Origin of the sequence: Gottschalkia purinilytica, assembly GCF_001190785.1 — a bacterium.
GTDB classification, from domain to species: Bacteria; Bacillota; Clostridia; order Tissierellales; family Gottschalkiaceae; genus Gottschalkia_A; species Gottschalkia_A purinilytica.
Genome location: NZ_LGSS01000003.1, coordinates 173,014 through 288,356, shown reverse-complemented (window position 1 = coordinate 288,356; position 115,343 = coordinate 173,014). Strand labels below are relative to the sequence as shown.

Sequence of the window (115,343 nt, the reverse complement as noted above, 5' to 3'; positions counted from 1 at the left end):
GAATAATACATGAAGGTAAAATTATTGAAGAAGAAAAAATAGAAGATTTAAAAAATAAAATAGGAAAGTTACAAGTAGTTTTTAAAGATACTCTACCAGAAGAAGTTAAAAATCATGATGATATATTAAAGATCGAGAAAAGAGGAAGGGTTTATCATATTGTAGTCAAGGATATGAAAGAAATGTATACATTTATAGAAAATTATAATCCTGTTATATTAGAAACTATAAATATGGACTTAGAGGAAATATTTTTATATAAGATGGGAGGAGAAGGATATGAATTTGAAACTAATTCCATTTAATAAAAATTTATTTTGGAAAGATTGGAAAATAACTAAGTGGATAACAATCTTAGCAAGTATCCTAATTTTTTTTGATATGCCTCTTCGTATATATAGTGAGATAAATAGATATAATGTATTTATTAAAAGAATAAAAGATATATCAGAAACAATGATACTTAACAAGTCTTTAGAAGTAGGAATAGAGGATGTTTTTAATCATATTTATGGAATTACACCATACATAATACTTATATATCCAATAATTATAATATTAATTTTGTTTGGTGAAGAAAGAAGAAACAAAACCATGGAACTAATGACATATATGCCTTATTCTAAATACGAGATATTTTTTAATAAAGTATTAGTAGGAGTAACTAATATCGTAATTCCATATATAATTAATGGAATTATAATCTTAGTTATATTAGCAACTCATCCTGTACTTAAAGAAATTAAAAACTTGTATCTAAATATAATGTGGATTATGAACTCAATAATAGTATCTATAGCTATAATGAGCTTTAGTCTCATATTTGCTACACTCACAGCTAATAGTATAGGTCAAATAGCTTTAACAAGTATATTTATATATTTTCCTGCAGGTATAACAGTTTTATTAAGGATAAATATGGAGCCAATGATGATATTAAGACAAGGTAACATGCTTTATGATAGATTTTACAAGATTAGTTTAATAATGCATAAATTTTCTCCTGTAGATTATATACGTTTTATCAATACTACTATAGAATTAATCATACTAATAATAGTCTCTATAATGTTAATACTAATATCTAAGAAATTATTCGATAAAAATAAAAATGAAAGAAATGGAGAACTACTCCAATTTAAAAATCTGGAACTATTTTTTAAAGCGGGAGTAACTATTTGTGTTATGCTAACAATAAGTCCTTTAATATTTCAAAGAGTAGGAAAGGGATCTATCATAGGATTTATATTGATTTATGCTATAGGGGCATTGATAGGATTATTTATTTCTAAGAAATGCATAAAGTTAAGTAAATCAAGTGTTACCACATAGCATTTAAACTTTATTAATATGTATTTAAAAATATATAATTAAAGACACATAGATTAACTATTAGAACTTAACTATGTGTCTTTTTAACCAAGTAAAGATACTATATAAAGTTAGTTATATAGTTGTTTTTAAGCATAATATATGCTACTACGATTCCTAACATTAATATCCAAGAAACGCTCCTTACAGCTCTACTACTTGAAACCCAGTGTACACCTAAAAGAATTAACGCTAATGGCCATAGGTCAACAACATTTTTTAACTGCTTAAATACATCAATAATAGATATACTAATTAGACCAAGATTATTTAATAACCAAAATCCACCAAGAAAAATTAAAATTGAACCTAAAATAACACTATCTCTTTTCATTATTTTTACCTCCTCTAATAAGTATGAATATTCCTGCGATTATTAATAGTGCGGCGTATATATATTCAGGATCAAATATGAAGAACTTTCTAATTAAAAATAATAGACCAATTATTATAAAAAATATACCTAACATTCTTTTATTTTTTTCATTAAAAGTAAAGCTACTAGAATTATGAGGAGTATATTGCTTATAAGAACCAGTATTATTGTTATAATGATATTGACCTTGACTATTATAAGCATTACTTCCATTTGGATCTTGAGGCATCAAAATAGCACATAATATATAACCAAATACTGCAAAACCATGTAAAGATAATCCTAAAATAATCCAGATAACTCTTACTATATCTGAGCTTATATCAAAGTGTTTTCCCAGACCTCCACATACTCCGCTTATCATCTTATCAGAATTAGAACGGTAAATGTTAATAGACATTTAAAGGCTCCTTTCTAAAGAAATAGAATCTTCTTAATTAAATATATTAACTTAGACATTAAAAATATACTTTGAGATTTATTATACCACTTTTATTTAATATAAAGTAGTATATAAAAATTGAAATAATATAAAACATTGATTAATTACTAATTTTTAGGAAAAACTAAAGATATTATGATCATAGGAGGTGCATTATGGATAAGAAATATGTAGTAAGAACAGATGTAAAGCTATCAAATGCGATGACAAGAGAAGAAGCTATCAAGGCAGTAAAGGAATATGAAAGTCAAGGAGTATCAGCTTATATAGTATCTGAAACAGAGGCAGAAAGAATAAAAGATAGCGAATTTAATAAGCCAAGTTGGAAATAAAGATATTAGCTCATGAGTTATCATGAGCTAATATTATATAAAAAGTACTAAATATTATTTAAAATAATATATTTTTATAGTATATTAATAGAATATAAAAAAGATGCATTTATGGTATTATTAATATATAATAAATTATTGTTATAGTCTTGAAATATAATTAATATTATTGTATGGTGGTGGTTAAATGTTTAATATTGTCTCTTTAACTTTTAGATATATATTTATAGTTTTAATATACTTATTTATGTTAGGAATTATAAGACTAATTTACTTAGATATTAAAAGTATGAGAACATTCAACGGGGAGAACAGTACTTATTTGAAATTAATAAATAGAAAAGAAACAGTTCCATTTAAAATAAAAGATGAGTATACGTTAGAAAATGAAGTTAAAATTGGTAGGAGTAATCAAAATGATATAGTTATTAGAGATCCTTACTTGTCCAAGAATCATGCTCGTATAATAACAGATGAAGGACAGTTTTTTGTAGAAGATCTAAAAAGTATAAATGGAACATATATAAATAATAACAGAATATATGACGTAACCAAGCTTAAAAATGGAGACAGAATAAAAGTAGGACAAATAGAGTTTTTATTTGTAGATCAAGACTAGAGGTGTTTATTATGTTAAGAAAACTAATGTGTAGAACCCCTCAAGGATTATTGGCTATTGTTAATATTTTGGGGTTGTTACTATTATTATTTTATAATAAAGAACTTGATAAAAAAATTATAATATCGGTTTCTTTATTTATGCTAACTGTATATATATCTAATTTAATACTATATAAGATTTCAAATGGAGACCATTATATATTTCTTGTAGTATCTATGCTTACAAGCATAGGCGTAATAATGATATATAGGATAAGTCCTGCAAGAGGACTTAGACAAATAGTTTACTATGGTATAGGAATAGTTGGATTTTATGTAACTTATTTTATTTTGAAAAATATAAAGAATTGGTCCAAATATACAGAAATATACCTAATAGCATCTTTAGGACTATATATTTTTACGTTAATCTTTGGTACAAGGATAGGTGGTGCTACCAACTGGATCAGAATTGGAGGATTTGGGCTTCAGCCTTCAGAGATTATAAAAGTTTTGTTTATTTTCTTTTTAGCATCATATTACGTAAATAGAGAAAAATATGTAAAAAAATTTGGAAGTAAAACTAGCTATATATTTATGGCATTAAGCTATACTTATGTTGGATTTTTGTTTTTACAAAAAGAGCTGGGAACAGCATTACTGTTTTTTTTAGTGTTTAATGCAATATTCTTTGTTTATGAACCAGATAGAAAACTTATTTTGTTTAATGTAATAGGAGCAGCAGTTATGGCAATTGCTGGGTATTTCTTATTCAGTCATGTTAGGTTAAGAGTGGATATTTGGTTAGATCCTTGGAAGGACTTAACTAGTAGAGGATATCAGATTGTACAATCTTTGTTTGCTATAGCTTCTGGAGGTTTTTTTGGAACAGGTGTAGGATTAGGACATCCAGAATTTGTTCCAGAAGTTCATACAGACTTTATATTTGCAGCTATATGTGAGGAAATGGGTATATTTGCTGGTATAGCGATAATGATGCTGTTTATGGTTATAGTTTATAGAGGAATAAAGATAACTATACAACAACAAGATAAATTCTTTAGAATAATAGCATTAGGAATAACAGCAACATTAGGATTTCAAGCTTTCATAATACTAGGTGGTGTTATAAAGATGATACCTTTAACAGGTATTACCTTACCTTTTATAAGTTATGGTGGAAGTTCCTTAATATCAAGTTTCATAGCTTTAGGGGTATTGCAAGTTGCGTCTGAAGAGCTTGATATAGAACAGGAGGAAGAACATGAATACAGAGTCCAAGAGGATAATTAGTATACTTGTTGTACTATGTACATTATTCATTAGTTTAATAGTGTATTTAAGTTACTTTGAGATATTTGTAGCTTCTGGTATAAAAGATCATTATTATAACAGGAGAAGATGGATAGGAGAAGACAAAATATTAAGGGGTAAGATTACAGATAGAGATGGAAAAATCTTAGCATATAGTGAAAAAGAAGGAGAAACTAAGCAATCTAGAAATTATAACTATGGTTCACTATATGGTCATATTATAGGATATAGTTATAAAGAATATGGAAGATCAGGTTTAGAATCAAAATATAATAAAGAATTACTTAATTTAAAAGATTCAAATCCTATTGAAGAATTAAAAAATATATTAGCAAGTAACAAAGAAAAGTATGGAAATGATTTAGTTCTAACAATAAAACATGAACTTCAAAAAGAAGCATATGATTCATTACATGGTAAAAAAGGATCAATAGTACTTATGAATCCTAAGACTGGTGAAGTGTATGCTATGGCAAGTAACCCAACATTTAATCCTTCAACTATGAAGCAAAATTGGGAAAGTATAGTTGAAAGTCAAGACAGTCCATTGTTAAATAGAGCTACTATGGGATTATATGCTCCAGGTTCTATATTTAAAGTAATAACAGCTACTGGTGCTTTAGAAAATACAGACATAAAGAATAAATATAATTGTGAGGGATCTATCAATCTAGGTGGTTTTGTATTGAATGACTATCAGAAGAAGGGTCATGGAAAATTAACTATAGAACAAGCTTTAACAAAATCATGTAATACTTCTTTTGCCCAAATAGGGTTACAGTTAGGGCAAGATAGATTAAAAGAAGTAGCAGAAAAATATATGTTGAACAAGGAGATCCCTTTTGATCTACAAGTATCAAAATCCACATTTTCTACTAAGTCAATGGATAAAGCTGAGTTAGGATTAACTTCTATAGGTCAGGGAAAAACCTTAGTAACTCCTTTAAATATGGCTATGGTAGCATCAGCAATAGCTAATGAGGGGCAGATGGTTAAACCTATCTTAGTAAAAGAAGTACAATCAAAGGATGGAGAAGTAATAAAAGAAAACTTTACTGAGGTGCTATCAGAAGTTACTAGTAATACAGTAGCAGAGGAAATAAAAGATATGATGGTTAACGTCGTAAAAGAAGGAACAGGAAAGTCAGCTAAAATAAGAAATGTAGAAGTTGCAGGTAAGACTGGTACTGCTGAAAATCAAACAGGTAAATCTCATGCATGGTTTATTGGATTTGCTCCAGCAGATGATCCAGAAGTCGCTGTAGCGGTCATACTTGAAAATGAAGGAAGTACAGGTGGTAAAAGTGCTGCACCTATAGCTAGAAATATGATAATATCTGCTTTAAATAACTTAAGATAATATAAATTTTAATTTTTACTAGAGTTAAGCTCTGAAAAATAATTATGAGTGATTAAAAAAATTTCTTATATTAAGTAATATAGAAATAACCCTCTAAGTTATATAACTTAGAGGGTTATTTTCATGTAAATTATTTTATGTAAAAAGTTATTGTAGCAAATTATTTATTTATTAATATATTAATAATATGTGAAATTAAAGGGGGGATAATATTGCCATTTTCAGATAGAGAGCTATTTGCAAGAATTATAAAGTGTGAAGCAGGTGGAGAAGGAGATACAGGGATGAAGGCAGTAGCTACTGTTATTATGAATAGAGCACAGGTAGGATACGGAGAGTATAGAAGAGTAAATCAAGGAGATTTAAGAAGAGTTATAACTCAAGAAGGACAATTTGATTGTATGAGAGGTACTATAAGAGGTGCACCTAATCCTCAGAACGTATGGGCAACCCCACCAGAAGCCGTACACTATCAAATTGCTGACTGGGCATTAGCTGGAAATAAGCTTTGGAATATAGGACAGTGTTTGTGGTATATGAATCCATTCGTACCTACGTGTCCTCCAACTTTTCCTTACAATGGTAGCGGAACTCTTAATTCAAGGATAAGAAAACATTGTTTCTATGATCCTACAGCTTTATATGCAGAGACATAATTATTAAAATTTTAAGGAGGTTATAAATAATGAGTTATGAAGATAACATAGTAAAACCAATTTTACCTAAAAGACATATGGAGATACCATATGAATACTTATATGATGAATATATGGACTATTACGATGATTACAATGATTACGATGATTATGATGATTATGATGATTACGATGATTATAATGATTATGATGATTTTATAATTCCTTCATATATAGAAGTTCCTGCAGGAATGCAACCACCAGATAGGAGACCACCTTCAGCTCGACCACCTTCAACTCGACCGATATCGCCAATAGACAGAGAGCCATCTAGACCCGCTCCTATTACTCCTATTACTCCTATTGAGCAGCCTGAGTTAGATAGTGATAGAATGCCTGTTATGAGAGATAGAGGATATATACAAGGGTACTTAAGAACTGTAATAGGAAGATATGTAAAAGCAGAGTTTATATTAGGAACAAATATGTTAATGGATAGAGAAGGAACATTGATAGATGTAGGAATAGACCATATAGTTTTAAGAGAGCCTGAAACAGATGATTTAATTTTAGCAGATTTGTATTCTATAAAATTTGTAAGAATTTATTACTAAAAATAGTAAAGAGAGTTAATGACAAATTTAAATATACCATAATAGATATCGGATATTAAGTATAATATTATACTTATATCCGATATTTCATTATATATTAGAATTATTAAAGGCATGTATTATAAGTAGTATAGTTAGTATATTATAATTTATCTATTAATAATAACTAAAATGAAAAAGGGAATAGATATTCACGCTCATCTTTTAAGACATATCTATTATTTACTATCGTGCAACTAAGAATATAAAGGATGTTCAAGAGCGTTTAGGGCACTCTCATGTACAAACTATCATGAATATGTATCTATATCCTTCTGATGAAGATATAAGAGCAGATTGGGAAAAAGCTCAATCATTATTTAAACTAACTAAAGGATATATAAATTGTAAGTAATCAAATAAGTTTATTAGAATATAAAAATGTAAATGAATATGAAGGTAAAATAACGGAGACATTATCTAAATATATAGAAAGAAGAATAAATTAAGATAAATCAATAAACCATAGAGAGATAAAAACAGATTACTTTTTAGAAAATAATAAATGGTATATGGACTTCTTTAATAGTATAGAGTAATTTAAAGAGTAAGTAAAAATAAACTATGCAGAGATCTATAATTATTATAAAATGTATAGTAGTTTATAGTTAAATTATGATATGAAGGGAAATCAAATATGGGAAATATTACAGTAACTGAAAGAAAGCCATCAGTTGAAGAATATATTCAGTTAAGAAATTCTGTTGGTTGGAAAATATTACAGTATGACAAAATTGAAAAAGGATTGAATAATTCAATTTACTGTGTTTGTGTAGAAGATCGGGGTAATATAATAGGATTTGGTAGAATTGTTGGAGATGGTGGAACAGTTTTTTACATACAAGACATAATGGTTACACCATCATATCAAAAGCAGAAAATTGGTACATTAATTATGAGAAAAATAATGGATTATATTAGTGATAATTGTATAGATGGTGCTATTGTAGGTCTGATTGCACTGAGCAAACTTGATAAGTTCTATAAAAAATTTGGGTTTGTATCTAACCAAAATAATTGTTTTTATAGATACAATGATTAGTTTTTATAACTAATAGTTGACAACATTCGTATATTACGATAAAAGCTAGTAATTTAGTATATAATAAATTACTAGCTTTTATCGTAATTATAATATGTTGAATAATTTTTAAATCTAGACTTTTTTAAATTAGGTTTTGATAATAATTAAATAGCTAAAGTTAAAGTTTAACTTTAACTAGTAAATGGCTTTAAATACAGAATTTAATGATATAAAGTATAACCTTAATAAGAGAACTTTAAATATAAGATAGGTTGTTTGATAATTATAAATTCAAAAACTATAGGTGAATATAACTATTGATTACTTAAAAATTTTCAAACTGGATAATATAGATATAAATTATCATATTTAATTTAAATAATAGCCTTTAATTATTTTATTTCTTTTGTGCAAGAAAAAATTAAATATTATATAAAGTTACTTTTATGCAGACATGTTTTTTTATTAAAAGACTATTAAATGAAAATATAAGTTAACTCTTAAAGTTAAAGTTTAACATTAATTCAATAATAGGTTAATATAGCGATCTTATAAATTAATGTAAAAGATTAATATCTGTTAAAATTATTTTCATGGAAATAAAAGATCAATTTTTAATTAAAAGAACATTTCATTTGGTAAAATAAAAATAATATATTTTTAAAATAATATTATTTTGTAGCATATATTTAAACAAAGTTATGGTAAATATTATATATAAGACTATAAGAAGAATATAATTATCTTAGTTAATTTGAAAGGAGAATATTAAATGTCAGATACTAATAATGAAATAAAAGAAAGGAAAGATATTGATGAAACATACAAGTGGGATTTATCATCAATGTATTCAAATGATGAAGAATGGGAGCAAGATTTTGATAAATTAAAACAATTATCTAAAGATATAATAAAATATAAAGGGGAAATTGTTAAAGATTCTAAGACGTTATTAAATGTATTAAAGCTTAAGGATGAAATTTCTAGAACAATAGATAATGTTTATACATTTTCTAAAATGAAGTTAGATGAAAATACTACTAATAATAAGTATCAGTCATTAACAGATAGAGCTAGTAGTCTAATCGTTGAAATTGAAGAAAATTTATCTTTTATAACTCCAGAGATATTGTCTATAGAAGAAGATAAGCTGAGAGAATATATAAACAGTGAAAAAGATTTAAAGATATATGAACATTATTTATCTGAGATTGTTAGAAAAAAAGAACATGTATTGTCATCACAGGAAGAATCTATAATAGCTCAAGTTGGAGATCTTGCTAGTTCTACAGAAAATATATTTTCTATGCTAAACAATGCTGATATAAAATTTCCAAAGATAAAAGATGAGAATGGAACTGAAATAGAAATAACTCATGGAAACTTTATACCATTCATGGAAAATAAGGATAGAAGCGTAAGAAAAAATGCATTCAAGGGATTATATGATACATATAATAAGTTTAGAAACACTTTTGCTACGTCATTAAGTGGAGAAGTTAAAAAGAATATATTTTATTCTAAAGTTAGAAAGTATAAATCATCATTGGAAGCCTCTTTAGATCAAAATAATATCTCTACAAAAGTTTATGATAACTTAATAAGTACTGTACATGATAATTTAGATCTAATGCATAGATATATTAAGCTAAGAAAAAAAATGTTAAAGTTAGATGAACTTCATATGTATGATCTATATACTCCAATGGTTAAAGACATTGATATGAAAATAAATTATGAGGAAGCTAAAAAAATAGTTTTAGAAGGACTTAATCCTCTTGGAGAAGAGTATTTGAATGTAGTAAAGGAAGGATACAATTCAAGATGGATAGACGTATACGAAAATAGAGGGAAAAGAAGTGGAGCATACTCTTGGGGAACTTATGATTCAGATCCATATATACTACTTAATTATCATGATACTTTAGATAATGTATTTACACTTGCTCATGAGATGGGACACTCAATGCATAGCTACTATTCTAAAAAAACTCAACCTTATATATATGGTGGATATAGTATATTCGTAGCAGAGGTAGCATCTACTGTTAATGAAGCGCTGCTTATGGAATATATGATAAAAAATGCTAAAAATAAAGAGGAGAAACTATATCTTTTAAATCATTATCTTGAACAATTTAGAGGTACCGTATTTAGACAAACTATGTTTGCTGAATTTGAAAAGATAATTCATGATAAGGTTGAAAGTGGTGCAGCTTTAACAGCAGATTCTGCTAGTGAAATATATAAGGAACTAAATGAAAAATATTATGGAAAAGATATAATAATAGATGAGGAAATAGCAATAGAATGGGCAAGAATACCTCATTTTTATTACAATTTCTATGTATATCAATATGCAACAGGATTTTCAGCAGCTATTGATTTATCTCAAAAAATTATAAATGAAGGTAAAAGTGCTGTAGATAGGTATATATCGTTTTTAAAAAGTGGGAGTTCAGATTATCCTACAAATGTTTTAAGAGAAGCAGGAGTTGATATGACTAAGCCAGAGGCTATTGATAATGCACTTAAATTATTTAAAAAGCTTCTAGAAGAAATGGAAAATCTAGTATAATAAATAAAAACACTTGATTATAATGTTAAAAATAATCAAGTGTTTTTTTATTTATTTTCTTTGTCCTATGATGTTTATAAGATCATCTATACAAATATCTTCTATATTAATATCACTTAAATCTATTTCTTTCTCTATAGCTATCTTTAATATGGAAGATTTTTTCATGTCATTAATTACTATTGCACCTATAACCTTTCCATTATTTATTAATACTTTTTGATAATTACCATTGTTTAACTTTTCTACCAATACATTTGTTGCCTTATTTTCATCAACTACACCCATTGAGAATATTGATAGATTAAATGCATTTAATAATGTAGCAGGTATAGGTGGTGTATATTTAATATCTTTTCCAATTATATTATACCCTGCTGTTTTCCCTTGTTCTATAGCTACATTCCATAGTCCATATGTATAACCATCAAATTCGGCTACATCACCAGCTGCATAAATATTCTCAACATTAGTTCTCATATTTTCATCTACTATAATGCCTTTATTTGTTTTTATATTAGTATTATTGACAATGTCTATATTAGACCTTATACCAGCAGAATAAATAACCATATCACAGTCAATGTTTTTATTTTCTTGTGTGGTAAATCCTGAAACTTTATCATCTCCTAATATCTCTTTTATTTGTGTATTAAATAATATTTCAATACCATGTGATTTTACTGAATTCGTCAATATTTGAGATGCATTTTCATCTAGTTGTCTAGGCATAAGTCTAGGAAAAATTTCACTCAATATGACTTTTTTATTAAATTGAGATAAAGTCCAAGCTGTTTCAAGTCCTAGAATTCCACCACCTATAATTAAGACAGAATTATTATTTTTAGTAAATTCGTTTATTTCTATAGAGTCTTCTAAAGTTCTTAATGTAAAAACACCTTTTTTATTAATACCTGAAATAGGAGGAGTAAAGTTATGTGCACCATTTGCTAACAATAATTTTGTATAAGAAATTATCATTCCATTAGAAAGCTTAACTTCATTTTTTACTGTATCTATTGAAATAACTTTTGTATTTTTGTAAATATTTATATTATTAGAGTCATACCACTCTTTTTTTTGAAGTAATAATTTGTCCTCTTCTAATTCACCAAGGAGTCTCTTTGATAATTTTATTCTACTATATGGATAGAACTTTTCTTCATTAATTAAATCAATATCTATATTCTTATTTATTTCTCTTATAGCTTTAATAGCTGATATAGATGCAATACCACTTCCTATGATAATAACTTTTTCTTTCATATGTACACTCCTTCAATAAGTTTATTGTTAAATATAGTTACTATTTCCTTATATAAAGATAATAGAATTAATTACCATAATTATATTTAATAATACACCAAACTAAGTAGATCTAAACAAAAAAAGCTATCCAAGTTCTGTATAGCTTTTTATTAATTATATATTTATAAGAATTTATCCCGTACATTAGACCAAAAAGTTTTTTCATTTATGGTTAATTTTCTCAAAACTTTATTTGAATATTGAAAATTAATTTCTATAATATTGTCATATTGAAACTGCTTTCCATCAACTATAATTAATATTGAACTTTCATCTCTATACTCAGGAGTTACTTTTATATATGAGTCACTAGGTATAATAAGGCTACTTTGTAGAGACCTATAAGCTTTAGAGTTAATAGGTGCTATAGGTGTTAATTGTAAAGTTTTTAATGAAGGATTAATTATACTACCTCCACAGGAAAAATTATAAGCAGTACTTCCTATAGGAGTAGAAACAATGATTCCATCTCCACTTACTTTTTCAAAATGTTCATTATCTATTGATATATTTAGATGGATTACTTGTGATTCAATTCCTTTTAAAGCAATTTCATTAATTCCTCTAAGTACTATACAGCTATTTCTTGTACATATTATTGCTTCTATAAGCTTAAACTCTTCTATTTTATATTTTTCTTCATATAGATTATTTACAAAACTATCAAGATTATCGGGAGATACTTCTTGAAAAAAACCTAAATGACCTGTATTAACTCCTATAAAAGGAGTATCAGGAAAGTTATACTTATGAACAGCTCTTAAAAAGGCACCATCTCCACCTATACATATATTTAACATGGCACTTTCATCAAAAGTTTCAGAAACAAAGAAACCCTTAGATTTAAGTTTGGACTCTAAAGTTTCATAAGTTTCCTTTGAACGGGAATCATTATTATGTATAATATTAATTATGCTTTTTTTATTACAATCTCCACACAAAATAGGTTCCTCCTATAAGCTTTTAATAGAAAATTACTTAATATTTAAAGTTATTGAATAATATAAATAAAAAATTTAACACTATTATAATACTTATTATACACTAATTAAATACATAATAAAACGGAGGCAAAAATATGAAAAACTTTGAAGAAAATGAAAGTATAGTATCATTTAAAGTAGAAGATGATGAGCTTACGGTTGAAAGAACTTTAAAAAAAAGATTTGATGTTTCAAGTAGGTTATTTAGAAAACTAGTTAAGACAAAATGTGTATTTTTAAATAATAGAAAGGTAAATAGAAATGAAACAGTAAAAAAAGGGGACATAATTACTATAATAATGGAAGATGAAAAAGATTCTAATATTCCTCAAAATGATATACCTATAGATATTATTTATGAAGATTATGATTTAGTAATTATCAATAAACAGCCTAATATGGTAGTTCATCCTACAAAAGGTCATCCATATGGAACAATAGCAAATGCACTTGCTTATTACTTCAAAGAAAAAAATATAAAAAAGAAAGTAAGATTCGTTAACAGGTTAGATAGAGATACATCTGGAGTATTAGTAATAGCTAAGAATTCATTTGCACATCAACAACTATCAAAACAGTTTCAAGATGATCTAGTTGAAAAAACTTATTTGACATTAGTAAAAGGTATAGTAAAAGAAGAAAATGGTACAATAGATATGCCAATAGAAAGAGACGAGGAAGATTCTATAAAAAGAGTGGTAAGAGAAGATGGTAAACGCTGTATTACACACTATAAGGTTATAGAAAGATATAAGAATTCCACCTTATTAGAAGTAAAGATAGAGACAGGAAGAACTCACCAAATAAGAGTACATTTAAGCTACATAGGTTATCCTATAATAGGAGATCCACTATATAATAATTCTAGCGAACTTATTAATAGACAAGCATTACATTCATATTCTCTTAAATTTAATTTACTTAGAACAAACAAAAGAATAGAAGTAAAAGCTGAGTTACCAAAAGATATACAAAAAGTTATAGAGTTAGGCAAGAAAGAGTGTATTGAGTAAATAAAAAATAACATTTTTTGCATTACTCTCAACAACGCTAATCAACTAATCTGAATATTAGAAACGCCGGAAACCTGTATAAATATTATGTTTTTTAGCAGTTCCTACGTTTTTTATAATGAGGTCTGTGGGGCGTTTCTTTCGTAGTAGGAATAGAGAAAGAAGAATAGCAGGCATAGAAAGTGTGTACCTACTTCCATATTTTCTACCCTCCGGCCTCATGTCCGGCGTTTGAAAAATTAATTGTTGGGAAGTGTCCTAAACCCTCGGAAAAGAAGCGAAAGAGACAGTTGAAATTTTATGTGACGGAATGGGAACGGGCATTGATAGAGGAAAAAATGAAGCTACTTGGCACTAAGAACATAGGCGTGTATCTTCAGAAAATGGCGATTGACGGTTACATCATTCAAGTGGATTACTCCCCTATCAAGGAACAGGCCGCAGAGATACAGAAAATCGACGTGAATGTGAACCAGATTGCAAAGCATATCAATGCTATTGGGAACATCGATGAGCAGGGCATAAAAGAGATAAAGGGGCGTTGACTGAAATATGGCGGTTACAAAAATTAAGTCTATCAAAGCACATTAAAAAAGCACTGGAGCGTAGCCATGAATGGCTAACGCGCCTGGTGCTTTTTTAGTTCTCATTTTCTTTTTGCCATTTTCCGATATTCTCCTGGCAAAAGTCCGGTGCTTTTTCGGAATAATTCTGCAAAACGGCTTGCACTTGTATATCCAACTGTTTCAGCTATCTGCCCAATGGGAAAATCAGTATCAGAAAGTAAATGTTCTGCTTGACCCATACGGCGTTGCTGAATATATTCTGTTACGGTACAACCGTGGAACTGTTTGAATGTTGTTTTTAACTTTGTGGTTCCCATGCAGGCGATTTTCGCCAACCTTTCTAAAGGAATAGTGTAAGCATAGTGATCGTTTAGATAGGCAGTAACCGTTTCGATTTTTTGAATGTCCTGTTTATAAAGTGAAGTATATGCTTCCGATTTCTTTTTCCGTTTTCTCTCAACAATTAAAGACACCGCTTCCGCAACTTTTCCTTCATAAAACAATTTTGCTGCAATACCGTTTCTGCGATAATTCTTCACTTGATTAAGAAGGATTATGAATTTGTCTGCCGCACTTGTTCACGTGTTTTACACTTTGATGAATGCGAAATGTCCGATGATATAGGTGTTTCTATAAGTAACGAAGAAAAATTGCGTGAGTTGTTTGTAATACAAAATGATACTACGCAAAGGAAAGGATGATTATGTTGAAAGAGAAAAAGAAAAATCCTGTCGCTCTTTTACTCCATTGGGCAGGAAAAGACAGGTATTGGTTGATTTTATCAGTTATTTTATCACCGATAAGCGGACTTTGCACAATGGTTCCTTATTTTGGAATTTATCGTCTAATGGACGCTGTTTTTTCTGGCACTTGTACGAAAGAAATTGTATATCAAAATGCGTTATTGGTTGCTGTTTCTGTCATAGTTCGTTTTGTGCTGTTTGGTTCTTCTGGTATTGCATCACATAAAGGCGCATACGGAGCATTATTCCGTGTTCGTTGCATGGTTGTAGATCATATGTCAAAAGTTCCTTTAGGGGCATTAAGTGAGCGCAGCACCGGGGATATAAAGACAGTCCTCAATGAAGATATTGAAAAACTGGAACTGTTTTTGGCTCACAATCTTCCGGATTTGGTCTGCTATCTATGCGGGCCTATCGTAATCTTTATTTATTTAATGACAGTAAATATTCCTATGGCATTGATTTCTTTAATCCCGCTTATTCTTGCTGCTGCAGTTATGGGTATTATGTTCCGCAACATAGATGAAATGATGGGCAGGGCGAACCGTTCTATTTCTAATCTTAATTCTGTGATGATTGAGTATATCAGCGGTATGAAGCTCATTAAGGCTTACAACATGGGAAGCAAATCTTTTCAGAAATATGCAGGAGCAATCAAAGAAGAAAATGACGTATGGAATGAAATGTCCCGTAAAATGGGGCCGCCGTATGCTGCGTTTATCGTGATTATTGAGTGCGGTATGCTCCTTATGGTTCCTTTGGGTGGTATGTTTTTTATGAAAGGCTCTTTGACAGCCAGTACCTTTCTAATGTTTGCTTATGTTGGCTCTCTGTATTTAACTGAAATTAGACCTCTACAAGAGTTAGGCGGTACATTTGCAGAAGTCCTCACTGGAATTACTAAAACAGCTGAAATCTTAGAAATTCCTACCAATGAGGGCGGCATAGATTTTCCGAAAAAGCATGATATTGAATTGAAAAATATCAAGTTTTCTTACGACGGAAAAACAAACATTTTAGAGAATTGCAATCTCCACATTAAAAACGGTGAAAAAATGGCCTTAGTTGGTCTTTCTGGTGCAGGCAAGAGTACTGTAATCGAACTGATTTCCCGTTTTTATGATGTGCAGGACGGTGAGATTTTAATTGATGGTAAAAATGTTAAGAAAATCAATTATGAAACACTTCTGAAAAATGTTGCTATTGTATTTCAGAAAACATTCTTGACCCGTGATAGTGTGTTAGAAAACATCAGAATGGGTAGTAATGCCAGTCTTGCAGAAGTGCGGGAAGCGGCAAAACAGGCACAGATTGACGATTTTATTATGTCCCTGCCTAATGGCTATGATACAAAGGTGGGTAGCTTCGGCGCAAGGTTCTCCGGTGGCGAAAAACAACGGATAGCGATTGCAAGAGCGATTTTGAAAAATGCCCCTATCTTAATTTTAGACGAGGCTACTTCCGCAGCCGATCCAGAAAATCAAGTTGAAATTGATAAGGCCATTCAAAATCTTTGTAAAGGAAAAACAGTTATTATTGTTGCGCATCGCCTTTCTGTTTTAAAGACTTGTGACAGAATAGCTGTGGTTGAAAGCCACACGATTTCTTGTGTTGGAACGCATGAGGAAGTACGAAAGAAAAATGTCTACTATAATCAGGCATGGACGGATTATGAAAAAGCTCGTAATATCGTTTATCAGTTGGAAGGAGGGGCTGTTCATGCAAACTAAAAATCCTTTAGAGAAAGATAAGCATTTTTACTGGGGCATTGTATTGACTGTATTAGAGGGACTGTTATCTGGCGGTAACTTTATGTTACTTTGGGTTGTCATGCAGGAATTATATTCTGGTTCAATAGATGTAGGACGCATTTTTTCTATAACTGGAATATTAGCGGGTATTTTTGTCTTGCGTCTTATTATTTACAGCACTGGTTATGTACAGGCACAAATTGGAGGCGCAGAAGTCAGTAAAAATGTTCGTTTGTTCCTTGGGGATAAAATCAAGAAAATCCCATTATGCCGTTTTACACAGGGACAAACAGGTGAATATATCAACACAGTTACAAGTGATGTAAACAACTATGAAAAAATTTTAACTCATAAGGTCGGAGATTTAGCAAAAAACATCTCCCTATCTGTTATGTTGATTATTTTTGTGGCGACAATCTGGCTTCCGGCAGGAATTATTCTTCTTGTTGCAGATTTGCTTTTGGTTCCTGCACTGTGGTTCTCATTCCGTGCAGTAAAGAAGTACGGAAACCAAAAAGCGGCTATCTGTGCAGAGAATGTCAGCAGCATTGTAGAGTATGTAAGTGGTATTCAAACATTTCGTGCTTATGGCATCGGAGGTACAAAAAATAAGACAGTAACAAAGGCAATGAAAGATTTTAGTGATATTAGCTTCCTATATGAAGCAAAAGTACTTCCGATAGGTGCGGTACTTGGTATTCTGATTTAGGCAAGCCTGCCGTTTATTATGTGGACTGCCTCTGTTCCTTGGTTTGCAGGCACTTTGGATACGGTTTCTTATCTGTTGATTTGTATGTTTCCGATTTTCCTTGCAAAGCTTGCGAATGGTATTTTTATTGACTTGACAAGCTATAAAAATTTGATGATTTCTAAAAAACAGATTTTACGTGTTATAGATGAAAAAGAAGAAACAGGCAATATGGAACCGTTTATTAACAAAACTCATGAGATTACTTTTAAAGATGTGGATTTTTCTTATGTGCAGGGGGGTGAGTCTGTGTTAAAGAAAATTGCTTTTACCGCGGGCAATCAGAAGTTAACAGCGATTGTTGGGGACTCGGGTTCCGGAAAATCCACAATATTGAATTTGGTTTCCAAATATTACGAAGCACAGGATGGTATGATCTCAATCGGAGGGAAACCCATTGAGAATATAGCAGCTGAACGGGTGTTAGAGCAAATTTCTATGGTAGATCAAGACGTATTCCTATTTAATGACACTATCCGTGATAATATTCGATATGCCCGCCCAGATGCAACAGATGAAGAAATAGAAGCTGCCTGCAAAGAAGCGAACTGCGACGGGTTTATCCGCAAAATGGAAAAGGGATATGATACACCGACAGGTGAAAATGGAAATCTTTTATCCGGTGGCGAACGTCAGCGTCTTTCCATTGCCCGTGCTATCTTGAAAAACAGTCCTATTTTGCTTTTAGATGAGGCAACCGCAAACCTTGATATTGAAAACGAACTGGCAGTAAAACAGGCTATTTCTAATCTGCTGAAGCAGAAAAAAACAGTGGTTATGATTGCACATACCTTATCTATTGTAAAAAATGCAGATGAAATCCTTGTGGTATCTAGCGGTAAAATTGTAGAGCACGGTGCGCATGATGACTTGATTAAAAAGGGTGGGAAATATGCTACCATGTGGAAAGCAGAAGAACAACTTTCCGTATAAGTAGGTGTTACTATTTGGGTTTAGAAAAATCTTTAGAGGATTATTTAGAAACTATTTTAATATTGAAAAACAAAAAAAGCATTGTCCGTTTTGTTGATATTGCCCGATACATGAATTTTTCAAAGCACTCTGTTAGCCATGCAGTTAAGGAATTACGGAAAAAAGATTATCTGACAATGGATTTAGACGGTAGCTTGCGTCTAACGGAAAAAGGTATAGATAAGATTATAGCAGCTTTGGCAGACAGGCAAAAAATAGAAGTCATGCAGCCAGTCGCTTCTCTTACCAGTCATGAATTATCTGGCTTCAACGCTGGGACAGGTATTCACAAAAGAGCAGATATTTGAAGAAGTCTGGCACATGGATATTAATAGTTGCTATACAGTTGTTATCAACGATATCTGCTGCCTGCGGGCAAAGATTGAGCCGGATAGGGAAAATCCCACTTACACAAAAACAGTTTATGGTGAGTATGAATTTAACGCATAAAAAAGCCGAGACACAGCAGCTACAATAGTTGCTGCGTCCCGGTATTTAATTATTCTCCGCAGTTTCAAAGGAAAGCTGCGCATATTCTGTTTCTGTCAAAGCGTTCAGATTCTTTATGATATGCTCTGTAAGCTCCTGTATATCCTATTTCATATAAGGGCAGGGGGGCGTTCATTCCCTCCACCGTTTTCCGACAGGTACAGCATTTGTCAAAGAAGCTCTTTGGTTTTCAAGGCCAAGTCCGGGTTTCTTAGGTGGTGGTTTGACATAACCGTATAGCCCTTGTTTTTTTCCACACGGAATACTGCCATAGTTCATCAGTTTCTTTCTGATTTTGGGTAAAAAAATAGACGCTCATTGCTGAATGTCTATAATCAAGCACTGTTTAATTTTCTTCCATTAAGTAGTCCTTTATGACCTCCCCAAAATCTGCGATAAAGGAAAACAGGAAATAGTTAAGTGCTTAGGGATGAGTGCCTATCAATTTCATTTCTTCCGTAACTGGCAATCCCATAAGTCTATAGAGGACTTGAATAGTTTGGAATAGACGCTTGTTTTCAGTAAGGGTATTTATATCAAGAAAAAGGTGTGTTAGCCTGTTAATGTTATCCATATCACAGCCCGTAGTTGCCCATACCATTTCTAAAAAAGGTGGGGTAACTGCTCCGAATATAAGGTTATCTTGTCCTTATTTATATTCCTGGATGGTAGTATAATATCTTTAGAGAGTAGTATGTTTTGCATGATATTCCTCTTTCTTTTTTTAAATTTTCCGTGGTGCCCAAATGGTGCCTGGTCAGCAAAAAAAGCGTTATAAAAGGATATGATAAGATATGCAAAAATGCTGTAAAGCCTTGATTTATAAGGGTATTTCATGAAAAACTATAGGGATGTATAAGGACTTATGAACCGTCAAATCAAAAAAATAGAAACATTAGATTATTGAAGATATTATTATTTTATAGGTTTTAAAAACATAATTTATTCTATATAGATGCACAATACTTATATAGCTTTAAACTAAAAGTAAATTATGAGGTGATTTTAATGCTTAATAGTATAAAAGAGACAAGAATAAGAGAGGATAATGGACTTCATAGAATAACTTTAGAAGTTCCAGAAAAAGATTTTTTTGAAGCATATGATGAAGTTGATGAACATTCAGCTTATGATTTATTAAAACAGTATCTATTATATAGAGAAGATGATGGTAGACCTAAGAATGTAGATATTAACTATAATAAAAATAGCCATATAGTTACTATAACAACAGAATTACACTATTTAGGCAATGATCATACTGACTATAATTAAAACAAAACAGATAAAGTTTTCAAAAACTTTATCTGTTCTGCTTTCTTATACATACATGTATATACTAGATTTATCTATTCTTTATCTAAACTATCTATATTTTCAAAGTCATCATCTATATTTGTATTTTCAGAGTCGTTATCTACATTTGTATTTTTAGAGTTATCATTTTCATTATTATTGTTATTATCATTATCATTATCATCAGAAGAACTAAGTGCACTTAATATTTCAACCATTTGCATCATATCTTTCATCTTGTCAGCTGTTTCTGCATTATCACCTAACATGGGCTTTATCATATCTATCATACCATCTAAGCTGTTTCCTTTACTCTTCGAGGAATCAAATAACGTAGTAACTGCACCTAGCATACCTTTATATTTATCAAAATTTGCAACGATATTAACAAGAGGTTTTATATTCTTTATTTTTTCTTCAGGAATATCATCTTTTAGTGTTAATAGTATACTATTAAATCTATCTTTTGATGAAAGGCTTTGGCTAGATACTATTGGATTAGAGGGGGTAGTTTCAGAAACAAAATTAATTAAGTCCACTACCTTATTCATTTTTTCGTATGTAAATATAAACGAATTGAGTTTTTCAACTATAGGTTCTGGAAAATATGGACCGATTTTCTTTAAAGTACCTATAGAGTCGTTTACATTTTCAATGCTTATAGATTTTGAAATTTTATTTATCATATCACTTATAGCTAATATATTATTTTTCTTGCTACCATTAAGAGTATTACTTCTAGTTCTTGTATTATTTTTATTAAAGTTTGAGGCAAATAATAAAACGGGTATAAATACTAAAAAATTATTATTGAAAGAGCCAGAGCTATGTGAGAAATCATCAGTTGGTAAGTTTATATTTGTGTCTTCCACATTTACACCTCCTTAAGTAGTTTATGGCAATTAGTCTCTATAGTATAATATGATTTAAAGTAATAAATTGTTACAAAAATAATAAAAATATTATTAAATAAAAAGGAGTTGATATAATGGGATTTTATGAAGAACTTAGTAAATATTATGATATAGTGTTTCCTACTTCAATGATGACAGTTAAATTTATATCAGATAGGGTAAAAAAACATTCAAAAATATTGGACATAGCTTGTGGGACAGGAAACTATTCTATAGAATTATCAAAACTAGGATATAAAGTAGATGGAGTAGATTTAGACGATGAAATGATAAATAACGCTTTAAATAAAGCTAATGAAAATAATTTAAAAATAAACTTTAAAGCAGGGGATATGAGAGATATTCATAATATATTAAAAGATGAGTCTTATGATATGGTATTTTGTATAGGAAATTCACTAGTTCATTTACAAAGTTTAAAAGAAATTGAAGAATTAATAAAAAACATATATCAAATAACTAGAGAGAATGGAAAAATAATAATACAAATAGTAAACTATGATAGAATATTAGACTTTAATATTGATTATTTACCGACTATTTCAGACAAGGACAAAGGGATAGAGTTTATAAGAAAATATGATTATGATGATAAAGATAAAAAGGTTTATTTTAATACAGAGTTAGTAGTAAAAAGAGATGAAAGAAAAGAATCTTATACTAACTCTATACCCCTATTTCCTTTAAGAGTATCAGAACTAGAGGATATTTTAAAAAATATAGGATTTAAAAGAATTGAGCTATATGGAAGTTTTAAGGAGGATAAATATACTAAAGATTCTTTTCATACTATAGTTGTAGCTGAAAAGTAAAATTTTGAAAGTAATATATTAACATGTTCCCTCATAAATATATAAAGAATAAAAGGAGGGGACATTTTATGAGTAATGAAAATAATAAAGACATAGATAAAGTATTAGAACAATTAAAACAAAAAGTTAATCCATCAGAAGAACAACTTGATCAGTTAAAGGAACTAGCAAATAAGTATTCGGATAAATCTGAAGATGAAATATTTTTTGAAATAATAAAACTTAATAAAAAATTATCAGAAGAAATGGGAAAAGATGAACTTGAAAATAAATTGAAAAAATTGGAAAGTATTCGCCCTATGTTAAGTCCAGATCAAAATAAAAAGCTAGATAAGCTAGTTGAGGCTATTAAGCAGTCCTTATAGGTACACATTAATGTGTACCTATTTTTTTATATAAACTCTTTAAATAGACAATTGTTATTAAAAATGTTATAATAATTTATCAGATTATGTAAACCTGAAAGGGTGATTTTATTGAAATTAAGTAAAAAGATGAAGGTACTTTTAGTTATAGCTACGATAGTTCTAGTATCAACAGTATCTTTAACAACTTTTTTTGTAAAACAAAATAAGTATCAAGAGATTTCATATACAGAATTTATGACAAATGTTAAAAAAGGAAATATAAAAAATGTAAATTTGAGCGATGACTCTAAAATAACAGGAGTAACAAAAGACGGAAAAAATTTCAAAACAGATAATCCTAGATCAGAAGATTTTAAAAAACAACTATTAGAGTCTAAAGTAAAGGTAGAAGAAACTAATGGAACTTCTTTTGTAACCAATACTTTCTTTTTAGTTATGACTTTGATTGGTTTTGTAGGGATTATTCATTTCTCTAGTAAAAACTCATCGAAACAAGCTCAGAAAGAAATGACTCAAATGTCAAGTATAGGTAATGACAATGATGTTTCAACAAAAATAACCTTTGATGATGTTGCAGGAAATGAGGAAGCTAAAGAAAATCTTAGAGAGTTGGTTGACTTTATACAAAATCCAGAAAAATATCAGAAGTATGGAGCTAGAATGCCTAGAGGTGTTCTATTATACGGTGCACCAGGTACTGGTAAGACATTATTGGCTAAAGCTCTAGCAGGTGAGGCAGGAGTTCCTTTTTTTGCAGTAACAGGATCTGACTTTATTCAAATATATGCAGGGGTTGGTGCAAGTAGAATAAGAAGCTTATTTAAAAAAGCTAGAGAAGCAGGTAAATGTGTAATATTTATAGATGAAATAGATGCAATGGGAAAAAAGAGAAAATCAGGACTTGCAAGTGGGGCTTCTGATGAAAGTGATAGAACGCTAAATGCTCTCTTAACGGAAATGTCTGGTTTTAAAGGCAATGAAGGTATTATTGTTATAGGAGCTACAAATAGAATAGATACATTGGATGATGCTTTACTAAGACCTGGTAGATTTGATAGACAGATAGAAGTAGGATTACCAGATGTAAATGCTAGATATAAGATCCTTAAGCTTCATAGTAAGAATAAGCCTATATCTCAGGATGTCGACTTGAAAAAGGTTGCATATCAGACTGTTTATTTTAGTGGAGCAAAGTTAGAGAGTCTTATGAATGAGTCAGCTATGATAGCAGCAAAGCATAATGATTTAAATATAACAATGAATCATATAGATAAAGCTTTTTATACAGTTGTAGTAGGAGAAGAAAAAAAAGATAGAAGTAGTATTTCTTTAGAGGAGAAATCTATTACAGCATATCATGAGGCGGGACATGCCTTAGTTGCAAAATTAACTTGTCCTAAGAATAGAGTTACAAAAGTTAGTATAATACCAAGTACTAAAGGTGCAGGAGGCTTTAGTATGAATATTCCTCCTGATAAAATGTATCAGACAAAAGATGATATTAAGAACCATATAATGATTTCTTTAGGAGGAAGAGCTGCTGAAGAAATTGTATTTGGAAAAGATAACATTACTACAGGAGCATCAAACGATTTAGAGAGATCTACAAATATGGCTCTTTCTATGATAAGTAAATTCGGAATGGATGATGAAGCAGGGCTTATAAACTACGAAATAGCTTTAGGTGGAAATTTAGGTGCTAATAACTATATTATAGATAGAACAAGATTTATATTAAAAGAAATGTATGATAAAACTTTAGATATTCTGAAAAATAATATGAATTTATTAGAAAAAATTACTCAAAATCTTTTGGAAAAAGAAACATTAGATGAAGATGAGATTAATAATATATTAGAAAATTAAATGATAAAGGCTAAATTAGTAAAACTGCAAAAATAAAAGGAAAATTTATTATACTCTAACTAAACATATATAAAGTAAGATAATTTTATAAAATAATAACTATCTTACTTTTTAAAAAAATGTATTTGTAGTATAATAAATTCACAACATAAAACATTCCTGAGATGTACGAGAGCTTTTGATAATTCAACCGACATATGTATTACGGGAGTTCAAGTTCTATAGTGTATGATAGGCCTACTTGTATAGGAAATCAGAAACTAAAGATAGAACACCCACCTGCGAGAGATGCGGGTATGAATTAGCAGGGCAACCGGCATCGCGGGAAAATCCTTAGGCACTAGCTTAAGGATTTTTTATTGTTTTTAAAAATTTAAGAGTAAAATATGTATTTAGCTAATGTTTTAATAGTTTAGTATATTATTATATTATAATTAGCTAGAATTGTTACTTTAAAGTGTAATTAATAAATAATTTAAAAGGAATGACTTTAAATGATAAAAAAGATAGATGTTAATAATGAAGATTTGCTTATAAAAGTATTAGATATTCAAAAGGAAGCTTATAAAAAAGAAGCAGAAATTATTAATTTTTATGATATACCTCCTTTAAAGGAAAATATAGATGACATAAAAAATAGCAATGAAACTTTATATGGATATTTTGAAGAAAATAAGCTTTTAGGAATTATATCATATTACATAGACGAAAAGACTTTAGATATATGTAAAATTGCAATTCACCCTAGTTATTTTAGAAGAGGAATAGCTAATAAGCTGCTAAAATTTATAGAAAATGTAGATAGCAAAGTAACAAAAATAGTAGTTACAACTGGTTCAAAAAATGAACCAGCAACTAGACTATATGAGACAAATGGATTTATAAGCATTGGAAAAAGAGAAGTACATGATGGAGTATATATAACTATATTTGAAAAAAGTATAAATAGTCAAACTTTATAAAAACTTTTTATAAACAAAATCAGGAAGTGCTTTTGTAACAAATAATAATAATAAGTATGAAGAACCAGATACACTCATGCAAATTAAAAGAACAAAGAAACTTTTTATACCAATATTAATTATAAATATATATGTTATGAAGGTTATAAGTAATGACAGCATAGTAGCAAATGTTGGCTTTAAAATATAATCAATAAATTTAAACTTTATTTTAACTGATTTTTCAAGTGTAATATAATTTAGTACAAATGTAATTAATGTTGATAATATAAAACTTATAAAAAATCCATTAATACCAAATGAAGGATTTGATATTAGATAATATGAAGTAATTAATTGAATAATAGTTCCAATTATATGATTGATTGTTGATATAAGCTGCTTACCGATTCCTTGAAGAATTCCTGAAAGAGTATGTTGTAAAGATAAAAATACAATACTATAGCTCATACTAACTATATAGCTTGATACTTTGACATCATTATAAAAAAGCTTAGAAATTGGCGTTGCAAAGAAAATAAAGTATCCAGTAATAGGGATAGAAACCAACAAAGTGATTTTTATACATAAATGAATGTTAGAATTCAAAGCTACTTCTTCTTTGGAATCCAAAAGCTTAGATAAAGTAGGTACTATATTTACGACTAGAGCAGAAGTAACTATAAATGGTAGAAAAATCAATGGCATTGCCATTCCCATTAGTCTTCCAAACATACCTATAGCTTCGCTATTTGTATATCCAGCTTTTATTAGAAGTTGAGGTATAAGTATAGCATTTATTAATTGCATTAATACATTTGTAAGTCTAGATATAGTTATAGGAAAAGATATTTTGACCAATTTAGAGAATATAGAACTATATTTAATGCTTGAATTTAGTCTTTTTTTATTCTTAAAAGAAGAAATTTTAAAGCTTAGTAATAACCATAAAAATCCAAAGAACTCTCCTACACTAACAGCTATTGTAGCTATTAATAATCCTACTTTAGGGCTAACCCCTTTAAGATATGTCATGATTCCGATAACAAACAATACTCTAGTTACTTGCTCGATTACCTGGGCAATACCTGGTGGATTCACTTGATTTATTCCATAAAAATACCCTCTTAATATTGAGCTTAAAGATATTATTATAATAGCTGGAATAAGTAAGATTACTGCTAATCTTACATCGTTATTTTTTAATAGATTAAAGCTTATATATCCGTTAAATAATAGCAAGATTAGGCTTAATAAAATACTTAATAAGAAAGAAAAACAAAATGCAACTTTAAAAACCTTTATACTACCATTGCTATTACTTATCGTTTGCTGACTTGCAACTAATTTAGATACTGCTATGGGAAGTCCAGAAGTTGTAAAAGTAATTGCTAGCATTAATACAGGACTAACTATATGATAAAGACCTATCCCTTCAGCACCTATATTTTTTGATAATATAATTTTATAAGCAAAGCCTATAAATCTAACGACAAAATTTACTAGAATTAAGATAGTTGTACTATAAATAAAACCTTTCTTAGTCAAAATACCACCTCTAATATAATCAAAATAATTAAGATATTTAATAATATAAATATTCCTTAGTTACTTGAATAATTACTTCAAAAAATTTAAAATGACATTATTTAAAATAAGCTTAGAATTAAATGTATAATATCTTAGATATATCAAGAAAATAGAAGTGAAGGGAATAAATTTAACGAGGTTATTAGGAGGAAAAAATGAACTTAATATGTCCACTTTGTAACGGACTAAAAGAAAAGAAAGTTAAATGTAAAAACTGTAGTGACTATATGAAAGATTATGGACCTATAGTAAACTTCTATGACGATTATAGTCCTTATCTTTCTAATGATATAACTCAGCTTGTTGATGGAGTATCCCATGACTGTTGTTTGCACTTATTCAATTGTGATAATTGCAATTATGATGAAAAAGTAAAAATAAATAGGGTGAGGAAATGATCCTACCCTATTTATATATTAATAAATTGTTTTTTTCTATTTTTAAAAATAGTCAAGTATTTGAAGTCTAATTCTTTAAGAAGTTTTATTACATCATTGTATGCAAAACCTATATCTTCTGGCTTATGAGAGTCTGAGCCAAACGTTATAATTTCTCCACCCAAACTTTTATAAAGTTTTAATATGTCTAAGTTTGGTAAGAATGATTCCATGCCATATCTTATACCTGAAGTGTTTATCTCTATACCCTTACCCTTAGAAATTATTTTTTTCAAAACCTCAGATATTATTTCTTTATAGTCTTCAAATTTTACAGATTCATTTAAATACTTGGAATATCTATCGATTAAATTTAAATGGCCTACTATATCAAAATTATCGAATTTATCTAAACATGTATACAGATCCTCATAGTATTCTTCATAGGATTTAATAGCTGATTTATTTTCAAAAAACTCACCTTCATGAAGATCTTGTCTCTTTACTGTGTGTACAGACATTAATATAAAATCAAATATATCTAATGGTAATAATTCATGTATCTTATCAACTAAATGAGGCTGCATACCTAATTCTACTCCTGATAATATTTCAATTTGATTTTTATAATTGTTCTTAATTTTTTTAAATTCTTTCATATAATCTTCTGTATTAAAAACAAAATTGATTTCAGAACTATAGTTTCCGCTTCCGTAGTCATAGTCTATATGGTCAGTAAAGGATAATGATTTTATATTTTTATCAATAGCTGCTAGAACCATTTCTTCCATGGTATATTTACAGTCTCCTGAAAACATACTATGAACATGATAGTCATACATTACAAACACCCCTATCTAAATTTAAGAAATACCATTTCATATAATTCTACTAAAGTATCATATATAAGTAAATATGATGCATGTTAATTTTAACAACAGTAACTATCAAAAAAACAATAATAAAAGTATTAAAAATATTTGATAATTATTTTAATTTTGGAAATGCTATATATATAGTTAGCTCAGTATAATTTGATATACATAATAATGTATGGATTATAAGTATGTGATCTTATAGAAGATATACGATATAAGGATAGATATTATTTATTTAAATATAGTAATAAATTTAAAAATAGTAGAAAATAATATAATAAATCTAAAAAATAATAAGGAGGATTTTTTATGGATTTAAATGAAAAAGATATTTTAAAGAAAAAAATATTAGATGCTCAAGAAATGGTAAGAGATTATGAAGTTTTTTCTAAAAAAATGAGAGACACTGAATTAGCAGAAACATTTAAAATATTTGCTGAAGAATCAGGAATGCAAGCAAGAAGATTACAAGAAATTTTAAAAAAACATAATAGCCAACAGTAAAGCTTTTAAATAGTCCCAAAGATTAAGGGGCTATTTTTATTTTTTGGAATATATTGAACTTATAAGGGGTGAAATGAATGAAAAAGCCATTAATAATTGCGCATAGAGGTGCATCAGCATATGCTCCAGAAAATACTATTTCTTCATTTAAGAAAGCAATAGAAATGAAATCAGATGGTATAGAATTAGATGTACAAATGACTAAAGATAATGAAATTGTAGTTTGTCATGATGAAATGTTAAATAGAACAACTAATGGAGTGGGATATATAAAAGATTTAACTTTAAAAGAAATAAAAGCATTAGATGCAGGAAGTTGGTATAATGAAAAATATAAAGGAGAAAAAATACCTACTCTAGAAGAAGTTTTTGAAATTGTAAAAGATAAAAATATATTAATAAATATAGAACTGAAAAATATATTTATTCATTATGATGGATTAGAAGAAAAGGTTGTAGATTTAATTCAAAAAAAAGAATTAACTGATAATGTAATAATATCTTCATTTAATTATCCTAGTTTAATAGAAATTAAAAAAATTAATAGAAAAATAAAAGTAGCGCCTTTATATATGTTTAAATTTGATGATTTATTAGTTCATGCAAAAAGAATAAATTCAAGTGGAATAAGTATGATTTCCATGTTAATAGATGATAAGTTTATTAATGATTGTAAAGATAATGGATTTAACACATATTTCTTTACTATAAATGATAGATGTGAAATGATGAGGGTACTTAAGAAAGGTGTTTCAGGAATATTAACAGATTATCCAGATGTAGGAGTGAACTTATTAAAAGAACTATAGAAAAATATTAATGACTAAAAACATTATATAAAAATTCTATAAATATTAAATATTAATATAGAATAAATATATTTAATGTACTATAATTTTATATGAGAACTTATTTAGACAAAGTTTCTGAAGTATGTTAAACTTTCATTGATATATGAATGAATATACATAAATAAGTTCTGTATTATTAAATGATATACAAACTTTTATTAAAATAAATAAAAAACTAAAGGAGGCGGAACCTGTGTCACAAATTTATGATGTTATAGTAATTGGAGGAGGTCCTGCAGGATACGTAGGAGCTATAAAAGCAGCTCAACTTGGTGGTAAAGTTGCTATAGTAGAAAAAGATAATTTTGGTGGTACTTGTTTAAATAGAGGATGTATCCCAACAAAGACTTATGTAAAAAACGCAGAAATTATAGAACATATTAATGATGCTAAAAGTAGAGGCATTGTGTTAGACAATACAAACTTTAGTCTAGATATGGATAAAATAGTAAGTTATAAAAATAGAGTAGTTAGAAGACTTACAACTGGTGTAGGTGGTCTTTTAAAAAGCTACGGTATTGACATATATAATGGTGTAGGTAGATTAACTAAAGATAAAAAAGTACAAATAGATGAAGGCGACATAATAGAGGGTAAAAAAATAGTTCTTGCTGGGGGATCAAAAGTAGCTAGAATAAATATCCCTGGAATAGATAGCCCAAAAGTACTTACAAGTGATGAAATATTAGATTTAAAAGAATTACCAGAAAGATTAGCTATAGTTGGTGGTGGAGTAATAGGTACAGAGATCGCTACTATATTTAATGCTTATGGTAGTAAAGTAACTGTTATTCAGTCAAATGACAGAATAGTTCCTACAATGGATGAAGATGTAAGTATTGAATTAGGAAAATTACTTTCTAAAAAAGGCGTAAAAATACTTACTTCAAGTAGATTAAAAGAAATAGAAGACCAAGGAGACAAAGTACTTTTACACTTAGAAGGAAAAGATCCAGTAGAAGCAGATTTAGTATTAATATCAATAGGTAGAGTTCCAGATTTAGATGGTGTTGGAGAACTCGAATTTGAAATGAACCGTGGAGCGATAGTAGTAAATGACAAGATGGAAACAAGCATAGAAGGAATATATGCTCCTGGAGATATAAATGGACAATTAATGCTTGCTCATGCAGCATCTAAAATGGCAGAGGTTTCAGTTATAAATGCTCTAGGTGGAAATGAGACATTTAAGGCAGAAAATGTACCAGCTTGTGTATATTCATTACCAGAAGTAGCAGCAGTAGGGTTAACAGAAGAACAAGCTAAAGAAAAATATAGTAATGTAGGTGTAGGTAAATTCCCATTTGGTGCTAATGGTAGAGCATTAGCTTCAGGTGAAGGAAATGGTTTTGTAAAAGTAGTAACAAACAGAGATAATGAGCAAATATTAGGAGTTCATATTATAGGAGTTTCAGCTGCTGAAATGATTAATGAAGCTGCTGCTTTAATGGAAGCAGGAGTTACAGCTGAAGGTGTTGCAGAAACTATACATGGCCACCCAACATTCTCAGAAGCATTTATGGAAGCATGTGCAGATTCTTTTGATAAATGTATACATTTACCTAAAAAATAAAACATATAATGAAATATGATTATTAGTCTATAAGCTTCTTTTTAAGAATCTTATAGACTTTTTTTATTATATAAACTACTTATTAAGCTAATACTAATATATCTTTGATTTTATCTTGTTAAAATAGTATACTAAGTAAGTGTATAATTTAATAAAAGTAATATTTTAGTAAAAACTTAAATAAATCTCATAAATATAATAACAAATATTTAAATATCGATTTAAAATACTACTACTCATGAGGAAAGGTGACTTTTATGAGAAAGGTAAAAATTATAAATAATCCTTCAGCAGGTAGAAATATTGTTCAAAAAAGATTAGATAGTATATGCAAGATTCTTATGGATAGTGGATATATTATAGGAAAATATTCTACCAAAGGGAAAAATGATGCTATGAATGAAACAATAAAATCTTGTAAAGAAGACTGGGATATTATTATAGCTTGTGGAGGCGATGGAACTATAAATGAAGTTGCTACAGGTATAGTAAAGGGAGGAAGAAAAATTCCAGTTGCTATATTGCCAGCTGGTACTGTTAATGATTTTGCAAATTATATGAAACTTCCCAAAAGTCCAAAAAAATTTTGTGAAATGATAATAAAAGAAAATACAATAGATGTTGATTTAGGAAGAATTAATGATAAATACTTTGTAAATGTTGCAGCAGGTGGGTTATTAACCAATGTAGCACATGAAGTACCTGTTGAAGCTAAGACTATATTAGGAAGAATAGCTTATTATATAGAAGGTATGAAACAAATGCCAAGACAGATGTTTAAGGGAATAAATATAAAAGTAGAAAGTGAAGAATATACTTCAGAAGAAGAAATACTTTTATTCTTATTAACTAATAGTTCATCAATAGGTGGATTTAAGAAGCTTGCTCCAAAGGCTCAAGTAGAAGATGGTCTTTTAGATTGTATAATAATTAGAAAATCTGAGATACAAGATGTCTTTTCAATATTTATCAATTTATTAAAAGGCGAACATATCAATCACCCAAATGTAAAATATTTTAAGACTAAAAAAGTAATCATAAACTCAGATCAAGAAGTACAGATAGATATTGACGGTGAATTTGGAGGAAAATTACCGGCTACCATAGAAGTTTTACCTGGTAGTTTCAGGATACTAGTTTAATGAAATAATTATGATTATGTATTAAGTTTTTAAACTATTTACAAAATTTGTAACTATTGAAACTTTAAATATCAAAATGGTATAATATTATTACTCTTAATATAGTGAATTAAAAACTTGTGTTTTTATAAGTTTTTATAATATATTTGTATATTATTTTGTTATAGATAAAAAATATAATTAATTATATTTTCATATAAATATGCTTGGGAGGGATAACACAATGGCTGCTACTATTAAAGATGTGGCTAAAATGGCAGGAGTATCAATTTCTACTGTATCTAGAGTAATAAATGATTCCAAGCCTGTAAGTCCGGAAATTAGAAAAGTAGTTTTAGAAGTCATCGAGGAACTTGGATATAAGCCTAATGAAATAGCAAGAACTTTAGTTACTAAGAAATCATTTTTAATTGGAGTAATAGTTACAGATTTAGGAGACTCATATATAGCTGAAATGGTTAGAGGAATTGAAGAAGTTGGAAAAATGTATGATTATGACATAATCTTATGTAGTACATTTGGAGATAAGTCTGCTGAAATAAAATATTTACAGCTTTTAAATACTAAGCAAGTGGAAGGTATTATACTTATATCAAATATATTAAATGAAGAAATGGATGATCATATTAAAAAATCGAGAATACCATTTGTATATTTAAACAGATATTATTATGATCAGGATTATCCTACAGTTACTATAGATAATTTTGAAGCTGCATATGAAATGACTAACTACTTAATTAGTCTAGGACATACTAATATTGTGTATGTTGCAAATAGTGAAAAAGAGCATTCATTAGAAATGATGAAGCTAGAAGGATATAGGAAAGCAATTTCAGAAAACGAATTATGTAAGGAAATTATATATTTTACAAAAGGAAGAAATATAGATGATGGATATAATGTAGCTAGAGATATAGTAAACCATGAGGAAGATGTAACAGCTATATTTTGTAGCTATGATGAATTAGCCATTGGAGTTTTAAGTTATTTACATGATAATAATATAAAGGTTCCGAGTGAAATGTCTGTTACTGGATTTGGAGATATAAAAATAGCTTCGATATTTAGACCTACTCTTACAACTATTAAAGAACCATTCTATGATATAGGAGCTGTAGCCATTAGAAGAATTATAAAAGAGCTTAAAGGGGAAAAAATGGATAAAAATGATATAATATTACCTTTTCAGATACAGAAGCGTAATAGTTGTTCAAAAATAGATGAATAACGAATGTATATAATATTTAAAGTATAAAAAATAGACTAGAATGAAAATGTATAATTTAGCGGCTATTTAAAATAGCTGCTTTTTGGTATATAATAAATAAGTATATTGTATTGAGATATAGCTTCTTTAGGAAGAAGGGATAAAAATAAATATGAAAAAAGCAGTAAATTATTTTAAAGGTATTTTATATAGTAGTATTATTATTTCTATAATAACTACATTAATTTGTTATATTTTAAATATAAAAAATTTTAATCTAGTTATTCTGAGTGACTATTTTTTTATAGAGGGAATAGTTATAATTATACTAGGAGCTGTTAGTAAAATACTATCTTGGTCTATTCATAAAAAACATTCACTTAATAGATTTAAGGGAGACGAAAATAGTTTGATAGAAGCAAAATATAAGTTAAATAATCTGTTTAAAATTTTAGGAGTAGTTGGAATATTACAAATATTAGTCTCTTTAATTTTGGCTATGATAGTTATAAGTTAGCATTTAAATATAATAAAGAATTATATAGTTAGGATTAGATAAGGGAGGAATATAAATGATATCAAAAGAAAATATAGATAGAATAAATTATTTATCTAAAAAGTCTAAAGAAGAAGGATTGAATGATGAAGAAAAACTAGAACAAAAAACTCTTAGAGAAGAATATATAAAAGCTTTTAAAGAAAATTTTAGAAGACAATTAGATAATATAGAATTTGTTGACTAAAACCGTATTTTTACGGTTTTTTATTTTTTTTATTTTAATTAATTGGAAGGAAAAAATAAAAATATATAGAAATAATTCAGTAGGAGGTGTAATAATTGGGAGAAAGACAATATGTTGTATTTAAACTAGGGAAAGAAGAATATGGTATAGATATTATGAATGTTAGAGAAATAGGTCCTTATCAAGAAAGTGTCAAAGTACCTAATTCTCCAAGCTTTGTAGAAGGAATAATTAACTACAGGGGAAATGTTATACCTATAGTTTGTTTAAAGAAAAGGTTCAGTATAGAGGACAGTGAAATTGATACTAATACTAGAATCATAATTATAAATTTAAATGATAAACAAGTAGGGTTTATTGTAGATGAAGCATCTCAGACAGTAAAATTAGATGATAATGATATAGACCCTACGCCAAACATAATAACAGGAGTAGATATGAAATACATAACGGGTGTAGGAAAACTGAATGATCGCTTAATAATATTAATAGATTTAGAAAAAATATTGACTGATAATGAGAAAGAAGAAATAGAACTAATGAATGTTTAATACACTCGATGGTAAATTATAACATTTATTTAATATTGATTTACAGACTAGAGAATATATGTCTAGTCTTTTTTTAAACAAATTATCAACTAGAAGTTTTTAAGGAGTTGCGAATAAAAGCAATGGAGATAAATAAGATAAGTGAAATTATAGAGAAAACGATTAACGTGATAGATCAAAGTAGAAATGAAATATTTAATATGGTAGAAGACGCTAAAAAAGAAAATGATAGGTTGCAAAAAGAACTAGAAAGTATACAACTAAAATTAGCACTGATAATAGATGCAGTTGATAATTTAGAAATAGAAGAAAAAAGAACAAGAACTAGATTAATGTTAGTAAGCAAAAACTTTAATGTACATTCTGAAGAAGATATACGATTAGTATATGAGGAAGCAAATAATTTAAGATTGAAACTAATATTAAAAAAGCAAGAGGAACAAAATCTTATAGATAAAAGAACAGAAGTTGAGCTAAGTCTTAGAAGAACACTTGAAAATATAAGAAAAGCAGAAAAAGCGGTAACAAAGGTTGGCGTAGCAATGCAATACCTAAGAGGGAATTTTGATGAATTATCAGAGACAATAGAAGATATGAGTAGTAGACAATACCTTGGAGTTAAGATTATACAAGCTCAAGAAGAAGAAAGACAAAGAGTTGCCAGAGAGATACATGATGGTCCAGCTCAGACTATGGCAAACGTTATGCTAAAGGCGGAACTATGTGAAAAACTACTATCATTAGATATAAATAAATCTAGAGAAGAATTACAAAAGTTAAAATTTATAGTAAAGAATAGTTTAAGAGATATTAGAAAAATAATATATGATCTACGACCGATGTCCTTAGATGATTTGGGGCTTATTCCCACAATTCAGAGGTTTATTGATAACTTTACAGAAGAAAACGATATTAAGGTAGAATTTATAGTGCTTGGTGATATGGAGAACATTAATTCTATAGTAGAATTAGCTTGTTTTAGAATCGTTCAAGAATGTCTTAACAATATTAGAAAACATTCTAAAGCCAAAAATGTATTTTTAAAAATAGATAAAGTAATGAACAGAATAAATATATTTATTAAAGATCATGGAGTTGGATTTGAAGTCGATAATATAAATAAGATAAAAGATGCAAAAAATGGTGGTTTTGGAATTTTAGGTATAAGAGAAAGGACAGAATTACTTGATGGCAGCTTTGATATTACGTCTAGTCTAGGAAACGGCACAGAGATAAATGTTACAATACCTCTGACAGGAAAGGATGATAGCAATGGAGCTTAATATAAAAAACAGCATTACTGTTTTGATAGTAGACGATCACTCTCTTATGAGAGAAGGACTTAAACAAATTATAGAGTTGGAAGAAGATATTGAGGTTATAGAACAGGCTTCAAATGGCGAAGAAGCAATTCAAAAAGCTATTAATAACAAACCGGATGTAATTCTTATGGATATAAATATGCCAGATATGAATGGTATAGAAGCTCTTAGAAGACTAAAAGACATAGGAGTGTCTTCTAAAGTTATAATGCTTACAATACATGACGATAAAGAATATTTATATGAGACAATAAAAATAGGTGCTAGCGGATATGTTCTAAAAGATGCAGATTCCGATAGCTTAATTAAGGCTATAAGAGACGTCTACATTGGAAAAACATATATTCAACCTAATGTTTCTGCATTACTTGTAAAGGAAATTAATTCTCAGGATGATAAAGCTATAGAAAGAGAGCAGATAGATTCTCTTACAAGGAGAGAATATGAAGTATTAACACTAATAGCAGAGGGATTAAATAATAAAGAGATAGCTGGTAGATTATTTATTAGTGAAAAAACTGTAAAGAATCATGTATCTAACATATTTAAAAAGATTAATGTAACAGATAGAGTTCAAGCAGCAATTTTTACTTATAAAAATAAGATGAAAAAGATACAATAGTAATATAAAGTTTTAAATAAATTAAAATTTTATATGTAAATAATTATAAAAGGCTAAATATATAGTTAATTGACAAAGTGTATAAGGGTATATATTATATATTTGAAAGTTTATTAAAATTGCGGAGGTATACAAATGAATAAAAAGTTAAGAGGAAAAGAATTAAAAGAGAAGCTTACTCATACTTGGCCTAATGTATGGGAAAATACAGATGATACACAAAAGGATATGATATTTGGATTAGGTGATGAGTATAAAAGTTTTCTTGATAAGAGTAAAACTGAAAGGGAAGCAGTTAGTGAAATAATAAAAATTGCTGAAGAAAATGGATATATTTCTTTAGAAACAATAATTAATAAGAATATTAAAGTTGTACCAGGAACTAAAATATATGCTAATAATAAAGGAAAATCAATAGCATTATTTGTTATAGGAAAAGAAAGCCTAGAAAAAGGTATGCATATAGTTGGATCTCATGTTGATGCTCCTAGAATAGATTTAAAACAATTTCCTTTGTATGAAGATTCCAACTTAGCATTTTTAAAAACACATTATTATGGCGGTATAAAAAAATATCAATGGGTTACTCTTCCTTTAGCACTTCATGGAGTAGTAATTAAATCAAATGGAGAAAAAGAGTACATAGTTATTGGTGAGGATGAAAAGGATCCCGTATTTTTTATAACTGATTTATTACCTCATCTTGCGAAAGATCAAATGTCTAAAAAACTTGATGAAGCAATTGTAGGAGAAGGCTTAAATATATTAATAGGAAGTATACCATATAATGATGATGAAATAAGTGAAAAAGTTAAATTAAATATTTTAAATGTATTATATGAAAAATATGGAATAGTGGAAGAAGATTTTACGACAGCAGAATTTGAAATAGTACCTGCTGGTAAGGCTAGAGATGTTGGAATAGACAGAAGCATGATAGGCGGGTATGGACAAGATGATAGGGTATGTGTATTTACTTCATTAAAAGCAATATTAGAAACAGAATGTCCTAATAAAACAGCAGTTGGCTTATTTATGGATAAAGAAGAAGTAGGAAGTTTAGGAAATACAGGTATGGAGTCTAAATTTTTTGAAAATGTAGTTTCTGAGCTTATAAACTTAACTGAGGAAAATTATAGTGAATTAATTGTAAAAAGATCGCTAGCAAATTCAAAAGTTTTATCAGCTGATACAGTAGGAGCATTTGATCCAAATTATCCAGACGTACTAGATAAGAGAAATTCCCCGTTTTTAGGAAAAGGAATATGTCTAGTAAAATATACTGGAGTAAAAGGAAAGTCATCTAGCAATGATGCTAATTCTGAGTATATAAGCTATATAAGAGATATATTTAATAAAAATAACGTAATATGGCAAATGGGAGAACTAGGTAAAGTTGACCAAGGAGGAGGAGGTACAATAGCTTATATTCTAGCCAATTATGGAATGGAAGTTGTTGATTGCGGAGTAGCTCTTCTAAGTGTACATGGACCATTTGAAATATCAAGTAAAGCAGATGTATATATGGCTTATGAAGGATATAAGGCTTTTTATAAAAGTTAGATAAAAAAATATAAAATTAAATAAAAAAAGCATAAAAAGTCTGGGGATTTGCCCAGTTTTTATGCTTTTTTTATTTAAATGGAGAATCTTCATTAGATGTGTATTCAATAACGAAATCTTTAAAAGTTTGACTTAACGGTGATAGCTGTCTTTTTTTATGATAAACAAAGTAGAACTTTCTTTTTAAATCGAATCCTTTAATTGAAAATGGTTTTAAAAGACCCATTTCAAGTTCACGTTTAATTGCTCTTTCAGATAAAAAACTTATTCCTATACCTAATTCTACAAATTTCTTTATTGCCTCAGTATCTTCTATATAAGAAACTACTTTAAGAGAATCAAAGTCAATATCATTTTCTTTAAGTTGATTTTCGAAAAGATGTCTAGTACCAGAACCTTTCTCTCTTAATATAAGCTTTTCATTTAAAATAAAGTCTATATCTAATTCTTCATATTCATTCCAAGGATATTTACTATTATTAGGGGCAACTACATATAAAGTGTCTTCTATTAGTTCGATATATTCGAGATGCGGAGATTGGAACTTAGCACCGATTATGCCAAAGTCAGTGTCACCTTCTATAATATTTTCAGCTACTTTTTTTGAATCACCATCTGTTATAGCAAAAGTAACATCAGGATACTTGCTTGTAAATTCTTTTAATAAAAATGGTAATACATAGTGACGAGGGATGGAACTAGTACTTATTTCTAAATGTCCTTGTATTTTTCCTTTATATACACCTAAATCAAATTGAGCCATATTCCTCATATTAACTATATTCAAAGCATATTTATATAAAAGATTTCCAGCTCCTGTTGGAGTCACAGTTTTACCTGACCTATTTAGTAGAAGCGTTCCCAATTCATTTTCTAAGTTTTGTATATGGCTAGTTACAGTAGGTTGAGTTAGATACAACTTTTGTGCCGCTCTTGAGAAGCTCTTTAACTTTACTACCTGAATAAAGGTTTCTAATTGTCTGAAATCCAAAATACCACCGCTTTCTACAAAAAATTTTTAAAAAATACCTTATATATACAATCTTGTCAAATGCTCTCCTCTAAGTATACAACAAAGGATGTAGACTAGCAATAGCAACTATTAAGATATGTGAGTAATTGACCATTATAATATTACGAAGATAAATTAATTAAGGTAAGTTATTATTCTATAAATAGAAAAATATAGAGCATTAAGCTCTATATTGTCAGTTAAATATAATTACGATATATACAAAGAATTGAGATTATGAATAACACTCCTAAAGGCCATAAAACTATATATAGAAAGTATTCAGGTAAAATAATGCCCAAAGCTACTAAAATACTATATAGCTTAAAAAAATTAGAATGTATTTCTAGCAAATTAAAAAGCGTTTTTTTGCTAATAAAAGAAATATTCATATTGATAATATAAACTAAAATGAATTTATTGTTTTTTAAGTTATATCCTATATGAAATAGGATAATAGAAATAGGTATAGATAGTAAAGAATAGACATTTACTTTTATGCTCAAAGCATTTAAAACAGAGTGTAGATGTATGAATAAGAATATTATAGAAAAGTAAAGATTTAGAATATTGATAGCGATACTAAAAAAAAGCTTATTATTCTTTAAGTTTTTTTCTATAAAAGAGGATAAAGAATAAAACACAGTCATAAAAGTTGGAAATAATAGCAGAAGTTCATACTTTGAATTATATATATCAGATTTGCCTAAATAGTTCCAAGTTATTGATATCTTTTCTGGAATAAATGGTAGTGAAATAATAGAAATCAAGAACATTGAAACTATAATAAACAAGGGTATTTTTTTTGAATTTATCATAAAACTCCCCCTTATATACGAATTATTGTTTATATATTATGTGATATAAATCTATATAAGGTTACTAATTTAAAGAAAAAGTTAAATAAAAATAAAAAATAGTTATTTTTTAAACTTTAAAATAAAATATTTAACTAATTTGAAAGTAAAATAACTAGTACTTTATTGATAAAATGATCTATTGATTTTAATATAAAAAAATTAAAGTTAATAACACCTATTGAAAAATTTTGTGACAAGGAAATAAATAATGACTATAATATATAGAACTGAGAGGTGAGAAAATATGTATAGTGATTTTATAACTATAGATTTTTTAGCAACTTTTTCAGGACTAGTAATGGCAGTAGGTATTATAGTACAGTTTACAAAGAGTATAATTAAAAATAGATTTAATGATGCAGCTGTAAGAGTTTATACATTCATAATAGCTTTAATTCTTACTTTTATTTTTGTTAAGCCTGGAAAAGGACTAGAAGGTATTATGTTAACGATACTAAACTCAATTTTGATAACTATAACAAGCATGGGTGCTTATGAAGCACTATCTGATCCAAAAGCAAAAAAGAATAAATTAGATTAATTTTTTATTTATTTTGGAAGCTTTTCTGTAATAGAGGCAAGTTGTTATCTCAAATAATTAAGCTTGAAAAGTTTAGTTTAATATCAAAGATATTAAACTAAAAAACTAGAATAAGTATGATTAAATGAAATTAGAGAGTATAGTAAAATCATGAGCTATTTTATAGAAGTTAAGTAGTGGCAATTTGTCTTAGCTAATAAGCGTAAGATAAATTGCCCAAAATTATCTAAGAAATAGGACTTCGATTAAAGTTACAAGCACAATTTCATGAAAATGACTGTCATCTATAGTTGTTCTAGCTTTAACAAAATGAATGTGTTTTCCATTTCCTACATCAATAGCTGGACCAGTTTCGGTTTCAATCTCATGATGATTTATAAAGAAATCAGTGTTAGTCAATAGAGCATGATTATGACTGCCACCTAGTAAATGTATAGCTTCATTTGTAACTCTTGCAGAACGATAATTGTAACGGCCTTTTCATCCTTCCCCTAATTTAGTGCTACCTAAGAATTCATGAACGTGAGATTGTCCTTCATCTTCATTATGCTTTGGAGAGCAATGACCACATCTATCTATGTTTACTTTATACTCTAAAGTTCCACATCCTTATTTATAGACTGTAAACCTATATATCATCAATTATTATTATATTTAATATAAGCTACACTATAATTAGACGTGTGATATAGTATGAAGAATACGTAATTTGAAAAGATATGACATAAGGATTTTTAGTAAGCAGCAAGATAATTAATAAAATGTGATATTTTGAAGTATTAGGAAGAAGCGCAAGAAGATTAGATAGAAATATATTGAAAAAAATAGAATTTAATGATAATATTTTATATAAATGACATAAAATACAATAAACAATCTTTAGGGGGTAAGGAAATTGAAAAAAATATTAGCAATTATACTTGTTTCAATACTATTTATTACTGGATGTTCTTCTGGAAGTATCAATAGTTCTAATGAAAATAATGAAGAATATCAAAATGAGAAAGTTAGTATATATGACTTTTGGATAAACGATATGGAAAATGAGTTAGAACTATCAGATGATTCAAGTAAATTTATAGAGGATAATAATAATTTATTTCCTACAAATAATAAGGAAGAGGTATCTAAACTTGTAGATAACTCTATAACTTATAAGCATATTAATAAAAATATAAAACAATACTATAAATCAATAATTAAATTTGAAGGATACGTTATAGATGTACAAGAAGAAGAAATAGAAGAAGGTAATAAAGCAACTATATTACATGTTGCAGATGATAATATGCAAAGTTATGAAATTTTATATTTAGGAGAACTAAAAGATATCTTCAAGGAAGATAAAATTAGTGTAATAGGATTACCTCTAGGAATAGGAGGATTTGAAAATACCGATGGAGGATATACTAATACTATAGTTATAGCTGGTAGTTACATAGAAAAGCTTCAATAAAAACTAGAATTTATACAAGTAACATTGACTTTTATTTTTTATTATAAAAGAATCAAATATAATTGAAGATGAACTAATTGATAGAAAAGAAGATAATAACGAAACTTGGACAAGAACATCATAAATACTATTAAGATTTAAGAAGATAAAAAAGAAAAAGGATTACTGAAAATGTAATCTTTTTTCTTTTTATTAAGTTTAAATTAAAAAAGAGGGTGTTTATATGCTATTACCTCCACTTAAGTATAAAAAATTATACTTGGACAGTAAATCTTGAGTCATATTCTATTACTGATGAAAGGAGTATAGTCATACATCATTATCCATATACACACTTAAATGAGATAGAAGACTTGGGAATTAGACTAAGAGAGGTTTTCTGTTACAGAAGAATTTATCGGACCAGGAGTATATAAGGAATTTTAAAAACTTGCTACAGTATATTATTATTTTGAACTAGAACCATTAATAACTCTTTATGACAAATACAAGAATCTATATTCACAAGATTAGAAGTAACTCAAGAGCCTACTCCTAATTATGTTAAATATAGTTTTTATTTTATGGAAGATAATGCAGAATACTTAGTGAGGATAATAGGTAAAAGTCAGAGAACAAGCAATAATAGAAGATGGGGATGTAATAAAATGTTTCTAAAGGTCAAGAAGCTGATAAAAATTTTATAGTAGAAAGAAAAAGAGAAAATTTTGAGATAGAGTTAACTATACATGGAAAACATCACGCAGAAGCAAATAAAACTGCTTATCTTGAATTTTAAGAGTGTTGTTTTTTCTTACCCTTAATATAAATGGACAGTTAATAATAGTTAAAATAAGGCTAACTTCTGTTTCTTTTTAATTTTAAGGACCTATATTTAATAATTTTATAAAATAATTTATATATACATATATTAATGTAGAAACACGATAATTTATTTTTAAAATTAATGCATTTAAAGTTAAGTATTGTTAAAGAAAATTAATTAACATTATCTAAGTGTTGACCATTTGTTGACCAAAAACATAAAAAAGACATTTTAGATTTTATATCTAAAATGTCCTATATAGCTAAATAACTTGGTGCCGAAGGTGGGATTTGAACCCACACGGTATTGCTACCAACGGATTTTGAGTCCGTCGTGTCTGCCGTTCCACCACTTCGGCTTATTAAATCCACTAAATTATATTATCATAAATTTTTAAAAAAATCAATATTAAATATTAAATATTAAATATATTTAGATTACATGTATTTTGGAAACTATACAAATAATGAATTTTTAATATAAAAAAACTATATCAATTGTAAAGAAATTTACTTAATATATTTTGGGATATTTTAGACCGTAAGTTTTGAGGCTTTTTTGTTTACTCGAAATACCTTTTAATATATACTAAAACATATACACAAAAGCCAATAATTATTTTTAATTAACTAAATGTATTGGCTTAGATGTATAAGTTTTAAGGAGTGATAAATGTGAATAATGAAAAGTTAATGATAATAGACGGAAATAGCTTATTACATAGAGCATTTTATGCATTACCACCATTAAAGACACAAGATGATATTTATACAAATGGAGTATATGGATTTTTAACTATGTTATATAGAGTACTAGACGAATATAATCCAGACTATATAAGTGTAGTGTTTGATAGAAAAAGTCCTACATTTAGACATATTGAATTTAAAGACTACAAAGCTGGAAGGGCTAAGACACCTAGTGAACTATCTATGCAGTTTCCATTGCTTAAAGAAATATTAGATAGTATGAATATAAATAGAATAGAACTTGATGGGTTTGAAGCTGACGATTTAGCTGGAACACTCTCTAAGATAGGCGAAGAAAATAACATGGAGGTTATATTAATATCTGGAGATAAAGATTATTTACAGTTAGCTAGTGATAGTACAAGAGTTCTTTTAACAAGAAAAGGCATAAGTGAATTAGAAATATATGATGAAAAAGCTGTAATAGATAGATATGAATTAACTCCTAAGCAGTTTATAGATCTAAAAGGACTTATGGGAGATAAATCAGATAATATTCCAGGGGTACCTGATGTAGGAGAAAAAACTGGTACTAAGCTTTTAAAAGAATATGGAACAATGGAAGGTATATATGACAATATCGATAATGTAAAAGGACCAAAATTAAGAGAAAAACTTATAACTTATAGAAATCAGGCTTTTATGAGTAGAAAACTATCAGAAATTATTAGAAATATTCCAATAGAAGTTAAGTTAGAGGAAATGAAACGAAGAGAACCAGATTCAGAAAAACTATATGAGCTTTATAAAAAATTAGAATTTAGAAGTTTAATAAATAAAATTAATACAGAGCATGTAAATATGGAATTATCTGAAGAATCTCTTGAAATTAACTATAATATAGTGAGTGATATAAGTGAATGTAAGGAAATAATAGATAAAATAAAGTCTTTACAAGAGATGTATATTAAGTTTATTTACGATGGTCATCCTCTTAAAGATGACATAATAGGCATAGCAATTAAATTAGATGACGAGAGTAACTACTATATAGATTTTATAGAGAGTGATATTAATATAAATATATTTTTAGAAACTTTTAAAGAAATTTTAGAAAACGTAAATATAAAAAAAATAGGTCATGATATTAAGCATGAAATACTAGTTCTATTAAGATATGGAATAAATTTAGAGGGGATCGAGTTTGATAGCATGATTGGTCAATACTTAATTGATCCATCCCAAAGTAGTTATGATATATCAATACTTTCTAAATCGTATATAAATCAAAATATCTCTAATGAAAAAGATATACTAGGTACCGGGAAAAACAAGAAAACATTTAAAGATATTTCATTAGATGAAAGAGCCAATTTTTTAGTAGCTCAATTGATAGTAACTTATAAAGTTAAAAGTAGTATTGAAAACATGATAAAAGATCAAAATATGGAAGAATTATTTTATGATGTAGAGCTTCCACTTGTAAGTGTACTGGCTGATATGGAGTATAGAGGTTTCACAGTTGACATAGAACAATTAGAGGATCTTGGAAAAAACTTCAACTCTAAGATAGAAAAATTGACTGATGACATACATGATTTAGCAGGAGAAGTATTTAATATAAACTCACCAAAGCAATTGGGAGAAATTCTGTTTAATAAGTTGAATTTACCAGTTATAAAAAAGACTAAAACAGGTTTTTCAACTAGTGCAGAAGTTTTAGAAAAACTATTGAATGAGCACCCAATTATTGAAAAAATATTAGAATATAGACAAATAGTTAAGTTAAAGTCAACTTATGTAGATGGACTTATAGCAGTAATGGACAGAACTACAAATAAAATACATTCAAGTTTTAATCAGACTATTACAACTACTGGAAGAATAAGTAGTACAGAGCCTAATTTGCAAAATATTCCTATAAAAACTGAAGAAGGAAGGCAAATAAGGAAAGTATTTATACCTAAAAGTTCAGATTATACTTTAGTCGATGCAGATTATTCTCAAATAGAGCTTAGAGTTTTGGCACATATATCTGATGATCCTAAACTAAAAGAAGCTTTTTTTACAGAGCAAGATATTCACGCTAAAACAGCATCAGAAGTATTTGGAACTCCGATAGAGGAAGTAACGAGTATTATGAGAAGTAGAGCAAAAGCTGTGAATTTTGGAATAGTATATGGAATAAGTGATTTTGGATTATCTAGAGATTTAAATATAAGTAGAAAAGAAGCTAAAGAATATATAGATAATTATTTTAGTAATTATACTAAAGTAAAAGAATACATGGATTTAATTATAAAAAATGGAAAGAAAAATGGATATGTAGAAACTATATTAAATAGAAGAAGATATTTACCAGAGCTTAATTCTAGAAACTTTAACATTAGAGCTTTTGGAGAAAGAATAGCGATGAATACACCAATACAAGGTAGTGCAGCTGATATAATAAAAGTAGCTATGGTAAGTGTTTATTTAGAACTTAAAAGAAGAAAATTAAAATCAAAGTTAATACTTCAAGTCCATGATGAGCTTATAGTGGAAACTGCTATAGATGAAATTGACGAAGTGAAGAAGTTGCTTAAAGAGCTTATGGAAGGGGCTATTAAGCTAAATGTGCCTTTAAAAGTAGACATGGAATCAGGAGATAGTTGGTATGATACAAAGTAAAATCATAGGAATAACTGGAGGAATTGCTACAGGTAAAAGTACAGTTTCTAACATGATAAAAGATAAGGGATTTGTAGTTATAGATGCAGATCAAATAGCTAGAGATATTGTTAAAATTGGGACACCAGCATATAAAGAAATAGTTTTAGTATTTAGAGAAAAAATATTAAACAGTCAAAAGGAAATAGACAGAAGCAGACTAGGACATATAATATTTAATGATGATAATGCCAGAAATACTTTAAATAAAATAACTCATCCCCATATAATAAACGAGATTAAAAGTCTTATAGAGCTATATTCTAAAACAAATGATGTTATATTTTTAGACATCCCTTTATTAATAGAAATACGAGATAGTATTCTAGAAAATGGAATAAAAATTGATGAAATATGGATAGTATATGCAGATGAAGACACTCAGCTAAAAAGATTGATGAAAAGAGATAAACTAGACTATAATAGTGCAGTAAAGAAAATGAAAGCACAAATGCATATTGATGAAAAGGTTAAATATGCTGATGTAATTATAAATAATAATGAAGGTATAGATTATCTGTATAATAATTTATTAAAGGCTTTAGACAGGATTTAATGTAGCTGGAGGTGTGCAATTGAAAATTATAACGGTTAGATTTAAAACTATTTTAGTACTACTTTTATTGGGAATATTGTTTTTAGGGATAATTAGTAATAAAAATAAAATATTAAAAATTATATATCCATTAAAGTATGAAGAATATATAATTAAGTATTCAAAGAAATATGACTTAGATCCATGGCTTGTGGCAGCTATGATTAAAGTAGAAAGTAAATTTGATAATGAAGCTAAGTCAAGAAAAGATGCTAGAGGTCTTATGCAGATAATACCCAAAACAGGACAATGGGCATCTGAACAAATAGAGTTAGAAAACTACAGTGATGAATTATTATATAATCCAGAAGTAAACATTAGAATTGGATGTTGGTACTTGAATAAATTAAGAAGTCAATTTGAATATAATATGAATTTAGTTATAGCTTCATATAATGCCGGAAGCGGAAATGTATCTAAATGGCTTAAGGATAATAGATATAGTGATGATGGGGTAAACTTAAAGAACATACCTTTTAAAGAAACAAGATTGTATGTTGAAAAAGTTCTTAAGCATTATGAAAACTATAAAAAAATCTATGGAGATAATTATTTCGATATAAAATAAATTGTGCTTAAAAAAACTAACTAAAGTTGGTATAATTATGCTTATACTAAATTTTAATAAATATCTGAAATTATGATGACAGTTAGAAAGGATGGGAGCGGTGAACTTTATAAAAAGCATTAAAGATGTACAAGAATATGATATAAAAAAAGAAGAAAGATTACTACATTCAGCACAACATGAAGATATTTTATCAGGAGTAACTACAGATATATACTTCATTACTACTATGAATATCTTAGAACATATGGGAATAGCAGATAAAGAAGTAGTAGTAGAGATATTTGCTAGAAAGTCAGGAGTATTTGTAGGTATAGAAGAAGTCAAGAATATATTAAAAGATAAAAATATCGAAATGTGGGCTTTGGAAGAAGGAAGTGAATTTGAACCAAAGGAAACTTTAGTTAGAATAAAAGGACCTTATAAAAACTTTGCTATATATGAATCTATAATATTAGGATGTCTTGCTAGTCCAAGTGGATGGGCAACAGCTTCTAAAGAAGTAAAAGAGGCATGTGGAGAAAAAGGATTTATATGCTTTGGAACAAGACACGTCCATCCTTCAGTAGCTCCAGTTATGGAAAGAGCAGCAAAAATAGGGGGAGCAGGTTCTGTAAGTAACATATTAACAGCTAAGCTAATCGGAGAAAATCCTACAGGAACTTTACCTCATGCAGCTTTTTTAGTTGCTGGAGATACTCTAGAAGTTGCTAAGGCATATGATGAGATAATGCCAAATGATTATAAAAGAATCGTTTTAGTTGATACTTTTAAAGATGAGGTTGAAGAAACGTTACGACTTGCTAAGGAAATGGGAGAAAGACTATATGGAATAAGATTAGATACTCCTAGTGAAAGAGGAGGGGTTACTCCAGAGCTAGTAAAAGAAATTAGAGCAAGATTGGATCTTGAAGGATATAATTGGGTTAAGATATTTGTTTCGGGTGGATTAAAGCCAGATAAAATAAAAATTTTATCTGAGGCAGGTGTAGATTCATTTGGAGTAGGAAGTTACATATCAGGAGCTCCTGCTATAGATATGACTATGGATATAAAAGAAATAGAAGGGAAACCGGTTGCAAAAAGAGGAAGAATACCGGGGATAATAAGTAATCAGAGATTAGTTAAGATGCTGTAGTATTTAAGGAGGAAGTGTGCATTGAAAATCAAAAGATTAGCTTGTATATTGCTTATTTTAGTAATAACAATAAGTATAGTTGCTTGTAGTGTAGGCAGTAAAGTAGCCACTGGTGAAAAGCAACAAGAAAAAATTAAGAAAGAAAAAGCTGTTGATGGTGGTGAAATAACTGTACCTATAACTAACGTAAAGACATTGAATCCTCTTTTAAGTACAGACAGTAGTTTATATTATTTTAATAAACTTATCTTTGAAGGTTTATTTGGCATAGATAAAAACTTAAATATAAAAAATATTTTGGCAGAGAAATATACAATAGAAAATAACGGACAGAGTATAAATATAAAACTAAGAGAAAATGTAAAATGGCATGATGGAACAGATTTTACTTCAGAAGATGTTAAATTTACTATAGATACTCTAAAGTATGGATCTACAAGTTCTAAATATTCAGAATTAATTCCAGATTTATATAGTACAAATGGAGTTGCTAATATTCAAAAGATATCTAGTATAGAGGTTCATGATATTTATAATATAACAATAAACTTTAGTGAGACGTTTAGTGATGTATTGGAGACTCTAACTTTTCCGATAGTGCCTAAGCATAGATTTACTGGTGGTGGAGATGTAAGTCAAGGATCTTATGATAGAGCATTATCGTTACAAGGATATAATCCTATAGGGACTGGACCGTATAAAAAAACTAAATATGAAAAGTTAAAGTCTGTTAAACTAGATATAAACGATGAATATTGGGGAGAAAAACCCCATATACAAAGAATTATAGGAAAGATTTTAAAAGATGAAAAATTATCTTTAGTATCTTTTGATTCAGGACAAGTAAACATAGCTTCTAGTCTAGGGATAGACTGGGAATCGTATGCACAAAATGAAAGTGTGAAAAAATATGAATTTCCCTCAAGAAATTACGAATTTTTAGCATTTAATTTTAAAGACGAGTTATTTCAAGATGAAAAAGGAAAAGCTTTAAGAAAGGCAATTGCCTATGGAATAGACAGGGATACTATAGTAGAAAAAGTATATTTAAAACATGCTACTAAAGCAGATGTTCCAATACACCCAGATTCATGGTTACTTTCTAAAAAAAATATAACTTATAAGTATAATGTTAAAAAAGCTAGAAAAATATTAGAGTCGGCAGGATGGACTGATAAAAATGAAGACGGAATATATGAAGACGAAAATGGTAAGAAACTTACTATAAAAATTACTACTAATTCTTCTAATCAATTGAGAATGAAAACAACTGATATAATAGCAAGTAATCTGAAAAGTATAGGAATAGAAGTAGAAAAAGACTATAAAGATATAGAACTTGAAAATGTAACAGAAGAGACAGAACTCACAGACTGGCAACAACTACAGAGTAAACTGACTTCAGGAAACTATCAAGTAGCTGTGCTAGGATGGGAACTGTCTTACATACCAGATATATCTTTTATGTTTCACTCGTCTGGAACAGATAATTTTATAAACTATAATAATGAAAAAATGGATGACTTATTAAATAATGTAAAATCATCTATTTCAAGAGAAGAAAAGAAAAAAGCTTATGCTAAGTTACAAAAGTATATTTTAGATGAATTACCTTATGTTAGTTTGTTTTTTACAAATGGATCTATACTAGGATACAAAAGAGTCGAAGGAGATATACAACCTAGTTTTGTAAATGTATATGATGAAATACAAAACTGGTATATACCTAAAAAATTTCAAAATAGTAATAAATAAATTTCTTGACTTTTAAAAATATTGGGGTTATAATTTATTTTGTAACCTTAAATGCGGGTGTGCTGGAATAGGCAGACAGGCACGTTTGAGGGGCGTGTGTCGATGACGTATGGGTTCAAGTCCCATCACCCGCACCATATATAAAATAAAAAAAGAAACAGATAAAAATTTTTATCTGTTTCTTTTTTATTAGGCTTTTCACAAAAGAAGGAAAGAAAAGAAAAATATAGAAGTAGTTAACTAAAGTTATAGCTAAGAGGGGGGATATCTTTGAGATTAACTATAAGGAAGAAGAAAAAGTATAAAAAGAAAGAAAAAAATATACTCCTTATAGCTTTTTTTATAATTATACCTATTATTTCTGTAATCGGTGGAGATATTATGGCAAAAAAAGTTATAGTACCAGTAATATCTAAATGGCTCCCCAAAAATAAAGATAATAATATTAAAAACAAAAATAATATTCAGACTAATACTAAGGTAGGAAACAATAAAAGTGATGAAGAGAGAAAACAGAATAGAGATAAATTAAAAAGTATATATATAGAAGGTTTTGAATTATATAATATAGGTATAGGAAGTTTTTCTGATATTGATAGTGCCAGAAAAGAATTAAAAAAACTTAATAATAAAAAATTATTAGGTTATATTTCAAAATTTGATTCTTATAAGGTTTATACAGAAATTAGCTTTGAGAAACAAAATGTTAAAGATAGTTTTTTAAAAATAAAAAAGGAATATAAAGATGCTACTTTAAATACTATTTATATAAAGAAGAAAGAATTGCAATACTATGATTATGAAGAAAAATATATAAATAAAATGCAAGAAGTAGTTAGAAGTATAAATCAAGTATATAAAGAAGAATTAGACTTATGGAGAAAGGCTATGGATGATTCTGAAATAAATAATTTAAAGAGTAAATTAGATAAGAATACAGAAATTATAGATTCTAAAATAAAAGAAGTTTCTAGTGATACACATAGTGAAGATCTCAAGAAAATTAGGAATGTACTTGAGATACATCTTAAGAATAGAAAAAATGTATTAGTATCCTTTGATATAAAAAGTAAGGAGAGTATTAAAAAAAGTTACTCCGGATTCATGCGAGCGTTTTTTGATTATATAAACTACTATAACCAGTAAAAGAACCCTTAAATAAGGGTTCTTTGTATATGCAAAAAAGTAAATAATGAGTTATTATAAATATAAGGTCAAAAAATGTAATATTAAATAATATATTGTATTGCATATTACTTCTTTATATATTAATATATTCTTGTGCAAGTTAATAATTATGCAATCATGATTATTAACCTCTATTTATATCATTTACTTCATTTTTAAGTATATCCCAGTCAATAAAATTCAAAACATAAATTTAATAAACTTAGAATGCATTAATTTAAAATATAAATATATTAATTTTGAAAGTAAGAGGTGAAATATATGAGTTTAAAAAGCTTTACTTTTAGAGGCGGAATACATCCTCCATACTCAAAGAGGTTTTCTGAAAAGTTTAAAACAGAAAAAGCTAAAGAACCTACAACAGTAACAATTCCTTTACATCAACATATAGGAGCACCTTGTGATCCTATAGTAAAAGTTGGTGATAAGGTAAAAGTAGGTCAAAAAATTGGAGAACCAACTGGTTTTGTATCAGCTCCTATACATTCAAGTATTTCGGGTACTGTAAAGAAAATATTATTAGCAGATTCTCCTTCAGGAGAGAAAGTAATGTCTGTAGTAATAGAATCTGACGGAGCAAATGAAGTACATGAAAGTGTAAAACCTAAAGGAGATTTAAGTTCTCTTTCAAAAGAAGAAATTATAGAAATAGTTAAAGAAGCAGGTATTACAGGACTAGGAGGGGCAAGTTTTCCTACACATGTAAAACTTTCTCCACCACTTGAAAAAAAAATAGATACAGTTATTTTAAATGGTGCAGAGTGTGAGCCATACTTGACTGCTGACCACAGACTTATGTTAGAACAGCCAGAAAACGTTATCTATGGTCTTAAGGCAATAATGAAAGCAGTTGGAGTAAGAAAAGGTTTTATAGGTATTGAAGATAATAAAAAAGATGCTATAAAAGTATTACAAAAAGCAGCAGAAAAAGAAGCAAATATAGAAGTAGTTGCATTAAAAACGAAGTATCCTCAAGGGGATGAAAAAAGACTTATAAATGCAGTAACAGGAAGAGAAGTTCCTGCTGGTGGATTACCAATGGATGTTGGTGTCATAGTTAACAATGTTGGTACGGCAGCAGCTATAGCAAATGCTATAAAAACAGGAATGCCTTTAATTGAAAGAATAGTTACTATAACTGGCGGAGCAGTAAATACTCCTAAAAACTTATTAGTTAAGATAGGAACTTCATTTAAAGAAGTTATAGAGCAGTGTGATGGATATAAAGAAGAACCAGGTAAGATAGTTATGGGTGGACCTATGATGGGAATGGCTCAATTTACAGATGAAGTTCCAGTTATTAAGGGAACATCCGGAATATTAGTTTTAACAAAACAAGAATCTGAATCTCCAGATCCTGAGGCATGTATAAGATGTGGAAAATGTATAGATGTTTGTCCAGTTAATATACAGCCATTATTTATTAGTCAACTATCACTTAAAGGAATGTTTGAAGAAACAGAAGCATATCATGTTTCTAATTGTATAGAATGTGGTTGTTGTTCATTCGTATGTCCTTCAAAACGCCCACTTCTACATTCAGTAAGAGTTGCTAAAAAAGAGCTTGCAAATAGAAAAAGAAAATCTAATCAGTAGGAGGGATATAAATGGAGAATAGATTAATAGCAACATCTTCTCCACACATTAAATCGAATGAAACAGTTTCGAGAATAATGTTAGATGTTTTAATTGCACTTTTACCAGCTACACTAGGAAGTATTTATTTCTTTAGGTTTGCAGCTGTAAAATTAATAGTACTTGCAGTTGTATCAGCTGTTGTAACAGAGGCTATTGTTCAAAAGGCTATGAAAAGATCAGTAACAATAAGAGATTTAAGTGCAGTAGTTACAGGACTTCTTCTAGCATTCAATATACCTGCATCAGCACCATGGTGGATACCTGTAATAGGATCTGTTTTTGCTATAGGAATAGTAAAGCAAGCTTTTGGAGGTCTTGGACATAACTTTATTAACCCGGCTTTAGCTGCTAGGGGTATGCTTTTAGCATCATGGCCAGTTATAATGACAACATGGACGACTCCAGGACCAGATGCAATTAGTACAGCTACACCTTTAGCTATATTAAAAGGTGGAGAAGTAGTAGGTAATCTTCCATCATTATGGAATGTATTCATTGGAAATATAGGAGGATCATTAGGAGAAACATCGGCACTTTTACTATTAATAGGTGCAGCATATTTATTTTATAGAGGAGTTATTAATTGGAGAATTCCTTTCTCTTATATAGGAACTACTGTAATCATATTATTACTATTTGGTGGTACTGGACTTACTAACACTATGTACCATGTTTTTGCAGGTGGACTTATACTAGGCGCTTTCTATATGGCAACAGACTATTCATCATCACCTGTTACACCTAAAGGACAAATTATATTTGGAATAGGAGCAGGAATATTAACTGCTGTTATAAGACTTAAAGGCGGATATCCAGAAGGGGTATCATATTCTATAATGTTAATGAATGTTGCGGCGCCACTTATTGATAAACTTACTAGTCCTAAGGTTTTCGGGGAGGTGAAGTAGTATGAAAGAAATTACAAAACTAGGAATTATATTGTTAATAATTACTTCAATTGCTGGAGGATTACTAGCGTTTGCAAATGATATAACTAAACCTAATATAGAAAAAGTACAAGAAAAAGCTAATAATGAAGCTAGAAAAGAGATTTTACCTAAAGCTAAAGAATTTAAGGCGTTAGAAAAAGATAAGCTAGAAAAAATAATGTCTTCAAACAAATCAGTACTTGAGGTTTTTGTAGGATACGATAGTTCAAATAAACCAGTGGGATATGCTATAAAAACGGCTACTTCTGGATATGCAGATTTAGTAGAAGTTATAACAGGTATATCTTCTGATGGAAAAATAGAAGGCATGAAAGTAGTAAGTAACAGCGAAACACCAGGATTAGGAGCAAATGCAGCTAACCCAGAATATCAAAATCAATATAAAGGAAAATCTGCAGAAAAAGAATTAGAAGTAGTGAAGAGTGGAGCTAGCGAAGAACAAATTCAAGCTTTAACTGGAGCTACTATAACTTCAAAGGCTGTTACTGATGGAGTAAATACGGCTATAAACGCATTTAAAGACATCTCAAAATAACATATCCATGGAGGTGAAAAAATGAATATATTTAAAAATTTAAAAAATGGAATTATAAATGACAACCCTACTTTTGTACAACTTATAGGTATGTGTCCTACCCTTGCTGTTACGACATCAGCTATCAATGGATTAGCAATGGGATTAGCTACAATGTGTGTTTTAATAGGATCGAACCTAGTTATATCACTATTAAAAAAGGTAATACCAGATAAAATACGTATACCTGCCTTCGTAGTTGTTATAGCTACATTTGTAACTATAATAGGTATGGTTATGAAAGCATATGTACCAGAGCTTGATAAAACTCTAGGTATTTTTATACCTTTAATAGTTGTTAACTGTTTAATATTAGGTAGAGCAGAAGCCTTTGCTTCTAAAAATTCAGCAGTATCATCTATATTTGATGGGATCGGAATGGGTCTAGGATTTACTATTGGACTTACAGTATTAGCAATTATAAGAGAAATATTAGGTGCTGGAAGTATATTTGGATTCTCATTATTTGGTAAAGCTTTTCAACCAGCAATAATAATGATATTACCTCCTGGAGCATTCTTTGCATTAGGATTATTAATCGGATTAATAAATAAAGTAACTAAAAAGAAAGCTGAATCAAGTTGCCATTAGAATATAAAATAATTTGATCGTAGTTAAGTTAGATGAAGGAGGGGGAAAATGAAACTTTTAACTATAGTAATCAGTGCTATATTTGTTAATAACTTTGTATTATCTAGATTCTTAGGAATATGTCCATTCTTAGGTGTCTCTAAAAAAATAGAGACTTCTTTAGGTATGGGAATGGCAGTAACATTTGTTATGACGATATCATCTGCAGTAACCTACATTGTTCAAAAATCTATATTAGATCCTCTCAAGGTAGGGTATCTTCAGACTATTGTATTTATATTAGTTATTGCTGCATTAGTTCAAGCTGTTGAGATGTTTATGAAAAAGGCAAGTCCATCTTTATACGAATCACTAGGTGTTTACTTACCACTTATTACGACTAACTGTGCTGTACTAGGTGCTGCACTTCTTAATATACAAATGGAATTCAACTTTATAGAAACAGTAATTAATGGATTAGCTGCAGCCATAGGGTTTACTTTGGCTATAGTATTATTTGCTGGTATAAGAGAAAGATTAGCTTTAGCTGATGTTCCAGAGTCGTTAGAAGGATTTCCTATAGCACTTATAACTGCAGGATTAATGTCAATAGCATTCTTAGGTTTTGTTGGACTTGTATAGGAGGTGAAAGAGATGGAAACTATTTTAATTCCTATTGCCATTTTAGGGGGATTAGGATTATTATTCGGTATAGGATTAGCTATAGTAGCAAAGGCATTTGCCGTTGAAGTTGATCCTAAAGTTGAAAAAGTTAAAGAAGCTCTTCCAGGAGCAAATTGTGGGGCTTGTGGATTTCCAGGATGTGAAGGACTTGCAGTGGCAATTTCAAAAGGTGAAGCTCCTGCAAGTGGATGTCCTGTAGGTGGAGCTTCTACTACTGAAAAAATAGCTGAAATAATGGGAACTTCAGCAGAGGTAGCAGATAAAAAAGTAGCTAGAGTAATTTGTAAAGGAACAAACTGTAATACATTTGAGAAATTTGAGTATCAAGGAATAAAAGATTGTAGAGCAGCAGCGTTAGTTTCTGGTGGAAGTAAATCATGCTCTTATGGTTGTTTAGGGTTCGGAAGTTGTAAAGATGTTTGTCAATTTGGTGCTATTGTAATTGAAGACGGAATAGCTAAAATAGATAAAGAAAAATGTACTTCATGTGGTAAATGTTTAGAAGTATGTCCAAAGTCTGTTATAGAACTAGTACCATATGATCAAGATGTATTTGTGGATTGTAATAATAAAGAGCTTGGTAAAGGTGTAAAAGAAAAATGTGACGTTGGTTGTATAGGATGTAAAATTTGTGTTAAAGCATGCCCATTTGATGCTATGGATTTTGAAAATAATTTAGCGAAAATAAATTATGATAAATGTACTAATTGTATGGTTTGCGCTGAGAAATGTCCTACAAAGGCAATAACTGCAAATTTTGAAAAGAGAAAAAAGGCTAAAGTTGAAGATGACTTATGCATAGGATGTACTATATGTGCTAAGCAATGTCCTGTAGAGGCTATTGAAGGTAATTTAAAAGAAGTTCACAGTGTAGTTGAAGAAAAATGTATAGGATGTGGAGTATGTTTTGAAAAATGTCCTAAAAAAGCTATAACTCTACAATAAAATAATGTTAAATGGAAATCCTACTAAAATATATTTTAGTAGGATTTTTTATTTGACATTTTTCTACTAAATATGACTATGATCAAATTATGGTTAAAATTTAAACTTGTAAATGAAATAAGGAAATGGTAAACTTAGATAGTGAAACCATATGCCTTTAGTGACTATAAAAGGATGAATAAATATGACAAAATACGACAAATATCTTATATTTATTATTTTGATTTCGAGCTTCATTGGGATATACTATGTTAATAAAATAGCTACAAATTCATCAAATAAATATGTTAACATAGAATTAGATGGGAAAAAATATAAAAAAATAACTTTAGATAATAAAGAAATGAGAACATTGGAAATTAAGACAAAATTTGGGTATAATAAGCTAGAGATAAACAAAGGAAAAGTTAGAGTAGTAGAAGCAAATTGTCCAGATCAACTTGATGTAAAACAAGGCTATATAACTAGACCAGGAGAAATGATAGTATGCCTACCAAATAGACTTGTTATAGAGATAAAAACAGAGTCTAAAACTAATAAAGAAATTGACTATATTAGTTATTAAGAAAGAGTGACTAGAAACTATGAGATTAAAAAAAATAATATTTTTATCAGTACTTGTGTCACTAGGACTTGCATTAAATATTGTTGAAAGTATGATACCTTTTCCAATCATTATTCCTGGAGCTAAACTAGGATTATCTAATATTGTTTCTTTAGTAGCGTTGGTGTTATTTGGATTTAAAGAAGCTATAGTTATATCAATTTTAAAAGGGTTGGTATTAGCTCTTGCTACAGGCAATTTTTCAACCTTATTATATAGTATTCCGTCTGCTACTGGAAGTACTATAATAATGACACTAGCTTATGAGTATTTAAGAAACTATTTTAGTTTGATAGGAGTAAGTATATTAGGAGCTTTAACGCATAATTTTTTACAAATAACAGTTGCTAGCTTAATTATGCAAAATATAAATATTTTTTCATATCTCCCTTTTATGGCTTTGACTAGTCTTTTTACGGGATATTTTATAGGACTTAGTTCTATATATTTAGTTAAAAACATGAAAAATACTCTTGGTGGATATTTAAAATGAAGCTTTATATTAAATGATTACCTTAGGATGTGATAAAGAGTGAAAAGTATAGTATTGGCGTCTGGTTCACCTAGAAGAAAAGAATTACTTAGAAAGTTTAATTTAGAATTTAATATAATTCCTAGTGATATAAAAGAATATATAAATGATGATGAAGGACCAATAGAAACTGCAATGTCATTAGCTCTTCAAAAGGTTTTAGATGTTTCTAATAAACAAGATGAAAATAAAATAATATTGGCTCTGGATACCATTGTATATAAGGACTCTATTTTGGGAAAACCCAAAGATAGAGATGATGCATTTAATATGTTAAATAGCCTTAATGGAAAAGAACATTATGTTATAACAGGCATTGCTATTGTTAATAAAACAAATAATGTTAAATTAGTAGATTATGAATCTACTAAGGTTAAATTTAGAGAATTATCTACAGATAAAATAGAAAGATACTTAGATACAGAAGAATATAAAGATAAGGCAGGAGCATATGGAATTCAGGGTTATGGTGAAATTTTAGTAGAATGGATTAAAGGATCTTACTCTAATGTAGTAGGATTGCCAATATCGAAGATTGATAATATTTTAGAAAAATTTTATAATATAAAGTTGTTATAGAAACTTTAAGGAGACTATAGTGATGAAAGAGAGTTTAAGATATACTATGAAAAGTCTACCTGAGGAAGAAAGACCTAGAGAAAAACTATATAAATATGGAGTTAAAAGTTTATCTAATCCAGAATTATTATCAATAATTATAAGAACAGGAAGTAAAGAATACTCAGCAATTGAGCTTTCAAATAGGTTATTATCAATTGATAAACAAGGAATATCTTTTTTATCAGATTCTTCTATTGAAGAAATAACTAAAGTAAAAGGCATAGGAAAATGTAAAGCAGCACAAATACTAGCTGCAATAGAACTAGGAAAGAGAGTGTTAATATCCAGTTCAATAGATCAGAAAAAAATAACTTCACCTTTAGATGTTGTTAACTTTCTTATAACTGATATGCAACATTTAAAAAAGGAGTATTTTAAGGTAATAATGCTTGATACTAAAAATAAAATTATAGGAATAGATGACGTATCCGTAGGTAGCTTAAACTCATCAATTGTACATCCAAGAGAAGTCTTTAAAGAAGCAGTAAAAAGGAGTAGTGCGTCAATGATCTTGACACATAATCATCCAAGTGGAGATCCATCTCCTAGTAAAGAAGATATTAATGTTACTAAGAGACTACTAGAGTGTGGACAAATTTTAGGAATATCAATATTGGATCATATAGTTATAGGAAAAAATACTTATTTTAGTTTTAGAGAAGAGAACATATTATAAGATAAATTTTTAGGAAGGAGCAAAAGAAGATGGGTATTTTTAGTGCGTTTTCAAAAGATATGGGAATAGACTTAGGAACAGCAAATACATTAGTTTATGCAAGAGGTAAAGGTATAATAATAAAGGAGCCATCGGTTGTTGCTATTCATGCACATACTAAAGAAGTTTTAGCAGTTGGTGAAGAGGCTAAAAAAATGATAGGTAGAACACCAGGACATATAGTAGCAATAAGACCTTTAAGTGATGGGGTTATAGCTGACTTTGATGTTACTCAAAGTATGTTAAAATATTTTATAAAAAGAGCTCATCCAAGACGTTCAGTAGTACAACCTCGTGTTGTTATATGCGTTCCTTCAGGTGTAACTGAGGTTGAAAAAAGAGCAGTTGAAGAAGCAGCAGTACAAGCAGGAGCAAGGGATGCATACCTTATAGAAGAGCCAATGGCTGCAGCAATAGGTGCAGGACTTCCAGTTCAAGAACCTACAGGTAGTATGATCGTTGATATAGGTGGAGGAACTACTGAAGTGGCTATAATATCACTTGGAGGAATAGTTACAAGTAGATCAATAAGAGTAGCTGGAGACGAGTTAGATGACTCTATAGTTGGATATATTAAAAAAGAATATAGTCTTATGATAGGAGAAAGAACTGCTGAGGAAGTTAAGATAACAATAGGATCAGCAGACTTAGGTAGTAATAAAGAAAAGAAACTTAGTATAAGAGGTAGAGACTTAGTTACAGGCTTACCTAAAACAGTAGAAATAAGCTCAAATGAAATACATGAGGCTATGAAAGAACCTATTTATAGCATTGTAGATGCAATAAAATATACATTAGAAAAAACTCCGCCAGAATTAGCTTCAGACATAATGGAACAAGGTATAATGCTAGCAGGTGGTGGAGCATTATTAGATGGACTAGATAGAATGATAAGAAAAGAAACAGGTATGCCTGTTCACATAGCAGAAGAACCATTAGACTGTGTAGCTTTAGGTACAGGAATGGCTCTAGAAGATATAGAAACTCTTAAAAGAGTGACTAAAAATTCTAGAAAGATAGATTAAAATATCAACTGAGATGGTGATATAAATGAACATTTTTAGAAAGTTTAAAGGAAGAATGATAGTAGCTTTTGTTACTATCATTCTAATTGTAATTATAGGTTTAACATCTACAGGTAAGCTGAAAATAACTAAATTAGAAAATATACTTGGAAATGTTATAACTCCAGTTCAAAAAGTAGCTTATAGTATATCAAAAAATGTAGCTAATGGATTTAGCTCCGTTGGTGATATTTTTACTTTGAAGGAAGAAAATACACAACTAAAAAAAGAAGTAGCAAAATTAAAAGATAAGGTAATAAAATATGAAGACATAATAGGAAGATCGGATTACTTAAAGGAAGAAGCAGAACTTAAAAGCAAGACTAATTATAACTTAGTAAATTCCCAAATAATAGGCAAAGATCCTGGTAACTGGTTTGAAAAATTTATAATAGATAAAGGGAGTAAGGATGGAATAAAAAAAGGTGATCCGGTAGTTAAGGCTGTTGAGATAGAAAAAGATAATATAGTAGAAGGTCTTGTTGGTAGAGTTACTGAGGTTGGAGATAACTGGTCAAAGGTAGTGTCAATAGTGGATAGTTCAAATAGTGTAAGCTTTACTATAGTCAGAAACCAAAATAATGGAGTGGCAAAAGAAGGTTCTCAAGGTATATTAAGTGGATATATGTTTGATACTAAGGCCGATGTTTCTAAAGGTGATAAGCTGTTGACATCTGGACTAGGAGGAGTTTTTGAAAAAGGAATTTTTATAGGGGAAGTTATTGAAATCAAAAAGAAAAGTGAAGATTTACTTGTACATGTAAAAATTAAGCCTTCAGTTGACTTTAACAAGTTGCATGAAGTATTCGTAATTACTGGAAAAAAACATTAAAGGGGTAATAAAATTGAATTATATTATAATAGCAGGGATAATAATACTTAATTTCATATTACAGTCTACTGTATTTCAATACTTTCATTTTTTACAAGTACTTCCCAATACTTCTTTAATCTTAGTAGTTACATATTCTCTATTAGCAGGAAAAAATTCAGGTGCTATAGTAGGACTAGCTGTAGGTCTTTTACAAGACATATTTTTCTATGATGTTATAGGGGTTAATGCTCTTATTTATTTTCTAATAGGATATGTCTTGGGACTTTTAGATGAAAAAGTTTTTAAAGAAAATCTAATTTTGCCATTTTTAATAACAGCAGCAACTACTGCTGTATTTCATATAATGCATTACTTCTTTATGTACTTTTTATCAGTGGATGTTCATTTGATTCCGATATTAAAAAATGTACTATTAAAAGAAGCTATATATAATGCTGTTCTTTCAATTTTTGTATATAAGTATATGTTGAAGTTTTATAAAGAACCTCGAATAAAGTTTACTAAAAGACTTTAGAATAAATGAGGAGGTGAAATTTTGAAACAGATATTTGAAAAGCTTAGAGATAGATATAATATTTTAATACTAGGACTATCATTATCATTACTAGTATTAGCTTTTCGACTTGCCTCTCTTACTATAGTACAAGGTGAAGAATTAAGAAAGCAAGCAGATACTAGAAAGTTTAAAGAAATACCAATCACAGCTCCAAGAGGGGAAATAAGGGATAGATATGGAAGACTTTTAGCTGGAAACAATCCTAGTTTCACTATACAAGTTGTTAAAGATGAACTCGAATCTAGTAAGGATAAGAAACAGAGAAATAAAACACTAATAGAATTAGCACATATATTAGAAGATGAAGGTGTAAACTACAATGATGAATTTCCAATAAAAATGAATTCATTTGCATATACAGATGAGTCTATGTATTTTGAAAATCCTAATACACCTAGTGAAGAGGTTGTAAGTACTATAGTAAATAATAATTTAGTAGGTGAACTCATTGGTTTAACAACTGAATATAGTAATCAACAAAATGCTAATAAATTTTCTGTAGGCAATAAAGTAGTAGGTATACTTCAAAGTGAAGGCGTTGAAATGCCTATAAAAGTTAATGTAGATCAAAATGGTAATCCAATATTTGAATATGATAGTGAAAAAGATATAGATAAGTGGAAAGAAAATAATGGCATATCTAAAGGAATGGATGCTAGAAGTGCAGTATTGAATATAATTAATAACCGTAATGTTAATAAGATAGTAACTAAGATAGTAAGTGATCCTGTTTCAAGTAAATTAGCATACGATATGCTTAAAAGCAAGGGATTAATAGCAAATATAAAGTTAGTTCCTTTTTCTTTTACTTTTGATGAAGAATATGAAAAAGTTAAAAGAGGCTTAATGCAAAAATTTAGCGGTATTACTATAAAGAGTGCGGCAATAGATGATTTTATAAGTATACTAAAGGAAACTGATAGTTTTACAAAAATGTTAGAAAGTACACATAGTATACCAAGTAAGACTAAAAAAGATAAAAAGGAAACTATAGTGCCAGGACAAGTTATAATTGAACTCTTGGAAGAAAAATATAAGAAGAATAAAGATAAAACTAAGATACCAATTAAAGTGGAAATAAATGAGAAAACAAATAAAGTTACTTATAAATTTACTAATAATAAAGATAGAGATGAGCTATATAAAAAATATAATATTAAGGAAAAACTTAATCCTCAAAAAACCTTGATGTTTATACTGGAAAAAGAAAAAGAAGTTAAAAACTTTATTAAGCGTGAAGATATAAGTAGAATAGCACAAGAAATTATAATAAAACAAGACATATATCCTAAAATAGGAATAAGCACTTGGAAGTATTCTGCTTTAAATGATAAGGAGTTCTGGCTCAAGAGATATAAGATATCAGCAAAGTCTGATGCTGAAAAAGCATTCAAAGAGATTAGAAAGAAAACCGAGCTACCAGAAAATTTATCAGACTATGAAGCTAGGATAGCTCTTTTAATACTAGATCAAGTAAAGAATATGGGACATAGAGGATATCATCCTGTAAACATAGCATATGGTATCAAAGATACAACTATAGCTAAAATAGAGGAAAATAAGGGTGATATGCCTGGAGTGAAGGTATCTCTAGAGCCTGTAAGACAATATCCTATGGGAAGTACTGCAGCACATATATTAGGATATTTAGGTAGTATATCTAGTGCTAATGAGTTAGAGAAATATACAAAAGCAAAAGGTTATTTACCTAACTATTTTATAGGTAAAAGTGGTGTAGAAGCAACATTTGAAGAATATCTTAAAGGTAAAGATGGAAAGAAAAGAGTTCAGGTAGATGCTGTTGGAAACGTAGTAGATACTATAAGTGAAGAAAAAGCTAAACCAGGAAGTACTCTTTATCTAACTATAGATGCAGAACTTCAAAAAATTACAGAAAACGCGTTAGAACAAGCTTTAACAGAAATAAGAAGAGGTGGAACATTCAAAAGTAAATGGGGAAATTATAGTTACGGTAAGGCTTTCCCTTATGCTACATCTGGAGCAGCAGTTGCTATAGATGTAAAAACAGGAGAAATACTTGCTTTAGCAAATTATCCATCATATGATCCTAATCTTTTTGCAACAGGTATATCAAGTGAAGATTGGAAGATGCTAAATCCTGATAATGGAGAAGATAAATTAGGACCATTACCAATGTATAATATGGCTATAGGAACAGCTGTCCAACCTGGATCAATATTTAAAATGATAACAGGGATAGCAGCCCAAGAAAACGGAATTCCTGCTTCTAAGAAAATATATGATGGTGGATATGTGAAAATAGGAAACAGAAACTTTGGATGCTGGTTATGGAATCAGAATAAAGGTAGCCACGGATGGGAAGATTTAAAAGGTGCTCTTAAAGATTCGTGTAACTATTATTTCTTTAGTGCTGCTCTAGGGAGAGACCCTAGAACAGGTGAAAAATTTCCTGGGAAAGCAGGAATAGATGAAATCGCTAAGGTAGCAAAAGAATTTGGACTTGATGAAAAAACTGGTATAGAAATAAACGGTGAAATGGTTGCAGGAGTACCTAAGACTAAGACTAAATCAACAATTAATAAAAGGAACTTAACACATTTTTTAGAAGCAAATATAGAGAGTTATATAAAAGAAGGAGTAGAACTAAGTAAGAAAGACATAAAAAAGATTATAGATGAGATAGTAAGTTGGACAGAACTAGAGAAACCACTTAGTAAGAGAGATATTATAAACAAATTATCTGAGATGGGGATAGATGGAGAGAAGAAACTAGAAGGAAACAAAGAAGATATATCTGATACTATAAAGTATACTTATCTTAATCAGTCTAAGTGGGGTCAAGGAGATACCTTAAATATATCTATAGGACAAGGTCAGAATGCTTATACTCCTATACAAATGGCAAACTATATAGCTACTATAGCTAATGGAGGAAATAGGCATAAAGTTAGTGTAGTAGATAAAATAGAAAGTTATGATAATACTAAAAAAGTGTTTGAACCTAAAAAAGAAACTCATAAGGTAGATGTAAAAGATCCTAAATATATACTAGAAGTTGCAAAGGGAATGTCTTTAGTTACTGGACATGATGGAACAGCTGGTTCTCCGTTTAAAAATTTCAAGGTAAAAGTGGCTGCTAAAACTGGTACAGCACAAGTTGATAGAATAAATCCTAAAACAGGAAAAAAATATGACAACTATGCATGGTTCTCGGCATTTGCTCCTTACGAGCCAGATAATCCTGATGCTGCACAAATAGCTGTAGTAGTATTTTTATCCCAAGGTGGTAAAGGGGGATATGGGGCACCAGTAGCGAGAGAAATAATAGCCCAATATTTAGGACTTAATGAAGATGAAAAGAGTAATGAATTAGACTTAAATAATAAATTAGCAAGATAATTGATATTTAATATATGATTTTCCACAATACAGAACTTTAATATTGTGAATAATTTTGAAGTTTAAAATAAATAATTGCCGTCAATTTATTGACGGCAATTATTTATTTTTTGATATAATTTTAATTGAATGTTTTTTGGATAGTTTGTATTATACAGAATATTATATTGAGAACATTTAAAAATAGATATATTTTAATGTAAAATTAAATGTACGAGATTAAAAAACCTAATAAATTTTCAAGTACATGATTCATAAAAATAATAATCTAATATAATATGGTATAATATACCGAAAAGAAAGGAAATGAAATATGATAGAAGAAAATAACTCCGTACAAAAAATGTGGGAAGATTATTTAAAATCTATAGGAGAAAATGTTAACAATTCTACTAAAAAGTATACTTCATGGCATTTTTGTGATAATGAAAAAGATGCTAATGAACTGGCGAATTTAGTTAAAGAAGAAATAAAAAAAGCAACAGCATCATTATATTATTGGTATGAGTTAGGAGAAGAAACTGAACCTAAAGTAGGAGACTTAAGTATTATTACAGATTGGAATGGGATAGCACAATGTATAATTGAAACAAGTAAAATAAATATAGTACCTTTTAAAGAAGTTACAGAAGAATTTGCAAGACTAGAAGGCGAAGGAGATAAAACTTTAAAGCATTGGAGCAATGTACATATGAATTATTTCTCTAGAGAGCTACAAGGTCAAGAAAAGGAATTTTCAGAAGATATGTTAGTATTATGTGAAGAATTTAAATTAGTGTATAAATAATATACTATATTTGTAATTGTATCGTATTATATTTTTAAGCTAAAAATGAACGTAGAATATAAGGAGTGTTATTTATGATAATAAAGCCAAAATTTAGAGGATTTATATGCACAACAGCTCATCCAGAAGGTTGTGAAAAGAATGTTATTGAACAGATAGACTATGTAAAAAATAAAGGAGTTATAGATGGACCTAAAAAAGTACTTGTTATTGGAGCATCAACAGGATATGGTTTAGCTTCTAGAATTACATCAACTTTTGCTTCAGGAGCAAGTACTATTGGAGTTGTATTTGAAAAATCGGCTTCAAAGAATAGAACAGCTACTGCTGGTTGGTATAATACAGCGTCTTTTGAAAAATTAGCGAAAGAATCTGAATATTATGCTAAGAGTATTAACGGAGATGCATTTTCAAATGAAACAAAAGAAAAAACTATTGAACTCATTAAACGTGATTTAGGAAAAATTGATCTTGTTATATATAGCGTTGCATCACCAAAGAGAGTAGACCCAGTAACTGGAGAGATTTTTCATTCAGTATTAAAACCTATCGGAAAGCCTTATAAAAATAAAACTGTAGATTTTCATAATTACAATATATCAGAGATTGAAATTGAACCTGCAACAGAAGAAGAGATAAATCAAACTGTAGCTGTTATGGGGGGATACGACTGGAAATTATGGATTGACTTATTAAGGCAATCTGATGTTCTTGAAAAAGGTGCTATGACCATAGCATATTCATATATTGGACCAGAAATTACATATCCTATTTATAGAAATGGAACAATTGGTAAAGCAAAAGAACATTTAGAAGCTACTGCACAATTATTAAATGACGATCTTAGAAACATTAATGGAAAAGCTTTAGTATCTGTTAATAAAGCTTTAGTTACTCAATCAAGCTCAGCTATTCCAGTAGTCCCTTTATACATTTCACTATTATCTAAGATTATGAAAGGAAAAGGTATTGATGAAGGATGTATTGAGCAAATTTATAGACTATTTTCAAATATATCAAATGATAATGACTTAAAGCTTGATGATAAAGGTAGAGTAAGACTAGACGATAGAGAGATGAGATCAGATGTTCAAAGTGAAATACTAAGTCTTTGGGAAAAAGTGTCAACAGATAATATTAGAGAGCTATCTGACATTGAGGGATATAGAAAAGAATTTTTTAAATTATTTGGTTTTGGATATGAAGATATAGACTATGAGATAGAAGTTGATCAAAATGTAGACATACTGGATATTAATTAGATACTACATAAACAATCTCTTACAGGATAACTCCGCAGTTTATAAACGTTCTTAAATAAGAAAGCTATTATCTAATGAAAATGGTATGGTTTTGAAAGGAAGATGAAAGGATGAATCATGATATAAGAAAGGAACATTGGAGCAATAAATATAAAGCACGAGAGAACATTTTAATGGATCCAGAGCCTTTTATAGTTAATAATACTAATTATTTAATTAAGGGAAGTATTCTTGATATTGCTTGTGGAGATGGAAGAAATGCTATTTATTTAGCAAAGCAAGGATTTAATGTTACTGGAGTGGACTTTACACCTGAAGCATTGAAAAGACTAATAAGATTTTCAAAGATTAATCATGTATCTGTCAGAACAAAAGAACTAGACCTTGATGACATAGATCTATTAATTAAAATAGGAAAATTTGATAATATCATTATAAATCATTATAAGCCATCTGATGAAACATTTAACGTATTACCTAATCTCTTAAAGAAAAAAGGCATATTAATTATTTGTACTTTTAATTATTTACAATCTATAGAAAAAGGATTCAAAAGAGAATTTTGCTTAGAAAAAAATGAATTAGTTAATAAGTGGGATAATCTAAAACTAATAAAACATGAAAACTGGAAAAATGAGAATACATATCTTGACGGATATATATTTGAGAAGATATAAGAAATAATAACTGTTAATATAATAGTTAGAAGACTACCTTAATGACGATTGTTTTTATATCTAATATTTTATACATTAGATATAGGAGGTGTAGGTTATAGGATGAGAGAAGTAGTAATTAATAATAAAAAAATAATAATAAGAAAAGCTATTAAGTCAGATGCTAAAAATATTATAGAATATATTAATAGGATTGCAGGAGAATCAGATTTTTTAACATTTGGATTAGGTGAATTTAACACAACAGTAAAAGAGGAAGAATGTTTTATTGAAGATGCTTTAAAAAAGAAAAATACTCTTTTAATTGTTGCAGAAATTAATGGACAAATAATCGGAAATTTAAACTTTTCAGGTGGATTAAGACAAAGAAATGCTCATATTGGAGAATTTGGAGTAAGTGTTTTAAAAGAATACTGGGGAAATGGCATAGGAGAAGAACTTATAAAATACTTAATTAATTGGAGTAAAGATACAAATATAATAAGAAAAATAAACTTGAGAGTCAGAAGTGATAATGAACGTGCCATTTATTTATATAGGAAACTTGGATTTTATGAAGAAGGTATATTAAAGAGAAATTTTTTAATAGATGATAAATTTTATGATTCATTACTTATGGGACTACTAATTGACTAAAATACTATATAGAGAAGTAATCAAACTATAAAATTTTGCGAGGTATAAGATAATGAAAAATACTGATTTTAAAAATATTTTAAGTAACTGGATATCACAAATATCAAACGAAGAAGATTTAGATGAAAATATAAAAGCATTAAATTTTGGAATTTTTGAATCAGAAAATGGATATACTGTGTATCTAATTGGATCTAATGAATATGACATTGATGATGATGAATGGGCATGTAATGAAGACTTTGTTCCAAAACAAAAATATTTAACTTTCAATGAAGGACAAACTATAAGATTAAATTGGGAAGATTTTGAAGAACTTATATGTAGAACGCTAAAAAGTATAATAAATTCAGAAAAGGTAGATGAATATTCAATATTAAATGTCGATAATATTACAACAGGATTTGATGATGGAGATTTAATAAAAATCAAATAGTTTACCAAACTAATGAAAAAAATTATATATAAGAAGATAGAGAGAAAGTTTATAAAAGTGTGCTTATGTAACAATAATATAATTCTATATAATAAAAATAAAAGAATCTTAAAGATATTATATGAGGTATAATATGTATATTTTTGCTATAATTAAATTATTATAAAAATAATTAAACTATTTTTATAATAATTTTAAATAAGCTATAATTATATAAAATTAGAGGTGGACTAAAATGAAAAGTGAGATTTTAGAGTGGATTAAGTGTATTGTAATATCAGTTGGAATCGCATTCGCTATAACTTCTTTTATAAATACTACAGAAGTGTATAGTGTTTCTATGAATCCTACATTAGTAGAGCATGATAGATTAGTTATATTAAATAATAATAAAAATATTAAGCATGGTGATATAATTGTATTTAAAACAGATTTAGAATTTAATGAGGGCGAGCTAAAAAGTCTAAACATAATTCAAAGACTTACGTCAGGTAGTACAAAAAAATTAATTAAAAGAGTTATAGGACTTGAGGGAGATAAAATAACTATAAAGAATGGAAAAGTATATGTAAATGATAAAGAACTCGATGAAAACTATATAAAAGAATATGGAACTATAGGTGATGTAGAAATAGACAAAATACCAAAAGGGAAGGTCTTTGTCATGGGAGATAATAGGAATAATAGTATAGATAGTAGAAGTGAAGAAATAGGTCTTGTTGACTATGACAAGATCGTAGGTAAAGTCATATATAGAATATATCCATTTTCTAAAGTAGGAAAACTTAATTAATATTATTAATTATTTATTTAAAATTTTTTAAGAATTAAAGAATACCTATGAAATTTAATACTTTCAATATAGATTAAATGAATATAAGAAATGGAGAAAATCCCTAGAAACTATATTTAAGACAGTTTTAGGGATTTTTAATTTATTATAAAAAGTAATAAGATAAGAATACTAACCTATATGAAATGGAGGACTTAATTTTGAAAAGATGTTCTTGGTGTAAAGACGATGAGTTATATATAAAGTATCATGATGAAGAATGGGGAGTTCCTGTCCATGATGATAATAAACATTTTGAATTTTTAATACTAGAATCAGCTCAAGCAGGATTAAGTTGGATAACGATACTAAAAAAAAGAGAAAATTATAGAATTGCTTATGACAATTTTGAACCACAAAAAGTTGCAGATTATGATGACGAAAGAATAGAAGAATTACTTAGTAATTCAGGTATCATTAGAAATCGTAAAAAAATAGAAGCTTCAATAAATAATGCTAAAAAATTTTTAGAAATACAAAAAGAATTTGAAAGCTTTGATAACTATATATGGTCTTTTGTAAACAACAAACCTGTAAAAAATAGTTGGAAAGATATATCAGAAGTTCCTTCTAATACTAAGTTATCTGACAATATTAGTAAAGATTTAAAAAAAGAGGATTTAGATTTATTGGAAGTACTATTGTATACTCTTATATGCAAGCAGTTGGAATAGTAAACGATCATACAATTGATTGTTTTAAATATGAATAAAACATAAGAATATTAAAGATTTTTATAATATAGAATTAAGTATTAGTCATAAATATCATAGTTTTTAATTGCCATATGACTAATATATTTAAAAAGATTAATCCTAATATGTTAAAATTAAAAGTATAAACTAATAAAGTAATAATAAAAAGCATATATGCAACTAGTAAACATGTGTCAATAAATTATCTTACCAAATTATTTTATATTAATACAATATAAAATATAAGTCTTTCTTTTTAGGATATATAAATTTATTATGATAATTTTTCCAAATATATGAGGTATATTAGAATTATTTTTATACACATAAAAACAGGATAAAACATTAAATGATATATAAATAACAATTTCAGAAACACAATAGCTATAAAAAAGTTGCACATTGCCACAATATTGCAGGATAAGTATTATCTTGTCAATTTATTTTTTGTATGAATAAGCAGGAATTAAAAAAACTATGAAGAAATTAATTTTAGTAGCCGTTAAATGGAGGGTGAAAAATGACTCACAGCTTAATAAACTTTAAAGGTCGTAAAGATGGCATAAGTATATATATAGAAGAAGGAAGCTTTCAGGCGATAAAAGACCAACTAGATATAAAAATAAAAAATGCAGGAGAATTTTTTAAAGGAGCTAAGGTTATAAGCATAAAAGGACAAAAGTTGACGGTTGAAGAAGTAGAAGAGTTGAAGGAGATAATAAAGAATAAATATAGAATGACCATAGAGGATAATGAACAGGAACAGGAAGAAAATAAAATGGAAGATATTGACCCAGACTTAGAAGCAGTTCCTTTTATAGGTATACATGAAGGAAGTACCAAGTTTATAAAAACTACTGTAAGATCAGGGCAAATTATAGAATACGATGGAAATGTAGTGGTAATAGGAGATATAAATCCTGGGGGGATGGTAGTAGCAAAAGGTAATATAGTAGTATTAGGATCTTTAAGAGGAATTGCTAATGCTGGAAGTGATGGAAATAGAGAATCTATAGTAGCTGCTTTTAGCTTACAGCCAACTCAGCTTAGAATAGCTGATGTAATAGCACGTAAGCCAGATGAAGATATACAAGCTCCGAAATGGCCTGAAATTGCAAGGGTATATAAAGACGCTGTTATAATTGAACCTTACTTGTTAAAAAAGTGATAAAAGATAGGAGGTAGAAATAAATGGGCGAGGTAATAGTAGTTACTTCAGGAAAAGGTGGCGTAGGAAAGACTACTACTACTGCAAATATAGGAACCGGTTTAGCCATGCTTGGCAAAACTGTAGTTGTAGTGGATGCTGATATTGGACTAAGAAATTTAGATGTTGTAATGGGTCTCGAAAATAGAATAGTATATGATATTGTTGATGTAGTTGAAAAAGTGTGTAAGCTAAAACAAGGTCTTATTAGAGATAAAAGATACAATGGGCTATATCTCTTACCAGCGGCACAGACTAAAGATAAGAATGCGATATCTCCATCTCAGATGCAAGAATTAAGTGATAGTCTAAAAGAACAATTTGACTATGTTATTATAGACTGTCCTGCAGGGATAGAACAAGGATTTCAGAATGCTATAGCAGGAGCAGATAAATCAATAGTAGTTACTACTCCAGAAATATCAGCAGTTAGAGATGCAGATAGAATAATAGGCTTATTAGAAGCAAAAGGGTTAGATGATCCTAAGCTCATAATCAATAGAATAAGATATGATATGGTAAAAAGAGGAGATATGATGAATATTGATGATATGATTGATATATTAGCAATAGATCTTCTGGGAATAGTTCCAGACGATGAATCAATTGTAATATCAACTAATAAAGGAGAGCCTGTTGTTATAGAAGAAAAAGCCTTATCAGGACAAGCTTATAAGAATATAGTTCAAAGAATATTAGGAGAAGAAGTTCCTTTATTAAATTTAGAAACAGAAGAAGGCATGTTTACCAAACTCAAGAAAATTTTATTTGGGAAATAAATTAAAGGAGGGGTTGGTTTGGATTTCTTTAGATTTTTCAGTAGAAGTGAAAAAAATAGTAAAAATGTAGCTAAAGAAAGGCTAAAATTAGTATTGATTCATGACAGAGCAAATGTCTCTCCCCGTTTTCTAGAAATGATAAAAGGAGATATTATTAGAGTGATTTCTGATTATATGGTTATAGATGAGGAAGGCTTAGATATAAAGCTTACACGAACAAGAAAAGATAGTGATAGTTCACCTATATCAGCCTTAGTGGCAAATATTCCTATACTAAAAATGAAAGAAGATTCGATAAAATAGTACTTATTAACCCTGTATCATGTGATACAGGGTTATTTTAGTATAAAATAAAGTATAATAATGTGGTAATATGTTAATATAACAAAATTTGTATAGAGAGTGGAGGCGGATATCTATGAACATAGCACTTATAGCACATGATAAAAAGAAAAAACAAATAGTAAACTTTACTTTAGCATACGAAGACATACTAAAAAACCATAGTATATATGCAACAGGTACAACTGGAAAACACATCGAAGAAGCTACAGGTCTCAAAATAAATAAAGTTATGTCAGGTCCAGTGGGAGGAGATCAACAGATAGGAGCTATGATTGCTAATAATGAGATGGATTTAATTATTTTTTTAAGAGATCCATTAACAGTACAACCTCATGAACCTGATGTACAGGCACTTATAAGACTAAGTGATGTTCATAATATACCTATTGCTACTAATTTAGGAACAGCTGAACTTATTATCAAGTGTCTAGAAAGAGGAGATATAGACTGGAGAGAGGTAATAAAAGAAACTAAAAAAGATAACTAATATATTTCATACAAAGGAATTTTTAAAGTAATAAAATCCCATTTATCTAAATATTAATGTATTAAATTGATAATTGGGGGATAATTGCATATGAATAATAGTAAAACTTTCTTTAACAATATAAAGCGCAGATATGGATATAATTATAAAAATAAAGATCAAAAATTTTATATAAAGCAAATAAAAAAGCTATTTATTTGCCTTATAATTTTAGTTATTATAATTGCCATAAAGAAGATAAATTTTAAAAAAGGAAATGAAGTTATAAAAATAGTAGATGATACTATTAACTATACAATTGATATAAAAAAAGATTCGAAGAAGCTTTTGGCTTATATGAAAAAACACTCATATATAAAAGACAAAGTTATAACTGCATTTAGTATTTTAAAAATGGAAGAGAACCAACAAAAAGAAATATATATGATGCCAACTAGAGGCGACATTAAAAGTAACTTTGGAGATATAAAAGAAACAGAAGATATAAAAAAGGTTAATAAAGGAGTAGATATATTAGTAAAAAGTTCAGACATAATATCTATTGATAATGGAACTGTATTAGATGTAAGTGAGAATAATGGAATATTTGAAATAAAAATTCAACACAACAAGATGCAAACTCTTTATAAAGGAATTGAAGAAAGCCTCGTTAAAGAAGGACAAAAAGTTACTAAAGGAGATATAATAGGGCGAATACAATATACGGAAGGAAAGGAAAAGCTTTTACACTTTCAACTTTGGAAGGATAACAAAGCTGTTAATCCTTTAAACTATATAAAAACTAGCTCAAATGATCTAATAATTTGATAACAACGGGGTTGAACATAATGTATATATTAAAATTGAATAACATAAGGGTAAAGCTAAACTATATTATGCTTATACCTATAATAATTTACTTTTATTTTGGATACTTTATCGAAATAGTACTAATGTTTATATTGATATTATTTCATGAACTGGCTCATATTTTTGTAGCATCAAAATATGGTGTGAAAATTGGTGAAGTAGAGTTATTTGTATTTGGAGGAGTTGCTAAAAGTGAAAGTTTAATAGGACACGATCCTAATACAGAAATTATAATATCTATAGCAGGTCCTTTATTTAACTTTTGTTTAATGCTATTATTTATGATTATAGAGAAGATAACCAGTAGCTACTTAACATATTATATGATCAAGGCTAATTCTTTTATATGCTTTTTTAATCTATTACCTCTTTTCCCACTAGATGGTGGAAAAATCTTAAGGGCATTTTTATCTAATTTTTTTGGAGTAAAGAATTCTACAAGATATTTAACCAGATTAACTTATATATTGTGTGTCTTTATAATAATAATTAGTATATATTGTTTAACTTTAAGACAAAGTATTTATATTATTATACTTAGTATATTTATTTTAATAGCTGCCAATAAAGAAAGCAAAATGGCAGCTTTTATTTTCATGAAAAACATAACAGGGAAGAAGTGGGAGCTTAGACAGAGAAAAATAATGAAAACACATTTACTTGTATGTTTAAAAACAGTAACTGCTGAAGAAATATTTAATTGCTTTTTACCAAACAAATACCATGTACTAATAGTAATAGATAATAAAGGAAAATGTCTGGGTACTATAAGTGAATGTGACTTGATTGAAGGTGTTATAGATCAAGGACTGTATACTGAGGTAGAAAAACTACTAAATAATAATTAAAAATGATAAAATAATACTGTATACTAATGATAAAGTTCATATAGAATGTACAAGTAAAAAATAGAAAAGGATGATAATTTAATGTTTAAAGAGCAACTAGAAAAAATCTTCCTTAAGGTAGAAAAACCAGGAAGATATATAGGAAACGAGCAAAACAGTGTTAAAAAAGAAGTTACAGAAGATATGGTTAGATTTGCTTTAGCATTTCCAGATGTTTACGAAGTAGCCATGTCACATTTAGGATCACATATATTATATAGTCTTTTAAATAATGAAGATGATATTTATTGTGAAAGAGTATTTGCTCCTTGGATAGATATGGAACAAAAAATGATAGAAAATAATATACCTTTGTATGGGCTTGAGAGTAAAGATCCTATAAGCAAGTTTGACTTTATAGGATTTACTTTACAATATGAGATGAGCTATACAAACATTATAAATATGATACACCTAGGAAATATACCTATACTTTCTAAGGATAGAACAGATAAGGATCCTTTTGTAATAGCAGGAGGACCATGTGCATATAATCCTGAACCTTTAGCTGATATTATAGACTTTTTTGTAATAGGTGAAGGTGAAGAAGTTAATATAGAGATATTAAAACTATATAAAGAATTCAAAAAAGCTAATAAAAGTAGAAGTGAATACTTAGAAGCTGTAAGCAAAATAGAGGGTGTGTATGTACCAGAGTTTTATCAAGTAGAGTATAATGAAGATGGTACTATAAAAGAGTTCAAACCTAAAGATAAAAAATATCCTAAAACTATTAAAAAGAGAATAATGAAAGATCTAGAAGAGAGTTATTTCCCAGAAAAAATAATAGTTCCATATATAGAAACTGTACATGATAGAATAATGTTAGAAATATTTAGAGGATGTACTAGGGGATGTAGATTTTGCCAAGCTGGAATGATATATAGACCTGTAAGAGAGAGAAGTATTGATAACCTTGTGGAACTTGCTAAAAAACTAGTAGAAGCTACAGGCTATGAAGAGATATCACTATCTTCACTAAGTACAAGTGACTATTCTCAATTAGAAGAATTAGTAACTAGACTTATGAAAGAATTTAAAGATAAAAAAATAGGTTTATCTTTACCTTCATTAAGGCTAGATTCATTTTCATTAGGTGTGATAGAGGAAATTCAAAAAGTAAGAAAGACTGGGCTTACATTTGCACCAGAGGCAGGAAGTCAAAGACTTAGAGATGTTATAAACAAAGGTATAACAGAAGAAAACTTAATAGAATCTGTTCAAAGTGCATTTAAATTAGGATGGTCAACTGTAAAACTATACTTCATGATAGGACTACCTACAGAAACTTACGATGATATTCTAGGTATAAAAGAATTAGCTTATAAAGTTAAAAGTGAATTTTTTGATATACCTAGGGAGGAAAGAAAGGGTAATTTTAAAGTAACTGTAAGTACATCTTGTTTCGTTCCAAAACCATTTACACCGTTCCAATGGCATCCTCAAGATACTATTGATGAATTTAATCAAAAAATAGATTTCTTAAAAAAACAAATTAAAGATAGAAAAGTAATATATAATCATCATGACTCTAGATTAAGCTTTTTAGAAGCTGTCATTGCTAGAGGTGATAGAAATATAGGTAAAGTTTTAGTAAAAGCTTGGGAGAAGGGATGTAAGTTTGATGGATGGTCAGATTTATTTAACTTCAATAACTGGATGGAAGCTTTTGAAGAAACAGGAATCGATCCAGATTTCTATGCTACAAGAGAGAGATCATATGATGAAGTCTTACCATGGGACTTTTTAGATGTAGGAGTTACTAAAGAGTTTCTTATAAAAGAGAATGAAAAGTCAAAAAAAGAAGAGCTTACCAAAGATTGCAGACTAGGATGTACAGCATGTGGCATTAATAAGAGTTTTACAGGTGGTGTATGCTAATGACAAATATTAGAGCTAAATTTACAAAATGTAATGATTTAAAATATATATCTCATTTGGATCTAATGAGATTATTTCAAAGAGCTTTTAGAAGGGCTGATATACCTTTAAAATATAGTGAGGGATTTAATCCACAACCTAAAATGGCATTTGCAACAGCATTGTCACTTGGAGTATCTAGTGATGGCGAATATATGGATATTGAGTTAGAAGATAATATAGATATAAAAGAGTTTGTTGACAGAACAAATAGTGTGCTTCCTGATGGAATAAAAATAGTTAAAGCAAGTGACAAAGATACAAAAGAATCTATAATGGCTTTAATAAGATGGAGTGAATATATAGTAGAAGTTAGTCTTATAGAAAAAATAGATAAGGAAACAATAGATAACGAAATAAATAAGTTTATGAAAATGGAAGAAATAATAGTGGTTAAGGAAAAGAAGAAAGGTTATAAAGTAGTAAGAAAAGAAGACAATGTAAGGGATAGGATAAGAAAATTAATCATATTGGATTATGAAGATAACACGATTATATTTAAGATGATGCTTAAAACAGGAAGTAATGGGAATCTAAAACCAGAAGTTGTTATAGATAAACTTGATGAATTGACTAAAATAAAAATTGATAAAGAAAACATAAAAATTCATAGATTAGATTTATTTATAGAAAAAGAAGATCATATAGTAACTCCAATATAGAAAATAAATTAGGGGAGATTTTATGAATCAAATAATCATAGACATAGGATTAAATGAAAATAAGGTTGCTATGGTTGAAAATGATGAACTAGTTGAAGTATATATAGAACAAGATGATAATAAAAGAGTTACAGGAAATATATATAAAGGAAGAGTAGTAAATGTTTTACCAGGAATGCAGGCAGCTTTTGTAGATATAGGTCTTGAAAAAAATGCTTTTTTATACGTAAAAGACGCTATCACGAAAGAGATGTTATCAGATAAAAATATAAACTTAAATAATATTTCGATAAAAGATGTAGTAAAGTCTGGACAGGAAATAGTTGTTCAAGTAATAAAAGAACCATTTGGAACAAAAGGTGCTAGGGTTACTACTCATATAACTATTCCAGGTAGACATCTTGTTCTTATGCCTTATACAGACTACATAGGGGTATCAAGAAGAATTAGTAGAGAAGATGAAAGAGAGAGACTAAGACGTATTGCCGAAGAAATAAAACCTGCCAATATGGGAGTCATTATAAGGACTGTAAGTGAAGGAATTGATGAAACAGAATTTAAGGATGATATAAGATTTTTACTAAAGATACTTAGCAAAATAGATAGTGAAAAAAACTTAGGATTTGCTCCAAGAACAATATATAAGGATTTAGACTTGGTTCATAGAACTGTAAGAGATTATTTTACTAAAGACATAGACGAACTTATTATAAATGATAAAAAGGAATATCAGAGTATAGTAGACCTAGTTAAGATGATATCTCCTGAACTTGAAAGTCGTGTTAAATATTTTGATGATAGTCATGATATATTTGGATATTTAGGTGTAGAAAGTATGATAAATAAGGCTTTAGATAAAAAAGTATGGCTTAAAAGTGGAGGTTATATAGTAATTGATGAAACAGAGGCCTTAACATCTATTGATGTAAATACAGGAAAGTTCATAGGTAGTATAGATTTAAAAGATACTGTATTTAAGACTAATATAGAAGCTGCTAAGGAAATATCAAAGCAATTGAGATTAAGAAATATAGGTGGAATAATTATAATAGATTTTATTGATATGAATAATGAAAAAGATGAGCAGTTAGTTTTAAAATGCTTAGAAGAAGAATTAGATAAAGACAGAACAAAGTCAACTATATTAGGAATGACTCAGCTTGGATTAGTAGAAATGACAAGAAAAAAGGTAAGAAATAGGCTTACTTCTAGGTTATTAAAAGAATGTCCATACTGTAAAGGTAGAGGAAAAATATTATCTGAAAGCGTAGTTATGTCTAATATAGAGAAAGAGATTAAAAGAATAAAACTTCATACAAGTGCAACAGCTGTTTTATTTGAACTAAGTCCATTAGTATTAAATTATTTGAGAGATAATAAAAATGAGTTTATAAATTCTTTAGAATTAATCTATAGTATCAAAATATATGTTAGAGATAATGAGAGTCTTTATTTTAGCGATATTAAAATAGTAGGTATAGGACAAGAAGAATTTGTAAAAAAATTAATTTAAAAGTAATGAACAATCTATGTCTTATTTATTGACAAACTGTTCAGAATCTGATAAAATCATATTTTGTAAGTAGCCGCACAATGTAGGTATTAAACCGTTAGGTGCCTGTCATTGGCGAGACTGGCTAGAGGAGGTGTGTTATAATGTACGCAGTAATTGAAACAGGTGGAAAACAATATAGAGTTCAAGAAGGCGATGTAATTTTCGTAGAGAAGGTTGAAGGAAGCCAAGGAGATGCTGTAAACTTTGATAAAGTACTTTTAGTATCAAATGAAGGAGATATAAAAGTAGGAAAGCCTTATGTTGATGGTGCTGTAGTAAGCGGAAACATCGAGGAACAAGGTAAGGGTAAAAAGATCATAGTTTTCAAGTATAAGGCAAAAAAAGATTACAGAAAAAAACAAGGTCATCGTCAACCTTATACAAAAGTTAAAATTGCCAAAATTAATGGATAGTAATAGCTATGACGAATATCAAAATCCTAAGTAATAAAAATAATGAAATTGTCCAGTATATAGTTAGTGGGCATTCAGGATATGGTATAGCTGGAGAGGATATCGTATGTGCTGCAATATCTATACTTACTGAAACTACTCTTATTTCTCTCAATAAAGTATGCGGTATTGATGAAAAAGATATATTATATTCTATAGATGAAGAAAAAGGATACTTGAATGTTTCAATACCTAACAACTTAGATAGAGAAAAAAGAGAGAAAGCAGATATTGTATTGCAGACAATGATAGTTGGACTAGAAGGATTATTAGAGATTTATTCGAAATATATAACTCTCGAGTATGGGGAGGTGTAGTGAAATGATAAAAATTAATTTACAGCTTTTTGCTCAGAAAAAAGGAGTAGGTAGCTCTAAAAATGGTCGTGACAGTGAAGCGAAAAGATTAGGTGTAAAAAGAGCTGATGGACAATTTGTTTTAGCTGGTAATATTTTAGTTAGACAAAGAGGAACAAAAGTTCATCCTGGTCTTAACGTAGGAAAAGGTGGAGACGATACATTATTTGCAAAAATCGATGGTATAGTTAAGTTTGAGAGAAAAGGAAGAGATAAAAAGCAAGTTAGTATCTATCCAAAAGAAGCATTATCTTAGTAAAAAACTACCTAGATATCTAGGTAGTTTTTTTTGTATTATTTTAATATCATAATAACTTATTAATGGCTTATTTATAATAATTAGATAAATTATATGAGAAATATGATAGAATAAAATAGAATAAAGTAGAAAATATTAAATAAGGAGGGGATTAAAATAAATACTAGTAACTTTGGAAAATATATAAATAAATCTAATAAAGTTTATACTATTTTAAAAATAATTTTATTAATAATATCTGGAATGATAATATTTACAGTTACAGCTCCAAAAATTGTTGCTTTAATATTAATTACTATAGTTATAATGATTGATCTTATACTATTAATAAAAAGTTATAAAGAAGATTCTAATAACTTATATAATAAAGAAATTAACATGAGTTTTATAAGAGATATGAAAAAGATATCAAGAGAAAATAGACATGACTTTATGAATACATTGCAGATTATATATGGTTATTTACAACTAAGAAAATATGATAATGCAATATTCCAAATAAAAAAAGTAACAGATACTATGATGAATATTAGCAAAATATATAACCTTTCTGTTTTATCAATCTCTCTTTTCCTAGAAAGAAAAATATTAAAGGCTGCTAATGTAGGTATAAAAATAAATTTCGAAGTAAATAATTATGTAGAAGATGAATTTAGAAAAATAAAAAATGAAAAAGAAATATTAGAAAACCTAGAAGATATATCGGATTATTTAATAGATTTTCATGATGAAAATGATGAATGTAGTATCTACATAATAGTTTTGGAGCATGAAGACAGTATATCATTTAATATATCTGGAAACTTTGAAGAAAATATAAAAAATGATTTAAAAAATAAATATTCAGAAATTATGCTAAAAGATGAAGGTATTATAATAACTTATAAATATGACGAAGTTGAAGTACTAAAGTTACAAGATACTATTTATAACGAAATATATTCGAGCAATATTTAAAATAGATTTGTTTTTAATAAGATTTTAACTACTTAAAATTTTATTGACACGCAATTCATAATTGATATAATGATATTATTAAAAATTAGGTAAGGATGATTACTATGTTTATAGATGTAGCAAATATTTACGTAAAAGGCGGAAATGGTGGACATGGTGCAGTTGCTTTTAGAAGAGAAAAGTATGAGCCTTCAGGAGGACCTGCTGGTGGAGACGGCGGAGATGGTGGAAGCGTAATACTCCAAGTTGATAATGGATTAAGAACTTTAATGGACTTTAGATATAAAAAACACTATAAAGCTGAAACTGGTGAAAATGGTAAAGCAAAAAAACAATATGGTAGAGGTGGAGAAGATTTAATTTTAAGGGTTCCCCCTGGAACTATAGTTAAAGATACTGAAACAGGATTAGTTATAGCAGATCTAACAAAAGATAAGCAAAGTGTAGTTGTAGCAAAAGGTGGACGTGGTGGAAAAGGAAATGCTAAATTTACTACTTCAACAAGACAAGCACCTAGATTTGCCGAAGGTGGAGGAAAAGGAGAAGAAAGAAACATTACTTTAGAGTTAAAACTTTTAGCAGATGTAGGACTTGTAGGATTTCCTAATGTCGGTAAATCTACTTTACTATCTATAATGACTGATGCAAAGCCTAAGATAGCAAACTATCATTTTACAACTCTTACACCTAACTTAGGGGTGGTACAAGTTGGTGGAGGAGATAGTTTTGTTATAGCGGATATTCCAGGATTAATAGAAGGAGCACATTCTGGAGTTGGATTAGGACATGAATTTTTAAGACACATAGAAAGAACTAGAGCAATAGTACATATTGTAGATGTGTCATCACAAGAAGGAAGAGATCCTGTTGAGGATTTTTACAAAATAAATGAAGAACTAAAAAAATACAGTCCTAAATTAGCGGAAAAACCTCAAATTGTTATTGGAAATAAGATGGATATTCCTGGTTCACAAGAGGGATATAACAAATTAGAGGAAGAAGTTAAAAAACATGGATACAGTATTTATCCTATATCAGCTGCTACAGGGAAAGGTATAAAAGAACTTGAATATGCTATTTTAAATAAACTACAAGAGATAGGAGAACCAGAGCCTATTGTTGAAGAAGTAGATGAAAATAAATTATATGAATTAAAAAGTAAAGATAATGAAATTATTATTAAAAAAGAAAATGATAAGTACATTGTTGATGGATATCCTATAGAAAAATTGATTAACTCTACTAATTTTGAAGATTTAGATTCTGTAAGAAACTTCCAAAACGTTATTAGAAAAAAAGGAATAGTAGATGAACTTAAGAAATTAGGAATAAAAGATGAAGATATAGTAAATATATGTGGATATGAATTTGAATTTTTTGACTAAAAAGTAAAATAGAAATAGAATAATAATTTATAAAGGGAGTGTATTACTTGATAACAGGCAAGCAAAGAAGCTATTTAAAATCAATAGCACACAATATAGAACCAATTCTTCAATTAGGTAAAAATGGAGTTTCAGAAAACTTTATAAAACAAATAGACGATGCTTTAGAAGCTAGAGAAATTATAAAAGTTAATGTTCTAAATAATAGTCTATTAGATGTAAAAGAAGTAGCAAACGAAATTGCAGAAGAAGTAAATGCAGAGTTTGTTCAAAGTATAGGAAATAAATTTGTATTGTATAGAGAATCAAAAGATAGTAAGAAAATAGAATTACCTTAAACTATAATATTATGGAACTAATAGGACAGAATAAATATTAAATGGGGATTGGGTAAAAGCCAATCTCTTTTTAGAATTAATAGTCTATTAGGAGATGATATATTGAAAGAGAAATCTCATTTAAGAGAAATAAAAAATTTATATGAAAATGGGTTTAGATGCATAAGATATGATAATGGAGAAGATGGGAAATTAACAGTTCATTTAAAAAACTTTGAGGATGAAAAGATAGATACTTTAATATATAATGATGAAGAACAAATATTGCAAATTAAAAACTTTATAGATGAATACTAATCCTAATTAGAAAGTCCTTTATCTAAGGACTTTTATTTTTATTTAAGTTATTATAAAAATAATATATAATAGTGAGAGTAAAGACGCATCAGGAGGTAAAGGAATGAATAAAAAAGTTAAAAAATATGGAATAATGGGTGGTACTTTTGATCCTATACATATGGGACATCTAGTAATAGCAGAAGAAGCAAGATATAAGTTTGAATTGGACAAGGTTATATTTATTCCTACAGGAAATCCTCCTCATAAAAAAGAAAAGAATGTTACTTTAGGATATCATAGATATGAGATGACTTTATTGGCTACACTTACAAATCCCTACTTTGAGGTATCTTCTATTGAATTAGATAGAAAAGGATTAACATATACAATAGATACTATGTCTTATTTTAAAGAAAAATATAAAGATGATGTAGAATTTTATTTTATAACAGGAGCAGATTCTCTTTTAGACTTACATACATGGAAAGATTCAGACAAGTTACTACAAATGTGTAAGTTTATAGGTGCTACACGTCCAGGATTTGATTTAGATGGGATAAATGTTAGTTGTAAGTATAAGAAAAATGTTTGTACAATAACTATTCCGGAACTACAAGTTTCTTCTACTGACATAAGAAATAGAATAAAAAAAGGAATGCCTGTTACATATTTGCTACCACATTTAGTACAAGAATATATAGAAAAGAATAACTTATATAGGGAATAGCCAATAATATTTAAAGGGGGTGAGCTTTTAATAGATAGATCCAAAATAGTTTCTATTAAAAGTAAATACTATGATAAAAAAAATAAAAGAAGATTTGGAAAAAAGCATAGGGAAAGATAGATATCTTCATTCATTAAGAGTTATGGAAGTGTCACAAAAGTTAGCAAAGTGCTATGGAGAAAATGAAGAAGATGCAATGTTAGCAGGTTTGTTACATGATTGTGGTAGAATATTAGATAAATGTTATTTATTGAAAATGGCTAATGAGTTTGGTATAATTTTAAAAGGTATGTATGAAAAGGAATTTGTTCTTATTCATGCTTATCTAGGTGCTGAAATAGCTAAAAATCATTATAAAATTGAAAATACCGACATTATCAATGCTATAAAATATCATACAACAGGTAGAGAAAATATGAGTTTACTTGAAAAAATAGTATATATAGCAGATTATATAGAACCAGGGAGAGATTTTCCAGGTGTAGAAGAAATAAGAGATCTAGCTTATAAAAACCTGGACAAGTCTTTATTAAAATCAATGGAAAATACAATAAGACATGTCATTGATAGAGGTTGGATTTTACATGAAGATACTGTGAAGGCAAGAAACTATATTATACTTAACTCTAAACAATGAAGGAAGTGAAGACTATATGGGTAGATTTTTAAAAACTTTTTTTACATCATTATTAATTTTTTCTGTAATATTAGGTGGAGGTATTTTTTTTGCAGTTAAAAGCGACAAAATTGGCAATAAAGCTTCAGGAAATGATATAGATAGTGGAAAAACAGAAGGTAAAGATAGTAATGAGATAAAATTTTTGTTAATGGGAGTAGATGCTGAAACTAAGGGTAAATCAGAAGGACAAAGAACAGATACGATGATGCTATGTAAGTATGATGCTACAAGTGGAAAAATATCAATTTTATCTATACCTAGAGATACTAAAGTAAAAATTAAAGGTAAAAAAAGTGAAGATAAAATAAATCATGCACATGCTTTTGGAGGTCCTGAGTTAACTGTTAAAACTGTAAGAGATTTACTTGGAATTGACTTAGATTATTATGTAAAAGTAGATTATGAGATAGTTAAAGATGTAGTAGATGAAATAGGTGGAGTAGAAATTGATGTACCTATTAATATGAAATATAGTGATCCTGTAGCAGATCCACCACTTCATATTAATATTAAAAAGGGAAAACAAGTTTTAAATGGTAAAAAGTCACTAGAGTTTTTAAGGTTTAGGAAAGGTTATGCGGATCAAGATTTGGGAAGAATAAATGCTCAGCAACAGTTTATTAAAAATGCAATAGATCAAACTTTAAAGCCCAAGAATATAGTAAAAATACCTAGCTTAATAAAAACAAGTATGGAAAATATTGAAACTAACATACCTTTAAAACTTATGCTTAAATATGGTTTAGACGTAAAAAATATAGATACAAGCAATATAGAAATGGCGACGCTTCCAGGAGAAGCTAAAATGATAGAAAATGTATCATATTTTATACCAGACGAAGATGAATCAGAGGAAATAGTAAAGTCTATGTTTGAAGATCATAAAGTTGTGAATAAAAAAACTTCTCAAGAATAAATTTAAAAACTAGGAGGTTGACTTAGTGGCAATAGACAACAAACTTTCTGTAATAGTAAATAGTGCAGATGATAAAAAAGGCTTCGATATTAAAGTATTAGATATTTCAAGATTAACTACTCTTTCAGATTATTTTGTTATAATAAGTGGAAATTCTCAGAGACAGGTAATGTCTATATCAGATGAAATAGAAGAAAAAATGTCTGAGCAAGGATATGAATTACTTCAAAAAGAAGGATATCAAAGTGGAAAATGGATATTATTAGATTTTGGAGATATTATAGTTCATGTATTTTATAAAGAAGATAGAGAATTCTACAATCTAGAAAGACTTTGGATAGATGGTGAGAGTAGAAATATAGAAAATTTCATTCAGAGCAAATAAAAGTTTTATATAAATATAAAAAATGAAGATTAAAGGGGAGATAAATAGTATGTCAAACAAAGTAATTTCAACACAAAAGGCACCTCAAGCTATTGGACCTTATTCTCAAGGAATAATTGCTGGAAATATGATATTTACTTCAGGTCAACTTGGAATGAATCCTGAGACAGGAGAAATTGTAAATACAAGTATTGAAGATGAAACAAGACAATCTTTAGAAAACTTAAAAGCTATCTTAAGTGAGGCAGGAGCTTCACTTAATAACGTAGTAAAAACTACAGTTTTTATAAAAGACATGAATCAATTTGCATTAATTAATCAAGTATATTCTGAATATTTTTCGGAACATAAACCAGCTAGATCTTGTGTTGAAGTAGCAAGACTTCCTAAAGATGGAAATGTAGAAATAGAAGCAGTAGCTATACTATAGTATACAAAAAGGTGTTTAACTTTAAAGTTAAACACCTTTTTTATAATATGAATATTGTTTTCTTCTTCTTTTTCTTTTCTTTAATCTTGATATTTTTAATAGCCTGATGAAAACTCTAAGTAATATGAAAATCAATAAAACTTTAAACCATGTCTTACTAAATATGTTACTAAAAAGATTGGACAGGAAAGATAAACTACCTTTTTCAACTTTTTCAGTTGATATTATATTTGCACTTCCTACAGTTTTATTATCTACTTTAAATAACACTTTTCCTAAAACTTGCCCTTTTAATATAGGAGCAGTTATTTTACTCGGCAAAACTATCTCTTTATCTAAATTATTGATATCAACTTTGGAAAGTGTTGAATATAAATCTTTTTCATAAACAGACTTTATTGTACTCTTAATTCCATTTTCTACTCTTATACTAGATACAAAGTCATTTTTTGAAGCAAGTTTGTTGTTAGAAAAATTTTCAAAAGCATAGTTTAACAACTTATGAGTATCTGCATAGACATCAGTACCAGTTGCACGTAATACTACAGATATATACTGATTACCATTCTTAGTTGCAGATGCAACAAGGCATTGTTGAGCTGCAACAGTATAGCCTGTTTTAACACCGTTTACTCCATCGTATTTTATAGGAACTTCTTTTCCATCTACATTTATTTTTCTTTTACTATATAAAAGTTTATTAGAGGAGTTTAAGTGTCTAGATTCGCTTTTCTTATTTGTAGGGCTAATTACATAGGAGTAATTTTTAACTATATCTTTAAAAGTTTTGTTTTTCATGGCATATTTGGCTATCATAGCTAAATCATATGCTGTTGTAGTATGATCTTCATTAGGAAGTCCATTTGGATTTACAAAGTGAGTATTTTTAGCTCCTAATTCTTTTGCTTTTTTATTCATTAGTTTAGAAAAGTCTTCAGTAGAACCAGAGACATGCTTGGCTATTACGACGGCAGCATCATTAGCAGATGCAATCAAAAGAGCATGAAGTAAATCATTCATAGATAAAATTTCTCCTGGTTCAAGAGCTATATGACTACCATCTATCTCAAAAGGAGTTTTGTCATCAACAACTACATCTTCGAATAAATTAGAATTTTCTATTGCTAATATACCTGTTAATATTTTAGTAGTACTTGCAGGAAACATTTTCTTATGAATGTTTTTTCCATATAGAACTTGTCCAGTTTTTGCATCGATTAGAATTGCTGCTTCTGAGGAAATATCAGGTGAATTTTCTTTATCGGCATAGGTTTTACAAGCTATTATATTTAGTATTAAAGACATTACTAAAAAATATTTCAAAAAATTTTTCAATATATCACCTCCTAAAATTAACCCAGTATATAGTATATCAAAATCAATGTAGGAATTTAAATAGTAATTAATAACTTTTTAGAATAAATATACATAAATGGGTTTATGGTACTATGTAAATTATATTAATTTAAATAAATATGATTAAAAATTTCGACAATATATATTAAAATAATATTTTAAAGGAAATTATTGTATAAAATAGAATGTATTTAGTTAAGAAAATGTATTAATAGAGGTGATAATATGGGTCACTTTACAAAAAGACAACAAATAGTTATACTAATATTTGGTGCAGTTATTGCAATTACTTTAGGGTATAAAATATTTAATAGTAGTCAAAATATGACATTAAAATCTTCAGATTATCCAAATGATAGCATAGAAAATGTATTTATTGAAGAAAATAATGAAGATAGAAATAATTCTAAAAATGAATATGAGAGAAATCAAGAAAAATTAAAAAATCAAACTATAATAGTTCATGTTACAGGTCAAGTAAGGAATCCAGGATTAGTTACTTTAAAATACGGAGATAGAGTTATAGATGCTATAGATAAGTTAGGTGGATTAACTAAAGAAGCAGATGAAAATAAGATAAATTTAGCAAGGAAAGTAGAAGATGAAGAGCAAATATATATACCTAAAATAGGAGAAAGTGAAGTAGAGATAAATTCAAATACAGATCAAACAATTACAAGTAACAATGGTTCATCTTTGGGTAAAAAGGTTAATATAAATACTGCTTCAAAAGATGAACTTTTAACTTTACCTGGAGTAGGAGAAGTACTAGCAGATAGAATTATTCAATACAGAAATGATAATAAATTTTCTAGCATAGAAGATATAATAAATGTTTCTGGTATAGGGAAGAAAAAGTATGAATCTATAAAAGAATTGATAACTATCAGATAATGAAAGAGGTGACTTAGAAATGACTGTAAAGCATAAGAGATTAACAGAAATGACTAGAAGTTCAGGTTGAGCAGCTAAAATAGGTCCTGATACCTTGGCACAGGTTCTGTGTCAGTTACCTAAATTAAATAGCGACGAAAACTTATTAGTAGGTATAGAGACATCTGATGATGCTGCTGTTTATAAAATAGATGATAATACTGCTTTGATACAAACTGTAGATTTTTTTACACCAGTAGTAGATGATCCTTATACTTACGGTCAAATAGCTGCTACTAATTCTATAAGTGATGTTTATGCAATGGGGGGAGATCCTAAGTTAGCAATGAACATAATATGTTTTCCTACTTGTTTACCATCAGAAGTAATGGCTGAAGTGTTAAAAGGTGGTTATGATAAGGTTATAGAATCAGGAGCTATTTTGATAGGAGGTCATACTGTTGAAGATGATGAACCTAAATATGGATTATGTGTTAGTGGATTTATACATCCAAAGAATGTCTTAACTAATAGCAACGCCAAAGTAGGAGATATACTTGTATTAACTAAACCATTAGGAATAGGTGTATTGAATACTGCTATAAAAGCAGAGATGACAGATAAAGAAACTTATGATAAAGCTGTAAAAGTTATGACTACTCTGAATAAACATGCTAAAGATGCTATGATTAAAGTAGGAGTAAATAGCTGTACAGATATTACAGGTTTTGGTCTATTAGGTCATACATTAGAAATGGCTGAAGGTAGTAATGTTACGATTAAGTTAGAATCTGAAAAGATACCAGTGATAAAAGAAGCACTAGAATTTGCTAAAATGGGATTAGTACCTGCAGGAGCTTATTCTAATAAAAGTTTTATAGGAGATAAAGTTTACTTTGATAAAGAAATGTCACAAGAATTAAAGGATATATTATATGACCCCCAAACATCAGGAGGACTGCTTATATCTGTAGATAAAGATAAAGTAAACTTACTACTTGAAGAACTAAAAGGTAATAATACTGAGTTCGGAATTATAGGAGAGGTAGTTGAAAAACAAGAGTATTCTATAATAGTAGGATAATACAAATATATATGGAATTAGGAAGGATAAGATACATGAATTCAAATATTTACAGTAGAATTCCAAAGGTAGATCAGATAATTGAAAACGAAAAGATAAAAAGTATGTTAGAAATTAATTCTAGAGAGTTAGTTATAGAGTCAATAAGAGAAGAACTAGATGATATAAGAAAGATAATATCTAAAGGAGATATAACTTTAGAAGATTTAGACAATAGAATAAATAAAATATATGATAATGTAACTTTGAGAGTACAAAATACTATGAGCCCTAAATTCAAAAGAGTTATAAATTGTACAGGTGTAGTTATTCACACTAATTTAGGACGTTCACTTATAAATGAGGAAGTTATGAAATATGTTTCTAACATTGCTACAAAGTATTCAAATTTAGAGTTTGACTTAGAAACAGGAGCTAGAGGTTCAAGGTATAGTCATTTAGAAGATATAATCAAGAAAATTACTGGAGCTGAAGCAGCTTTAGTTGTAAATAATAATGCTGCAGCAGTAGTCTTAGTTTTAAGTGCATTGGCTAAGGAAAAAGAGGTTGTAGTATCTAGAGGAGAATTAGTTGAAATTGGAGGATCTTTTAGAATACCAGATGTAATGGAACAGAGCGGAGCTAAATTAGTGGATGTAGGAACAACAAATAAAACTCACATTTGGGACTATGAAAGAGCTATAGGAGAAGAAACAGCAGCACTTCTTAAAGTTCATACGAGTAACTATAGAATCTTAGGGTTTACTTCTTCTATAAGTCTAGATGAATTAGTAGAACTAGGTAAGAAAAAAGAAGTAGCAGTAATAGAAGATTTAGGAAGTGGAGTTTTAATAGATTTAAGTAAGTATGGATTAGAGTATGAACCTACTGTTCAAGACTCTATAAATTCGGGAGTAGACGTTGTAACATTTAGCGGAGATAAGCTTTTAGGAGGACCTCAGGCTGGAATTATAGTAGGAAAGAAGAAATACATAGACATGATGAAAAAACATCCTCTTAATAGAGCTTTAAGAATAGATAAATTTACAATAGCTACGCTTGAAGGGACCTTAAGATTTTATTTAGATGAGGATAAAGCTATTGAAAACATTCCTACACTTAGAATGTTAACTACTTCTATAAATGATATAGAAATAAAAGCTAATAAATTGTTACATCAAATAAAGAACTGTATAAAAGATAAATTAGATATACAAGTAGTAGATGAATTCTCACAGGTTGGAGGAGGGTCTCTTCCATTGGAGAAAATTCCTACAAAATGTATAATGATTTCTTCAGATCATATAAGTGTTACATCTCTAGAAAGAAAATTAAGAGAAAATGAAATTCCTATAATTACTAGACTATATAAAGATAGACTTTATATGGATTTAAGAACAATTGATGAGACTGAGTTTGAGATAATAATAGATGGAATCAAATCTGCATTACAAAATATTTAAAGGGGTGAGTTTAAGATGAAAAACATTATTATAGGTACAGCAGGGCATATAGATCACGGAAAAACTACCCTTATAAAAGCAATTACAGGAAGAGAAACAGATAGATTAAAAGAAGAGCAGGAAAGAGGTATATCAATAGAATTAGGATTTACATATTTTGATTTACCTAGTGGAAAAAGAGCAGGAATAATAGATGTACCAGGACATGAAAAGTTTATAAAAAATATGCTAGCTGGAGTTACAGGAATAGATATAGTAGTTTTAGTTATAGCTGCTGATGAAGGAATAATGCCACAAACTAAAGAACATTTAGACATACTAAATTTACTTAAAATAGAAAAAGGAATAATAGCCATTACTAAAGCTGAACTTGTAGATGATGATTGGTTAGAACTAGTGAAAGAAGATGTAAAAGAACGAGTTAAGGGTACTTTTTTAGAAAATAGTCCTATTATACCAGTTTCATCAATAAACAAGACGGGGATAGATGAACTTATAAGTACTATAGATAAATTCACAGAAGAAATTGAAGAAAGAGACGATAAAGATACTCCAAGACTACCTGTAGATAGAGTATTTACTATATCAGGATTTGGTACTGTAGTAACAGGAACCTTAATATCTGGAAAGCTTACAATAGGTGACGAAATTCAAATTTTCCCTGGGAATAATACAGGAAGAATAAGATCAATACAAGTTCATGGAAAAGATAGTGATTTTGGATATGGTGGACAGAGAGTAGCCGTAAATTTAGCAGGTTTAAAGAAAACAGATATAAAAAGAGGAGATATCATAGCACCTATTGACTCTATGGAACCTACTATGATGCTAGATGTAAAACTTAAACTCATTGAAGATTCTCAAAGGATAATAGAAAATAGAACCAGAGTGAGACTTTATATAGGTTCTAGTGAAATTTTATGTAGAGTGGTACTCCTGGATAAAGAACAGCTAACTCCTGGAGAAACTTGTTATGCTCAATTAAGGCTAGAGGAATCTATAGTTGCTAAGCGTGGAGATAGATTTATTATAAGATTTTATTCACCTATGATAACTATTGGTGGAGGAGAGATATTAGAACCAAATCCGCCAAAGAGAAAAAGATTTGATGAAAATGCTATAAAAGAGTTAGAGTTAAAAGAAAAAGGTAGTATTACAGATATAATAGAGGAAATTATAAAAGATAAGAGTAGAGATTTTCCTAGTATAAAAGACATATCAGTAATAACTGTAATGCCGGAAGATAAAGTACAAGAAGAAGTAGAACATCTTGAAAAAGATAGTAAAGTTATGACATTTAGACTACTTAAAGATATACATGTTATACATGAAGATCATTTTGATAAGTTATCCAATATGATAAAAAATGATCTTGAAAAGTTTCATGAAAAACATTCCTTAAAAGTAGGAATGTCAAAAGAAGAAATAAGAAGTAAATATTTAAAAAACATAAAACCAAAATTGGGAGACAGCTTTATAAATAAATTAGAGGAAAAAGGAATAGTTAAAATTATAAATGAAAGTATATCATTAAGAGACTTTGAAGTAAGATTTACAAAAACCCAAGAAGCAATAAAAGAAAAAATTGAAGATATTTACTTGGAGAACAAGTTTACACTTGTTAAGAAAGAAGATATATTAAGTAGTATTAAATATGATAAAAAAGATATATTACAAGTATATGATGCTTTAATAGAAATAGGTACATTAACAAAAATAAAGGAAGATATAGTTATTCATTCTAAAATGTATAAAGAAGGTAAGGAAAAAGTAATAAACTTTATAAAAGAAAATGGATCAATTACTATTGCACAACTTAGAGACTTATTAAATACAAACAGAAAACTAGCAGTTTCACTTATAGAAAATCTTGATGAACAAAAAATTACAAAGCGTATGGGTGACAATAGAGTACTTTATTAGATATATGAAAGTTACTGAGGTGATATAATGAACGCCAAGATCCTAATAGTTGATGATGAACCCCTATTAGTAAAAGGATTAAAATATAGTTTAGAACAAGATGGTTATACAACAGAAGCTTCTTATGACGGAATAGAAGCCTTAGAAAAAGCGAAAGAAGGTGACTATGATCTTATCATACTTGACTTAATGCTACCGAAATTAGACGGACTTGAAGTATGTCAAAAAATAAGAGAGATATCAGAAGTACCTATTATCATGTTAACAGCTAAAAATGATGATATAGACAAAATACTAGGATTAGAGCATGGAGCAGATGACTATCTTACTAAACCTTTTAATATATTAGAGCTAAAAGTTAGAATAAAAGCTATACTAAGAAGAATGAATAAAAAAGATAATAACGTAGCAAATCAAATTATTCAGATAGGAAATTTTACTATAAATACATTAGGTAGAAAAGTTACAGTTGGAGGAAAAGAAGTAAATTTAACAGCTAAAGAATTTGACTTATTACTTTTATTGGCCACAAATCCAGGAAAAGTATTTACTCGTGAAGAACTGCTAGAAATAATATGGGGTTATGAATATTTTGGAGATTTAAGAACGGTAGATGTTCATATTAGGAGATTAAGAGAAAAAATAGAGAAAAACTCTAGTCAAGCGGAATATATATTGACAAAATGGGGAGTTGGTTACTATTTTAAAAACATATATCAATAAACAAAAACAGTTTATTAGTGTAAGGTGGAAGCTCACTTCCACCTATTTGTTGTTAATATCTTTGTTTTTACTCATAATGAATATATCTGTAGTTAAAATAATTTTAAATATATATATTGAACAAAGAGAGTCAAACTTTGTTATTAGGTCTAATATTTATGCTAATACAATTAAATATTACTTAGATCCTAATCAGATAATAGAGCCTAGAGAGTATATGAATGATATAATATCTGACTATAGTAAAGAAATAAACTCCAGGATCATGGTAATAAATAAGCAAGGTATAGTAAAAGGAGATTCTAATAAAGAACAGATAGGAAAAAAATTTAATAATGAAGAAGTAAGAAAATCCTTAAAAGGAGAAGTAGCATCAAGAGCGTATAACTCCCCTACATATAAACATGTTTTATACGTGGCTACCCCTGTTAAATTACATGATGAAGTAATCGGATCTATACTAATATTTGCTTCAATAAATGATATATATGATGCAGTTTATTATATAAATCAAAAATTAACTATTTTCTCTATACTCAGTATAATAATCATATCTATAGTAAATTTTATTTTCACAGGATATGTATTTAAACCTCTTCAAATATTTAACCAAGCTATACTTAAGATATCAGAAGGAGATTTAAATCAAAAAATAAAGATAGAAACAAATGATGAGTTTAGAAAGCTAGCAGATACTTTTAATATGATGACGGAAAAACTAGATGAAGAAGATAAACAAAAGAAAGACTTTGTTGCATATGTATCTCATGAACTAAAAACTCCCCTTAGTTCTATAAAGCTTTTATCAGAATCTCTTATACATGAGAATGAAATTAATATCAATATATATAGAGAATTTTTGCATGACATATCTTCAGAAGTAGACAGACTAAATAATATAGTAGAAGATCTACTAACTTCAATGGAGCTTGATATATCTAAGATTAAAATAAACTTTGAATATGTAAATATAAGTACACTAATAGAAAAAACTGTACTTAAATTAAAACCATTGGCAGATAAAAAGAATATAAAGATAGATGTATATGTAATTCGTAAAGAAATGAATATAATGATAGACCCAGATAGAATTCAACAAGCAGTTATAAACATAGTATCAAATGCAATAAAATATACAGAGAAAGATGGATCAATTAAAGTTATGTTATATGAAAAGAATGGTAATACTATTATAGAGATAAAAGATAATGGAATAGGGATACCTAAGGAAAACTTACCTTATATATTTGATAGATTTTATAGAGTTGATAAAGCAAGAGCAAGGGTAACCGGAGGATCAGGTCTTGGATTATCAATAGCAAAACAAATTATAAGTCTCCATAGGGGTACTATAGAGGTTGAGAGTCAATTAGGAAAAGGAACAAGGTTTTCTATTATTATACCTAGTATAGAAAAATAAAAATCAGTTAATAATAAATAACATTATGCCTTATGTAAAAAAAAGTCATAAAATATCGAAAAAATAAAGAAATATCTATAAAGGTATTGCAACTTATCGAAAAATATTATATAATTTTAGTTGTCAGCTAAATAAGGGAGTAGATGGGTGCTGGTGTGCCCTCTGGTCTTCAAAACCAGCGCGGGGCGTTAGGAGCGTCCTGGGTGGGTTCGATTCCCACATATTCCCGCCATAGAGAATTCAACGGCTTATGCCGTTTTTTATTTTTTGATATGTATTTAACATATAAGCTATTTATAGATAAACTTTGAGAATATAATTGATAGGTTGTATTTCTGTTTATTTCTCTCAAATATTAAAAGAGATGTATCTAGGTGTAGATATGTCTTTTTTTTATTGTTAAAACAGATATTTAAGTTATAAACTTTTAAAAAATACATGATATAATAGTAATGATAAGTGATTTGATATATAGACAGATATATTTAAAAGTAAAGTATATTACTTTGCTTTGAAAGGAGCTAGTTTTATATGAAAGACTCAAAAAATATTATGGTTTGTGTTACTCAACAAAAAACTTGCGAAAGACTTATTATGAGTGGATATGAAAAAATGGAAGAAGACGATAATTTGTTTGTTATAAATGTTGTAAATGAAAAAGACAATTTTTTATATAATTCAAGTGAAGGTGAAGCATTAGAATATCTCTTTAGTGTTTCAAAAAAAGTAGGAGCTGACTTAACAGTTATAAGGTCCAAAGACGTTATAAAGGCTATAGCTGACTTTGCTAAGAAAAATGATATTACACATATTGTTCTTGGAGTTTCGCCACAGTCTGCTGACATAGAAAGTCATAACATAGTTATGAAACTTAAAAAGTACTTACCAAAAACCGAATATATTATAGTTTAATAATTTGAATAAATACACTCCTTTATGAAAAAAATAAAGACATATTCATAAAGGAGTGTATTTTTATGTCTGAAAATAAAAAATTAAACTTATTAGTTTTTAGTGGAGACTATGATAAAGCGCTAGCTGCACTTATTTTAGCTAATGGAGCAAAAGAGATTGGAATGGATGTAACTATTTTTTTCGCATTTTGGGGACTTTTAATAGCAAGAGATCCTGATAAAGTTTCAAAGAGAAAGAAAAATATATTTGAAAAGATGTTTGGATTTTGTACACCAAAAGGAGTTGAAAGCTTATCTTTATCTAAGATGAACATGGGGGGAATGGGACAAAAAATGCTTAGAAAAATGATGAAAGATAAAGACAAACCCCTACTTATTCATTTTTTACAAGGCGCTAGAAAAAAAGATATAAAATTTTATGGTTGTAAATTATCACAAGAGGTTATGGGATTTGATAAAGAGGAGCTTATACCAGAATTAGAGATAATAGAAGTTTATGAGTATCTAAAAGACGCTATGGAATCAGAGATTCAGCTGTTTATATAGAAATTTATACTTATTTTAGATAAACGAAGCAATGAATATGATAAGAAGAGTTATTGATACTATTTTTATGAGATTCTACGTTAATTACAATACTATGCTATCCATAATAAAAGCATATGATTATTTAATTCTATATTAGAGAAAAACTAAAAATAACTCTATGGTTTAATCATAGAGTTATTTTTATATATAATATTTAATTAATTACTTATAAAGCTTAAGTTGATGATTTAAAAAAGCTCAGAAATAACGTTATGGATTAGATTTTAAACTACCAATCAAAAAAGTTTATTATTGACCATACTTGCTCTCCTGCTTTTCCATCTACTTTAAGATCTGCCCAGAATTGTTCTTTAAAATGTTGCTGAAAAACTCTTACACCATTTTCTGTTGCTGGTCCATATATACCATCTTCTGCAATATGAACCTCAACCCATTTTCCATAGTTTCTATATCCTCTGTTATTTATTGCATGTTGTAATCTTTGAACATAATATCCCTGAGAACCACGAACCAATAAAGGTTCACCTCTGTAATACTTTTGTACTATAGAACTTAAAGGTCCATAAGAATAAGCCGATATATTTCCATCACTTAATGGTGCAGCTCTAAGTTTAGATCCATCGACTGATTCTATAATGTTAGTTGTTGCATTATCATCTGACTCCTTAATAGTATCCTGAGCATAGACTGGACTAGTAGATGAAATTATAACTGATAATGCTAAAATACCTAGTGTTTTTTTCACTACACATTCCTCCTAACATAGTTTATATAATACACAGATTACATATCATATAAGCTTATACAAGCTTCCATTATTACCCATATTATACATATAAAGTTTATTGATGTCAATTCAATATTTATAATATATTTTTAATTACCTATTTAAGGATTAAAGTTTAAAAAACTATTTTGTTGAAAAAGTAGCATTTTTAGATATATATTTAAAATGAAAATCCATTTATTATAAATATTATTATATATTTATAAAACTAAATATTTAGAAAACTGCCAATGAACGTAGCCATCCAAAATATGAACCTAATTACTAATTTTAAATATGAATTAAAGAAAAATTAGACCATATATAACAAATATTGACAAACAATTAAATGAAATATATAATTAACTGCAAATGCAAATAAATACTTACTAAGGGGTGATCTAATGAGATATATAGTATATCCTAAACTTAATATAACTAAGGGATATTGTATTATTTGTAGTGAGTGTGATAGATGTAATGGGGCATATTGTTCCTTTAACTGTGTCAGTTATCAATAAGTATAAATTTTATTGATAATGTTTAAATGCCTAAATATCAAAAAAATCCTACCTTATTAGCGTCGAGTATATAAAGTAAGAAAAATAATATTAAATAACATTTAAAATCAATACAGCTACTTATATATTCGACAAACAGTTTTTCTTTTCTCATTAATATTTTAAATAGATTATCTGAATAAAAAATTAAATATAATTGATAAGACATAGGTATATTGAACTATATTAACAGTAAGGATTTTAGTTTTGTTGAATTTTTTGAAATACAGAGTCGATAATACATTAAACAATAAATTATCCAAGTAATTAGTAAAAAAGAAAACTAATAACAGCTATGTTCTTAAATGTATTTATTAAATATTTTGGAGGGTTAGAAAAATGAAGTATATAGTGAATCCAGTGTTTGAAAAAGTTTTGGGGTATTGTTTTACTTGTAGTATTGTTTGTCAGATGAATTGTGGAAAAGTATGTTCTACTCAATGTTTTCAGCAAGGAACAAACCCTGAAGACAATTAAAAGAAGAACAATTATAAGGAGAAAAGAAATATGAGATTTATTGTAAAGCCGACTAATGTTACTCAACAATCATATTGCTATTGTCAAGATTGTGGATTGAAGTGTAGTCAACAATGTGGTGTTTTTAATAATTAGTACAAGCCTATTTAGAAAAATAGTAGATTACAATATACATATTTTTAAAACAATATTTTATCTGAAGTGAAGGAGGTGATGATGTAAATCAAGTTAAAATTCTATTAAAACTATTTACATGATATACTATCATATTTTGATAGTAAAATGCTAAAAGGTTTTGTGGAACATGGTATAAAGAGCATGATAGTAAAGGAGGAAAACTAAATGAAATATGTAGTGAAGCCATCTAAATCATTTACTGAAGGATATTGTTTTTCATGTACTAGTCAGTGTCAGAACAACTGTGGAGGACAATGTGCTACTCAAGGTAAATAATAAGCCCTAATTCTATACATAAATAGATTCCTAGGTATTAGTATCAAAAAGTAGCTTTATACTTTTCCTAAAACAATTTGATAAAAATTAAAAAGAAAGGAGAATGAATAATGAAATATATAATAAAACCATCAAAAACATTTGTAGAAGGATATTGCTATATGTGTAGTAGTCAATGTCAAAATAATTGTGGAACACAATGTGCTACTCAAGGACAGTAGTATATTTAGTTATATAAATTTAAATATTCATAATAACGGAAATAAAAGATGAAAGGGGATAATATATGAAATATGTAATAAAGCCATTAAAAGCATTTGTAGAAGGATACTGTTATATGTGTCGTGAACAATGTCAAAATCTTTGTGGAACACAGTGTGGAGCTCAGAACACTAATCAAATTAAATAGATAAAAAAATAAAAGGCATAGAGTATCTTAACCTTTATTAGATTTGGATGTATAGATTTTATTGTAATAAATGGATTAGATACTACTATGCCTAAATATTATAGAACTAGTTTTTAAGGAAAGATAAAAAATGATTTTTTCAAATTTAGTTATAGATGATGTTAGACTTTTAGAAATAATTTTAAAAGATACTGATTTTATTAATAATTTGGCAAAGATAAGAAATACATTTAAGTACTATAAAAAAGTACATATAAAGTTATTTTATTCGTTAGATGATATGAAGAAGTATTTGAATATAAGTAATATACCTTATTGGGTAATTGCAACAACTTATGAAAATGAAATCTTAATTCTTGACTACAACATTTGGAAAAGTAGACATAATGAGAGTTTTGGACAAATTATAATGCATGAAATGATTCACATAATAATTAATTATAAAACAAATTATACATGTCCTTTATGGCTAAATGAAGGATTAGCGTTATATTTTGCAAATCAAGAGAATTTTAAAGAAGTTAGTATAGATTGTAATCCTTTTGAGTTAGGGTATGAAAGTGAAAACTTTTATGATATGTGCTTATATATAATAAAAAAGCTAGTACATATATATAGTATTAATACTATAGTGGACAAAATAAGTCTTAATAGGAACTTTAAATATGATGAAATACTTGGTATAGAAAATCTTAGAATAATATTTGAAAAATAATAGTTGTAGACTATTTAATTTAAATATTGATTAGGACGTGAAAATATGGAGGAATTTAATATAAGAAAAGCAACTATAGAAGATACTGATAAGATACATGACTTGTGGAAAAGACTATCATTAGATCAACTTAATAAAGACCCCTATTATAAAGGTGCGATAGACTTTCATGAAACTAAAGAAATGTTTGAAAAAGCATTACAAGATGAAAACTGCTGTATCATAATAGGGGAATATGGTGAGAAGATAGTAGCTTTTATTGAACTGTGGATAAAGAATAAAGACTTTTATTTTTTTATAGATGATTATGTATACATATTACATGCTTTCGTAGATCCTGAATATAGACGACAATTTAAAATAGCGAGAAGGATGTATAGAGAGGCTGAAAACTGGGCGAGAGATAAAGGATTTAAATATTTACAAGCTGATGTTTTTGAACATAATGGAAGAGTAATGAACTTTCTAGGTTATTTTGGATTTGATAAGTATAGAAGTAGACTTATCAAAACTATACAGTGATATAACTATATTTTAATTTATTAAGGAGATTTTTATGGTTACATTATTAAAAAAAATTAAGCATATCATAAAGCCTTACGCTAAGATACAGTCATTGGGACTAATTTTAACTATACTGTATTCTATTACTTACTTTGCAGCTCCTTTAGCTTCAAAGTATCTAGTTGACGAGGTTTTACCTAGTAATTCTAGTGAAAAAATATATTATGGACTGGGTATATTTTTTATTGTGTGTATATTGCAACCTGTATTTTCTTATTTAAAAAATATATTATTTGTTAAAATCTCTGAAAAAATTACTTTAGATTTACGAAGAAATATGTTCTATAAAATAGCTCATACTTCCCTTAAGTTTTTTTCGAAAACAAATAAAGGTGCAGTTATATCACGTATAATTGATGATAGTCATAATGTAAGTAATTTTCTTACAAATATTTTTGTAGACTTTATTAAAAATATAGTTATATTCATTATGATAATAGGTGGAATGCTTTATTTATCAGTAGAAATAACAATGATAGTTGTATTAATAGGAGTAGTATTTATATCAGTAAACTTTAAGATGAGTAAAAAGTTTAGAAATATGTCTTTAGAAGTACAACAAAATAATGATAATTTATGTACCATAATAAATCAATTAACAGATTCAATATCTACAACTAAAGCTTATTCTTTAGAAGATTATTTCACTGAAAAATATAATAGAGTATTGGATAAATCCTATACTGATAATGTAAGAATAAATAAGTTAAATACGCTATTAAATAACTCTGTAGAAGTATTAGTAGTATTGTCTAATACAATAATATATGGAATAGGGATATTGTATGTAATAAAGGGAAAATCGACTTTAGGAACTATATTTGCATTATCTATATACTTTCAAATGATTATACAACCGTTATTTGAAATTTTAAGTAGTAATATTAGAATTCAAAAAATAATTCCAATTCTTGATAGAGTGGAAGAATATCTTAAGCTAGATAATGAGTATGATCTAGATAATAAAAAAGAATATAATCAAATTAAAGATTATAAAGGAAATATATCTATAAAAAATCTATGGTTTGCATATGAAGAAGATAATTATATATTAAAGAATATAAATTTAGATATATCTAATAAAAGCTTTATAGCTTTAATAGGTCCTTCAGGATCTGGGAAAAGTACACTTATTAAATTACTATTAGGATTGTACGAGCCTGACAAAGGTGAAATATATATAGGAGATACTAATATTAAAAGTTTAAACTTATATGATTACAGAAAAAGTGTAGGATTTGTTTCTCAAGATATATACATGTTTAATACAACTATAAACGAGAATATAAAGTTGGAAAATAAACAAATAAGTGATGGACAAGTTATAGATGTATGTAAGAAAGTCGGTATACATGAGGATATCATAAAGCTTCCTAAAGGTTATGAAACTATGATTTATGAAATGCCTAATCTTTCAGGTGGACAGAAACAAAAAATAGCATTGGCAAGGGTTATTCTTAAAAAACCTAAAATTGTAATACTTGATGAACCTACATCTGCTCTTGATTCAGATAGTGAAAGTAAAATTTGTGACATAATAGAAGATCTTTCTAACCAATACACTGTTATAGTAGTTTCTCATAGAATGTCTACAATAAAAAAAGCAGATAAAATATATTTATTTACAGGAGAAGGAACTATTATAGAAACTGATTATAATTCAGCATTGAATAAGAATACAGAACAAGAATATTATCAAAGATCAGTTAATTTAATCTAAATAGGAAATTTAGAAAGGAATGATAACTATGAGGTATATAGTTAAACCGCAAAATATTATGACATCTTCATACTGCTATTGCTCAAGATGTAGTACAGAATGTGATTCAAGATGTGACTATTATGTACCATAAAATGTTAATAAAATATTAAACACAATATTAAAGAGGTGAATATAGTGAAAAAATCTAGATATAATCATATTTGGGATTTAGAAAATGGTAAAAAGATAGCGTTTAACTCTCTAAGTTGTGGACTTGCAGAGATAGATAATGAGTTTTTAGAAGTTTTAGAAAATATAGATAAGATAGATTATGATAAATTAGAAGGACAAGAAAAAGAACTTATAGACAATATGCTCTTAGGGAATTTCATAATACAAGATTATGTAGATGAGTTCAAACTTATAAAATTTAGACATTATCAAGGAAAATTTTCTACTAATTCATTAGGGTTGACAATAGCACCAACTTTAAATTGTAACTTTAAGTGTCCTTATTGTTATGAAACACCAAATACTCATATGATGGATGAAACTATTAAAGAAGCTATAATTAGATATGTAAAGCAAATGTCAAAAAGTATAAATCAATTGCAAATTACATGGTATGGTGGAGAACCAATTATAGCTAAAGATATTATATTCGATTTATCTGAAAAGCTAATAAAAATTTGTGAAGAGAATAACTGTACATATGGTGCATTCATAGTTACTAATGGTTATCTTTTAAATGATGAGATAATATCTAAATTAAAAGAATATAAAATACATGGAGCTCAAGTTACATTAGATGGACCTCCAACTATTCATAATAAAAGAAGAATTTTAAAAAACGGTGAAAACACATTTGATAAGATTTTAGAAAATATTAAGAAGCTTAAAGAACAAAGTATAAGAGTTAGTATAAGAATCAATATAGATAAAGAAAATGAAAGCTATGTTGAAGAACTGTTAGATATATTAAAGGACAATGGATTAAATGATTTAGATATATCACTTGGACATGTAACTGATTATACAGATGCATGTAAATCAATTTCTGGATCATGCTTATCAAATGAGGAATATGCTAATTTAAGTTTGGAATATCAAAAAATTCTTCATAATAAGAATTTTGCAGCTAATTCTTATCCATATTATCCAGGAATAAAAGCTAACTATTGTTGTGCAGATCAAATAAATTCTTTTGTAATAGATTCTAAAGGATATATGTATAAATGTTGGAATAACGTAGGTGATACAACAAAGTCTGTTGGAAATATAACTGAATTAGATAAAAATATTGATAAAATAATGATGTCTAATAATATTGATTGGATGACTACAACACCTTTTGAATATCAAGAATGTATTGATTGTGATATACTACCTATATGTATGGGTGGATGTCCTTATAACCTTAAGAGAGAAGGTACTCCACAATGTGAAAAATGGAGATATAATTTAGATGAAATATTAAAGTATACATATGAATATAAAGAAAGTGAAGAGAATTTAGAAGAAGGATCTTTATGTGGAATATAGAGTAAAAAAGAACAATCTACAAAAAGGACGAGATCTAATATGAAATTTAATTTTTTCTTTAAAACTCTATTTATATTAATAATGTCTCTAACATTGATAGGATGTACTGGTAAGCGTATGAGAGAAGAAAAGAAAGAATATCTATCTGAAAAAACAATTAAAATAAAAGATAAAACTAATTTAAAATTAGATATAGATATAGGAAATGTAAGTGTAATTAAAAGTAATAGTGATAATCTAGAGATTAAAGTAAAGAGGGTATTAAGAAGTAAGGATAAAAATAAAATAGATAAAGTATTTGAAAAATTAAAATATAGTATAAATACTTCAAATGATAATATAGAAATAATATTTGATAGGATAGGAAAACTATCAGATATAAATATTGATAGTGAGGTAATATTAAAACTTCCTTCTAAGCTAGATAAAATAGACATAAAAGCTGATGTAGGAGAAATTTATTTATCCCAAGATATATCTGAAGGAAGACTTCTAACTAGTGTTGGAAATATTAATATAGAAACTGATATTGAAAAAATTGTAGCCGAAACTAGCACAGGTAATATTATAGCTAAATTTAAAAATATAAGTACTGACGGTTATTATAAGTTTAAGAATGGAGTTGGAAATGTAGATATTAAGTTACCTAAAGGTTCAGTAATAAATTTAGAGGAACATGAAAAAATTGAATCTGAAAAGTCCATGTTTCAAAAAGTGGAAATAAAAGATATAAACTTAGATCCTTTAGGAGCAAAGTTCGATATTAACTTAGACTCAGTTGGAAATATTTCTATAAAAGGAGTTTAAGATATATTTTAACTATACTTCTGTGTAATTGAATTTTAACTTTATACATATAAAATGAGAGTGTAAAATAGTCTGTACTCCCTTCATTCTGATAATTTATTATATCATCTTCTGAAGTTTACACAGGCTATTTTACACTCTCGAATAAAAAGTTGTTTCGCTATTCTCATCTAGTAACTTGCTATAGATTCGTTGTGGCACATGGTCACTTAATTTGTTTTACACTTATAAACATAGGAAATCTTAGCAATCAATAAGTCTACTGTAGTTTTTTAAACAACCTTTAAATGCCGTACAAGCTCCATAATGAAGTTATTTTATAGCCACTAATTTTTTTGATTATTACTGAATAAATCTTTTATTTGCTTTTTATTTTTCTTGTTTTACTTTATGATACATAATAAACATTAGTATATATAAAGTTAATAATGTACCAAATATGAATATATTTAATTGAATCTGTCCATAAATAACTGAATATAAATTATGTGAAATTCTCAACAAAATTTGTGGAATTTGCAATAATATTATTTCAATTAAACCTATAATTAACGATACTATATGAAAACTCTCTTTTTTTATGAAAAAATTAAATATAAATAACGCAAACATAACAAAATAAACTAGAATAAAAACTATAAATTGAAATTTATTAATATTAAATCTAATTATTTGATCTTTTAACGAAAAATTATATAACATAGTTATCAGCAATAAAAAAGGATAAACAATAAGAAATATATTATTAAGTATTTTTTTCATAATTATTAGCACCTCTAAAAATTTTAAGAATATGTGAATTCTACGCTAATTGTATGTGTTGCAGTCATTCCATGTACACGAGCTATAGCACTACTCCAAGCTCTTGGACTAGCATCTCCCCAAAATCTATCGTTAAATCCCCATCCAGTTGTATATGAGAAAGTATCTGATGTTGGGTTTTTCTTCATGCTTTTACCAGTAAGAAAACCAGAATGTGCGCCAACCTCTCTATTTGTCAAATAATATAAACTAGAACTTGGAGTCCAACTACCATACACTCTATTTAATCTAACTTGTTCATTATTTCCACTTACGTCATAATCAACATATAATTTAGCAGTTACACCTCCTGAAGTTTTTGAACCTCCTGCAGTATCAAAAGGAGTAATACCTGTAGAATTTGGGTCTTCTATTGGAACAAAAACATCATAACCTACTGTTAATGATTCATTATTAGATCTAATTGAATTAACTTTCATGTTATTTTTTGTTTCTATTGGATTTAAAACAGTAGTTTCTCCAGTTTCATTATTTGTAACAGTAATTTTAACTTGACTGCTGTTCAGCATTGCATCATTCACTAAGTTATCACTTGCATAACTATTACCTAGTATTAATAATACCAAAGAAAACGTTAAAGAAATAGAAGTAAGTAATTTTAAAAACTTTTTCATAAAAATCAACCCTTTCTTATTAATATATTTAACTACACATTACCATATAATGGTTGAAAATAAAAGGAATATTCTGAAAATAAATACAATTATGATATATCTGACATATTAGAGTACGTTTCAGATAAAAAATAAATGAGTAAGAATAAATATCTTACTCATTTAAATAAAAGTTTTTTAACGTTATACCATAAAAATGTTAAGCTATGTTAGGTTCAAAAATTTTCTCTAATGATTAATTCTCAAATACATTTATCAAAAATACAATAGTTTGTAGCGTTATTTATAAGTTCTTTAAATAAATTATCGTAAATAACAAATATTAATACATATTAAAAAATATAAACACTAGTGTTTATATTTTAGATTAAATTACCATTGACATTTTATACTTTTTATTTTCAATAACAAGAAGCTAGTGTTATTGATGTTTAGGAATATTATTCCATTAAAATTACTTACACTTTATCTGTTTTTAAATAGACTATGGTTATTTATAGTTTTAAATATGATTATGTCCATCTAACCATAATGACCAATTAAATGATTTCATTTATTGTTAGGATAAATATTTGAAAGTTTATATTGTTGTTATAGTTAGACAAAGACTTTAGGCTAACACCTTGAATTAGTTCTCTTAAGCCTGAGTCAGATTGCATAAAATTCTGAACATCTCTTAAACTATCTAATTTAGTTATACAAAAGTACTTCTTTTAAGAAAACTAATCTGAATAAACTTTTACCTTATGATAAAATATATTTATCTTATAAACAATGGTAATAGTTTTAATACATTTTAAATTATAGGGTAAAAATTGTATATTCATAAGATAAATCCAACTAAAGTTAACTTGAATAGAACTTACTTTTTAGTTAAGTTTAATTTATGAGTAACTATAACGAGGTGATAGATTTGAAATTAAGATATATTCTTGGAAGGTCAGGTGTCGGGAAAACTCATAGGGTACTTCAAGAAATTAAATATAGATTAGAAGAAAATGATACTAATAAGCTTATTTTACTTGTTCCAGAACAATTTACATTACAAGCAGAAGCAGACTTAATATCTAAAATGAATTTAGATGGTATTATGCGTGTAGAAGTATTAAGCTTTCAAAGACTCGGATATAAAGTACTAAATGAGGTAGGAGGAATAAAGAAAAGTACTATAAATGAACTAGGAAAGATAATGATACTAAGAAAGCTATTTGAAGAAAACTCAGGAAATTTAAGTGTATTTAAAAAAGGGTTTAATCAGGAAGGATTTTTAAAGAACTTTTGTAGTTTAATATCTGAATTTAAAAGAAATAGTGTATCTATAGAAATTTTACAAGGAAGAATAGATTCATTTGAAAGAGATAATATGTTGAAGAAAAAACTGCAAGATATCACTCTTATATATGAAAAATTTAATGAATACTTAGATGGTAGATATACAGATGAAGATGATAAGTTGAATTTAGTTATAGAAAAACTAGAAATTTCTAAGTATTTTGAAGATGCTGAAATATGGATAGATGGATTTGGTACGTTTTCATCACAAGAATATAAAATATTAGAGAAACTTTTCTTAAAAGCTAGGAAAGTTAATATATCTCTTACATTAGATGTGAATGATAAATCTAAAGATTATGATTTGTTTGAGCCTACATTAGATACATATAGAAGAATAAGAAAGTTAGCTAGTGAGAATAACATAGAAGAGACGAAGACGGTAGTTGAAAAGGACTATAATGGTAAAAGTGATGAATTGATTCATTTAGAAAGTGAATTTTTTTCATATCCATATAAAAGATATAAGAAAGAAGTAGAACATTTAAGAATATTTTCGGGATTAAATCAATATACGGAAATAGAAAATGTAGCAATAGATATAATATCTCTTGTAAGGGATAAAGAATATAGATGGAGAGATATATCTGTAGTCTGTAATTCTTTAGATATGTATAGCCCAACTATAAAGAGAGTATTCAGTGAATATGGAATACCACACTTTTTAGACGAAAAAAGAAGTATAATGAGTAACTGTATAATAAAGTTTTTAGTATCTTCTTTAGAAGTAGTATCCAGAAACTTTAGATATGAGGACATATTTAAATGTGTAAAAACAGGTTTAAGCGACTTGACTAAAGAAGAATATGAAAAGTTAGAAAACTATGTATTGGAGTACGGAATAAAAGGAAATACATGGCTAGAAGAGTTTAAATATGGTGATGAAAAAGAAGAAATAAATGAAATAAAAAATAAATTTATAGCTCCATTTGTGAATTTGAAAAATAAACTAAAAAGTAAGAATAAAATAATAGACTTAACTAGGTATGTTTTCGAATTTTTAACTGAAATGAATATAGAAAATAAAATTAATGATTTAATAGAGACACAAAAATTAAAAGGAAATTTAGAATATGTAAATGAAAACACACAAATATGGAATACAATAATGGAAGTATTTGATCAGCTAGTAGAGATACTAAAGGATAGTAATATAAGCTTAAAAGAATATATAAAGATATTAGAATCAGGGCTAAATAATTATGAAATAGGTATAATTCCACCTACTATGGATCAAGTTCTAATAGGTAACTTAGAAAGATCAAGAAGTCAAGATATAAAGGCCCTATTTGTAGTTGGAGTAAATGACGGAATATTACCTTCAGGATTTAGTGATGGTGGAATTATATTAGATGATGAAAAAGTAATTATGAAAGAATCTGGAATAGAGATATATTCAGATAATCAAACTAAAGTAAAAGAAGAAAGATTTTCTATATACTCTGCATTTACTAAGCCTAGTAAGTACTTATACATAAGTTATGCATTAGGAGATCTAGAAGGGAGAGCATTGAGACCTTCTACTTTAATAGATAGATTTAAAAAGATATATAATATAAAAATAGAGAGTGACGTAGTAAAAACTAGTGAGAATAATTTAAAGTTAATATCTAGACCAAATCCAACTTTTAAATATTTAGCTGAAAATATAAGGGAAAATCTAGATGGTAATCCTATAGATGATATATGGTGGGATGTATATAATTGGTACTATAATAATAAAGATTGGAATGAAAAGCGAAAATTAGTAATAGATGGACTATTTCACTCTAATCAAGAAGAAAATATAGGTGAATATTCTAATAGTTTATATGATTTACCTTTCAGATCAAGTATATCTAGACTAGAAGCTTTTGCGAACTGTCCTTTTTCTCATTTTATAAATTATGGATTAAAGCCAAAAGAAAGAAAAGAATATTCTTTAAAAATGCCAGATGTAGGTACTCTTTTTCATAATTCTATAGAAGAATTTTCTAAAGAGCTAACATTGGAAAATTTAAATTGGAGTGAAATAGATAAAGCTAAATCGGACGAACTAGTGGAAAAAGTGCTAGATAAAATGATAGATGATTTTCAAAATGGTGTACTTTTAAGTACTAATAGATATAAATACTTAGTTAATAAATTAAAAAGAGTAAGTAAAAGAGCATTATGGGTACTTACAGAACATTTAAAAAATGGAGAGTTTATTCCTCTACAACATGAGCTTATATTTGGAGAAAGTAAGGAGAGTAAAATACCACCAATAATAATAACTCTACCTAATGGAGAAGAAATAAAGCTAGAAGGAAGAATAGATAGAGTGGACATGCTAAATGGAGAAGATGGGAGCTTCATAAAAGTAATTGATTATAAATCTGGAAATAAAAGATTCAGCCTATCTGATGTATATTACGGATTACAAATCCAACTTATAGTTTATATGGATGCAGTATTAAGTAACAAAGATAAATTAGTAAAAAATGAAGTATATCCTGCAGGGGCATTTTATTTTAAAATAGATGATCCAATGGTACAAACCGATGAAGATAATATTCAAAATATAGAGGATGAAATACATAGAAAGTTAAAAATGGACGGATTGGTTTTAAAAGATATAAATGTTATAAAAGCTTTAGATAGTACAATAGATGCTGGTGTAACCTCTAAAATAATACCAGTGAGTTTGAAAAAAGATGGAGAACCTTCAAAGAGTTCTTCTGTATTTGAAAAAGAAGATCTAGACAATTTAATAAATCATGTAAAAAATCTAATAGGAGAAATAGCTACACAAATTTTAAAAGGAAAAATTAAAATAGAGCCTTGTAAAAATGGAGATAAAATATCTTGTGAATATTGTCAATTTGACTCTATATGTCAATTTGATACTAGCTTTGAAGATAATGAATATAAACTTATAAAGAAATTAAAAAATGAAGAAGTACTAGAAAAAATAAAGGAAAAAAGGTAGTGATAATTATGCCGAAATGGACTGAAGCTCAAAGTGAAGCTATAAAAAATAGAGGATGTAATTTACTTGTATCTGCTGCTGCTGGTTCTGGTAAAACTGCCGTTTTAGTAGAAAGAATAATAAAACTTATAGTAGAAGATAAGATAGACATAGACAAGCTCCTTATAGTCACATTTACAAATGCAGCAGCAGGAGAAATGAGAGAAAGAATACTAAAGGCACTTACTGATGAAATAGAAAAAGAAGATAGTGATGAAAAGAATTTAAGAAGACAAATATCTCTTTTAAATAAAGCTTCTATAACTACATTACATTCATTCTGTATAAATGTAGTTAGAAAAAATTTTCACATAATAGGAATAGATCCTACCTTTAGAATAGGAGATACAACAGAAATAAAAATTATAATACAAGAGTCATTAGAAGAAATACTAGAAAATGAGTATGAAAAAGGAAACGAAGACTTTATAAGATTAATTGAAAGTTTTAGTGAAAATAAAAGTGATATAAAAATAGAAGAATTGATATTAAATATATATTTTTTCATACAAAGTCAACCTTATCCGTATAAGTGGCTTAAAGAAAGTATAGAAATGTTTGATATGGACAAAGAAAAATTAAGTGAAAGCTTATGGATAAAGACTATAAAAGAAGATATAAGTATAAGATTAGATGGGGCTAGAAATCTAATAGAAGAAGCTATAAGTATTTCAAGACAAGAAGGTGGACCAGAGCCTTACATAGAAGCACTTGAAGGAGATTTGTTAAATATAAAGCACTTAGAAAGTATTATAGAAGAATATATTTTAGGAAATCTAGATATAAATGATGTGAATATATCTCATCCAAAATTAAAATCAATATCTAAAAAAAGCAATGTAGAAGAAATATTGAAAAAAGAAGTTACAAGTTTAAGAGATGAGTATAAAAAGATAATAGACAATTTACTTAAAAAGAATATCTTAAGTAGAAGTTTAGATAGTTACTTAGAAGATATAAGAGACCTTTATCCTATAATGAAATATTTATATGAACTTGTACTTTCATTCGGGAATCTATATGGTGAGAAAAAATTAGAAAAAGGATTATTAGATTTTAATGATCTGGAACACTTCACTCTTAAAATATTAGAAAATGAAGAAGTTAGAGAAGAATTTAAAAAATGTTATGATTATATATTTATAGATGAATATCAAGATAGTAATATAGTTCAAGAAACTATTATAAATAGAATAAAACGTGATAATAACTTATTTTTCGTTGGAGATGTAAAACAAAGTATTTACAGATTTAGGTTAGCTGATCCATCATTATTTATAGATAAATATACGACTTACTCTAAAAATGGAGAAAGTATAAATAAAAGAATAGACCTTTCTCAAAACTTTAGAAGTAGAAAAGAAATACTTGATGGAGTGAACTTCATATTTAAAAATATAATGTCTAAATCAATTGGAGAGGTAGACTATACAGAAGATGCATTTCTTTATAATGGAGCTAAATATGAGAATATAGATGATTCATCTATAGAAGTAAACATAATAGAAAAAGATGGAGTAACTTTAAGTTTAGAAAGAGAAAAAGATATCTCAGAAGATGAAGACAGTGAAGGAAAAGGTAATGAAGTAGATAGAAATTTAGAAGAAATGTCAGATGCAGAGATAGAAGCTAAGATAATAGCATCCAAGATAAATAAGCTTTTAGGCAAAAAAACTTATGATGTAAAAGAAAAGAGATTTAAGGAAATAAGCTATAAGGACATAGTTATACTCTTTAGAGCAGCTAAAAACTGGGCAAATGTATTTAATGATGTATTTGCCAAAGAAGGAATACCAGTATATGTAGATGATAGCTCAGGATACTTTGATGTACTAGAAATAAAAATATTTTTAAATCTATTAAGTATTATAGATAATAAAAGACAAGACATTCCATTACTTAGTGTAATGAGATCTTCAATAGGAAACTTTACAACAGAAGAACTTATAAAAATAAGAATAAACTATAAAGATATGAGTTATCACGAAGCTATAGAAAACTATATAAAAGATAATGATGATGAGATAGGAGAAAAATTGTTAAATTTTTTAAATAAAATAGACTACTGGAATGAAGAAGCTAGATATTTAAGACTAGATGAATTCATATGGAAGCTTATGATAGACACAGGATACTACTATTATGTAGGAGCTATGCCAGGAGGATTACAGAGACAAGCTAATTTAAGGATATTAGTAGATAGAGCAAATCAATTTGAAAAAGCTTCTATAAATGGCCTTTTTAACTTTATAAGATTTGCAGATAAGCTTCAAAATGTAAAAGGAGAAATGGGAACAGCTAAAGTACTAGGAGAAAATGAAGATGTAGTTAGGATTATGACTATCCATAAAAGTAAAGGATTGGAATTTCCAGTAGTTATATGTGGAGGACTAGGAAAGGGATTTAACCTTCAGGAAATGAAACAAGACATATTACTCCATAAAGAATTAGGACTAGGACCTAAACATGTAGATATATTAAAACGTAGATATAGAGAAACACTTCCTCAAATAGCAATAAAAAATAAAAAGAAGATAGAGAATCTTTCTGAGGAAATGAGAGTACTTTATGTGGCTTTAACTAGGGCAAAAGATAAACTTATATTAGTTGGAAGTGTTAGAAATATAGAAAGACATGCTAAAAAGTGGTCAAAGAAAAATACGCTATATAACTTAATGAATAGCAAAAGTTATTTAGACTGGATATGTAATTGTCTATTTAAACATGTAGACGGAAAACCTTTAAGAGAAATGGCTAATTTAGACATAGAAGATATGTTAGATATAAAAGATGATTCTAAATGGAAAGTAAACTTTATAAGTAAGAGTGATATTACAGAAGAAAAAAATAAAGATAATGAATTAAAAAAAGAATATAGAAATAAACTTGAAAACTTTGAGCTTAAAAAGTCTACAGAATATAAAGAAGAAATAGAGAGAAGATTTAACTGGAATTATGAGCATGAGAACTCTATAAAAATACCATCTAAATTATCAGTTTCAGATATTAAAAAAGCTAACTTTAAAGATATAGATAACGTAATGTACAAGATACCTTCATTAGTGAAAATGCCACAATTTTTAGAAGGGAAAAAACCATTTACATCTGCTGAGAAAGGAACTATAATTCACTTTGTTATGCAACATATAGACTTAAGTAGAGAAATGAACTTAGAGTCTATAAAAATGCAAATAGAAAAAATGACTTTTGAGGAACTAATTACAGATGAAGAAGCAAAAGTAGTAGATACAAAAAAAGTATTAAATTTCTTTGAAAGTAATATAGGAAAAAGAATGTTAGCTTCAAAAAATATATATAGAGAAACTCCTTTTGTATATAGAAAAAATGCTTGTGAAGTAATAAAAGAACTAGAAAATTGTAATGAAGATGTCTATATACAAGGTATCGTGGACTGTTACTTTGAAGAAAATGGAGAGATAGTACTTGTTGATTATAAAACTGACTATATAGAAGAAGATCCTAGAAAACTGGTATCTAAATATAGAAGTCAACTAGAGTTATATAAAGAAGCTATAGAAAAAATAACAAAAAAGAATGTGAAAGAAAGTTTCATATATTCATTTAATTCAGATATAGAGGTGAAGGTAGATTGAGAATACTTCATACGTCGGATTGGCACTTAGGCAAATATTTAGAAGACTATAGTAGATTAGAGGAACAGGAAAAATTTATAGATGATTTAGTAAATATAGTTGAGGAAAAAGATATAGACTTAATTATAATTGCAGGGGATATTTATGATAATAGTAATCCCCCTGCAAAAGCTGAAAAACTCTTTTACAGAGGAATAAAAAGACTTTCAAATAACGGAGAAAGAATAGTTCTAGTAATAGGGGGAAACCATGATAATCCAGATAGACTCATATCATCTAAACCACTAGCTACAGAACAAGGAATAATTTTATTAGGAACACCTAAAAATACAGTAGAAGTAGGAAGTGTAGGAAATTATGAAATATTAGATTCAGGAGAAGGATATGTAGAAATTAAGATAAAGGATGAAAATATAGTTATATTAACTCTTCCTTATCCTAGTGAACAGAGATTAAATGAAATATTTCATAAAGGAAAAGATGAAGAAGAAATACAAAAAGAATATTCAGAAAAAGTAGGAGAAATACTAAGTGAACTCTCTAAGAAATTTAGGGAAGATACTATAAATATTTGTACAAGCCATATATTTGTATTAGGTGGAGAATCAACTGATTCTGAAAGACCTATTCAAATAGGAGGAGGCCTTACTGTAAATGGAGAAAAATTACCTCTAAATGCTCAATACATAGCATTAGGACACTTACATAAAAGTCAAAAAGTGAAGGGAAATAACAATGCATACTACTCAGGTTCACCAATACAATATAGTAAAAGTGAATGTAATCATAAGAAATATGTATATGTAGTAGATATAAAGCCTAAAGAAGAGCCAAATATAGAACTAGTAGAATTAAATATATATAAGCCTATAGAAGTTTGGAAATGTAATGGAGTGGAAGAAGCAATAATAAAATGTGAAGAAAATAAAGATAGAGAATTATGGGTCTATTTAGAAATAAAAACTGATAAAATAATAACTCAATCAGAGTTAAAAGAAATAAAAAGTATAAAACCAGATATCCTCACAATAACTCCTATAATAAAAGCTACAGAAATAGAAGAAGAATTAGAAAGTCTTGAAGAAAAAAGTATAGCAGAACTATTTAAAAACTTTTATTTAGAAAAAAGAAGCGTAGAACCTAGTGAA

Annotated in this window: 118 protein-coding genes, 3 tRNA genes, 1 other RNA gene and 2 pseudogenes (2 of these 124 only partly in view); 109 read left to right on the top strand and 15 right to left on the bottom strand. The window is 28.1% G+C overall.

What is annotated here, in order from left to right:
* Both CLPU_RS04735 and CLPU_RS04730 read left to right on the top strand, forming a co-directional pair.
* On the top strand, nt 1-305 hold the 3' portion of the coding sequence (locus CLPU_RS04735; RefSeq protein WP_050354497.1) for an ABC transporter ATP-binding protein. Its footprint begins 592 nt before the window's first position; only the last 305 of its 897 coding nucleotides appear in the window; its start codon lies beyond the left edge, outside the window; it ends in the stop codon at nt 303-305.
* Complete coding sequence (locus tag CLPU_RS04730; RefSeq protein WP_050354496.1) at nt 280-1,332, top strand: hypothetical protein; 1,053 nt, start codon at nt 280-282, stop codon at nt 1,330-1,332. Before CLPU_RS04735 ends, CLPU_RS04730 begins: the two co-directional genes overlap by 26 nt.
* Nucleotides 1,333-1,432: 100 nt before the next feature.
* Here the strand turns inward: CLPU_RS04730 and CLPU_RS04725 are convergent, their stop codons facing one another.
* Entirely contained in the window at nt 1,433-1,705 is a 273-nt protein-coding gene (locus CLPU_RS04725; protein ID WP_050354495.1) for a LiaI-LiaF-like domain-containing protein, read from the bottom strand.
* On the bottom strand, nt 1,692-2,147 hold the full coding sequence (locus CLPU_RS17975) for a PspC domain-containing protein (RefSeq protein WP_050354494.1): 456 nt from the start codon (nt 2,145-2,147) through the stop codon (nt 1,692-1,694). The genes CLPU_RS04725 and CLPU_RS17975 overlap by 14 nt, the downstream gene beginning before the upstream one ends.
* Before the next feature lie 197 nt (nt 2,148-2,344).
* On the opposite strand from CLPU_RS17975, the gene CLPU_RS17505 reads away from it, so the two are divergent.
* The 8 genes from CLPU_RS17505 to pepF all read left to right on the top strand — a co-directional run bounded on the left by CLPU_RS17505 (nt 2,345) and on the right by pepF (nt 10,685).
* The gene (locus CLPU_RS17505; RefSeq protein ID WP_164492052.1) at nt 2,345-2,521 is read left to right on the top strand and encodes a hypothetical protein; all 177 of its coding nucleotides are present in this window, start codon (nt 2,345-2,347) and stop codon (nt 2,519-2,521) included.
* 322 nt (nt 2,522-2,843) lie between these two features.
* Nucleotides 2,844-3,140 (top strand): FHA domain-containing protein, encoded by a 297-nt coding sequence (locus CLPU_RS04715; RefSeq protein ID WP_235436106.1) that lies wholly within the window; start codon nt 2,844-2,846, stop codon nt 3,138-3,140.
* An 11-nt stretch (nt 3,141-3,151) separates the two neighbouring features.
* A complete protein-coding gene (locus CLPU_RS04710; protein ID WP_050354492.1) occupies nt 3,152-4,414 on the top strand; it encodes an FtsW/RodA/SpoVE family cell cycle protein in 1,263 nt (420 codons plus the stop codon).
* Nucleotides 4,386-5,795 (top strand): peptidoglycan D,D-transpeptidase FtsI family protein, encoded by a 1,410-nt coding sequence (locus CLPU_RS04705; RefSeq protein WP_050354491.1) that lies wholly within the window; start codon nt 4,386-4,388, stop codon nt 5,793-5,795. The genes CLPU_RS04710 and CLPU_RS04705 overlap by 29 nt, the downstream gene beginning before the upstream one ends.
* 212 nt (nt 5,796-6,007) lie before the next feature.
* Nucleotides 6,008-6,451: a cell wall hydrolase gene (locus tag CLPU_RS04700; RefSeq protein ID WP_050354490.1), complete on the top strand. Its 444-nt coding sequence runs from the start codon at nt 6,008-6,010 to the stop codon at nt 6,449-6,451.
* A gap of 29 nt (nt 6,452-6,480) precedes the next feature.
* Entirely contained in the window at nt 6,481-7,044 is a 564-nt protein-coding gene (locus CLPU_RS04695) for a hypothetical protein (protein ID WP_050354489.1), read from the top strand.
* 676 nt (nt 7,045-7,720) lie between these two features.
* A complete protein-coding gene (locus tag CLPU_RS04690; protein WP_050354488.1) occupies nt 7,721-8,125 on the top strand; it encodes a GNAT family N-acetyltransferase in 405 nt (134 codons plus the stop codon).
* Between the two features lie 754 nt (nt 8,126-8,879).
* The gene (pepF, locus tag CLPU_RS04685; RefSeq protein WP_050354487.1) at nt 8,880-10,685 is read left to right on the top strand and encodes an oligoendopeptidase F; all 1,806 of its coding nucleotides are present in this window, start codon (nt 8,880-8,882) and stop codon (nt 10,683-10,685) included.
* 51 nt (nt 10,686-10,736) lie between these two features.
* Here the strand turns inward: pepF and CLPU_RS04680 are convergent, their stop codons facing one another.
* Both CLPU_RS04680 and CLPU_RS04675 read right to left on the bottom strand, forming a co-directional pair.
* On the bottom strand, nt 10,737-11,951 hold the full coding sequence (locus CLPU_RS04680) for an NAD(P)/FAD-dependent oxidoreductase (RefSeq protein ID WP_050354486.1): 1,215 nt from the start codon (nt 11,949-11,951) through the stop codon (nt 10,737-10,739).
* Nucleotides 11,952-12,115: 164 nt separating this feature from the next.
* Nucleotides 12,116-12,934, bottom strand: a complete 819-nt coding sequence (locus CLPU_RS04675) for an NAD(+)/NADH kinase (protein WP_050354485.1) — start codon at nt 12,932-12,934, stop codon at nt 12,116-12,118.
* Between the two features lie 137 nt (nt 12,935-13,071).
* On the opposite strand from CLPU_RS04675, the gene CLPU_RS04670 reads away from it, so the two are divergent.
* A complete protein-coding gene (locus tag CLPU_RS04670) occupies nt 13,072-13,989 on the top strand; it encodes an RluA family pseudouridine synthase (RefSeq protein ID WP_050354484.1) in 918 nt (305 codons plus the stop codon).
* 182 nt (nt 13,990-14,171) lie between these two features.
* Nucleotides 14,172-14,534 carry a plasmid mobilization protein gene (locus CLPU_RS04665; protein WP_479691155.1) on the top strand — a complete coding sequence of 121 codons (363 nt, stop codon included), beginning with the start codon at nt 14,172-14,174 and terminating at the stop codon, nt 14,532-14,534.
* Between the two features lie 101 nt (nt 14,535-14,635).
* Here CLPU_RS04665 and CLPU_RS04660 read toward each other — a convergent pair whose 3' ends face one another.
* Nucleotides 14,636-15,058: a helix-turn-helix domain-containing protein gene (locus CLPU_RS04660; RefSeq protein ID WP_235436105.1), complete on the bottom strand. Its 423-nt coding sequence runs from the start codon at nt 15,056-15,058 to the stop codon at nt 14,636-14,638.
* Nucleotides 15,059-15,261: 203 nt separating this feature from the next.
* On the opposite strand from CLPU_RS04660, the gene CLPU_RS04655 reads away from it, so the two are divergent.
* From CLPU_RS04655 to CLPU_RS04640, 6 genes are all read left to right on the top strand, one after another.
* Nucleotides 15,262-17,028 carry an ABC transporter ATP-binding protein gene (locus tag CLPU_RS04655; RefSeq protein WP_050354483.1) on the top strand — a complete coding sequence of 589 codons (1,767 nt, stop codon included), beginning with the start codon at nt 15,262-15,264 and terminating at the stop codon, nt 17,026-17,028.
* Entirely contained in the window at nt 17,018-17,758 is a 741-nt protein-coding gene (locus tag CLPU_RS18325; protein WP_235436104.1) for an ABC transporter transmembrane domain-containing protein, read from the top strand. The genes CLPU_RS04655 and CLPU_RS18325 overlap by 11 nt, the downstream gene beginning before the upstream one ends.
* A gap of 54 nt (nt 17,759-17,812) precedes the next feature.
* Entirely contained in the window at nt 17,813-18,730 is a 918-nt protein-coding gene (locus CLPU_RS18320; RefSeq protein ID WP_235436103.1) for an ABC transporter ATP-binding protein, read from the top strand.
* A 14-nt stretch (nt 18,731-18,744) separates the two neighbouring features.
* Entirely contained in the window at nt 18,745-19,077 is a 333-nt protein-coding gene (locus CLPU_RS04645) for a metal-dependent transcriptional regulator (RefSeq protein WP_050354482.1), read from the top strand.
* A complete protein-coding gene (locus tag CLPU_RS16565) occupies nt 19,022-19,219 on the top strand; it encodes a winged helix-turn-helix domain-containing protein (protein WP_082154073.1) in 198 nt (65 codons plus the stop codon). The genes CLPU_RS04645 and CLPU_RS16565 overlap by 56 nt, the downstream gene beginning before the upstream one ends.
* A 1,047-nt stretch (nt 19,220-20,266) precedes the next feature.
* The gene (locus CLPU_RS04640) at nt 20,267-20,533 is read left to right on the top strand and encodes a hypothetical protein (protein WP_050354481.1); all 267 of its coding nucleotides are present in this window, start codon (nt 20,267-20,269) and stop codon (nt 20,531-20,533) included.
* 74 nt (nt 20,534-20,607) lie between these two features.
* Here the strand turns inward: CLPU_RS04640 and CLPU_RS04635 are convergent, their stop codons facing one another.
* On the bottom strand, nt 20,608-21,426 hold the full coding sequence (locus tag CLPU_RS04635) for a hypothetical protein (protein ID WP_050354480.1): 819 nt from the start codon (nt 21,424-21,426) through the stop codon (nt 20,608-20,610).
* A 116-nt stretch (nt 21,427-21,542) separates the two neighbouring features.
* Between CLPU_RS04635 and CLPU_RS04630 the strand changes: the two genes are divergently transcribed.
* The 5 genes from CLPU_RS04630 (at nt 21,543) to CLPU_RS04615 (ending at nt 25,476) form a co-directional block, all read left to right on the top strand.
* Nucleotides 21,543-22,280 (top strand): class I SAM-dependent methyltransferase, encoded by a 738-nt coding sequence (locus tag CLPU_RS04630; RefSeq protein ID WP_050354479.1) that lies wholly within the window; start codon nt 21,543-21,545, stop codon nt 22,278-22,280.
* Between the two features lie 68 nt (nt 22,281-22,348).
* Nucleotides 22,349-22,645, top strand: coding sequence for a hypothetical protein (locus CLPU_RS04625; RefSeq protein ID WP_050354478.1), 297 nt, complete (start codon nt 22,349-22,351; stop codon nt 22,643-22,645).
* 102 nt (nt 22,646-22,747) lie between these two features.
* Nucleotides 22,748-24,514, top strand: coding sequence for an ATP-dependent zinc metalloprotease FtsH (ftsH, locus tag CLPU_RS04620; RefSeq protein WP_235436101.1), 1,767 nt, complete (start codon nt 22,748-22,750; stop codon nt 24,512-24,514).
* A gap of 153 nt (nt 24,515-24,667) precedes the next feature.
* A non-coding RNA gene (gene ssrS / locus CLPU_RS16555) (6S RNA) lies at nt 24,668-24,846 on the top strand.
* A gap of 162 nt (nt 24,847-25,008) precedes the next feature.
* Nucleotides 25,009-25,476 carry a GNAT family N-acetyltransferase gene (locus tag CLPU_RS04615; RefSeq protein WP_050354477.1) on the top strand — a complete coding sequence of 156 codons (468 nt, stop codon included), beginning with the start codon at nt 25,009-25,011 and terminating at the stop codon, nt 25,474-25,476.
* Here CLPU_RS04615 and CLPU_RS04610 read toward each other — a convergent pair.
* Nucleotides 25,471-27,003, bottom strand: coding sequence for a putative polysaccharide biosynthesis protein (locus tag CLPU_RS04610; RefSeq protein WP_050354476.1), 1,533 nt, complete (start codon nt 27,001-27,003; stop codon nt 25,471-25,473). The two genes, CLPU_RS04615 and CLPU_RS04610, sit on opposite strands and share 6 nt — an antisense overlap.
* Before the next feature lie 197 nt (nt 27,004-27,200).
* On the opposite strand from CLPU_RS04610, the gene CLPU_RS04605 reads away from it, so the two are divergent.
* Nucleotides 27,201-27,443, top strand: a complete 243-nt coding sequence (locus CLPU_RS04605; RefSeq protein ID WP_050354475.1) for a hypothetical protein — start codon at nt 27,201-27,203, stop codon at nt 27,441-27,443.
* A gap of 11 nt (nt 27,444-27,454) precedes the next feature.
* Here the strand turns inward: CLPU_RS04605 and CLPU_RS04600 are convergent, their stop codons facing one another.
* On the bottom strand, nt 27,455-28,264 hold the full coding sequence (locus CLPU_RS04600; RefSeq protein WP_050354474.1) for a histidinol-phosphatase HisJ family protein: 810 nt from the start codon (nt 28,262-28,264) through the stop codon (nt 27,455-27,457).
* 345 nt (nt 28,265-28,609) lie between these two features.
* Here CLPU_RS04600 and CLPU_RS04595 point away from each other — a divergent pair, with 345 nt between their 5' ends.
* From CLPU_RS04595 to CLPU_RS04550, 11 genes are all read left to right on the top strand, one after another.
* Nucleotides 28,610-28,804 carry a hypothetical protein gene (locus tag CLPU_RS04595; protein ID WP_050354473.1) on the top strand — a complete coding sequence of 65 codons (195 nt, stop codon included), beginning with the start codon at nt 28,610-28,612 and terminating at the stop codon, nt 28,802-28,804.
* A 77-nt stretch (nt 28,805-28,881) separates the two neighbouring features.
* Nucleotides 28,882-29,613: a glycerophosphodiester phosphodiesterase gene (locus tag CLPU_RS04590; RefSeq protein WP_050354472.1), complete on the top strand. Its 732-nt coding sequence runs from the start codon at nt 28,882-28,884 to the stop codon at nt 29,611-29,613.
* 235 nt (nt 29,614-29,848) lie between these two features.
* Nucleotides 29,849-31,228 carry a dihydrolipoyl dehydrogenase gene (gene lpdA / locus CLPU_RS04585; RefSeq protein WP_050354471.1) on the top strand — a complete coding sequence of 460 codons (1,380 nt, stop codon included), beginning with the start codon at nt 29,849-29,851 and terminating at the stop codon, nt 31,226-31,228.
* A gap of 257 nt (nt 31,229-31,485) precedes the next feature.
* Nucleotides 31,486-32,370 (top strand): diacylglycerol/lipid kinase family protein, encoded by an 885-nt coding sequence (locus CLPU_RS04580; protein WP_050354470.1) that lies wholly within the window; start codon nt 31,486-31,488, stop codon nt 32,368-32,370.
* 223 nt (nt 32,371-32,593) lie between these two features.
* Nucleotides 32,594-33,601: a LacI family DNA-binding transcriptional regulator gene (locus CLPU_RS04575; RefSeq protein WP_050354469.1), complete on the top strand. Its 1,008-nt coding sequence runs from the start codon at nt 32,594-32,596 to the stop codon at nt 33,599-33,601.
* Nucleotides 33,602-33,752: 151 nt separating this feature from the next.
* Nucleotides 33,753-34,097, top strand: coding sequence for a hypothetical protein (locus tag CLPU_RS04570; protein WP_050354468.1), 345 nt, complete (start codon nt 33,753-33,755; stop codon nt 34,095-34,097).
* Nucleotides 34,098-34,152: 55 nt separating this feature from the next.
* Entirely contained in the window at nt 34,153-34,323 is a 171-nt protein-coding gene (locus CLPU_RS16550; protein WP_082154072.1) for a DUF896 domain-containing protein, read from the top strand.
* Between the two features lie 95 nt (nt 34,324-34,418).
* The gene (locus tag CLPU_RS04565) at nt 34,419-34,874 is read left to right on the top strand and encodes a chemotaxis protein CheW (protein ID WP_050354467.1); all 456 of its coding nucleotides are present in this window, start codon (nt 34,419-34,421) and stop codon (nt 34,872-34,874) included.
* Between the two features lie 122 nt (nt 34,875-34,996).
* A complete protein-coding gene (locus tag CLPU_RS04560; protein ID WP_050354466.1) occupies nt 34,997-36,157 on the top strand; it encodes a sensor histidine kinase in 1,161 nt (386 codons plus the stop codon).
* Nucleotides 36,147-36,818 (top strand): response regulator, encoded by a 672-nt coding sequence (locus tag CLPU_RS04555; RefSeq protein ID WP_050354465.1) that lies wholly within the window; start codon nt 36,147-36,149, stop codon nt 36,816-36,818. Before CLPU_RS04560 ends, CLPU_RS04555 begins: the two co-directional genes overlap by 11 nt.
* Before the next feature lie 135 nt (nt 36,819-36,953).
* Nucleotides 36,954-38,381, top strand: a complete 1,428-nt coding sequence (locus CLPU_RS04550) for an aminopeptidase (protein WP_050354464.1) — start codon at nt 36,954-36,956, stop codon at nt 38,379-38,381.
* A gap of 70 nt (nt 38,382-38,451) precedes the next feature.
* Here the strand turns inward: CLPU_RS04550 and CLPU_RS04545 are convergent, their stop codons facing one another.
* Both CLPU_RS04545 and CLPU_RS18315 read right to left on the bottom strand, forming a co-directional pair.
* Nucleotides 38,452-39,372: a selenium metabolism-associated LysR family transcriptional regulator gene (locus tag CLPU_RS04545; RefSeq protein ID WP_050354463.1), complete on the bottom strand. Its 921-nt coding sequence runs from the start codon at nt 39,370-39,372 to the stop codon at nt 38,452-38,454.
* A 221-nt stretch (nt 39,373-39,593) separates the two neighbouring features.
* Nucleotides 39,594-40,169: a hypothetical protein gene (locus CLPU_RS18315; protein WP_479691157.1), complete on the bottom strand. Its 576-nt coding sequence runs from the start codon at nt 40,167-40,169 to the stop codon at nt 39,594-39,596.
* A gap of 328 nt (nt 40,170-40,497) precedes the next feature.
* Here CLPU_RS18315 and CLPU_RS04535 point away from each other — a divergent pair, with 328 nt between their 5' ends.
* The gene (locus CLPU_RS04535; protein ID WP_050354461.1) at nt 40,498-40,794 is read left to right on the top strand and encodes a hypothetical protein; all 297 of its coding nucleotides are present in this window, start codon (nt 40,498-40,500) and stop codon (nt 40,792-40,794) included.
* Between the two features lie 222 nt (nt 40,795-41,016).
* On the opposite strand, the pseudogene CLPU_RS17615 reads toward CLPU_RS04535, so the two are convergent.
* A pseudogene (locus CLPU_RS17615) lies at nt 41,017-41,256 on the bottom strand (YmaF family protein); the annotation flags it as partial.
* A 433-nt stretch (nt 41,257-41,689) separates the two neighbouring features.
* On the opposite strand from CLPU_RS17615, the gene CLPU_RS04525 reads away from it, so the two are divergent.
* Nucleotides 41,690-42,250 (top strand): hypothetical protein, encoded by a 561-nt coding sequence (locus tag CLPU_RS04525; protein ID WP_050354460.1) that lies wholly within the window; start codon nt 41,690-41,692, stop codon nt 42,248-42,250.
* Between the two features lie 1,077 nt (nt 42,251-43,327).
* Here the strand turns inward: CLPU_RS04525 and CLPU_RS04520 are convergent.
* Nucleotides 43,328-43,413 (bottom strand) — tRNA-Leu (locus CLPU_RS04520).
* Nucleotides 43,414-43,729: 316 nt separating this feature from the next.
* Here CLPU_RS04520 and polA point away from each other — a divergent pair.
* The 49 genes and pseudogenes from polA to CLPU_RS04275 all read left to right on the top strand — a co-directional run bounded on the left by polA (nt 43,730) and on the right by CLPU_RS04275 (nt 86,545).
* Entirely contained in the window at nt 43,730-46,414 is a 2,685-nt protein-coding gene (gene polA / locus CLPU_RS04515; protein WP_050354459.1) for a DNA polymerase I, read from the top strand.
* Nucleotides 46,401-47,009, top strand: coding sequence for a dephospho-CoA kinase (coaE, locus tag CLPU_RS04510; RefSeq protein WP_050354458.1), 609 nt, complete (start codon nt 46,401-46,403; stop codon nt 47,007-47,009). The genes polA and coaE overlap by 14 nt, the downstream gene beginning before the upstream one ends.
* Nucleotides 47,010-47,028: 19 nt before the next feature.
* A complete protein-coding gene (locus CLPU_RS04505; protein WP_050354457.1) occupies nt 47,029-47,616 on the top strand; it encodes a lytic transglycosylase domain-containing protein in 588 nt (195 codons plus the stop codon).
* A gap of 100 nt (nt 47,617-47,716) precedes the next feature.
* On the top strand, nt 47,717-48,754 hold the full coding sequence (locus CLPU_RS04500) for a nicotinate phosphoribosyltransferase (RefSeq protein WP_097677531.1): 1,038 nt from the start codon (nt 47,717-47,719) through the stop codon (nt 48,752-48,754).
* A gap of 21 nt (nt 48,755-48,775) precedes the next feature.
* Nucleotides 48,776-50,509, top strand: coding sequence for a peptide ABC transporter substrate-binding protein (locus CLPU_RS04495; RefSeq protein ID WP_050354455.1), 1,734 nt, complete (start codon nt 48,776-48,778; stop codon nt 50,507-50,509).
* Nucleotides 50,510-50,562: 53 nt separating this feature from the next.
* A tRNA-Leu gene (locus tag CLPU_RS04490) sits at nt 50,563-50,646 on the top strand.
* A gap of 133 nt (nt 50,647-50,779) precedes the next feature.
* Nucleotides 50,780-51,655, top strand: coding sequence for a hypothetical protein (locus CLPU_RS04485; RefSeq protein WP_050354454.1), 876 nt, complete (start codon nt 50,780-50,782; stop codon nt 51,653-51,655).
* Between the two features lie 303 nt (nt 51,656-51,958).
* Entirely contained in the window at nt 51,959-53,293 is a 1,335-nt protein-coding gene (gene rsxC / locus CLPU_RS04480) for an electron transport complex subunit RsxC (RefSeq protein WP_050354453.1), read from the top strand.
* 11 nt (nt 53,294-53,304) lie between these two features.
* On the top strand, nt 53,305-54,243 hold the full coding sequence (locus CLPU_RS04475; RefSeq protein WP_050354452.1) for an RnfABCDGE type electron transport complex subunit D: 939 nt from the start codon (nt 53,305-53,307) through the stop codon (nt 54,241-54,243).
* A gap of 1 nt (nt 54,244) precedes the next feature.
* A complete protein-coding gene (locus CLPU_RS04470; protein ID WP_050354451.1) occupies nt 54,245-54,820 on the top strand; it encodes an RnfABCDGE type electron transport complex subunit G in 576 nt (191 codons plus the stop codon).
* A gap of 21 nt (nt 54,821-54,841) precedes the next feature.
* A complete protein-coding gene (gene rsxE / locus CLPU_RS04465; RefSeq protein WP_050354450.1) occupies nt 54,842-55,450 on the top strand; it encodes an electron transport complex subunit RsxE in 609 nt (202 codons plus the stop codon).
* Between the two features lie 48 nt (nt 55,451-55,498).
* The gene (gene rsxA / locus CLPU_RS04460) at nt 55,499-56,071 is read left to right on the top strand and encodes an electron transport complex subunit RsxA (RefSeq protein ID WP_050354449.1); all 573 of its coding nucleotides are present in this window, start codon (nt 55,499-55,501) and stop codon (nt 56,069-56,071) included.
* Nucleotides 56,072-56,083: 12 nt separating this feature from the next.
* On the top strand, nt 56,084-57,058 hold the full coding sequence (locus CLPU_RS04455) for an RnfABCDGE type electron transport complex subunit B (protein WP_050354448.1): 975 nt from the start codon (nt 56,084-56,086) through the stop codon (nt 57,056-57,058).
* Nucleotides 57,059-57,242: 184 nt separating this feature from the next.
* Nucleotides 57,243-57,623 carry a NusG domain II-containing protein gene (locus CLPU_RS04450; protein ID WP_050354447.1) on the top strand — a complete coding sequence of 127 codons (381 nt, stop codon included), beginning with the start codon at nt 57,243-57,245 and terminating at the stop codon, nt 57,621-57,623.
* Between the two features lie 19 nt (nt 57,624-57,642).
* Complete coding sequence (locus CLPU_RS04445) at nt 57,643-58,155, top strand: Gx transporter family protein (protein WP_050354446.1); 513 nt, start codon at nt 57,643-57,645, stop codon at nt 58,153-58,155.
* Between the two features lie 39 nt (nt 58,156-58,194).
* Nucleotides 58,195-58,773, top strand: a complete 579-nt coding sequence (locus tag CLPU_RS04440; RefSeq protein WP_050354445.1) for a Maf family protein — start codon at nt 58,195-58,197, stop codon at nt 58,771-58,773.
* A gap of 22 nt (nt 58,774-58,795) precedes the next feature.
* Nucleotides 58,796-59,491, top strand: coding sequence for a RadC family protein (gene radC / locus CLPU_RS04435; RefSeq protein ID WP_050354444.1), 696 nt, complete (start codon nt 58,796-58,798; stop codon nt 59,489-59,491).
* A 29-nt stretch (nt 59,492-59,520) separates the two neighbouring features.
* Nucleotides 59,521-60,555: a rod shape-determining protein gene (locus tag CLPU_RS04430; protein ID WP_050354443.1), complete on the top strand. Its 1,035-nt coding sequence runs from the start codon at nt 59,521-59,523 to the stop codon at nt 60,553-60,555.
* Between the two features lie 25 nt (nt 60,556-60,580).
* A complete protein-coding gene (gene mreC / locus CLPU_RS04425; RefSeq protein ID WP_050354442.1) occupies nt 60,581-61,426 on the top strand; it encodes a rod shape-determining protein MreC in 846 nt (281 codons plus the stop codon).
* A 13-nt stretch (nt 61,427-61,439) separates the two neighbouring features.
* Nucleotides 61,440-61,943, top strand: coding sequence for a rod shape-determining protein MreD (gene mreD / locus CLPU_RS04420; protein ID WP_050354441.1), 504 nt, complete (start codon nt 61,440-61,442; stop codon nt 61,941-61,943).
* Nucleotides 61,944-61,964: 21 nt separating this feature from the next.
* Nucleotides 61,965-65,366, top strand: coding sequence for a penicillin-binding transpeptidase domain-containing protein (locus CLPU_RS04415; RefSeq protein ID WP_050354440.1), 3,402 nt, complete (start codon nt 61,965-61,967; stop codon nt 65,364-65,366).
* Between the two features lie 313 nt (nt 65,367-65,679).
* On the top strand, nt 65,680-66,153 hold the full coding sequence (locus tag CLPU_RS04410) for an ASCH domain-containing protein (RefSeq protein ID WP_050354439.1): 474 nt from the start codon (nt 65,680-65,682) through the stop codon (nt 66,151-66,153).
* Between the two features lie 74 nt (nt 66,154-66,227).
* A complete protein-coding gene (fabV, locus tag CLPU_RS04405) occupies nt 66,228-67,415 on the top strand; it encodes an enoyl-ACP reductase FabV (RefSeq protein WP_050354438.1) in 1,188 nt (395 codons plus the stop codon).
* A 110-nt stretch (nt 67,416-67,525) separates the two neighbouring features.
* Nucleotides 67,526-68,092 carry a class I SAM-dependent methyltransferase gene (locus CLPU_RS04400; protein WP_050354437.1) on the top strand — a complete coding sequence of 189 codons (567 nt, stop codon included), beginning with the start codon at nt 67,526-67,528 and terminating at the stop codon, nt 68,090-68,092.
* A gap of 102 nt (nt 68,093-68,194) precedes the next feature.
* Entirely contained in the window at nt 68,195-68,728 is a 534-nt protein-coding gene (locus CLPU_RS04395) for a GNAT family N-acetyltransferase (protein WP_050354436.1), read from the top strand.
* Nucleotides 68,729-68,780: 52 nt separating this feature from the next.
* Nucleotides 68,781-69,164: a hypothetical protein gene (locus CLPU_RS04390; RefSeq protein WP_050354435.1), complete on the top strand. Its 384-nt coding sequence runs from the start codon at nt 68,781-68,783 to the stop codon at nt 69,162-69,164.
* A gap of 235 nt (nt 69,165-69,399) precedes the next feature.
* The gene (lepB, locus tag CLPU_RS04385) at nt 69,400-69,957 is read left to right on the top strand and encodes a signal peptidase I (protein WP_050354434.1); all 558 of its coding nucleotides are present in this window, start codon (nt 69,400-69,402) and stop codon (nt 69,955-69,957) included.
* Nucleotides 69,958-70,142: 185 nt separating this feature from the next.
* Nucleotides 70,143-70,708, top strand: a pseudogene (locus tag CLPU_RS04380) (DNA-3-methyladenine glycosylase I).
* A 503-nt stretch (nt 70,709-71,211) separates the two neighbouring features.
* Nucleotides 71,212-71,859: a septum site-determining protein MinC gene (minC, locus tag CLPU_RS04375; protein ID WP_050354433.1), complete on the top strand. Its 648-nt coding sequence runs from the start codon at nt 71,212-71,214 to the stop codon at nt 71,857-71,859.
* A 23-nt stretch (nt 71,860-71,882) separates the two neighbouring features.
* A complete protein-coding gene (minD, locus tag CLPU_RS04370) occupies nt 71,883-72,677 on the top strand; it encodes a septum site-determining protein MinD (RefSeq protein ID WP_050354432.1) in 795 nt (264 codons plus the stop codon).
* A gap of 18 nt (nt 72,678-72,695) precedes the next feature.
* A complete protein-coding gene (minE, locus tag CLPU_RS04365; protein ID WP_050354431.1) occupies nt 72,696-72,980 on the top strand; it encodes a cell division topological specificity factor MinE in 285 nt (94 codons plus the stop codon).
* 115 nt (nt 72,981-73,095) lie between these two features.
* Entirely contained in the window at nt 73,096-73,509 is a 414-nt protein-coding gene (gene mgsA, locus CLPU_RS04360; protein ID WP_050354430.1) for a methylglyoxal synthase, read from the top strand.
* A 90-nt stretch (nt 73,510-73,599) separates the two neighbouring features.
* Nucleotides 73,600-74,316 carry a murein hydrolase activator EnvC family protein gene (locus CLPU_RS04355; RefSeq protein ID WP_050354429.1) on the top strand — a complete coding sequence of 239 codons (717 nt, stop codon included), beginning with the start codon at nt 73,600-73,602 and terminating at the stop codon, nt 74,314-74,316.
* 20 nt (nt 74,317-74,336) lie between these two features.
* On the top strand, nt 74,337-75,206 hold the full coding sequence (locus CLPU_RS04350) for a site-2 protease family protein (RefSeq protein WP_050354428.1): 870 nt from the start codon (nt 74,337-74,339) through the stop codon (nt 75,204-75,206).
* A gap of 81 nt (nt 75,207-75,287) precedes the next feature.
* A complete protein-coding gene (locus CLPU_RS04345; RefSeq protein WP_050354427.1) occupies nt 75,288-77,126 on the top strand; it encodes a TIGR03960 family B12-binding radical SAM protein in 1,839 nt (612 codons plus the stop codon).
* Complete coding sequence (locus tag CLPU_RS04340) at nt 77,126-77,827, top strand: TIGR03936 family radical SAM-associated protein (protein WP_050354426.1); 702 nt, start codon at nt 77,126-77,128, stop codon at nt 77,825-77,827. Before CLPU_RS04345 ends, CLPU_RS04340 begins: the two co-directional genes overlap by 1 nt.
* 22 nt (nt 77,828-77,849) lie before the next feature.
* Entirely contained in the window at nt 77,850-79,340 is a 1,491-nt protein-coding gene (locus tag CLPU_RS04335; protein ID WP_050354425.1) for an Rne/Rng family ribonuclease, read from the top strand.
* 143 nt (nt 79,341-79,483) lie between these two features.
* Nucleotides 79,484-79,795 carry a 50S ribosomal protein L21 gene (gene rplU / locus CLPU_RS04330; protein ID WP_050354424.1) on the top strand — a complete coding sequence of 104 codons (312 nt, stop codon included), beginning with the start codon at nt 79,484-79,486 and terminating at the stop codon, nt 79,793-79,795.
* Nucleotides 79,796-79,803: 8 nt separating this feature from the next.
* Complete coding sequence (locus CLPU_RS04325) at nt 79,804-80,151, top strand: ribosomal-processing cysteine protease Prp (RefSeq protein ID WP_050354423.1); 348 nt, start codon at nt 79,804-79,806, stop codon at nt 80,149-80,151.
* A gap of 4 nt (nt 80,152-80,155) precedes the next feature.
* Entirely contained in the window at nt 80,156-80,446 is a 291-nt protein-coding gene (gene rpmA / locus CLPU_RS04320) for a 50S ribosomal protein L27 (RefSeq protein WP_050354422.1), read from the top strand.
* Nucleotides 80,447-80,692: 246 nt separating this feature from the next.
* Nucleotides 80,693-81,406: a Spo0B domain-containing protein gene (locus CLPU_RS04315; RefSeq protein WP_050354421.1), complete on the top strand. Its 714-nt coding sequence runs from the start codon at nt 80,693-80,695 to the stop codon at nt 81,404-81,406.
* Between the two features lie 104 nt (nt 81,407-81,510).
* Nucleotides 81,511-82,791 (top strand): GTPase ObgE, encoded by a 1,281-nt coding sequence (gene obgE / locus CLPU_RS04310; protein ID WP_050354420.1) that lies wholly within the window; start codon nt 81,511-81,513, stop codon nt 82,789-82,791.
* Nucleotides 82,792-82,838: 47 nt separating this feature from the next.
* On the top strand, nt 82,839-83,129 hold the full coding sequence (yhbY, locus tag CLPU_RS04305) for a ribosome assembly RNA-binding protein YhbY (protein ID WP_050354419.1): 291 nt from the start codon (nt 82,839-82,841) through the stop codon (nt 83,127-83,129).
* Nucleotides 83,130-83,231: 102 nt separating this feature from the next.
* Entirely contained in the window at nt 83,232-83,426 is a 195-nt protein-coding gene (locus CLPU_RS04300) for a hypothetical protein (protein WP_050354418.1), read from the top strand.
* A 103-nt stretch (nt 83,427-83,529) separates the two neighbouring features.
* Complete coding sequence (gene nadD / locus CLPU_RS04295; protein WP_050354417.1) at nt 83,530-84,135, top strand: nicotinate-nucleotide adenylyltransferase; 606 nt, start codon at nt 83,530-83,532, stop codon at nt 84,133-84,135.
* 70 nt (nt 84,136-84,205) lie between these two features.
* Complete coding sequence (yqeK, locus tag CLPU_RS04290) at nt 84,206-84,772, top strand: bis(5'-nucleosyl)-tetraphosphatase (symmetrical) YqeK (RefSeq protein WP_050354416.1); 567 nt, start codon at nt 84,206-84,208, stop codon at nt 84,770-84,772.
* Nucleotides 84,773-84,788: 16 nt separating this feature from the next.
* The gene (locus CLPU_RS04285; protein WP_050354415.1) at nt 84,789-85,730 is read left to right on the top strand and encodes an LCP family protein; all 942 of its coding nucleotides are present in this window, start codon (nt 84,789-84,791) and stop codon (nt 85,728-85,730) included.
* Between the two features lie 25 nt (nt 85,731-85,755).
* A complete protein-coding gene (gene rsfS / locus CLPU_RS04280; RefSeq protein WP_050354414.1) occupies nt 85,756-86,115 on the top strand; it encodes a ribosome silencing factor in 360 nt (119 codons plus the stop codon).
* A gap of 49 nt (nt 86,116-86,164) precedes the next feature.
* On the top strand, nt 86,165-86,545 hold the full coding sequence (locus CLPU_RS04275; protein WP_050354413.1) for a RidA family protein: 381 nt from the start codon (nt 86,165-86,167) through the stop codon (nt 86,543-86,545).
* 27 nt (nt 86,546-86,572) lie between these two features.
* Here the strand turns inward: CLPU_RS04275 and CLPU_RS04270 are convergent, their stop codons facing one another.
* Nucleotides 86,573-87,880: a D-alanyl-D-alanine carboxypeptidase family protein gene (locus CLPU_RS04270; protein WP_235436100.1), complete on the bottom strand. Its 1,308-nt coding sequence runs from the start codon at nt 87,878-87,880 to the stop codon at nt 86,573-86,575.
* 246 nt (nt 87,881-88,126) lie between these two features.
* Here CLPU_RS04270 and CLPU_RS04265 point away from each other — a divergent pair, with 246 nt between their 5' ends.
* The 9 genes from CLPU_RS04265 to CLPU_RS04230 all read left to right on the top strand — a co-directional run bounded on the left by CLPU_RS04265 (nt 88,127) and on the right by CLPU_RS04230 (nt 96,826).
* Complete coding sequence (locus CLPU_RS04265) at nt 88,127-88,795, top strand: ComEA family DNA-binding protein (RefSeq protein WP_050354412.1); 669 nt, start codon at nt 88,127-88,129, stop codon at nt 88,793-88,795.
* A 19-nt stretch (nt 88,796-88,814) separates the two neighbouring features.
* Nucleotides 88,815-89,858, top strand: a complete 1,044-nt coding sequence (selD, locus tag CLPU_RS04260) for a selenide, water dikinase SelD (RefSeq protein ID WP_082154071.1) — start codon at nt 88,815-88,817, stop codon at nt 89,856-89,858.
* Nucleotides 89,859-89,893: 35 nt separating this feature from the next.
* Nucleotides 89,894-91,300 (top strand): L-seryl-tRNA(Sec) selenium transferase, encoded by a 1,407-nt coding sequence (gene selA / locus CLPU_RS04255; RefSeq protein ID WP_050354410.1) that lies wholly within the window; start codon nt 89,894-89,896, stop codon nt 91,298-91,300.
* A 15-nt stretch (nt 91,301-91,315) separates the two neighbouring features.
* Nucleotides 91,316-93,223, top strand: a complete 1,908-nt coding sequence (gene selB / locus CLPU_RS04250; RefSeq protein ID WP_050354409.1) for a selenocysteine-specific translation elongation factor — start codon at nt 91,316-91,318, stop codon at nt 93,221-93,223.
* 27 nt (nt 93,224-93,250) lie between these two features.
* Nucleotides 93,251-93,946 (top strand): response regulator transcription factor, encoded by a 696-nt coding sequence (locus CLPU_RS04245; RefSeq protein ID WP_050354408.1) that lies wholly within the window; start codon nt 93,251-93,253, stop codon nt 93,944-93,946.
* 217 nt (nt 93,947-94,163) lie between these two features.
* Nucleotides 94,164-95,366 (top strand): sensor histidine kinase, encoded by a 1,203-nt coding sequence (locus CLPU_RS04240; RefSeq protein ID WP_050354531.1) that lies wholly within the window; start codon nt 94,164-94,166, stop codon nt 95,364-95,366.
* 135 nt (nt 95,367-95,501) lie between these two features.
* Nucleotides 95,502-95,598 (top strand) — tRNA-Sec (locus tag CLPU_RS17175).
* A 299-nt stretch (nt 95,599-95,897) separates the two neighbouring features.
* Nucleotides 95,898-96,278, top strand: a complete 381-nt coding sequence (locus CLPU_RS04235; RefSeq protein WP_050354407.1) for an adenine nucleotide alpha hydrolase family protein — start codon at nt 95,898-95,900, stop codon at nt 96,276-96,278.
* Between the two features lie 65 nt (nt 96,279-96,343).
* Entirely contained in the window at nt 96,344-96,826 is a 483-nt protein-coding gene (locus CLPU_RS04230) for a DsrE/DsrF/DrsH-like family protein (RefSeq protein ID WP_050354406.1), read from the top strand.
* Between the two features lie 271 nt (nt 96,827-97,097).
* On the opposite strand, the gene CLPU_RS04225 is transcribed toward CLPU_RS04230, so the two are convergent.
* Nucleotides 97,098-97,574: a peptidoglycan-binding domain-containing protein gene (locus CLPU_RS04225; protein WP_050354405.1), complete on the bottom strand. Its 477-nt coding sequence runs from the start codon at nt 97,572-97,574 to the stop codon at nt 97,098-97,100.
* 920 nt (nt 97,575-98,494) lie between these two features.
* On the opposite strand from CLPU_RS04225, the gene CLPU_RS16545 reads away from it, so the two are divergent.
* From CLPU_RS16545 to CLPU_RS04200, 11 genes are all read left to right on the top strand, one after another.
* Entirely contained in the window at nt 98,495-98,632 is a 138-nt protein-coding gene (locus CLPU_RS16545) for a Clo7bot family Cys-rich peptide (protein WP_082154070.1), read from the top strand.
* Nucleotides 98,633-98,662: 30 nt separating this feature from the next.
* Entirely contained in the window at nt 98,663-98,767 is a 105-nt protein-coding gene (locus CLPU_RS16995) for a Clo7bot family Cys-rich peptide (protein ID WP_115840399.1), read from the top strand.
* A gap of 207 nt (nt 98,768-98,974) precedes the next feature.
* A complete protein-coding gene (locus CLPU_RS16540; protein WP_082154069.1) occupies nt 98,975-99,085 on the top strand; it encodes a Clo7bot family Cys-rich peptide in 111 nt (36 codons plus the stop codon).
* Nucleotides 99,086-99,195: 110 nt separating this feature from the next.
* A complete protein-coding gene (locus CLPU_RS16535; protein WP_082154068.1) occupies nt 99,196-99,306 on the top strand; it encodes a Clo7bot family Cys-rich peptide in 111 nt (36 codons plus the stop codon).
* Nucleotides 99,307-99,371: 65 nt separating this feature from the next.
* Nucleotides 99,372-99,494 carry a Clo7bot family Cys-rich peptide gene (locus tag CLPU_RS16530; RefSeq protein WP_082154067.1) on the top strand — a complete coding sequence of 41 codons (123 nt, stop codon included), beginning with the start codon at nt 99,372-99,374 and terminating at the stop codon, nt 99,492-99,494.
* Between the two features lie 130 nt (nt 99,495-99,624).
* Nucleotides 99,625-100,209 carry a hypothetical protein gene (locus tag CLPU_RS04220; protein WP_050354404.1) on the top strand — a complete coding sequence of 195 codons (585 nt, stop codon included), beginning with the start codon at nt 99,625-99,627 and terminating at the stop codon, nt 100,207-100,209.
* Between the two features lie 45 nt (nt 100,210-100,254).
* Nucleotides 100,255-100,731: a GNAT family N-acetyltransferase gene (locus CLPU_RS04215; protein ID WP_050354403.1), complete on the top strand. Its 477-nt coding sequence runs from the start codon at nt 100,255-100,257 to the stop codon at nt 100,729-100,731.
* A gap of 34 nt (nt 100,732-100,765) precedes the next feature.
* Complete coding sequence (locus CLPU_RS04210) at nt 100,766-102,493, top strand: ABC transporter ATP-binding protein (protein ID WP_050354402.1); 1,728 nt, start codon at nt 100,766-100,768, stop codon at nt 102,491-102,493.
* A 19-nt stretch (nt 102,494-102,512) separates the two neighbouring features.
* Nucleotides 102,513-102,626, top strand: a complete 114-nt coding sequence (locus CLPU_RS18180; protein ID WP_115840398.1) for a Clo7bot family Cys-rich peptide — start codon at nt 102,513-102,515, stop codon at nt 102,624-102,626.
* A gap of 44 nt (nt 102,627-102,670) precedes the next feature.
* Complete coding sequence (gene ctpM, locus CLPU_RS04205) at nt 102,671-104,017, top strand: radical SAM/SPASM domain Clo7bot peptide maturase (protein ID WP_050354401.1); 1,347 nt, start codon at nt 102,671-102,673, stop codon at nt 104,015-104,017.
* Nucleotides 104,018-104,056: 39 nt separating this feature from the next.
* Nucleotides 104,057-104,824 carry a DUF4097 family beta strand repeat-containing protein gene (locus CLPU_RS04200; RefSeq protein WP_050354400.1) on the top strand — a complete coding sequence of 256 codons (768 nt, stop codon included), beginning with the start codon at nt 104,057-104,059 and terminating at the stop codon, nt 104,822-104,824.
* Between the two features lie 785 nt (nt 104,825-105,609).
* Here CLPU_RS04200 and CLPU_RS04190 read toward each other — a convergent pair.
* Complete coding sequence (locus CLPU_RS04190) at nt 105,610-106,260, bottom strand: hypothetical protein (protein WP_050354398.1); 651 nt, start codon at nt 106,258-106,260, stop codon at nt 105,610-105,612.
* 913 nt (nt 106,261-107,173) lie between these two features.
* Between CLPU_RS04190 and addB the strand changes: the two genes are divergently transcribed.
* The 3 genes in view from addB to CLPU_RS04175 are tightly spaced (at most 8 nt apart) and all read left to right on the top strand, a layout consistent with a single transcriptional unit that may run on beyond the window.
* Complete coding sequence (addB, locus tag CLPU_RS04185) at nt 107,174-110,542, top strand: helicase-exonuclease AddAB subunit AddB (protein ID WP_050354397.1); 3,369 nt, start codon at nt 107,174-107,176, stop codon at nt 110,540-110,542.
* Nucleotides 110,543-110,550: 8 nt separating this feature from the next.
* Complete coding sequence (gene addA, locus CLPU_RS04180; RefSeq protein ID WP_050354396.1) at nt 110,551-114,195, top strand: helicase-exonuclease AddAB subunit AddA; 3,645 nt, start codon at nt 110,551-110,553, stop codon at nt 114,193-114,195.
* Nucleotides 114,192-115,343, top strand: partial view of a metallophosphoesterase family protein gene (locus tag CLPU_RS04175; RefSeq protein WP_050354395.1) — the 5' portion only. The gene runs 48 nt beyond the window's last position; the window shows 1,152 of its 1,200 coding nt (coding positions 1-1,152); its start codon is at nt 114,192-114,194; its stop codon lies beyond the right edge, outside the window. The genes addA and CLPU_RS04175 overlap by 4 nt, the downstream gene beginning before the upstream one ends.

What these genes read in the sequence shown, in the direction of transcription:
- mgsA (WP_050354430.1), top strand. Translation starts at nt 73,096, where the DNA reads ATGAACATAGCACTTATAGCACATGATAAAAAGAAAAAACAAATAGTA.
- rsxA (WP_050354449.1), top strand. Translation starts at nt 55,499, where the DNA reads ATGAAACTTTTAACTATAGTAATCAGTGCTATATTTGTTAATAACTTT.
- CLPU_RS04670 (WP_050354484.1), top strand. Translation starts at nt 13,072, where the DNA reads ATGAAAAACTTTGAAGAAAATGAAAGTATAGTATCATTTAAAGTAGAA.
- CLPU_RS18315 (WP_479691157.1), bottom strand. Translation starts at nt 40,169, where the DNA reads ATGTTCTTGATTTCTATTATTTCACTACCATTTATTCCAGAAAAGATA.
- CLPU_RS04220 (WP_050354404.1), top strand. Translation starts at nt 99,625, where the DNA reads ATGATTTTTTCAAATTTAGTTATAGATGATGTTAGACTTTTAGAAATA.
- minD (WP_050354432.1), top strand. Translation starts at nt 71,883, where the DNA reads ATGGGCGAGGTAATAGTAGTTACTTCAGGAAAAGGTGGCGTAGGAAAG.
- CLPU_RS16565 (WP_082154073.1), top strand. Translation starts at nt 19,022, where the DNA reads ATGAATTATCTGGCTTCAACGCTGGGACAGGTATTCACAAAAGAGCAG.
- CLPU_RS16535 (WP_082154068.1), top strand. Translation starts at nt 99,196, where the DNA reads ATGAAATATATAATAAAACCATCAAAAACATTTGTAGAAGGATATTGC.
- CLPU_RS04235 (WP_050354407.1), top strand. Translation starts at nt 95,898, where the DNA reads ATGAAAGACTCAAAAAATATTATGGTTTGTGTTACTCAACAAAAAACT.
- CLPU_RS04400 (WP_050354437.1), top strand. Translation starts at nt 67,526, where the DNA reads ATGAATCATGATATAAGAAAGGAACATTGGAGCAATAAATATAAAGCA.
- CLPU_RS04345 (WP_050354427.1), top strand. Translation starts at nt 75,288, where the DNA reads ATGTTTAAAGAGCAACTAGAAAAAATCTTCCTTAAGGTAGAAAAACCA.
- CLPU_RS04570 (WP_050354468.1), top strand. Translation starts at nt 33,753, where the DNA reads ATGAAAAAAGCAGTAAATTATTTTAAAGGTATTTTATATAGTAGTATT.
- CLPU_RS04265 (WP_050354412.1), top strand. Translation starts at nt 88,127, where the DNA reads ATGGGTCACTTTACAAAAAGACAACAAATAGTTATACTAATATTTGGT.
- mreC (WP_050354442.1), top strand. Translation starts at nt 60,581, where the DNA reads ATGAACATTTTTAGAAAGTTTAAAGGAAGAATGATAGTAGCTTTTGTT.
- coaE (WP_050354458.1), top strand. Translation starts at nt 46,401, where the DNA reads ATGATACAAAGTAAAATCATAGGAATAACTGGAGGAATTGCTACAGGT.
- CLPU_RS04590 (WP_050354472.1), top strand. Translation starts at nt 28,882, where the DNA reads ATGAAAAAGCCATTAATAATTGCGCATAGAGGTGCATCAGCATATGCT.
- CLPU_RS04340 (WP_050354426.1), top strand. Translation starts at nt 77,126, where the DNA reads ATGACAAATATTAGAGCTAAATTTACAAAATGTAATGATTTAAAATAT.
- CLPU_RS04390 (WP_050354435.1), top strand. Translation starts at nt 68,781, where the DNA reads ATGAAAAATACTGATTTTAAAAATATTTTAAGTAACTGGATATCACAA.
- CLPU_RS04580 (WP_050354470.1), top strand. Translation starts at nt 31,486, where the DNA reads ATGAGAAAGGTAAAAATTATAAATAATCCTTCAGCAGGTAGAAATATT.
- CLPU_RS04200 (WP_050354400.1), top strand. Translation starts at nt 104,057, where the DNA reads ATGAAATTTAATTTTTTCTTTAAAACTCTATTTATATTAATAATGTCT.
- CLPU_RS04680 (WP_050354486.1), bottom strand. Translation starts at nt 11,951, where the DNA reads ATGAAAGAAAAAGTTATTATCATAGGAAGTGGTATTGCATCTATATCA.
- lepB (WP_050354434.1), top strand. Translation starts at nt 69,400, where the DNA reads ATGAAAAGTGAGATTTTAGAGTGGATTAAGTGTATTGTAATATCAGTT.
- CLPU_RS04555 (WP_050354465.1), top strand. Translation starts at nt 36,147, where the DNA reads ATGGAGCTTAATATAAAAAACAGCATTACTGTTTTGATAGTAGACGAT.
- CLPU_RS04315 (WP_050354421.1), top strand. Translation starts at nt 80,693, where the DNA reads ATGATAATATTTACAGTTACAGCTCCAAAAATTGTTGCTTTAATATTA.
- CLPU_RS04615 (WP_050354477.1), top strand. Translation starts at nt 25,009, where the DNA reads ATGATAAAAAAGATAGATGTTAATAATGAAGATTTGCTTATAAAAGTA.
- CLPU_RS04640 (WP_050354481.1), top strand. Translation starts at nt 20,267, where the DNA reads ATGCTTAATAGTATAAAAGAGACAAGAATAAGAGAGGATAATGGACTT.
- CLPU_RS04705 (WP_050354491.1), top strand. Translation starts at nt 4,386, where the DNA reads ATGAATACAGAGTCCAAGAGGATAATTAGTATACTTGTTGTACTATGT.
- CLPU_RS16530 (WP_082154067.1), top strand. Translation starts at nt 99,372, where the DNA reads ATGAAATATGTAATAAAGCCATTAAAAGCATTTGTAGAAGGATACTGT.
- CLPU_RS04475 (WP_050354452.1), top strand. Translation starts at nt 53,305, where the DNA reads ATGGAGAATAGATTAATAGCAACATCTTCTCCACACATTAAATCGAAT.
- CLPU_RS04240 (WP_050354531.1), top strand. Translation starts at nt 94,164, where the DNA reads ATGAATGATATAATATCTGACTATAGTAAAGAAATAAACTCCAGGATC.
- CLPU_RS04595 (WP_050354473.1), top strand. Translation starts at nt 28,610, where the DNA reads ATGGATTTAAATGAAAAAGATATTTTAAAGAAAAAAATATTAGATGCT.
- nadD (WP_050354417.1), top strand. Translation starts at nt 83,530, where the DNA reads ATGAATAAAAAAGTTAAAAAATATGGAATAATGGGTGGTACTTTTGAT.
- CLPU_RS04560 (WP_050354466.1), top strand. Translation starts at nt 34,997, where the DNA reads ATGGAGATAAATAAGATAAGTGAAATTATAGAGAAAACGATTAACGTG.
- pepF (WP_050354487.1), top strand. Translation starts at nt 8,880, where the DNA reads ATGTCAGATACTAATAATGAAATAAAAGAAAGGAAAGATATTGATGAA.
- CLPU_RS04335 (WP_050354425.1), top strand. Translation starts at nt 77,850, where the DNA reads ATGAATCAAATAATCATAGACATAGGATTAAATGAAAATAAGGTTGCT.
- selB (WP_050354409.1), top strand. Translation starts at nt 91,316, where the DNA reads ATGAAAAACATTATTATAGGTACAGCAGGGCATATAGATCACGGAAAA.
- CLPU_RS04190 (WP_050354398.1), bottom strand. Translation starts at nt 106,260, where the DNA reads ATGAAAAAGTTTTTAAAATTACTTACTTCTATTTCTTTAACGTTTTCT.
- CLPU_RS04690 (WP_050354488.1), top strand. Translation starts at nt 7,721, where the DNA reads ATGGGAAATATTACAGTAACTGAAAGAAAGCCATCAGTTGAAGAATAT.
- CLPU_RS04625 (WP_050354478.1), top strand. Translation starts at nt 22,349, where the DNA reads ATGAGTAATGAAAATAATAAAGACATAGATAAAGTATTAGAACAATTA.
- minC (WP_050354433.1), top strand. Translation starts at nt 71,212, where the DNA reads ATGACTCACAGCTTAATAAACTTTAAAGGTCGTAAAGATGGCATAAGT.
- CLPU_RS04730 (WP_050354496.1), top strand. Translation starts at nt 280, where the DNA reads ATGAATTTGAAACTAATTCCATTTAATAAAAATTTATTTTGGAAAGAT.
- CLPU_RS04275 (WP_050354413.1), top strand. Translation starts at nt 86,165, where the DNA reads ATGTCAAACAAAGTAATTTCAACACAAAAGGCACCTCAAGCTATTGGA.
- rsxC (WP_050354453.1), top strand. Translation starts at nt 51,959, where the DNA reads ATGAGTTTAAAAAGCTTTACTTTTAGAGGCGGAATACATCCTCCATAC.
- CLPU_RS04450 (WP_050354447.1), top strand. Translation starts at nt 57,243, where the DNA reads ATGACAAAATACGACAAATATCTTATATTTATTATTTTGATTTCGAGC.
- CLPU_RS04575 (WP_050354469.1), top strand. Translation starts at nt 32,594, where the DNA reads ATGGCTGCTACTATTAAAGATGTGGCTAAAATGGCAGGAGTATCAATT.
- CLPU_RS04395 (WP_050354436.1), top strand. Translation starts at nt 68,195, where the DNA reads ATGAGAGAAGTAGTAATTAATAATAAAAAAATAATAATAAGAAAAGCT.
- CLPU_RS04600 (WP_050354474.1), bottom strand. Translation starts at nt 28,264, where the DNA reads ATGTATGACTATCATGTTCATAGTATGTTTTCAGGAGACTGTAAATAT.
- rplU (WP_050354424.1), top strand. Translation starts at nt 79,484, where the DNA reads ATGTACGCAGTAATTGAAACAGGTGGAAAACAATATAGAGTTCAAGAA.
- CLPU_RS04630 (WP_050354479.1), top strand. Translation starts at nt 21,543, where the DNA reads ATGGGATTTTATGAAGAACTTAGTAAATATTATGATATAGTGTTTCCT.
- CLPU_RS04455 (WP_050354448.1), top strand. Translation starts at nt 56,084, where the DNA reads ATGGAAACTATTTTAATTCCTATTGCCATTTTAGGGGGATTAGGATTA.
- rsxE (WP_050354450.1), top strand. Translation starts at nt 54,842, where the DNA reads ATGAATATATTTAAAAATTTAAAAAATGGAATTATAAATGACAACCCT.
- CLPU_RS04550 (WP_050354464.1), top strand. Translation starts at nt 36,954, where the DNA reads ATGAATAAAAAGTTAAGAGGAAAAGAATTAAAAGAGAAGCTTACTCAT.
- CLPU_RS16550 (WP_082154072.1), top strand. Translation starts at nt 34,153, where the DNA reads ATGATATCAAAAGAAAATATAGATAGAATAAATTATTTATCTAAAAAG.
- CLPU_RS17975 (WP_050354494.1), bottom strand. Translation starts at nt 2,147, where the DNA reads ATGTCTATTAACATTTACCGTTCTAATTCTGATAAGATGATAAGCGGA.
- selA (WP_050354410.1), top strand. Translation starts at nt 89,894, where the DNA reads ATGAATTCAAATATTTACAGTAGAATTCCAAAGGTAGATCAGATAATT.
- CLPU_RS04245 (WP_050354408.1), top strand. Translation starts at nt 93,251, where the DNA reads ATGAACGCCAAGATCCTAATAGTTGATGATGAACCCCTATTAGTAAAA.
- CLPU_RS04470 (WP_050354451.1), top strand. Translation starts at nt 54,245, where the DNA reads ATGAAAGAAATTACAAAACTAGGAATTATATTGTTAATAATTACTTCA.
- addA (WP_050354396.1), top strand. Translation starts at nt 110,551, where the DNA reads ATGCCGAAATGGACTGAAGCTCAAAGTGAAGCTATAAAAAATAGAGGA.
- CLPU_RS16995 (WP_115840399.1), top strand. Translation starts at nt 98,663, where the DNA reads ATGAGATTTATTGTAAAGCCGACTAATGTTACTCAACAATCATATTGC.
- CLPU_RS17505 (WP_164492052.1), top strand. Translation starts at nt 2,345, where the DNA reads ATGGATAAGAAATATGTAGTAAGAACAGATGTAAAGCTATCAAATGCG.
- CLPU_RS04350 (WP_050354428.1), top strand. Translation starts at nt 74,337, where the DNA reads ATGTATATATTAAAATTGAATAACATAAGGGTAAAGCTAAACTATATT.
- radC (WP_050354444.1), top strand. Translation starts at nt 58,796, where the DNA reads ATGAAAGAGAGTTTAAGATATACTATGAAAAGTCTACCTGAGGAAGAA.
- CLPU_RS18325 (WP_235436104.1), top strand. Translation starts at nt 17,018, where the DNA reads ATGCAAACTAAAAATCCTTTAGAGAAAGATAAGCATTTTTACTGGGGC.
- CLPU_RS16545 (WP_082154070.1), top strand. Translation starts at nt 98,495, where the DNA reads ATGAAGTATATAGTGAATCCAGTGTTTGAAAAAGTTTTGGGGTATTGT.
- CLPU_RS04355 (WP_050354429.1), top strand. Translation starts at nt 73,600, where the DNA reads ATGAATAATAGTAAAACTTTCTTTAACAATATAAAGCGCAGATATGGA.
- CLPU_RS16540 (WP_082154069.1), top strand. Translation starts at nt 98,975, where the DNA reads ATGAAATATGTAGTGAAGCCATCTAAATCATTTACTGAAGGATATTGT.
- CLPU_RS04605 (WP_050354475.1), top strand. Translation starts at nt 27,201, where the DNA reads ATGAACTTAATATGTCCACTTTGTAACGGACTAAAAGAAAAGAAAGTT.
- CLPU_RS04210 (WP_050354402.1), top strand. Translation starts at nt 100,766, where the DNA reads ATGGTTACATTATTAAAAAAAATTAAGCATATCATAAAGCCTTACGCT.
- CLPU_RS04230 (WP_050354406.1), top strand. Translation starts at nt 96,344, where the DNA reads ATGTCTGAAAATAAAAAATTAAACTTATTAGTTTTTAGTGGAGACTAT.
- CLPU_RS04215 (WP_050354403.1), top strand. Translation starts at nt 100,255, where the DNA reads ATGGAGGAATTTAATATAAGAAAAGCAACTATAGAAGATACTGATAAG.
- CLPU_RS04325 (WP_050354423.1), top strand. Translation starts at nt 79,804, where the DNA reads ATGACGAATATCAAAATCCTAAGTAATAAAAATAATGAAATTGTCCAG.
- CLPU_RS04535 (WP_050354461.1), top strand. Translation starts at nt 40,498, where the DNA reads ATGTATAGTGATTTTATAACTATAGATTTTTTAGCAACTTTTTCAGGA.
- CLPU_RS04445 (WP_050354446.1), top strand. Translation starts at nt 57,643, where the DNA reads ATGAGATTAAAAAAAATAATATTTTTATCAGTACTTGTGTCACTAGGA.
- yqeK (WP_050354416.1), top strand. Translation starts at nt 84,206, where the DNA reads ATGATAAAAAAAATAAAAGAAGATTTGGAAAAAAGCATAGGGAAAGAT.
- CLPU_RS04725 (WP_050354495.1), bottom strand. Translation starts at nt 1,705, where the DNA reads ATGAAAAGAGATAGTGTTATTTTAGGTTCAATTTTAATTTTTCTTGGT.
- obgE (WP_050354420.1), top strand. Translation starts at nt 81,511, where the DNA reads ATGTTTATAGATGTAGCAAATATTTACGTAAAAGGCGGAAATGGTGGA.
- rpmA (WP_050354422.1), top strand. Translation starts at nt 80,156, where the DNA reads ATGATAAAAATTAATTTACAGCTTTTTGCTCAGAAAAAAGGAGTAGGT.
- CLPU_RS04430 (WP_050354443.1), top strand. Translation starts at nt 59,521, where the DNA reads ATGGGTATTTTTAGTGCGTTTTCAAAAGATATGGGAATAGACTTAGGA.
- fabV (WP_050354438.1), top strand. Translation starts at nt 66,228, where the DNA reads ATGATAATAAAGCCAAAATTTAGAGGATTTATATGCACAACAGCTCAT.
- CLPU_RS04695 (WP_050354489.1), top strand. Translation starts at nt 6,481, where the DNA reads ATGAGTTATGAAGATAACATAGTAAAACCAATTTTACCTAAAAGACAT.
- CLPU_RS04710 (WP_050354492.1), top strand. Translation starts at nt 3,152, where the DNA reads ATGTTAAGAAAACTAATGTGTAGAACCCCTCAAGGATTATTGGCTATT.
- CLPU_RS04410 (WP_050354439.1), top strand. Translation starts at nt 65,680, where the DNA reads ATGATAGAAGAAAATAACTCCGTACAAAAAATGTGGGAAGATTATTTA.
- CLPU_RS18180 (WP_115840398.1), top strand. Translation starts at nt 102,513, where the DNA reads ATGATAACTATGAGGTATATAGTTAAACCGCAAAATATTATGACATCT.
- CLPU_RS04285 (WP_050354415.1), top strand. Translation starts at nt 84,789, where the DNA reads ATGGGTAGATTTTTAAAAACTTTTTTTACATCATTATTAATTTTTTCT.